At 70.3% G+C, this 97,139-nt stretch carries 89 protein-coding genes, 3 tRNA genes and 2 pseudogenes (1 of these 94 running past the window's edge); 47 read left to right on the forward strand and 47 right to left on the reverse strand.

All coding sequences use genetic code 11. The annotated features are described in order from the left end of the window. From ACWEFB_RS03810 to ACWEFB_RS03820, 3 genes and pseudogenes are all read right to left on the reverse strand, one after another. Positions 1-999, reverse strand: a pseudogene (locus tag ACWEFB_RS03810) (allantoate amidohydrolase); its annotated part reaches 216 nt to the left of the window's first position; the annotation flags it as partial. Between the two features lie 13 nt (positions 1,000-1,012). Next, on the reverse strand, positions 1,013-2,662 hold the full coding sequence (gene hutU / locus ACWEFB_RS03815) for a urocanate hydratase (RefSeq protein ID WP_452281926.1): 1,650 nt from the start codon (positions 2,660-2,662) through the stop codon (positions 1,013-1,015). Positions 2,663-2,698: 36 nt separating this feature from the next. Continuing rightward, on the reverse strand, positions 2,699-3,580 hold the full coding sequence (locus ACWEFB_RS03820; RefSeq protein ID WP_452281928.1) for a MurR/RpiR family transcriptional regulator: 882 nt from the start codon (positions 3,578-3,580) through the stop codon (positions 2,699-2,701). 191 nt (positions 3,581-3,771) lie between these two features. Between ACWEFB_RS03820 and ACWEFB_RS03825 the strand changes: the two genes are divergently transcribed. The 4 genes from ACWEFB_RS03825 (at position 3,772) to ACWEFB_RS03840 (ending at position 7,278) form a co-directional block, all read left to right on the forward strand. Then, entirely contained in the window at positions 3,772-4,554 is a 783-nt protein-coding gene (locus ACWEFB_RS03825; RefSeq protein WP_452281930.1) for a class I SAM-dependent methyltransferase, read from the forward strand. A gap of 44 nt (positions 4,555-4,598) precedes the next feature. Further along, a complete protein-coding gene (locus ACWEFB_RS03830) occupies positions 4,599-5,444 on the forward strand; it encodes an MOSC domain-containing protein (RefSeq protein WP_452281932.1) in 846 nt (281 codons plus the stop codon). Positions 5,445-5,508: 64 nt separating this feature from the next. Further along, the gene (locus tag ACWEFB_RS03835; protein WP_452281934.1) at positions 5,509-6,483 is read left to right on the forward strand and encodes an expansin EXLX1 family cellulose-binding protein; all 975 of its coding nucleotides are present in this window, start codon (positions 5,509-5,511) and stop codon (positions 6,481-6,483) included. A 156-nt stretch (positions 6,484-6,639) separates the two neighbouring features. After that, positions 6,640-7,278: a class I SAM-dependent methyltransferase gene (locus ACWEFB_RS03840; RefSeq protein ID WP_452281936.1), complete on the forward strand. Its 639-nt coding sequence runs from the start codon at positions 6,640-6,642 to the stop codon at positions 7,276-7,278. An 82-nt stretch (positions 7,279-7,360) separates the two neighbouring features. On the opposite strand, the gene ACWEFB_RS03845 is transcribed toward ACWEFB_RS03840, so the two are convergent. Beyond that, positions 7,361-8,608, reverse strand: a complete 1,248-nt coding sequence (locus ACWEFB_RS03845) for a serine hydrolase domain-containing protein (RefSeq protein WP_452281938.1) — start codon at positions 8,606-8,608, stop codon at positions 7,361-7,363. A 154-nt stretch (positions 8,609-8,762) separates the two neighbouring features. Between ACWEFB_RS03845 and ACWEFB_RS03850 the strand changes: the two genes are divergently transcribed. Next, on the forward strand, positions 8,763-9,944 hold the full coding sequence (locus tag ACWEFB_RS03850) for a low temperature requirement protein A (protein WP_452281940.1): 1,182 nt from the start codon (positions 8,763-8,765) through the stop codon (positions 9,942-9,944). A gap of 56 nt (positions 9,945-10,000) precedes the next feature. Here ACWEFB_RS03850 and ACWEFB_RS03855 read toward each other — a convergent pair whose 3' ends face one another. Then, on the reverse strand, positions 10,001-10,639 hold the full coding sequence (locus ACWEFB_RS03855) for a flavin reductase family protein (RefSeq protein ID WP_452281942.1): 639 nt from the start codon (positions 10,637-10,639) through the stop codon (positions 10,001-10,003). A 120-nt stretch (positions 10,640-10,759) separates the two neighbouring features. After that, complete coding sequence (locus ACWEFB_RS03860; RefSeq protein WP_452282120.1) at positions 10,760-11,281, reverse strand: N-acetyltransferase family protein; 522 nt, start codon at positions 11,279-11,281, stop codon at positions 10,760-10,762. Between the two features lie 161 nt (positions 11,282-11,442). On the opposite strand from ACWEFB_RS03860, the gene ACWEFB_RS03865 reads away from it, so the two are divergent. Together ACWEFB_RS03865 and ACWEFB_RS03870 are read left to right on the forward strand one after the other, a co-directional pair. Next, positions 11,443-12,438 (forward strand): aldo/keto reductase, encoded by a 996-nt coding sequence (locus ACWEFB_RS03865; protein WP_452281944.1) that lies wholly within the window; start codon positions 11,443-11,445, stop codon positions 12,436-12,438. 10 nt (positions 12,439-12,448) lie between these two features. Further along, positions 12,449-13,036, forward strand: a complete 588-nt coding sequence (locus tag ACWEFB_RS03870; RefSeq protein WP_452281946.1) for a TetR family transcriptional regulator — start codon at positions 12,449-12,451, stop codon at positions 13,034-13,036. A gap of 59 nt (positions 13,037-13,095) precedes the next feature. Here the strand turns inward: ACWEFB_RS03870 and ACWEFB_RS03875 are convergent, their stop codons facing one another. Together ACWEFB_RS03875 and ACWEFB_RS03880 are read right to left on the reverse strand one after the other, a co-directional pair. After that, positions 13,096-13,359: a hypothetical protein gene (locus ACWEFB_RS03875; protein WP_452281948.1), complete on the reverse strand. Its 264-nt coding sequence runs from the start codon at positions 13,357-13,359 to the stop codon at positions 13,096-13,098. A 172-nt stretch (positions 13,360-13,531) separates the two neighbouring features. Continuing rightward, positions 13,532-13,804 (reverse strand): hypothetical protein, encoded by a 273-nt coding sequence (locus ACWEFB_RS03880; protein WP_452281950.1) that lies wholly within the window; start codon positions 13,802-13,804, stop codon positions 13,532-13,534. A gap of 638 nt (positions 13,805-14,442) precedes the next feature. Here ACWEFB_RS03880 and ACWEFB_RS03885 point away from each other — a divergent pair. After that, complete coding sequence (locus tag ACWEFB_RS03885; RefSeq protein WP_452281952.1) at positions 14,443-15,195, forward strand: GntR family transcriptional regulator; 753 nt, start codon at positions 14,443-14,445, stop codon at positions 15,193-15,195. 121 nt (positions 15,196-15,316) lie between these two features. Here ACWEFB_RS03885 and ACWEFB_RS03890 read toward each other — a convergent pair. After that, positions 15,317-15,400, reverse strand: a tRNA-Leu gene (locus tag ACWEFB_RS03890). Between the two features lie 90 nt (positions 15,401-15,490). Beyond that, positions 15,491-15,964 (reverse strand): thioredoxin-dependent thiol peroxidase, encoded by a 474-nt coding sequence (bcp, locus tag ACWEFB_RS03895; protein ID WP_326560653.1) that lies wholly within the window; start codon positions 15,962-15,964, stop codon positions 15,491-15,493. Positions 15,965-16,107: 143 nt separating this feature from the next. Between bcp and ACWEFB_RS03900 the strand changes: the two genes are divergently transcribed. The 4 genes from ACWEFB_RS03900 (at position 16,108) to ACWEFB_RS03915 (ending at position 18,861) form a co-directional block, all read left to right on the forward strand. Next, a complete protein-coding gene (locus ACWEFB_RS03900) occupies positions 16,108-16,824 on the forward strand; it encodes an energy-coupling factor ABC transporter permease (protein ID WP_452281955.1) in 717 nt (238 codons plus the stop codon). After that, positions 16,821-17,243: a PDGLE domain-containing protein gene (locus ACWEFB_RS03905; RefSeq protein ID WP_452281957.1), complete on the forward strand. Its 423-nt coding sequence runs from the start codon at positions 16,821-16,823 to the stop codon at positions 17,241-17,243. The genes ACWEFB_RS03900 and ACWEFB_RS03905 overlap by 4 nt, the downstream gene beginning before the upstream one ends. Next, on the forward strand, positions 17,244-18,014 hold the full coding sequence (gene cbiQ, locus ACWEFB_RS03910) for a cobalt ECF transporter T component CbiQ (protein ID WP_452281959.1): 771 nt from the start codon (positions 17,244-17,246) through the stop codon (positions 18,012-18,014). 73 nt (positions 18,015-18,087) lie between these two features. Then, positions 18,088-18,861: an energy-coupling factor ABC transporter ATP-binding protein gene (locus tag ACWEFB_RS03915; RefSeq protein WP_452281961.1), complete on the forward strand. Its 774-nt coding sequence runs from the start codon at positions 18,088-18,090 to the stop codon at positions 18,859-18,861. Here ACWEFB_RS03915 and ACWEFB_RS03920 read toward each other — a convergent pair. The 4 genes and pseudogenes from ACWEFB_RS03920 to ACWEFB_RS03935 form a co-directional block, all read right to left on the reverse strand. Next, a complete protein-coding gene (locus ACWEFB_RS03920; RefSeq protein WP_452281963.1) occupies positions 18,822-19,952 on the reverse strand; it encodes a hypothetical protein in 1,131 nt (376 codons plus the stop codon). The two genes, ACWEFB_RS03915 and ACWEFB_RS03920, sit on opposite strands and share 40 nt — an antisense overlap. Further along, positions 19,949-20,770: a DsbA family protein gene (locus tag ACWEFB_RS03925; protein WP_452281965.1), complete on the reverse strand. Its 822-nt coding sequence runs from the start codon at positions 20,768-20,770 to the stop codon at positions 19,949-19,951. Before ACWEFB_RS03925 ends, ACWEFB_RS03920 begins: the two co-directional genes overlap by 4 nt. After that, a complete protein-coding gene (locus ACWEFB_RS03930) occupies positions 20,763-21,281 on the reverse strand; it encodes a MauE/DoxX family redox-associated membrane protein (RefSeq protein ID WP_452281967.1) in 519 nt (172 codons plus the stop codon). The genes ACWEFB_RS03925 and ACWEFB_RS03930 overlap by 8 nt, the downstream gene beginning before the upstream one ends. Positions 21,282-21,402: 121 nt before the next feature. Next, a pseudogene (locus ACWEFB_RS03935) lies at positions 21,403-21,976 on the reverse strand (sigma factor). 192 nt (positions 21,977-22,168) lie between these two features. Here ACWEFB_RS03935 and ACWEFB_RS03940 point away from each other — a divergent pair. From ACWEFB_RS03940 to ACWEFB_RS03955, 4 genes are all read left to right on the forward strand, one after another. Next, a complete protein-coding gene (locus ACWEFB_RS03940; RefSeq protein WP_452281969.1) occupies positions 22,169-22,822 on the forward strand; it encodes a zf-HC2 domain-containing protein in 654 nt (217 codons plus the stop codon). A gap of 35 nt (positions 22,823-22,857) precedes the next feature. After that, positions 22,858-24,519 (forward strand): copper resistance CopC/CopD family protein, encoded by a 1,662-nt coding sequence (locus ACWEFB_RS03945; RefSeq protein ID WP_452281971.1) that lies wholly within the window; start codon positions 22,858-22,860, stop codon positions 24,517-24,519. Positions 24,520-24,531: 12 nt separating this feature from the next. Beyond that, positions 24,532-25,272, forward strand: coding sequence for a YcnI family copper-binding membrane protein (locus tag ACWEFB_RS03950; RefSeq protein WP_452281974.1), 741 nt, complete (start codon positions 24,532-24,534; stop codon positions 25,270-25,272). A 121-nt stretch (positions 25,273-25,393) separates the two neighbouring features. After that, the gene (locus ACWEFB_RS03955; RefSeq protein WP_452281976.1) at positions 25,394-27,400 is read left to right on the forward strand and encodes a hypothetical protein; all 2,007 of its coding nucleotides are present in this window, start codon (positions 25,394-25,396) and stop codon (positions 27,398-27,400) included. 209 nt (positions 27,401-27,609) lie between these two features. On the opposite strand, the gene ACWEFB_RS03960 is transcribed toward ACWEFB_RS03955, so the two are convergent. Then, positions 27,610-28,905 (reverse strand): glycosyltransferase family 87 protein, encoded by a 1,296-nt coding sequence (locus tag ACWEFB_RS03960; RefSeq protein ID WP_452281978.1) that lies wholly within the window; start codon positions 28,903-28,905, stop codon positions 27,610-27,612. Between the two features lie 67 nt (positions 28,906-28,972). Here ACWEFB_RS03960 and orn point away from each other — a divergent pair, with 67 nt between their 5' ends. Both orn and ACWEFB_RS03970 read left to right on the forward strand, forming a co-directional pair. Then, positions 28,973-29,569, forward strand: a complete 597-nt coding sequence (gene orn, locus ACWEFB_RS03965) for an oligoribonuclease (protein WP_326560640.1) — start codon at positions 28,973-28,975, stop codon at positions 29,567-29,569. 129 nt (positions 29,570-29,698) lie between these two features. Further along, positions 29,699-29,774, forward strand: a tRNA-His gene (locus ACWEFB_RS03970). 144 nt (positions 29,775-29,918) lie between these two features. Here ACWEFB_RS03970 and ACWEFB_RS03975 read toward each other — a convergent pair. Next, on the reverse strand, positions 29,919-31,220 hold the full coding sequence (locus tag ACWEFB_RS03975) for an Ig-like domain-containing protein (protein ID WP_452281980.1): 1,302 nt from the start codon (positions 31,218-31,220) through the stop codon (positions 29,919-29,921). A 198-nt stretch (positions 31,221-31,418) separates the two neighbouring features. Continuing rightward, positions 31,419-32,693 carry an Ig-like domain-containing protein gene (locus ACWEFB_RS03980; RefSeq protein WP_452281982.1) on the reverse strand — a complete coding sequence of 425 codons (1,275 nt, stop codon included), beginning with the start codon at positions 32,691-32,693 and terminating at the stop codon, positions 31,419-31,421. Positions 32,694-32,878: 185 nt separating this feature from the next. Here ACWEFB_RS03980 and ACWEFB_RS03985 point away from each other — a divergent pair. Beyond that, positions 32,879-32,954: transfer RNA gene (locus ACWEFB_RS03985), tRNA-Lys, on the forward strand. A gap of 252 nt (positions 32,955-33,206) precedes the next feature. Here the strand turns inward: ACWEFB_RS03985 and ACWEFB_RS03990 are convergent. From ACWEFB_RS03990 to ACWEFB_RS04005, 4 genes are all read right to left on the reverse strand, one after another. Then, positions 33,207-33,638: a hypothetical protein gene (locus ACWEFB_RS03990; RefSeq protein WP_452281984.1), complete on the reverse strand. Its 432-nt coding sequence runs from the start codon at positions 33,636-33,638 to the stop codon at positions 33,207-33,209. A gap of 135 nt (positions 33,639-33,773) precedes the next feature. Further along, positions 33,774-34,841, reverse strand: coding sequence for an aldo/keto reductase (locus tag ACWEFB_RS03995; RefSeq protein ID WP_452281986.1), 1,068 nt, complete (start codon positions 34,839-34,841; stop codon positions 33,774-33,776). Between the two features lie 21 nt (positions 34,842-34,862). Beyond that, complete coding sequence (locus tag ACWEFB_RS04000) at positions 34,863-35,882, reverse strand: SDR family oxidoreductase (RefSeq protein WP_452281988.1); 1,020 nt, start codon at positions 35,880-35,882, stop codon at positions 34,863-34,865. A gap of 63 nt (positions 35,883-35,945) precedes the next feature. Continuing rightward, complete coding sequence (locus ACWEFB_RS04005) at positions 35,946-36,515, reverse strand: TetR/AcrR family transcriptional regulator (RefSeq protein WP_452281990.1); 570 nt, start codon at positions 36,513-36,515, stop codon at positions 35,946-35,948. A 308-nt stretch (positions 36,516-36,823) separates the two neighbouring features. Between ACWEFB_RS04005 and ACWEFB_RS04010 the strand changes: the two genes are divergently transcribed. Beyond that, a complete protein-coding gene (locus ACWEFB_RS04010; RefSeq protein WP_452281992.1) occupies positions 36,824-38,911 on the forward strand; it encodes an NPCBM/NEW2 domain-containing protein in 2,088 nt (695 codons plus the stop codon). 171 nt (positions 38,912-39,082) lie between these two features. Then, positions 39,083-39,715 (forward strand): hypothetical protein, encoded by a 633-nt coding sequence (locus ACWEFB_RS04015; protein WP_452281994.1) that lies wholly within the window; start codon positions 39,083-39,085, stop codon positions 39,713-39,715. 83 nt (positions 39,716-39,798) lie between these two features. Here the strand turns inward: ACWEFB_RS04015 and ACWEFB_RS04020 are convergent, their stop codons facing one another. From ACWEFB_RS04020 to ACWEFB_RS04030, 3 genes are all read right to left on the reverse strand, one after another. Beyond that, positions 39,799-40,734 (reverse strand): 5'-methylthioadenosine/S-adenosylhomocysteine nucleosidase family protein, encoded by a 936-nt coding sequence (locus tag ACWEFB_RS04020; protein ID WP_452281996.1) that lies wholly within the window; start codon positions 40,732-40,734, stop codon positions 39,799-39,801. Beyond that, positions 40,629-41,297 carry a hypothetical protein gene (locus ACWEFB_RS04025; protein ID WP_452281998.1) on the reverse strand — a complete coding sequence of 223 codons (669 nt, stop codon included), beginning with the start codon at positions 41,295-41,297 and terminating at the stop codon, positions 40,629-40,631. Before ACWEFB_RS04025 ends, ACWEFB_RS04020 begins: the two co-directional genes overlap by 106 nt. Positions 41,298-41,551: 254 nt before the next feature. Continuing rightward, positions 41,552-41,764 (reverse strand): hypothetical protein, encoded by a 213-nt coding sequence (locus tag ACWEFB_RS04030; protein WP_452282000.1) that lies wholly within the window; start codon positions 41,762-41,764, stop codon positions 41,552-41,554. 268 nt (positions 41,765-42,032) lie between these two features. Between ACWEFB_RS04030 and ACWEFB_RS04035 the strand changes: the two genes are divergently transcribed. Then, a complete protein-coding gene (locus tag ACWEFB_RS04035; protein ID WP_452282002.1) occupies positions 42,033-42,962 on the forward strand; it encodes a hypothetical protein in 930 nt (309 codons plus the stop codon). Positions 42,963-42,973: 11 nt separating this feature from the next. Here the strand turns inward: ACWEFB_RS04035 and ACWEFB_RS04040 are convergent, their stop codons facing one another. Both ACWEFB_RS04040 and ACWEFB_RS04045 read right to left on the reverse strand, forming a co-directional pair. Beyond that, positions 42,974-43,804 (reverse strand): ATP cone domain-containing protein, encoded by an 831-nt coding sequence (locus ACWEFB_RS04040; RefSeq protein WP_452282004.1) that lies wholly within the window; start codon positions 43,802-43,804, stop codon positions 42,974-42,976. 251 nt (positions 43,805-44,055) lie between these two features. Then, complete coding sequence (locus ACWEFB_RS04045) at positions 44,056-44,298, reverse strand: hypothetical protein (protein WP_452282006.1); 243 nt, start codon at positions 44,296-44,298, stop codon at positions 44,056-44,058. A 135-nt stretch (positions 44,299-44,433) separates the two neighbouring features. Here ACWEFB_RS04045 and ACWEFB_RS04050 point away from each other — a divergent pair, with 135 nt between their 5' ends. The 8 genes from ACWEFB_RS04050 to ACWEFB_RS04085 all read left to right on the forward strand — a co-directional run bounded on the left by ACWEFB_RS04050 (position 44,434) and on the right by ACWEFB_RS04085 (position 53,107). Beyond that, a complete protein-coding gene (locus ACWEFB_RS04050) occupies positions 44,434-45,963 on the forward strand; it encodes an Hsp70 family protein (RefSeq protein WP_452282008.1) in 1,530 nt (509 codons plus the stop codon). Next, positions 45,964-47,103 (forward strand): tetratricopeptide repeat protein, encoded by a 1,140-nt coding sequence (locus ACWEFB_RS04055; RefSeq protein WP_452282010.1) that lies wholly within the window; start codon positions 45,964-45,966, stop codon positions 47,101-47,103. It begins immediately after the preceding gene. Continuing rightward, complete coding sequence (locus ACWEFB_RS04060; RefSeq protein WP_452282012.1) at positions 47,100-47,603, forward strand: nucleotide exchange factor GrpE; 504 nt, start codon at positions 47,100-47,102, stop codon at positions 47,601-47,603. The genes ACWEFB_RS04055 and ACWEFB_RS04060 overlap by 4 nt, the downstream gene beginning before the upstream one ends. Positions 47,604-47,637: 34 nt before the next feature. Then, complete coding sequence (locus ACWEFB_RS04065; protein WP_452282014.1) at positions 47,638-50,415, forward strand: FtsK/SpoIIIE domain-containing protein; 2,778 nt, start codon at positions 47,638-47,640, stop codon at positions 50,413-50,415. Then, on the forward strand, positions 50,412-50,885 hold the full coding sequence (locus ACWEFB_RS04070; protein ID WP_452282016.1) for a hypothetical protein: 474 nt from the start codon (positions 50,412-50,414) through the stop codon (positions 50,883-50,885). The genes ACWEFB_RS04065 and ACWEFB_RS04070 overlap by 4 nt, the downstream gene beginning before the upstream one ends. 27 nt (positions 50,886-50,912) lie before the next feature. Then, positions 50,913-51,173, forward strand: coding sequence for a hypothetical protein (locus ACWEFB_RS04075; protein ID WP_452282018.1), 261 nt, complete (start codon positions 50,913-50,915; stop codon positions 51,171-51,173). Next, positions 51,170-52,069 carry a hypothetical protein gene (locus tag ACWEFB_RS04080; RefSeq protein WP_452282020.1) on the forward strand — a complete coding sequence of 300 codons (900 nt, stop codon included), beginning with the start codon at positions 51,170-51,172 and terminating at the stop codon, positions 52,067-52,069. Before ACWEFB_RS04075 ends, ACWEFB_RS04080 begins: the two co-directional genes overlap by 4 nt. Before the next feature lie 210 nt (positions 52,070-52,279). Then, positions 52,280-53,107, forward strand: coding sequence for a helix-turn-helix transcriptional regulator (locus ACWEFB_RS04085; protein WP_452282022.1), 828 nt, complete (start codon positions 52,280-52,282; stop codon positions 53,105-53,107). Between the two features lie 19 nt (positions 53,108-53,126). Here ACWEFB_RS04085 and ACWEFB_RS04090 read toward each other — a convergent pair whose 3' ends face one another. Continuing rightward, positions 53,127-53,498, reverse strand: coding sequence for a nuclear transport factor 2 family protein (locus ACWEFB_RS04090; protein WP_452282024.1), 372 nt, complete (start codon positions 53,496-53,498; stop codon positions 53,127-53,129). A gap of 192 nt (positions 53,499-53,690) precedes the next feature. Here ACWEFB_RS04090 and ACWEFB_RS04095 point away from each other — a divergent pair, with 192 nt between their 5' ends. Further along, on the forward strand, positions 53,691-54,434 hold the full coding sequence (locus tag ACWEFB_RS04095) for an SDR family oxidoreductase (RefSeq protein ID WP_452282026.1): 744 nt from the start codon (positions 53,691-53,693) through the stop codon (positions 54,432-54,434). Positions 54,435-54,459: 25 nt separating this feature from the next. Here the strand turns inward: ACWEFB_RS04095 and ACWEFB_RS04100 are convergent, their stop codons facing one another. Then, on the reverse strand, positions 54,460-56,268 hold the full coding sequence (locus ACWEFB_RS04100) for a dynamin family protein (RefSeq protein ID WP_452282028.1): 1,809 nt from the start codon (positions 56,266-56,268) through the stop codon (positions 54,460-54,462). Positions 56,269-56,529: 261 nt separating this feature from the next. Here ACWEFB_RS04100 and ACWEFB_RS04105 point away from each other — a divergent pair, with 261 nt between their 5' ends. Then, the gene (locus ACWEFB_RS04105) at positions 56,530-57,267 is read left to right on the forward strand and encodes a Crp/Fnr family transcriptional regulator (protein ID WP_452282030.1); all 738 of its coding nucleotides are present in this window, start codon (positions 56,530-56,532) and stop codon (positions 57,265-57,267) included. A 5-nt stretch (positions 57,268-57,272) separates the two neighbouring features. Further along, the gene (locus ACWEFB_RS04110; protein ID WP_452282032.1) at positions 57,273-58,022 is read left to right on the forward strand and encodes a hypothetical protein; all 750 of its coding nucleotides are present in this window, start codon (positions 57,273-57,275) and stop codon (positions 58,020-58,022) included. Positions 58,023-58,094: 72 nt separating this feature from the next. On the opposite strand, the gene ACWEFB_RS04115 is transcribed toward ACWEFB_RS04110, so the two are convergent. The 6 genes from ACWEFB_RS04115 to ACWEFB_RS04140 form a co-directional block, all read right to left on the reverse strand. Further along, complete coding sequence (locus ACWEFB_RS04115; protein ID WP_452282034.1) at positions 58,095-59,231, reverse strand: ABC transporter permease; 1,137 nt, start codon at positions 59,229-59,231, stop codon at positions 58,095-58,097. Then, complete coding sequence (locus ACWEFB_RS04120) at positions 59,228-60,112, reverse strand: ABC transporter ATP-binding protein (RefSeq protein WP_452282036.1); 885 nt, start codon at positions 60,110-60,112, stop codon at positions 59,228-59,230. The genes ACWEFB_RS04115 and ACWEFB_RS04120 overlap by 4 nt, the downstream gene beginning before the upstream one ends. 180 nt (positions 60,113-60,292) lie before the next feature. Then, positions 60,293-61,045 (reverse strand): response regulator, encoded by a 753-nt coding sequence (locus tag ACWEFB_RS04125; RefSeq protein ID WP_452282038.1) that lies wholly within the window; start codon positions 61,043-61,045, stop codon positions 60,293-60,295. Further along, positions 61,042-62,358: a sensor histidine kinase gene (locus tag ACWEFB_RS04130; protein WP_452282040.1), complete on the reverse strand. Its 1,317-nt coding sequence runs from the start codon at positions 62,356-62,358 to the stop codon at positions 61,042-61,044. Before ACWEFB_RS04130 ends, ACWEFB_RS04125 begins: the two co-directional genes overlap by 4 nt. A 97-nt stretch (positions 62,359-62,455) precedes the next feature. Continuing rightward, positions 62,456-62,893 (reverse strand): SRPBCC family protein, encoded by a 438-nt coding sequence (locus tag ACWEFB_RS04135; protein ID WP_452282042.1) that lies wholly within the window; start codon positions 62,891-62,893, stop codon positions 62,456-62,458. 5 nt (positions 62,894-62,898) lie between these two features. Then, the gene (locus tag ACWEFB_RS04140) at positions 62,899-63,489 is read right to left on the reverse strand and encodes a TetR/AcrR family transcriptional regulator (RefSeq protein ID WP_452282044.1); all 591 of its coding nucleotides are present in this window, start codon (positions 63,487-63,489) and stop codon (positions 62,899-62,901) included. 353 nt (positions 63,490-63,842) lie between these two features. Here ACWEFB_RS04140 and ACWEFB_RS04145 point away from each other — a divergent pair, with 353 nt between their 5' ends. After that, a complete protein-coding gene (locus ACWEFB_RS04145) occupies positions 63,843-66,050 on the forward strand; it encodes an MMPL family transporter (RefSeq protein WP_452282046.1) in 2,208 nt (735 codons plus the stop codon). 65 nt (positions 66,051-66,115) lie between these two features. Here the strand turns inward: ACWEFB_RS04145 and ACWEFB_RS04150 are convergent, their stop codons facing one another. From ACWEFB_RS04150 to ACWEFB_RS04165, 4 genes are read right to left on the reverse strand one after another with little or no spacing between them, the layout of a single operon-like run. Further along, entirely contained in the window at positions 66,116-66,337 is a 222-nt protein-coding gene (locus tag ACWEFB_RS04150; protein WP_452282048.1) for a formate dehydrogenase subunit delta, read from the reverse strand. A 1-nt stretch (position 66,338) separates the two neighbouring features. Continuing rightward, positions 66,339-69,155: a formate dehydrogenase subunit alpha gene (gene fdhF, locus ACWEFB_RS04155; RefSeq protein ID WP_452282050.1), complete on the reverse strand. Its 2,817-nt coding sequence runs from the start codon at positions 69,153-69,155 to the stop codon at positions 66,339-66,341. Next, positions 69,152-70,741, reverse strand: coding sequence for a formate dehydrogenase beta subunit (locus tag ACWEFB_RS04160; RefSeq protein ID WP_452282052.1), 1,590 nt, complete (start codon positions 70,739-70,741; stop codon positions 69,152-69,154). The genes fdhF and ACWEFB_RS04160 overlap by 4 nt, the downstream gene beginning before the upstream one ends. Then, positions 70,738-71,217 (reverse strand): formate dehydrogenase subunit gamma, encoded by a 480-nt coding sequence (locus ACWEFB_RS04165; RefSeq protein WP_452282054.1) that lies wholly within the window; start codon positions 71,215-71,217, stop codon positions 70,738-70,740. The genes ACWEFB_RS04160 and ACWEFB_RS04165 overlap by 4 nt, the downstream gene beginning before the upstream one ends. 374 nt (positions 71,218-71,591) lie before the next feature. On the opposite strand from ACWEFB_RS04165, the gene ACWEFB_RS04170 reads away from it, so the two are divergent. After that, positions 71,592-72,356: an SDR family NAD(P)-dependent oxidoreductase gene (locus ACWEFB_RS04170; RefSeq protein WP_452282056.1), complete on the forward strand. Its 765-nt coding sequence runs from the start codon at positions 71,592-71,594 to the stop codon at positions 72,354-72,356. A gap of 19 nt (positions 72,357-72,375) precedes the next feature. On the opposite strand, the gene ACWEFB_RS04175 is transcribed toward ACWEFB_RS04170, so the two are convergent. Then, complete coding sequence (locus tag ACWEFB_RS04175) at positions 72,376-73,131, reverse strand: aminoglycoside adenylyltransferase domain-containing protein (RefSeq protein ID WP_452282058.1); 756 nt, start codon at positions 73,129-73,131, stop codon at positions 72,376-72,378. Between the two features lie 160 nt (positions 73,132-73,291). On the opposite strand from ACWEFB_RS04175, the gene ACWEFB_RS04180 reads away from it, so the two are divergent. The 3 genes from ACWEFB_RS04180 to ACWEFB_RS04190 all read left to right on the forward strand — a co-directional run bounded on the left by ACWEFB_RS04180 (position 73,292) and on the right by ACWEFB_RS04190 (position 76,385). After that, the gene (locus tag ACWEFB_RS04180; RefSeq protein WP_452282060.1) at positions 73,292-73,954 is read left to right on the forward strand and encodes a GNAT family N-acetyltransferase; all 663 of its coding nucleotides are present in this window, start codon (positions 73,292-73,294) and stop codon (positions 73,952-73,954) included. A 193-nt stretch (positions 73,955-74,147) separates the two neighbouring features. Next, the gene (locus ACWEFB_RS04185; protein ID WP_452282062.1) at positions 74,148-75,419 is read left to right on the forward strand and encodes an alginate lyase family protein; all 1,272 of its coding nucleotides are present in this window, start codon (positions 74,148-74,150) and stop codon (positions 75,417-75,419) included. A 219-nt stretch (positions 75,420-75,638) separates the two neighbouring features. Then, entirely contained in the window at positions 75,639-76,385 is a 747-nt protein-coding gene (locus ACWEFB_RS04190; RefSeq protein WP_452282122.1) for a class I SAM-dependent methyltransferase, read from the forward strand. A gap of 35 nt (positions 76,386-76,420) precedes the next feature. On the opposite strand, the gene ACWEFB_RS04195 is transcribed toward ACWEFB_RS04190, so the two are convergent. Beyond that, entirely contained in the window at positions 76,421-76,924 is a 504-nt protein-coding gene (locus ACWEFB_RS04195) for an anthrone oxygenase family protein (protein ID WP_452282064.1), read from the reverse strand. Next, the gene (locus ACWEFB_RS04200; RefSeq protein WP_452282066.1) at positions 76,921-77,778 is read right to left on the reverse strand and encodes an NmrA family NAD(P)-binding protein; all 858 of its coding nucleotides are present in this window, start codon (positions 77,776-77,778) and stop codon (positions 76,921-76,923) included. Before ACWEFB_RS04200 ends, ACWEFB_RS04195 begins: the two co-directional genes overlap by 4 nt. 81 nt (positions 77,779-77,859) lie before the next feature. On the opposite strand from ACWEFB_RS04200, the gene ACWEFB_RS04205 reads away from it, so the two are divergent. Next, positions 77,860-78,792, forward strand: a complete 933-nt coding sequence (locus tag ACWEFB_RS04205) for an AraC family transcriptional regulator (RefSeq protein ID WP_452282068.1) — start codon at positions 77,860-77,862, stop codon at positions 78,790-78,792. A 21-nt stretch (positions 78,793-78,813) separates the two neighbouring features. On the opposite strand, the gene ACWEFB_RS04210 is transcribed toward ACWEFB_RS04205, so the two are convergent. Both ACWEFB_RS04210 and ACWEFB_RS04215 read right to left on the reverse strand, forming a co-directional pair. Next, positions 78,814-79,539 carry an ANTAR domain-containing protein gene (locus ACWEFB_RS04210; RefSeq protein WP_452282070.1) on the reverse strand — a complete coding sequence of 242 codons (726 nt, stop codon included), beginning with the start codon at positions 79,537-79,539 and terminating at the stop codon, positions 78,814-78,816. Between the two features lie 38 nt (positions 79,540-79,577). Beyond that, entirely contained in the window at positions 79,578-80,321 is a 744-nt protein-coding gene (locus ACWEFB_RS04215) for a GAF and ANTAR domain-containing protein (RefSeq protein ID WP_452282072.1), read from the reverse strand. Positions 80,322-81,469: 1,148 nt separating this feature from the next. Here ACWEFB_RS04215 and ACWEFB_RS04220 point away from each other — a divergent pair. The 3 genes from ACWEFB_RS04220 to ACWEFB_RS04230 all read left to right on the forward strand — a co-directional run bounded on the left by ACWEFB_RS04220 (position 81,470) and on the right by ACWEFB_RS04230 (position 85,365). Beyond that, entirely contained in the window at positions 81,470-82,636 is a 1,167-nt protein-coding gene (locus ACWEFB_RS04220) for an Ig-like domain-containing protein (protein WP_452282074.1), read from the forward strand. An 83-nt stretch (positions 82,637-82,719) separates the two neighbouring features. Then, complete coding sequence (locus ACWEFB_RS04225) at positions 82,720-83,814, forward strand: Ig-like domain-containing protein (RefSeq protein WP_452282076.1); 1,095 nt, start codon at positions 82,720-82,722, stop codon at positions 83,812-83,814. Positions 83,815-83,937: 123 nt separating this feature from the next. Continuing rightward, positions 83,938-85,365, forward strand: coding sequence for a PQQ-dependent sugar dehydrogenase (locus ACWEFB_RS04230; RefSeq protein WP_452282078.1), 1,428 nt, complete (start codon positions 83,938-83,940; stop codon positions 85,363-85,365). A 249-nt stretch (positions 85,366-85,614) separates the two neighbouring features. Here the strand turns inward: ACWEFB_RS04230 and ACWEFB_RS04235 are convergent, their stop codons facing one another. Beyond that, positions 85,615-86,400: a phosphatase PAP2 family protein gene (locus ACWEFB_RS04235; RefSeq protein ID WP_452282080.1), complete on the reverse strand. Its 786-nt coding sequence runs from the start codon at positions 86,398-86,400 to the stop codon at positions 85,615-85,617. A 93-nt stretch (positions 86,401-86,493) separates the two neighbouring features. Next, positions 86,494-87,945 (reverse strand): glycoside hydrolase family 3 protein, encoded by a 1,452-nt coding sequence (locus ACWEFB_RS04240; protein WP_452282082.1) that lies wholly within the window; start codon positions 87,943-87,945, stop codon positions 86,494-86,496. A gap of 177 nt (positions 87,946-88,122) precedes the next feature. On the opposite strand from ACWEFB_RS04240, the gene ACWEFB_RS04245 reads away from it, so the two are divergent. Both ACWEFB_RS04245 and ACWEFB_RS04250 read left to right on the forward strand, forming a co-directional pair. Continuing rightward, positions 88,123-89,298 (forward strand): ROK family transcriptional regulator, encoded by a 1,176-nt coding sequence (locus tag ACWEFB_RS04245; protein ID WP_452282084.1) that lies wholly within the window; start codon positions 88,123-88,125, stop codon positions 89,296-89,298. A gap of 110 nt (positions 89,299-89,408) precedes the next feature. After that, positions 89,409-91,004, forward strand: coding sequence for a golvesin C-terminal-like domain-containing protein (locus tag ACWEFB_RS04250; RefSeq protein ID WP_452282086.1), 1,596 nt, complete (start codon positions 89,409-89,411; stop codon positions 91,002-91,004). Between the two features lie 78 nt (positions 91,005-91,082). Here ACWEFB_RS04250 and ACWEFB_RS04255 read toward each other — a convergent pair whose 3' ends face one another. Together ACWEFB_RS04255 and ACWEFB_RS04260 are read right to left on the reverse strand one after the other, a co-directional pair. After that, on the reverse strand, positions 91,083-92,084 hold the full coding sequence (locus ACWEFB_RS04255; RefSeq protein ID WP_452282088.1) for an ABC transporter permease subunit: 1,002 nt from the start codon (positions 92,082-92,084) through the stop codon (positions 91,083-91,085). Beyond that, on the reverse strand, positions 92,081-93,166 hold the full coding sequence (locus tag ACWEFB_RS04260) for an ABC transporter ATP-binding protein (protein ID WP_452282090.1): 1,086 nt from the start codon (positions 93,164-93,166) through the stop codon (positions 92,081-92,083). The genes ACWEFB_RS04255 and ACWEFB_RS04260 overlap by 4 nt, the downstream gene beginning before the upstream one ends. Positions 93,167-93,221: 55 nt before the next feature. Between ACWEFB_RS04260 and ACWEFB_RS04265 the strand changes: the two genes are divergently transcribed. The 3 genes from ACWEFB_RS04265 (at position 93,222) to ACWEFB_RS04275 (ending at position 96,961) form a co-directional block, all read left to right on the forward strand. Next, complete coding sequence (locus tag ACWEFB_RS04265; protein WP_452282092.1) at positions 93,222-94,148, forward strand: ABC transporter ATP-binding protein; 927 nt, start codon at positions 93,222-93,224, stop codon at positions 94,146-94,148. A 122-nt stretch (positions 94,149-94,270) separates the two neighbouring features. Next, positions 94,271-95,902 (forward strand): cellulase family glycosylhydrolase, encoded by a 1,632-nt coding sequence (locus tag ACWEFB_RS04270; RefSeq protein WP_452282094.1) that lies wholly within the window; start codon positions 94,271-94,273, stop codon positions 95,900-95,902. A 141-nt stretch (positions 95,903-96,043) separates the two neighbouring features. After that, a complete protein-coding gene (locus tag ACWEFB_RS04275; protein WP_452282096.1) occupies positions 96,044-96,961 on the forward strand; it encodes an N-acyl homoserine lactonase family protein in 918 nt (305 codons plus the stop codon). Positions 96,962-97,139 lie beyond the last annotated feature (178 nt).

Genomic DNA, 97,139 nt, shown 5'->3' on the forward strand with positions numbered 1-97,139 from the left:
ACCGTCGAACTCGACCAGCGGGGTGACCGACTCGGCTGTCAGCCGTACGCCGGTCCCGTCCCGGACCGCCCGCTCGGCCGCCTTCTGCCCGACGGCCCCGACCAGGGCGGCGAGCGTGGCGACCTCGGCGGCGCGGGCGTCCAGCCAGCCACGGACCAGCGACGGGACCGCGTTGGTGGCGTTCGGTTCGACCTCGACCCGGCCGACGGTGGCCTGGGCCCCGCACCGCCGGGCCTCCTTGTTCGCGGCGAGAACGGTGAAGGCGTACGTGAGCATCGGGTCGCGCCGGTCGCTCATCCTGGTCGTCCCGGCGTGGTTCGCCTCGCCGGTGAAGTCCATCCGCCAGCGCCCGTGCGGCCAGATCCCGCTGGCCACGCCGACCGGTGCGCCCAGGTCGACCAGGGCCCGGCCCTGTTCGATGTGCAACTCGACGAAGGCGCCGATCCGGCCGAGGAGGTCCGGTCGGGCACCGGCCGGCCGGGCACCGAGTGCCTCGGCCAGGGTGGTTCCGTCCCGGTCGGTGAGTGCCGCCGCCCGCTCCACCGGCAGGTCGCCGGTGAGCAGCCGGGATCCGAGGCACGGTACGCCGAACCGGGCACCCTCCTCCTCGGCGAACGCGACGACCCCAATCGGCCGGTACGGCACCCGCCCCTGTTCGCGCAGCCGGTCGAGGGCGAGGAAGGCGCTGACGATGCCGAGCGGGCCGTCGTAGCCGCCCCCGTGCGGTACCGAGTCGAAGTGGCTGCCGACCAGGACCGCGTCACCCTGTCCGGGGTCGCCGTACCAGGCGAACAGGTTGCCGTTGCCGTCCTGTTCGACCGGCAGTCCCCGGTGGGCGGCCTGCCGTCGGAACCAGTCCCGCAACCACAGTTCCGGCTCGCCGAACGCGTACCGCAGGTAACCCCCGCTGACCGGATCACGGCCGATCGGGGCGATCTCGTCCCACAGGGCCCGGAACGCCGCCACCCCGTCGGATCCCTCGGTCACCGTTGCTGACAACGCGTACCCCTCCCTACGCCCGGTCCATCGGCACCGGCAGGCCGGTACGGGTGGCCACCTCGGCGGCGCTCGGGTAACCGGCGTCGACGTGCCGGAGCACCCCCATCGCCGGATCGTTGGTGAGTACGCGTTCGATTTTCTGCCCGGCGAGCGCGGTGCCGTCGGCGACGCAGACCTGCCCGGCGTGGATCGACCGCCCGATGCCCACCCCGCCACCGTGGTGGATGGACACCCATGATGCCCCGCTGGCGGTGTTGACCAGCGCATTCAGCAGCGGCCAGTCGGCGATCGCATCCGATCCGTCGGCCATCGCCTCGGTCTCCCGGTACGGCGAGGCGACCGATCCGGCGTCCAGGTGGTCCCGCCCGATCACCACCGGTGCGGAGAGTTCGCCGGAGGCGACCATCTCGTTGAACCGAACCCCGGCCCGGTCCCGTTCGCCGTACCCGAGCCAGCAGATCCGGGCCGGTAGCCCCTGGAACGCGACCCGTTCACCGGCGAGCCGGATCCACCGGGCCAACGACTCGTTCTCCGGGAACAGTTCGAGTACGGCCCGGTCGGTGGCGGCGATGTCGGCCGGGTCGCCGGAGAGTGCCGCCCAGCGGAACGGCCCCCGACCCTCGGTGAACAGCGGTCGGATGTACGCCGGCACAAAACCGGGGAAGTCGAAGGCGCGCTCGTACCCGGCGAGTTGGGCCTCGCCCCGGATCGAGTTGCCGTAGTCGAAGACCTCGGCACCGGCGTCGAGGAAGCCGACCATCGCCGCCACGTGCCGGGCCATCGAGGACCGTGCCCGGTCGGTGAACTCGGCCGGCTTGGCGGCGGCGTACTCGGCCGCGTCGGCGAGTTCGACACCCACCGGCAGGTAGGAGAGCGGGTCATGGGCGCTGGTCTGGTCGGTGACGATGTCGATCTCGACCCCGCGTACCAGCAGCTCGGGGAAGACCACGGCGGCGTTGCCGACCACCCCGACCGACAGCGCCCTGCGTTCCCGCTTGGCCGCCAGCACCGCCTCGACCGCCTCGTCCAGGTTGTCCGCGACCCGGTCGAGGTAGCGGTCCTTGACCCGGCGGGCGAGCCGTTCCGGGTCGATGTCGACGATCAGGCAGGCGCCGCCGTTCATGGTGACCGCGAGCGGCTGCGCGCCGCCCATCCCGCCGCAGCCGGCGGTGAGGGTGAGGGTGCCGGCGAGGGTGTTGTCGAACCGCTTGGCGGCGACCGCTGCGAAGGTCTCGTAGGTGCCCTGCAAAATACCTTGTGTACCGATATAGATCCATGATCCGGCGGTCATCTGGCCATACATGGTCAGACCAAGGTGTTCCAGGCGGCGGAACTCGGGCCAGGTGGCCCAGTCACCGACCAGGTTCGAGTTGGCCAGCAGGACCCGGGGCGCCCACTCGTGCGTACGCAGCACCCCGACCGGACGGCCGGACTGGACCAGCATCGTCTCGTCGTCGCGCAGCTCGGTGAGGGTCCGGATCAGCGCGTGGTACGAGGGCCAGTCGCGGGCGGCGCGGCCGGTGCCGCCGTACACGACCAGGTCCTCGGGGCGCTCGGCCACCTCCGGGTCGAGGTTGTTCATCAACATCCGCATGGCCGCTTCCTGGGCCCAACCGACTGCGGTACGGGTACTGCCGCGCGCGGCACGAACGGGCTGGTACATCGGGGTCTCCTGGCGCAACGGTGGGGGAGTGCGGACTCAGGTGAGGAACACCTGGCGGCGGGCGGCGGACTGTTCGAACTCCTCCAACCGGCGCTGGGTGTGGCTGGGTGCGGCGTCGCAGATCGCCTGGAGCAGCACCATGGCCAGGGTCATCGGGGCGGTGTGCAGGTCGAACACGAGTTGGGCGCCGACGGCGGCGGGCAGCACGATGTCGGCGTACTCGGCGGCCGGGCTGACCGCCGAGTCGGTGATCACCACGACGGAGAGCCCGGCGTGCCGCGCCTCGCGGAGCGCGTCGAGGGACTCGCGCGGGTAGCGGGGCAGCACGATGGCGAGCAGTGCGGTCGCGCCGGCCGTACGGGCTTGGTCGAGCCGGTCGGCGAGCAGGCTGCCGCCGGTGTCGAGTACGCGTACGTCCGGGTGCACCTTGGCGGCGAAGTACGCGAAGTACGAGGCCAGCGGGGCGGCGGCACGCAGTCCGAGCACCGGCAGTGGGCGGCTGTTGGCGAGCAGTGCCCCGGCGGTGGTCACCTTGTCCGGGTCGGCGAGCTGTTCGGCGAGCCGGTGCAGGTTCTCCACCTCGGCGCTGACCGCGCGTTGCAGTTCGTTGCCGGCCGGTACGTCGGACGCCGGACGGCCCCGCTCGACGGCGGTGATCTGGCGCAGTCGGCGGCGCAGGGCGGGGTAGCCGTCGTAGCCGAGGGCGATCGCGAACCGGGTGACCGAGGGCTGGCTGACCTGGGCGAGTTCGGCGATCTCGGCCGCCGACAGGTACGCGGCCGAGGCGGCGTGCTGGACCAGGCTGTGCGCGATCCGCCGTTGCGTCGGGGTCAGCCGGATGCCGTGGAACAGGTCGAGGACCTGGTCCGTCGGGGGTGTCGCGGCAGCACCGGGACCCGGCTCGGGCACAGCGACCATTACCGCATCTCGGACAAGTGAATCATCATTCACGGGAGCACTCTATGCATGAAATCATTCACCTGGCAATGAGGCTCGGCCGAACAGAGATGGACGGGTATATCCCAACGGGCCACCCGCAACGTGATACAACCAACACCGTGGATGGGACCAGACTCCGGCGCACCATCGCTCGTACTCCGCTCGCCCCCGTGGCGGCCTTTCCGAAACGGTTGCTCCGGGTGGCCCGGCACGACGCCCGGGTGCTCGGCGTCTCCGCCCGCTGGCTGCTCACCTCGCGTGAACACCACAACTACACGTACGACCTGACCCGGCTCAGCCGCGACCACCTCGCCTGGTTCGTCAGCGTCATCACCGACACCCCGGTCAAGCAGATCCGGGACTACCTGGCCGAGATCGAGTCCGACGCCACGCTCCGGCAGCACATCGAGCGGACCACGGCCGCCTCGGCGCGCCGGGGACTGGCCGACCGGCACGTCCGCTACGCCCGCCGGATCGGCTGGTACGCGATCGTCCGCGCGACCCGACCGGCACACGTCGTCGAGACCGGGGTGGACAAGGGGCTCGGCACCTGCGTACTCGCCTCCGCCCTGCTGCGCAACACCGCCGAGGGACATCCCGGCCGGGTCACCTCGCTGGACATCAACCCCGAGGCCGGTTACCTGGCCCGGGTCGAACCCTGGTCCGAGGTGGTCGACCTGGTCATCGGCGACTCGATCGCCTCGATCCGGGAACTCGACCGACCGGTCGACCTGTTCCTGCACGACAGCGACCACAGCGCCGGACACGAACGCAACGAGTTCGAGGCGGTCGAGCCGAAACTGGCGGCCGAGGCGATGCTGCTCACCGACAACGTCACGGTCACCAACGTGCTCGCCGAGCACGCCGAGCGCACCGGCCGCCGGTTCCTCGCCTACCGGGAAACCCCGGCCCGGCACTGGTTCCCCGGCGACGGCATCGGAGTCGCCTGGTAGTCCGAGGCACCCGTCGGTCCCCGACGGCGTGCGATCCTGGCCGAATGCGAGTGGTCTCGATTCACACGTACCCGGTGAAGGGCTGCCGCCGGATGGACCGCGACACGGCCCGGGTCGAGCCGTGGGGCCTGGACGGCGACCGGCGCTGGCTCGTCGTGGACGAACACGGGATCGGCCTCACCCAGCGCCAGCACCGGGAACTGGTGACGCTGCGGGCGGTGTCCCGGCCCGGAGGGCTGACCCTGTCCGCACCGGGGCTGGCCGCGCTCGACCTGGCCGAACCATCCGGCGGCGAGGCGATCGAGGTCCGGGTCTTCCGGGGTCGGCCGCCCTCGCCCGTACGCGCCGCGGGTGCCGAGGCCGACGAGTGGCTCCACCGACTGTTGGGACGCGCGGTCCGGCTGGTCTGGCTCGGTGATCCGGCCCGCAACCTTGTTCCCTGGTCGGTTTCGCCCGGTTCCGGGGCCGAGGTGAGCTTCGCCGACGGCACTCCGCTGCTGCTGGTCAACACCGCGTCACTGGACGCGTTCAACGACTGGCTGGTGGAGTCGGGCAGTGTCGAGGGGCCGCTGCCGCTGAGCAGGTTCCGTCCCAACCTGGTGATCAGTGGTGCCGCGCCGTGGGCCGAGGGGGAGTGGGTCGGCCGGCGGATCCGGATCGGCGGGGCGATCTTCCACGGCGCCGCCGAGTGTGGCCGCTGCCTGGTCGCGACCATCGACCAGGAGACCGGGGAGCGGGGGCAGGAACCGCTACGGATGCTCGCCAGACGGCGGAACATCGGCCAGAAGCTCCTCTTCGGCCTCCAGATGACGGTGGAGGCCACTCCGGGCGGATCCTCCGGCGGGGACCGCACGGTCACCGTGGGCGACACCGTGGAGGTGCTCGGCTGACCGGTCGGGCGCATCCGGCACGGGCTGTTGCGCGGGTGGAGGTGGTGCGGCAACATCGGAGGCCGTGACTGCACCCGGCACGGCCTCAGAGAACGGCACCCCGGCCGACGACACCGGCACACGCCGGTCGAACCGACGGATCGGGCACTGGTTGACCGGTGCAGGTGTCGCCGTACTCGCCGCCGTGCTCGGCATCACCCTCGCCGTACGCTCCGGCGCCTCCCCGGCCTGCGCTGCGCCACCGACCGGCAGCACCGTCCACAAGGGAAAGGCCAGCTTCTATGACGCGGGCCGGTCCGGCGGCAACTGCTCGTTCCCGAGCGTCCCGGCCGACCGGCTCTACGTCGCACTCGGCCCGTCGGAGTACGCCAAGGCGGCGGCCTGCGGCGGCTACCTCGACGTGACCGGTCCGAAGGGCAAGGTCCGGGTGGTGGTCATGGACCAGTGCGCCGGTTGCGCACCCGGTCACATCGACCTCTCCGAGGAGGCGTTCGCCCGGATCGGCGACCGGGCGCAGGGTGTGGTGCCGGTGACGTACCGGGCGGTGGTCGACCCACCGGTCAACGGAGGGCTCACCTTCCGGATGAAGGACGGCGCCTCCCAGTGGTGGTTCGCGGTGCAGGTGGGCAACCACGGCAACCCGCTCCGCTCGGTCGAGGCGAAGGGAACCACCGGCGGGTTCCGCGCGGCGGCCCGCCAGGACTACAACTACTGGATCATCGACGGTGGAATGGGCGCCGGGCCGTACAGCATCAGGGTCACCGACGTGTACGGGCACCAGACGACCGCCACCAACATCCGGATGGCCCCGGAGCAGCTCCAACGCAGCACGGTCTCCCTCTCCGGAGCAGGTACGCCGCCCAGCGCCGCCCGTACGCCCGGCTCCTCGCCCTCGGCCCCACCGGCCCCGACCGTGAGCGCGGCCCCGACCGCGCCCACCCCGACCCCGCCGTCGCCCACCCCGGCGGCCCCGACCAGCCCGGCGGCAACCCTCGAAGCCCTCGCCGGCCCCGACCCGGCCAACAACTCCCGCTGCTGAAACCCCCCGCCGGGCCCCCATCCGTGATCGCGGAGAGTTTGGCCGGCTATGGCGAGCCGAACTCTTCGCGATCACGGGTCTTCCGCGAAGTTGAGGGGTGGCTGCTGTGTGGCATGGGTCTTCGGGGGGCGGGAGGGGGCGGATAGGTTTCGAGTCATGAGCGATCTGGCCTTCCTCGACTCCACCCGTTCCTCGTATGACTTTGTGGCCGCGGGGTATTCCGCCCGGTTCGCGGACGAGCTGGCTGGGCAGCCGGTGCTGCGGAGCCAGCTGACCCTCTTCGCGGAGCTGGCGTCCGGGCCGACCGCTGACGTGGGGTGCGGGCCGGGGCACGTGACGGCGTTCCTGCGCGAGCAGGGGCTCGACGTGTTCGGGGTCGACCTGTCGCCCGGGATGGTCGAGCAGGCCCGGACCAACTACCCGGAGCTGCGGTTCGAGGTCGGCTCGATGACCGGGCTCGACCACCCCGACCGGAGCCTGTCCGGCCTCAACGCCTGGTACTCGACCATCCACATCCCCGACCAGGAGTTGCCGGGCGTGCTGGCCGAGTTCCACCGGGTGCTGGTCCCGGGAGCACCGCTGATGCTGTTGTTCCAGATGGGCGACGCTCCGAAGCACTTCGCCGAGGCGTGGGGCTACGACGTCGACCTGGTCCTCTACTACCGTCGCCCGGAGACCGTCACGGAGATGCTGACCGAGGCCGGATTCCAGGTTGTCCTCACGACGGTCTGGGAGCCGACCCAGGTGCAGCCCAGAAAGCAGGCGGCATTTCTGTTAGCCCGCAAATCGGACTGAACCTGCCCCCACCCCGCCAACGATCCAGGGCAGGTAGCGCCCGTTGACGACAACTTGCCCTGGATCGGAGGGAGGGACAGGATTAGGAAAGCCGGGTGGGCGGCAGGAGTCCCGGTGCCGGGGTGAGAGGCAAGGTCCGGGCCGTGGCGGTACGGGCGGCGTCGGTGCTCTGTGGACCGCAGAGGGCCGTGTCGAGGAACTGGAAGAGCGCCGCGCTGATCGGGTCTCCGGCGTACTGGTAGTGGCTGGCGTTCTGCGCCACGCTCACCTGTCGTCTGCCGTCGGGGGAGTGCAGCGAGAGCGTGGTGTAGCCGAACACCTGGCCGTCGTGCCCGTACGCGTCACCGCAGGACAGCGGGAGCGACAGCAGGCCGAGCCCGTAGCCCAGTCCGGTCGGGGTCGGCAGGAAGCGCAGCAGGTCGGCCTGTTCGGCGGGGCGCAGCAGTCGGCCGCCGAGCAGCGCGCGGTAGAAGGTGTCCAGGTCGGCGGTGGTCGAGATCAGCTCACCGGCCGTGTACCCCCAGGACATGTTGTAGACGGTGAAGTCCCGCAGCTCGCCCTCGTACCAGGGGACGTAGCCCCGGCTGTGCGGGCCGGTGATGCGCGGGTCGGTGCCGGGGAAGTAGGTGTCGCGCAGGCCCAGGGGGCGCAGGATCCGGCGGCTGACCTCCTCGGCGGCGGGGCGGCCGGTGACCCGCTCCACGATCAACCCGGCCAGGATGTAGTTGGTGTTCGAGTACGAGAAGGCCGCGCCGGGCGGATTCGTCGCCGGCATGCCCAGCCCGACCCGGGCCAGCTCGTGGGGCCTGAACGTGGTGTTCCGGTGCTCCTCGACCAGCTCCGGTGTGGCGAACAGGACCTGGTCGTAGGTGCCGATCCCGCTGCGGTGGCCGAGCAGCATCCGTACGGTCACGGTGTCGTCCGGCATCAGGCCGGGCAGGTAGCGCCGGACCGGCGCGTCGAGCGAGATCCTGCCCTCACCGACGAGTTGCAGGACGGTGGCGGCGACGAAGGTCTTGGTGACGCTGCCGACCCGGTGACGGTAGTCGGGGCGTACCGGTCGGCCGGTGTTGATGTCGGCGATGCCGCTGGCGCCGCGCCAGGTGGCCCGGCCGTCGCGGACCTCGGCGAAGACACCGATCATGCCGGCGGCGTGGATCCCGGCGAGGGCGGTGTCGAGCGCCGCGACCGGCAGGTCGCCGTGCCCCGGACGTTCGATGGGTACGGGTCGGGCCGCTGCGACGGGACTCGCCAGCCCGCCGACCAGTACGACCGAGGCCAGGGTGCCGAACCAGAACAGGGACAGCTTGCGTGGTGGTGGTTTGCGCATGTTTCCTCCCGGATGGACGATCCGGGCTCGACCGTAGTAGCGCTTTGCAACTCTTATGGGCCGACTGCGTCGACTGTCCCGTTCATGAGTCCGGCTGAGCCGGCGATCCGTTCATAACGTCACCCACCCGGGGACGGAACGTGAGAATGAATCGGTGACCACCGGCGTCAGGTTGTTGCGCGGCCCCAACACCCCGATGCAGCCGGCGTTCCTGGAACTCTTCTACGACCTGGTGTACGTCTTCGCGCTCACCCAGATCACCCATCTGCTGGTGGACGACCTGACCTGGCGTGGCGCGCTGAGGGCGTTCGTCCTGCTCCTGGCCCTGTGGTGGATCTGGGTCCTGACCGCGTGGTTGACCGACCAGTTCGACCCGCAACACCCGCTGCTACAGCTCTACGTCATCCTCGTGATGCTCGGCGTCCTGCTGATGGCGATCGTGCTGCCCCAGGCGTTCACCAGGTACGGGCTGCTCTTCGCCCTCACCTACGTGACGATCCACCTCACCCGGCACGTCTTCATCATCGTCGCCGAGTGGGGCACCCAACTCGGGCAGCGGTCGACCCGGGCGGCCTTCTGGTTCACCGGCTCCGCCCTGCTCTGGATCCCGGGAGCGTTCGCGGAGGGTTGGTTGCGCGCGGTGCTCTGGTTGGCGGCGCTGATCATCGACTACGTCTCGGCCGCCCTGCGATGGCCCGCCCCGGGACTCGGGGAGGCACCCGGCTGGGAGATGACGATCCAGGAGAGCCACCTCGCCGAGCGGTACCGGCAGGTGCTCGTCATCGCGCTCGGGGAGATCATCCTGATCCTGGGGCTGACCTTCGCCGACGGGCACAAGGGCCTGACGCTGCACCGTACGACGGTGCTGGTGTTCGCGTTCGCCAGCACCGCGCTGATGTGGCGGCTCTACATCTACCGTGCTGGGGAGCAGCTCGGTGCCGCCATCGCGGCTTCCACGCGTCCGCACCGGTTGAGCCAGTGGTCCTCGTACGCGCACATGGTCATGGTGGCCGGCATCCTCCTGACCGCCGTGGGCTTCACGGTCATCCTCGAACACCCGGACGGCGACCCCGAGCCGGGGTGGACCGCCGGCATCGCGGGCGGCCCGGCCCTCTTCCTGGCCGGACGTGCCGCGTTCGAATACGTGATCTTCGGTCGGGTGTCCCGGCCACGGTGGGTCGCGATCATCCTGTTGGCCGTCGTCGCGGGCGCCGCGCTCTACCTTCCACCGGTGGCGACCGCCGCCGCCTCGACTCTCGTGCTGGCGGTGGTCGCCGTCTTCGACGCCCGCCGCGCCCACGGTCGGCCGCCCGAGCGACCCGCACCGGCCACCTGACCGTCGTGAAGTTTGCGGCGGCCCTCCGTGGCCGTGGGATCGGCCCTGCCCGCCGCTCAGCCGGCGGCGGTACGGGCAAGCTGGTGCGGCATGTTCCAGCCGTCGGCCAGCCGGGACGGGTGTACGTTGTCGCCGCCGCCGAAGAACTCGCAGAACTTCATGATCAGTGGATCCCAGCCGATCGGGTCGACGTGCTGCGTACCGGGGATGACCAGGCTCTCCTCGACGTGCGCGCGGAGCACCTCGACCTGGAACGCGGTGCAGTCGGGGGTGGGGCCGAAGGGGTACGCCTCGATCACCCGGCATTCGAGCTGGATCGGACACTGGGCGACCCGAGGCGGCGCGACCAGCTCCGACGGCTGTTCGGTCAGCCCGGCCAGGGCGAACTTGTCCGGCTCGTACCGGTACCCCTGCTCGCGCTTGTGCTCGGGCACCATGGGTGTGCCGGTGGTGAGCGCGATCCGGTCGACCGCGTCGACCATCGACGACGACGGCAGGTTGAGTACGCACTCCCGCTCGCGGAGCAGGTTCGCCGTCGTCTGTCCGCTGTTGCCGAGGCCGAGCATGGCGGACCGGCCCAGCCACCAGGCCGACGACATCGGTGCCAGGTTGGTGCTGCCGTCGGGATTACGGGAGCTGATCAGCACCACGGGGGTGCCGAAATAGAGCACCTTGAGCCCGGGGACAACGTGCATGGTCTGGCCTTTCGCGGAGTCGGTGGGACCTGGTCCACGCGTCGCCGCGCGGGCCATGAACCACTCTCCGCGCCCGTGCCGCCGGCCGCTGGCGGCGATCGGACCTGGCGTTCGGCCCGGTCAGACCAGTGGCAGCCACATCAGGATCTCGTCCCGGTCGTCGTCCGGGGCGAGTCGCAGCGCACCGGGCAGGCGACCGACCTCGCGGTATCCGCAGCGCTCGTAGAACCGTTCCAGGTTCAGCCCGCCCCGGACGGTCACCTGGAGCGCCTCCAGGCCCAGCTTGCGGCCGAGCCGTTCGGCCTCGCCCATCAGCGCCGCGCCGTACCCGGTGCCCTGCCGGTCGGGGTGCACCATCACCCGCTTGAGTACGCGCCAATGCTCCTTGAGCGCGAACCGGTTCGACGCGAAGATCAGGAAGGCGACCGGTTCGCCCGTGTCCGCGTACCCGACCAGCAGCCGGTCCGTTCCGGTGTCGATGCCGGCGAAGGCGTCCTCAGCCACGGGCAGGACCTGCTCCTCGGTGACCGGGGCGACAAAACCGACGGCACCTCCGGCGTTGGTCACCTCCGTCCAGAGCGTGACGAGCCGTTGCCGGAGCGCTGCGGTCAGCTCGGGATCGAGCACGAAGCGGAGGGTCACCGGGTCATCTTCGCCGGTTCCGTGCCGCGTACCCGGCCGGCGCTCGACCATGGTGACGACGGTAACAGCCGCAGTGGGCTGACAGAAGTTGAAATCTGTCAGTTGTCGACCCATACTTGAGTCCGAACCGAGTTGACCCTCGACGAGGAGAAGAACCAATCATGGAAACTCGCAAACTCGGCAACACCGGACCGACCGTCTCCGCCCTCGGCCTCGGCACCATGGGCATGTCCGACCTCTACGGCCCGGCCGACGAGACGGAGAGCATCAGCACCATCCACGCCGCCCTCGACGCCGGCATCTCCCTGCTCGACACCGGCGACTTCTACGGCATGGGCCACAACGAGATGCTGATCGGCCGGGCGCTGCACGAACGCGACCGTGACGACGTCAACATCAGCGTCAAGTTCGGCGGGCTGCGCGACCCCGACCTGGGGTGGAACGGGCTCGACGGTCGCCCCGAGGCGGTACGCAACTTCCTCGCGTACTCGCTGCGCCGGCTCGGCACCGACCACATCGACGTCTACCGGCTCACCCGGGTCGACCCGAACGTGCCGATCGAGGAGACCATCGGCGCCATCGCCGAGCAGGTCGAGAAGGGACACGTACGCCACATCGGCCTCTCCGAGGTCGGCGCCGACAGCATCCGGCGGGCCCACGCGGTGCACCCGATCAGCGACCTCCAGATCGAGTACTCGCTGATCTCACGGGGCATCGAGGCGGAGATCCTGCCGACCGTACGCGAACTCGGCATCGGCGTGACCGCGTACGGCGTCCTCGCCCGTGGCCTGCTCAGTGGCCGCTGGACCGCCGACCGGGAACTGACCCCCGGCGACTTCCGCAACACCGTGCCCCGGTTCAGCGGCGACAACCTGACCGCCAACCTGCGCCTGGTCGAGTCGCTGCGGGAGGTCGCGCAGGCCCGGGGAGCCACCGTCGCCCAGGTCTCCATCGCCTGGGTGCTCGCCCAGGGTACGGACATCGTGCCCCTGGTCGGCGCCCGTCAGCGGGACCGGCTGGCCGAGTCGCTCGGTGCGCTGGACCTGAAACTGACCCCGGACGACCTGGCCGCGATCGAGCGGGCCGTACCGGCCGGGTCGGCCGCCGGGACCCGTTATGCCACCCCCTACATGACCCACCTCGACAGCGAACGGTGAGATGGTGCCCATGGCCGACACCACTCTGACCTCCGGGCAGATCCTCGAAGCGGCGGAGGACGTCCTCCGCCGCTTCGGCCCCGCCAAGACGACCGTGGTCGACGTCGCCCGCGTCCTGGGCGTCAGCCACGGCAGCGTCTACCGGCACTTCGCCAGCAAGGCGGCGCTGCGCGAGGCGGTCGCCGAGCGCTGGCTCGACCGGGCGCACGCCCCGCTGCCCGCGCTGACCACCGCCGACCTGCCCGCCCCACAGCGGCTGCGCGCCTGGGTCACCACGCTCGCCGCCGAGAAGCGCGGCAAGGCGCTGGACGATCCGGAGCTGTTCGCCACCTACATGGTGCTGGTCAACGAGGCTTCGACGGTGGTGTCCGCGCACGTGGACGACCTGATCCGGCAACTCGCCGTGATCATCGGTGACGGGGTGGCCGACGGGGACTTCAGCATCTCCGACGTGGACCGTACGGCGCGGGCGGTGCTCCAGGCGACCGCCCGCTGGCACCATCCCGCGCACGCGGCCGAGTGGGGCGAGCCTGGGATCGCCGACGCCCTGGAAGCAGTCTGCGACCTGCTCCTCGACGGCCTGCGTCGCCGCGACTGACGAGCGACGGGTACGACGAAGGTGTGGACCACGCCGCTTCGTTCAGACTCGCTCCAGGCTCACAGCAGGTGAATTCGCTCGGTTCCGCCGTCCGGGTGCCGCACGGCGAGGCTCCCGCCGCAGTGCTCCACCAGCCCCAGCACCAGGTTGTGCACGACCAGCGCCCGGTTGATCGTGTCCGTCTTCGTGTCCCCGGTCCGTGTGCAGGCCGCGTCCAGGGCGTCAACCGCGCGCGGGCCGAGGTTGACCGTGACCTTCTTCAGCGGGGGCCGGTCCGGCTCGGTCAGGGAGCCGCACCTGTCCTTCCCGGCGACTCGCCGCACGTGACCTCGCGTCGCCTTACCTGAACCGCCCACGCGAGCTGCGCGCACCCGTCCGGGGTGCACTGCCGGCATGTTCCCGGCTGCCACGGGTGCGGACCCGGCTGGTGCTGACGCAACGTCAGATCGACCGCCATCCGAATCGCCGCTGCGGTGAGTGGTTCGTCCATCCGGCTCATCCGGCAGACGCCTCCCGCACGATCGCGGTGACGCGTACGTAGTTGCCGAAGCACGGCAGGTGCCCGGTCCGATCCGGGTCGGTGCACGTCGACCAGTGGGCGGACACCCACACTTCCTGCTCGCCGTCGCGGGTACGCGGGTCCGCGCGGTCGACGGCGACCACCCGGATCGTGGTCTCCTCCGAGGCAAGGTGTCCGCTGACGTACCACTCTCCCGGCTGGAGGTGCAGAAGCGCGCCAGCGGGCACCCCGCCGCGTAGGCCGGTCACCACTCACCCGGCGTCGCGACGAGCCCCCGCGCCCAGTCAAGGGCCGGACAGGTTCCGTCGTCCTCGCATTGCGCGCACGTACTGTCTCGGTGCTGCGCCACGATCCGGAGCGCGTCCCGGATCATCTGCGCGGCGTCGCTCATGACGCCCCCCACCAGGCCGCTTGCCGAGAGTTGAGCCGGCGTCGGGTCCCCGGATCCGACCGGTAGGCCCTTCCGACCCTCACAGTCCCCGCCACCAGAGCCGGACGCGGATCCACCGAGCGGGCCGGCTCGACCCGTGCCGGTGCCGGACCGGGATTCACCTGCTCGACCGGCTCGGGGTCGGGGTCCAGGAACCACTTCCGTCGGGTGCTGTTGATCGCTGCCATCGCCCACCTCCAGTAGGTGGGGCGCGAGCGACGCCACTACCGCCGCCGCGCCCCGGGGCGCCGGGCAAGCCACGGGAGGCTGGACCGGCGCCCGACCAGGGATCCCGCCACCGCTCATCTTGGTTGCTGGCCGGAGTCGGGCGGTGACGGGATCAGTTCAAAAGCTAGTCGACTAGGTAGGCTCTGGCAATAGGCCGCGCCAAACTTGGCGTACTAGCTTTAGGGGTCGAGCTGTGATCGACTGGTCGGGCTGACCGGAGGTATCACCATGCCCAAAACCACACCCGCGTACCTACAGCTCGCCGCCATCCTGCGCACCCAAATCCTCACCGGCGAACTGCCGCCCGGCGCGAAGCTGCCCAGCGAAACCAAGCTCATGGCCGCCCACGACATCAGTCGCAGTGTCGCGAAGTGGGCCATCGCCACCCTCAAGGGCGAGGGCCTCGTCATTGGCCGGGCCGGGTCCGGGGTCTACGTGCGCGACGGCAGCCGCCTCATCCGCTACGCCCACGGCCGCAACATGCGGACCGCAGACGGGCCGACCTCCCCGTTCGCCCGAGACGCCGAGCGGGCTGAACGCACCCCGACGTGGGACCACGACAGCCGGCACGACGTCGCCGATGACCTGATCGCCCAGCGGCTCGCCATCGAACCCGGCGCACCGGTGATGCGAACCTCGTACCGGTTTGCTGCCGACGGCGATCCGATCCAACTCTCCACCTCGTGGGAGCCGCTCGCCATTACCGCGGGCACCCCGGTCGAGTGGCCGGAGGACGGTGCCGCGGTTGGTGTGGTGGCCCGGATGGACTCGATCGGGGTGCGGATCGACGAGTTTGAGGAGCGGCTCACGGACCGCCCGGCACTCCCGGATGAAGCGGAGGCGCTCGACCTGACCCCGTCCTCGGCACCCGTCTGGGTCATTGTGCGGACGTACTACGCGGACGGTGTGCCGGTGGAGACGGCCACGATCGTGCTGCCGCGCGGTCGCTACGAGCTGGTGTACCGGGTGCCCGTACTCTGACCGCCCCCGCCACCGGCCGCCGCACACCGGGTATCGCAAACGATCTTGCACTTGTGGTCGTTGGCAAATCGGGATGAGTGCCTTGATTCAGGCGCCACAAGTGCAAGATCGAGGACGAACCTGGTGCGGGAGGGGGGACTCGAACCCCCACGCCCGAAGGCACAGGAACCTAAATCCTGCGTGGCTGCCATTACACCACTCCCGCTGGCGGTACGAGTCTAGAGCCTCGGTGGCAGCCGCGCGCACGTACGTCCGGCGTACCGGGATCGGCCGACCGGACCGTCGCGCGGGAAGATCAGTCCAGGCCGAGGTCGCGGCGGAGCTTGGCCACGTGGCCGGTCGCCTTCACGTTGTAGAGGGCACGCTCGATCAGCCCGTCGGCGTCGATCACGAAGGTGGAGCGGATCACGCCAGTGACCGTCTTGCCGTAGAGCTGCTTCTCGCCGTACGCGCCGTACGCGGTCAGCACCGCCTTGTCGGCGTCGGAGACGAGCGGGAACGTGATCGCGTCGCGCTCGCGGAACTTCGCCAGCTTGGCGGGCTGGTCGGGGGAGATGCCGACCACCTCGTACCCGGCGGCCTGGAGCGAGGCGAGCGAGTCGCGGAAGTCGCAGGCCTGCTTGGTGCAGCCCGGTGTCATCGCGGCCGGGTACGCGTACAGCACGACCTTCCGACCGCGTAGCTCCTTGAGGGCAAGGGTCTTGCCGTCGTCGGTCGGGAGGGTGAATTCTGGCGCCGAATCGCCCGGCGCGAGGCGAGAACCCGTCATGGGGCGTGACATTACCCCCGCCAGCAGGCACGATCTTGATCGGTGTCAGTAGTTGTTGCAAGATGTTGGCAACAAGGGCACGTTGGCAAATACGCTGCGATCCCGCCGGCACGGACCTTCACGCCGCGGGTGGGGAGGAATCAGTGCAGTCCATCGCGATGCACATCTCGAACGGGATCATCGACGGTCCCGTAGCCGCGATCTTCGCGGCGTTCGCGCTGGTGGTGCTCACGTTCTGCGTGATCCGCGCCCGGCGCGACCTAGACGACCGGCTGGCGCCGATGGCCGGCCTGGTGGCCGCGTTCATCTTCGCCGTCCAGATGCTGAACTTCCCCATCTTCACCGCCGGGGTCAGCGGACACCTGCTCGGCGGCGCGCTCGCCGCGATCCTGGTCGGGCCGTGGGTCGGCGCGCTCTGCGTGTCGGTGGTGCTGGTCGTCCAGGCGCTGGTCTTCAGCGACGGCGGCGTGGCGATGATCGGGCTGAACATCACCAACATGGCGATCCTCGGTACGGCCGTCGGTTACCTGCTGATCGCGCTCCTGCTCCGGGTCCTGCCGCGTACGCCGGCCGGGTTGGCGGTGACCGGGTTCGTCTCCGCCATGATCAGCGTCGTGGTCGCCTCGCAGGGCTTCATCCTGCAGTACTGGCTCGGCGGGACCACCGACCTCGGTGACTCGCTCGGTGGGCTGGCAGCCACCATGGCCGGCGCCCACCTCCTGATCGGCATCGGCGAGGGCCTGATCACCGCCACCACCGTGGTCACCGTCGCCAAGGTACGACCCGACCTCGTCTACGCCCTGCGCGGCCTGCGGCCGGTGCCGGTCCTGGCCGACCCGATCGCCGGAGGTACGCGATGAAACAGCGGAACTGGGCTTTCCTCGTCGGCGGGCTGCTGGTCGCCCTGCTGCTCGCCGGGGTGGTCAGCAACTTCGCCTCGTCCCACCCGGACGGGCTGGACTCCTCGCTGCGTGAGGGCTGCACCTTCGACGCAGACGACAACATCACCGGCGGGAGCTGCCCGGCACAGCAGACCAAGGACCACGAGCTGGCAGACAGCCCGCTGGCCGACTACGGGGTGCAGGGCGTGCGGAACTCGTACCTGTCCACCGGGTTGTCCGGGGTGGCCGGGGTGCTGATCACCTTCGCCCTCGGCGGTGGCCTGTTCTGGCTGACCCGCCGCCGGGGCACCGCCACGAGCGGACCCGCCGGAACCGGCGACACCGCCGACGCGACCGCCGTGACCGGCGTTCCGGCCGGCTCGGAAGCGGCGAAGTAGATGGGCGCCGGGCACGCGCACGTGCTCTACCGGGAGGGCGACTCGCCCGTGCACCGGCTCGCCCCCGAGGTGAAGATCACGGCGATGGTGGCCTTCAGCATCGCCGTGGTCGCCACCCCGAGACACGCGCTCTGGGCGTTCGGCGGGTACGCCGTACTGGTGGTCGTGGTGGCGGCGCTGGCCCGGATCGGCCCCGGTTGGTTGCTCAAACGATCACTGATCGAGCTGCCGTTCGTCTTCTTCGCCTTCGCGCTGCCGTTTCTCGGCCACGGCGAGCGGGTGAGCTGGCTCGGCCTGAGCCTCTCCGTCGACGGCCTGTACGGCGGCTGGAACATCCTTGCCAAGGGCACCCTCGGCGTACTCGCCTCGCTCTTGCTGGCCGGGACCACCACCATGCGGGACCTGATCCTCGGCCTGGACCGGCTGCACTGCCCGCAGGTCCTCACCCAGATCGCCACCTTCATGCTCCGCTACCTCGACGTGCTGGCCGGGGAGGCCCGGCGGATGCGGGTCGCCCGACTCTCCCGTGGCGACGACCCACGTTTCCTCTGGCAGTTGCGGGGCTTCGCGGCCGGGATCGGCGCGCTCTTCCTCCGCGCGTACGAACGCGGCGAGCGGGTCTACCTGGCGATGCTCGCCCGTGGCTACGACGGACGGATGCCGGCGGTGTGGCAGTCCACCGGAGCCGCGACCGCCGGGCACTGGGTCGCCGGTGCGGCCGTACCGCTCGCCGCCGCCGGCATCGCCGTCACCGCCCTGGTCCTCGGATGAGCCGCACCGGTGGCCGGACGGGCACCGCCCGCACCGGCCTGACCAGCGTCGACGCCACCAGTACGAGGCTGTCATGATCGATGCTGTGGAAACCGCCCCCTCGCTGGACGTACGCGGCGTGCGCTTCGCCTACCCCGACGGTCACGTCGCCCTGCACGGGGTCGACCTGACCGTGCCCAAGGGGGACAGGGTGGCCCTGCTCGGGCCGAACGGCGCGGGCAAGACCACGCTGGTGCTGCACCTGAACGGGATCCTCGCCGCGGCGCAGGGAACCGTCACCGTCGGTGGGCTGACCGTGGACCGGGACCGGGCCACCCTGGGCGAGATCCGTCGCCGGGTCGGCATCGTCTTCCAGGACCCCGACGACCAGCTTTTCCTGCCCACCGTCGCGGAGGACGTGGCGTTCGGCCCGGCCAACCTCGGGCTGCGCGGTGCCGAACTGGCCACCCGGGTCGACGAGGCACTGACCGCGGTCGGGATGAGCGAGCACCGGGACCGGGCACCGCACCACCTGTCGTTCGGCCAGCGTCGCCGGGTCGCGGTGGCCACCGTACTCGCCATGCACCCGGAGATCCTGGTGCTCGACGAGCCGTCGTCCAACCTCGATCCGGCCGCCCGCCGGGAACTGGCCGAGATCCTGCGCGAACTGCCGGTGACCCTGCTGATGGTCACCCACGACCTGCCGTACGCGTTGGAGCTCTGCGACCGGGCGGTGATCCTCGACGGTGGCCGGATCGTCGCCGACGGCGGCACGGCCGAGGTGCTCGCCGACGCCGACCTGCTGGCCCGGCACCGGCTCGAACTGCCCTACGGATTCGACCCCGTCGCGGCAGCCGCCCGAGGCTGATCGCCCGCCGCCGCGTCCCGGTGCACGACGCCACCGGCGCCGGGGGCGTCGCGTTCCACCGCGCGCAGCCGGAGCACACCGGCCAGCGTGCCGCCGACCCCGATCACGATCACGGCCGCGACCAGGACCCGCGCCGACGTCCCCGGCCAGGGCACCGGGGCCACCGACCGGCCGAACACCGCCGCGTTCGCGACCCCGGCGAACAGGGCGAGGCAGGCCCCGGACAGGGCCAGGGCGAAGTCGGCGGCCGGGCGCCTCGCCAACGCGTACGCCCCGGCGGCGAGCGCACCGAGTCCGGTGAGCAGCGGCCAGATCTGCCCGGCGAGCAGGCCCTGCGTCACCCCGCCCAGCCCGTCCGCCCCGGCGTCGATCTCGCGGGCCACCGCGAAGGCAACCGCACCCGCCCCGGCCAGGGCGAAGCCCCCGGCCAGCGTTGCCGTCACCAGGCGACCGGTACGCGTACCGGCCGGCAGCAGGCCGAGCGTGCCGAGGGCGAGCGCGCCGACCAGGCTCACCAACCACCACGGTCCGGGGCTCGGCGGCGGCAACCAGTCCAGGGTCCCGTGCAGCTCGATCGGGGTGACACCGTCGCGCAACGGGACCGTCCAGTCCCGGATCCGGTGCGTCCGGTCCGGGTCGGCGCGTACCTGCTCCGGTGGGGCCTCCTCCAGCCAGTGGGTGCGCTGGTCGTGCCACCGGGCCACCGGTTCGGTGCCGATCCGCTGCCAGGACGGCGGCAGGGTCGGGTCGGTCCCGGCCGGCGGTTCGGTGTCCCCGTCCAGGGTCCGGTTCAGGTACGTCGCGGGGGAGTTCCGGTTCTCGTACACCCCGTCGGGGCGGACCTCGAGGTAGGGCTCGCCGGCATAGCCGAGGACCTCGACGGTCCGGCCGGTCCGGTTGGTCAGCTCCAGCCGGGCGCCCGCCTCGACCGCCCGTACGGTGAGGCCGGGCAGGGCCGGGGCGAGCGCGGTGACCGAGGTCCGGTAGTCGGTGCCGTCCGGGGCGTCCGCACCGTGGGCGAGCGCCGGACTGCCCACCGCGAGCGCGCCGAGCAGGCCGGCGGCGCACACGGTGAGCAGTCGACGGATCACTTCGTGGCCGCTGCCACTGCCGCGTTGAGGGCGTCCGCGTTCGGGTTCACGCCCTTGCCGTTGACGAGTACGGTCGGCGTGCTGTTGATGTTCGCCCGGCTCGCCGCCTCGGTCACATGCGCGGTCCACGGCTTGAACGTACCGTCACGTACGCAGGACCCGAAGGTGCCCCCGTCCAGCCCGACCGAGGTCCCGATGCTGATCAGCTCGTCGTCGCTCAGTCCGGCACTGCCCTCGGCCGGCTGCCGGTTGAACAGCGCTTCGGCGTACTCCCGGTATTTGCCCTCGTTGGCCGCGCAGCCGGAGGCGGCGGACGACCGGGTCGAGTAGTTGGTGGAGGAGGCCCGGTCGAGGTACGCGACCGGGTGGAACTGGAGCTTCACCTTGTTCTCGCTGACGAGCTGGTCGAGCGTGCTGCCGGTGGACTTCTCGAACTGGCCGCAGAACGGGCAGATGAAGTCCTCGTAGATGTCGATGGTGACCGGCCCGTTGCCGACCACGATCGCGTTGCCGTCGGCGGTGGCGTTGGCCGGCGCGGTGAAGTCGCTGGTCGAAGGCTGGCTGGCGAAGACGCTCCAGCCGATCAGACCGGCGATCACCAGCACCGCGACCGCGATCAGCGAGGTCCAGATCGTGCGTCGGCGGCGGCGCTCACGGGCCAGTTGCTCGCGGACCACCCGGGCGGAACTCTTCTTCTGCGCCGCCTTCTGTCCCTTCTGTGCCTTCTGTGGTCCCTGTGCCTTCTGCGGGCCCTGCTGGGCCTTGTCCGGCCTGCGTCCCGAACCGCCTTGGCGGCCCGGCCCCCGTGGGCTACTCATCCTCGTCCTCCAGACGCTGCCCGCCGGCCATCCACCGGTCGATCGACAATGGGCTGCGCGGCCAGCGCAGCAGGAACGCCGCCATGATCAGGAACCCGATGTCCCGGAGGATCTCGGGCAGGTAACTCGGGGTCTGGCCGACGGCCAGCGGCCCGCCCTCGCTGAAGCACCCGCAGTCGATCGCCAGGCCACGGGCCCAGGCCGAGGCGATCCCCGCGATGAACAGCACCAGCAGGAGCGCGGAGACACCGGCGGCCAGTCGGGTGGCCAGCCCGAGGAGCAGGAGTACGCCGAGGGCGATCTCGACGAACGGCTGTGCCGCCCCGATCACCCTGGACACGTCGAAGGAGAAGATCTGGTACGCGTTCACGGCCCGGCCGGCGGCGGCCAGGTCACCGACTTTCGTGCTGCCGGCCCAGAACCACACCGCCGCCAAGCCGAGGCGTACGGCCAGCCCGAGCCACGGTTGGACGGGATCCCAACGCGCGCGTGCTGAGGTCACCATGGTCATGGCTCCTTAGTCGCCGGACCCTGCCGGGCGGTTCCGCTTCACAGCCAAGTCCCAGCAGCGCCCAGGAACCTCCCAGCCGATCTCCCGACAGCCCTTCCGGTTGATCCGCCGCCCGGATGGTTCAGCTCGCCAGCGCATCGCCGACCGCCTCGACCAGCTCGGCCCGCGCCCGCGCCACCCGGGACCGGATGGTGCCCACCGGCACCCCCTCCACCGCCGCCGCCTCGGCGTACGACAGCCCGAGGAGCTGAGTGAGGACAAACGCGCCGCGCCGCTCGGCGGGCGGCCCGCCGGAGCAGGTCCGCCGCACCGAACTGCCCGGCCGGATCCGGGTACGGGTGATCGGTGTGCGCCTGCCCGGTCAACCGCTCGTCCAACCGGCGTCGCCGGACCACCGTACGGAGATGGTCGGCGCAGGCCCGCCGGGCGATGCCGAGCAACCACGTACGCGCACTCGACCGGCCCTCGAACGCCGGCAGCGCTCGGAACGCGCGCAGATAGGTGTCCTGGAGCAGGTCGTCCGCGCTGTCCCGGTCGACCAGGGCGGCGGTGAACCGCCACACCTCGGCCTGGGTGGCCCGGACGAACGCCGCCTGCGCGGACGGATCCCCGTCGCGGGCACGCAACGCCCAGTGGGTCGCGTCGTCCAGGGCCAACGTCCGATCGGCTGCCGCCACCCCCGCTACCGAGATCATCTCGGCGTCCGTGATGGTCGTCACCACCGGCGGTGGGTCGACGGTGGCGCTGGCCTGGGCGGACTCGCGCGGGACGGGGATCACGACATCCGAGGTTACGCGCGCAGCCGGAGTGCGGGGCGGCCTTGGCTGGCTTGGGTGGGGTTGCGCACGGTCGGGAACTTTTCCGCCCCGGACATCGACTATCTCCCCATGACCTGCGACGAGGTACGGGTCGCGCTGTCCGCGCGGCTCGACGGAGAAGACCCGCGGGCGCCGCTGGAGGCGCTCGACGCGCACACCGTGACCTGCCCCGGCTGCCAGGTGTGGCTGGCCCGGGCGGAGGAACTCGGCCGGGTCATGAGCCGTGTCCAGGCGGTCGAGGTGCCGGACCTGACCGCCACCGTACTCGCGGCGGTGGCCGCCGACCCGGTGAACGCCGCAGCCGCCCGCCGCCGCGCCCAGGCCGCGTACGGCCGGCGCCAGATCCTCCGGGTCGCGGTCGCGGTGGCCGCCGTCGCCCAGTTCGCCATCGCCCTGCCCATCCTGCTCGCCGGTTTCGGCGTCGACCTCGACCTGCACACCAGCCGGGAGATGGCGTCGTTCGACGTGGCCCTCGCGGTCGGGTTCGCACTCGCCGCGTACCGACCGGAGCGGGCGCAGGCGTTCGTACCGGTCGCCTTCGTTCTCGCGGTCTGCCTCGCCGGTACCAGCGTGGTCGACATCGTGAACTCGACCACGGCCGTGGTGCACGAGATCGGCCACCTCGCCACGGTGGTGCAGGCCGGGCTGCTCTGGGCGCTCGGCCGGGTCACCCGGCGTACCGATCCGCCGCTCGGCGCGGCGGTGGTGGCGGGACGCGGGTGACACGAGGTCGCGCCGTGGTGGGTTTCTGGGCGAGCATGTCTCGCATGACTGCCGCACAAAGATCATGGGTATCGCGGGCCGGGGCGATGCTCGGCCTCCTGCTGGCGATGTTCGCCCTGCTGCTCGGGCCGGCCAGCCCGGCCAGCGCCCACGCGGTGCTGGTCAGCAGCAGCCCGGTCGCGGACGCGGTGCTGCCCAGCGCGCCCACCGAGGTGGTGCTCACGTTCAGCGAGGGCGTCCGGAACGTACCCGACAAGATCCGGGTGCTCGGACCGGACGGGGCGCGGGTGGACCGGGGCGAGCCGGTCTTCGACGGCGCCGTGGTGACCATCCCGGTCGACCCGGGCGGTCCCAGGGGCACCTACCTGGTCAGCTACCGGGTGATCTCCGCCGACAGCCATCCGGTGGCCGGGGGATACACGTACTCGGTCGGTGCCCCGTCCAGCCCGCCGACGGACACCGAGAACGACACCGTCGACCCGGCGATCACCGCCGCCGTCGCGGTCGGCAAATACCTCGGGTACGCCGGGCTGGTGCTGCTCGTCGGCCCGGTCCTGGTGCTCAGCCTGCTCTGGCCGCAGCGGCTGGACCGGCGCGGCCCGGCCCGACTGGTCTGGACCGGGTTCGGCCTGGTCACCGCGGCGACCCTGATCGGGATCTGGCTCCAGGTCCCATACACCACCGGCGGCGGCCTGTTCTCGATCAGCGGGAGCGCCCTGAGCGACGTGCTCGCCAGTACGTTCGGCGCGGTGCTGCTGGTCCGGCTCGGCATCCTGGTGGCCGCCGCGATCCTGCTCCGCCCCGTGCTGCGCGGCAACGCCGGTCGGGCCGACCACATCCTGCTGGCCGTACTCGGGGTGGCCGGGTTGTTCACCTGGCCGCTGGCCGGACACTCGGCGGCGTCACCCGTACCGGCGGTGTCGGTGCTGGTCGACGCGGTGCACGTGGGCAGCATGGCGGTCTGGCTCGGTGGTCTGCTGATGCTGGTCGCCTTCCTGCTGCGCCGGGCCGACGAGCGGGAACTCGGGGCGATCCTGCCGATCTGGTCCCGCTGGGCGGCGGTGGCCGTCTCCGCGCTCCTGCTCGCCGGGATCGTCCAGGCACTGATCGAGGTCGCCACGCCGAGCGCCCTGATCGACACCACGTACGGGCGCCTGATCATCGCGAAGGTGGTGCTCTTCGGCCTGGTGATCGGTGTCGCCGCGTACTCCCGCCGGCTGGTCCAGCGGCGGCTCGCCACCGAGCAGCCGGGGCGGATGCGCCGGGCGGTCTGGACCGAGCTGGGCGTCACCGCGCTGATCCTCGCCATCTCGGCGGTGCTGGTACAGACCCCGCCGGGGCGGACCGCCGAGGCCAACGACGGGGCCGCCGGTGCGGGGTTCTTTTCCACCACGCTGACCAGCAACCTGCTCTCGGTCCAGGTGGAGGTCGACCCCGCCGGCACCGGCAGCAACTCGATCCACCTGTACGCGTACACCGCGGACAACAAGCCGCAGCCGGTGGTCGAGTGGTCCGGCACCGCCGCGCTGCCGTCCAAGGGCGTCGAGCCGATCGAGATCCCGTTGCTTCCGCTGACCGACAACCACGCCACCGGTGAGATCAACCTCCCCACCGCGGGCGAGTGGCAACTGCGCTTCACCGTCCGGATTTCCGACATCGACCAGGCCACGGTGACCGCCACCGTGCCGATCAACTAGGAAGGCACTTCCATGATCCGTCCCCGGCGTACCGCGACCGCGGCCGCTCTCGTGCTCGGCGCTGCTCTCGTCGGCGTGTTCGGCGTCGCCCTGCCGGCATCCGCCCACGTCACGGTCAACCCGAAGGAGGCGACCCAGGGCGGATACGGCCGGGTGGCCTTCCGCGTGCCGAACGAGAGCGACACCGCGTCCACCACGAAGATCGAGGTCAACCTGCCGGAGAACGCCCCGGTCGCGTCGGTCTCGACCATCGCGGTGCCGGGTTGGACGGTGGCGCTGGAGAAGCGCAAGGTCGACCCGCCGCTGGAGGTGCACGGCAGCCAGATCACCGAGGCGGTGTCGAAGATCACCTGGACCGCCACCGCGGGTGCGGAGGTCAAGCCGGAGCAGTTCCAGGAGTTCGGCGTCTCGCTGGGCCCGCTGCCCCAGGTCGACCAGTTGGTCTTCAAGGTGCTCCAGACCTACTCGGACGGCAACATCTCGCGCTGGATCGACGAGCCGGCGGCGGCCGGTGGCGAGGAGCCGGAGCACCCGGCGCCGGTGTTGAAGCTGGCCAAGGCGGCCGACCCGGCGTCCGGCGGGGCGACCCCGTCGGTGGCCCCCGTCGCGCAGGCCGACGACGACGATGACGAGGACGGCTCGGCCGGGGTCGGGCTGGGCATCGCCGGGCTGGTGGCCGGTCTGGCCGGTCTGGTGCTGGGCGGACTGGCGTTTGCCCGTACCCGCCGCCCGGCGACCCCGTCGGACGTCTGACGGATCGATCCGCTGGCCCGCCGGTGATCCGGCGGGCCAGCGGCGTTTCGGGCAATAAAGAGTATTAAGCCCCTTTCGGTCGGTATCGTCAGGAAGATACTTCGATCAGGGGGAAGAGCCGATGCGCGTCGTACGCACCATCGCCGGGGTGCTGCTGCTCACGGTCGGGCTGACGGTACTGCTCGTCGGCAGTGCACTGTGGACGGTGGCGGACCAGCGGGACCCCGGTGGCGCGTTCACCGCGACGTTGCAACGGATCCAGACACCCGGTCGCGCCATCGTCGTACCCGACCTGGACGAGCTGCTGCGCCGGGACGCCCCGTTCGCCCGTACCGGACAGGCCCGCCTGCGGATCGCCGCCGGGACCGAGTCCCGGCCCGCGTTCCTCGGCCTCGCCCCGACCCCCGAGGTCGGCCGCTACCTGGCCGCCATGCCGTACGCGCTGGTCGACCGGGTCGCCGTGACCCGGGGCCGGCTACCGGTGCAGGTCACCGCCGTCTCCGGGATCGGGGTACCCAGCCAGGCCCTCGTGGCGAAGCCCGGCGAACAGGCATTCTGGGTACGTCAGGGAACCCGCACCCTCGACCTCGACCTCGACGACCTGCGCGCACAGCGGCTCAGCCTCGTGGTCATGTACCCCGACGCCGGGCCGGGTGTCGCGCTCGACCTCCGCGCCGAACTGCGGGTGGGTTGGCTCGAACCGACAACCTGGGGCCTGGTCGCCGGTGGCGTCCTGTTCGCGGTGCTCGGAATGGCCGTCCTGGTCTGGCCGAGCCGCCCCCGCGAGGTGGTCTTCGTGGTCGAGCCCGGCCAACTCCCGGTACTGACCGCCCGGCTCGGCGTACGCGCCCTCGACGACGTCGGCGAACCCGTACGCGCCAACAAGCGCTCCCGGCGTCCCGTGCGGTCTCGGGCACTGTCCCCGGTGCCGACCCCGGTCGCTCCGGCGGCGGCCCCGGTCGGCTGGCCGACCCAGTCGAACCTGCCGGCCCCGTCCCGCCCGGTCGACACCACTAGCTCCCGCCCGGTCGACATCAGCGGCTCCCGCCCGGTCGACATCAGCGGCTCCCGTCCGGTCGACACCACGAGTTCTCGTCCGGTCGACACCACGAGTTCTCGTCCGGTCGACACCACGAGTTCTCGCTCGGTCGACGCCACGGGCGCCCGGTCGGCGAACGGGCTCCGGGCCCGCCGTACCGGCCCGGCATCGGCCCGTCCGGAGACGCTGGCGGACGTACTCAGCCCGCCCGAGGGCACCCAGGCGGGCACGACCGTGCCACCCGTCGAGGTCGCCGCGAACGGCGAACCCGCTGGCGGTACGTCGGCCTCCGGGCGCAGCCTCGACCATATTTGGCCGGCGAGCAGTCCACCGCCCGCCAAACTGGTGCTGAACTGGCCGCCCCGGGCCGCCGGTACGACGGCACCGGTGTCGAAGCAGCCCGCGAACCGTGCACCGGCCTATCCGGCGAAGACCGCCCCGGTCCGGTCCGCCCAGTTCGAACCAACCCGCGCCGAAGCCGCCCAACCCGACGCTGCCCAGCCCGAACCCGCGCAACCCGTCGCTCCCCATTCCGAGGCTGTCCAGTCCGGAACCGCCCAGCCCGGAACCGCTCAGCCCGGAACCGCTCAGCCCGGAACCGCTCAGGTCGGAACCGCTCAGGTCGGAACCGCTCAGCCCGGAACGGGTCGGGCCGTGGCGGTTCCGCCAGTGCCGCCCGTGCCGGTCGAGCCGGAGACGAACCCCGCCGGTACGGCCCCGACCCGGCCCGACCCGGCCCCGAAGTCCGAGCCCGCTCTTGATCCGGTGCACGCGCGGGCGGAGCGGGTCACCAACCCCGTGCCGGCGTACCCGGGCAAGGGCATGGCCGAGTCGTCGGCCGCGCAGGCGTCCGGCGTACCCGTGGTGGGTGTCGGACCGGCCGCCAAGCCGGCGGCTCCCCGGGCCGCCTCGACCCGGCGGACCAAGGCGGCCGGTACGGCGGAGAGCGGCGCGGTGACGACCCGGTCCAAGAAGTGCAAGCCGGTGGCGGATGCCGGTGCCCAGCCGTCCGCGGTGAGCAACGCGGACGCGGACACCGGGCCGGCGGCCGGCGGCGGTGGTCCGGCCGAGGCCGCCTCGACGAGGTGAACCCGGCGTAGGGCGATGGCCTCCGGGCCGGGAACGGGCTCGTGACAGACGGCGAGTGGCCCTCCGCGCTGCCGACACGAAGGGCCACTCTCACCGGGGGATCGGTGTACTGAAGGAACGTTTTAAAGGTGCTGGTAGTAGATTAGCCCCAACAGGGATGACTAGGGGAGATCTGTCCAGTTGGTGCAACTTCTGCCACTACCGGACAGTCAGCGCGTCACCGGGACACCGCTGCGGGGGACGCTGTTGGTGGGAGCCGCCCGAACCAGATGCCGGGTGGGCAGCACGACGAGCAGCAGTACGGCCAGCAGCACGTACATGTTGCGCAGCACGAACTCGATCGGTGAGTCGGTCGGTACGGGCTTGACACCCCAGTCGTGGAACGAGACCACCCCGTAGACGACGCTGGCGTAGACCACCCCGGCCAGCACCAGCAGGGCCCGCCTTCGGCGTCGCCCCAGCCCGGTCGGCTCCCAACCGGGCGGCTGCGCCAGACCCGCGTCGGCCATCACCAGGACGGCCGGGATGAACCAGTACACGTGGTGGGTCCAACTGATCGGGCTGGCCAGCGCGCCGACCAGGCCGGTCAGGGCCAGCCCGCTGAGCTCGTCCCCGCCTCTGGCGGCCCGGCTGGCCCGCCAGAGGCCGAACCCACCCACCACCGCGACCAGCGCCAGCCAGAGCAACTGGTCGGGCTTCTCCGGCACCGTGATCCGGCTCAACAGGCCGAACAGGGACTGGTTGCCGGTGTAGTCGGTGCGGCCGACCCGCCCGGTCGCCCACAGCTCGTGGGTCCAGAAGCGCCAGGAGTCGCCGGGCGCGATCGCCGCCGCGAGCAGCGTCGCCACCGCCGCGCTCGCGCTCGCCACCGCGGCCTCGCGCCACCGCCGGGTGGTCAGGAAGTAGATGATGAAAATGCCCGGATACAGCTTGAGCGCCGTCGCCAGCCCGACGCCGACGCCGGCCCAGCGTGAGTTCCGGGGTACGGCGAACAGCAGGTCACCCAGGATCAGCACCACGAGCAGCATGTTGATCTGACCGAACGTGATCGTCTCCCGGGTACTTTCGGCGGCGAAGACGAGCGGGATGGTTACCACGGCGGCCAGCCAGCGGGGGAAGCCCCGGCGATCGGCGATCGACATGACCAGCCACCAGGTGGTCACGATCACCGCGAGGACGGTGAAGATCGTGAAGATGGTGACCGTGGCGCCCAGCGGCAGACCGGCGAACGGCCGCATCAGCAGCGCCGTGAACGGCGGGTACGTGAAGTACAGCTCGCCCTGCACCCGGTCCGGCTGGGCATAGTCGTAGAGCGGGTTGCCATTGGCCCACCAGCGCATGGCGCTCATGTAGATCTTCAGGTCGAAGAAGTTGTGCGGCGTGCCGAGCAGGTAGATGACCGGCACCACGGCAGCGAGCGCCACCGCCACGACGAGCCAACGGGCGGTGCGGCCACCCGGGTCGTCTGCGGCGGTGGTAGGTGATGCGGCGGGATCGGCTGGCACGGGAAAACCCTAGCGGTCGGTTGTGGCTGCCGCGTTGAGGCGCGGGCTGCTGGGCTGCGCGTAGTCTGTGGCGGTGGCTGATCTTCTTGTCTGGATCGACTGTGAGATGACCGGGCTCGATCTGGGCAAGGATGCGCTGATCGAGGTCGCTGCTCTCGTTACCGATCCGGACCTCAACGTTCTTGGTGAAGGTGTCGACGTGGTGATCCACGCCGACGAACAGGCGCTGGCGGGGATGCCGGAGATAGTACGGGCAATGCATGAACGCTCCGGCCTCACCGAGGAGGTACGCCGCTCCGCGGTGAGCCTCGCCGAGGCCGAGGACCTGGTCATGGAGTACGTGACCAGCCTGGTCAAGGACCCTCGTAGCGCCCCGCTGTGCGGCAACTCGATCGCGACCGATCGGGGCTTCCTGGCCCGTGACATGCCCCGGCTGGACGCGCACCTGCACTACCGCATGATCGACGTGTCGTCGATCAAGGAGCTGTGCCGGCGCTGGTACCCACGGGTCTACTTCGGCCAACCGGCGAAGGGGCTGGCCCACCGGGCGCTCTCCGACATCCGGGAGAGCATCCGCGAGCTGGAGTACTACCGGCGTACCGTCTTCGTCCCGCTGCCCGGCCCGGACGTCGAGACCGCGAAGTCGATCGCTGCCCAGCTCTGACGGGTTTCCGCCACCCGGTGGGGTTCGTGCCCGACCGGGTGGCAACCCGCTCGACGCGGTACGGGTGGGTGTGGCTATTATTGGTCGGCGCCCGGCCCGGCGGTTCCTGATCCGGGTGTGGTCGACGTGGTGGCTGTAGCTCAGTTGGCAGAGCACCGGGTTGTGGTCCCGGGGGTCGCGGGTTCGAATCCCGTCAGTCACCCCACAGTCAAGCCCCCTCTTCGGAGGGGGCTTGTTTCGTTCCCGGACGGGGTGTGCCGGTGTTTCTGGACGAGGTGTGCCGGCAAACCAAACGCGGGCCGGACCGGTTGGGAAGCTTCCCGTGGTCCGACCCGCGTCGTGGCTTCGATCAGGTGGTGGGGGTGACGCTCGGGTCGGCGGACGGCACGTCGCTGGGGGCGGGGGCGGCCGGCGCCTCGTACGGGATGGCGCTGCCCTTGATGAACTCGTCCCAGCTCATGTTCCAGTCGGTCCAGCCGTTGCCGTTCTCCAGCTTGCGCTCGGTGCCCTTGACCGTGATCGGGTCACCGATCTTGGTCTGGTCGAAGAGCCACTGGGCGTTCGCCTGGGACATGTTCACGCAGCCGTGCGACACGTTCGTACGACCCTGCTGAGCCACCGACCAGGGCGCGGCGTGGATGAACTCGCCGCCCCAGGTGAGGCGCTGGGCGTACTCGATGTCGGTGCGGTACCGGTTGGTCGGGATCGGGTCGTCCATGGTGTCGAAGACCGTCTTCTTCAGCTTCTCGATCACGATCATCGTGCCGCTGGAGGAGGGGGTGACCGGGGCGCCGAGGCTGATCGGGATCGTACGGATCACCGCGCCGTCCTTGGTGACGGTCATCTTCTTGGTCTTGTTGTCGACCGTCATCACCACCGAGGAACCGACCTTGGCGTCGATGGTGAGGTCCGCTCGGCCGTACCAGCCGTCACCCAGGGGCAGCCCGCCGGCCTGGATCTTGTAGTCCAGCTCGGTGTTGGCCTTCCAGTAGGTCTTCGGCCGGTAGTGCACCTCGGTCGGGCTGATCCAGCGCCAGGCGCCTTCCTGCGCCGGGGTGGCGGTCACGGTCATCCGCCGCTGGATGTCGTCCCGGAAGTCCTGCGGGATAGCGCGGGAGAACTTCACGATCAACGGCATGCCCACGCCCACCACGGCGCCGTCGCCGAGGAAGCTGGTCACCCGGACCTGGTTCTCCGGCTTGGCCATCGTGGTGAAGTTGCTGGTCGTGGTCGCCGGCTTGCCGTCGTCGCCGGTCGCCGTCACGGTCGCCGTGTACGTCGTACCGTATTCGAGGGCGCCGTTGGGCAACCAGGTCGTACCGTCGGCGCTGGCCTTGCCCTCGACGGCCTTGCCGGTGCCGTCCTTCAGGTCGAACGTCGTGGTGGTCGCGTCCTTGCTGCTGAAGGCGATCTCGGTCGACGCGGGTACGTCCTTCGCGTCGGTCGCCGGGCTGGTGATCGTCGCGCTGGCCTTCGGGCCGTCCGGGGCCTTGTTGCCGCCCTGCCAGGCCGGTGAGTTACCGCCGCCGCTGCTGCAGCCTGCGGCGGTGAGCGCGAGCGCCCCGGTCAGCACGACCGTCACGAGCGTGCGCACGGTTGCCCGACGCCGCTTCGCGGTCTGCCCCATCAACTGGTCTCGACTCGCGCGCATTAGCCCCTCACAGTCCTGGTCCCCACGACCATCCTCTCCCAAAGACGCTCCCGGGCAAATTTTGGTTTCACCACGTGGCGAGAAACGCAGACAGCGGGGGTAAGTTGTGGGTATATTGCCGGGTTCGTCCGTGCAAGTCGCGGCCCGTCGAACCGGCCGCGACCGCGCAGTGCCGGGGGGAGCGGACGTCGGCGCTGGTCAGGCGCCGGGGGCGGCCCCGGTGCTCGGCGTCGGACCGGCCGGCGCGTTACCGGCGGCAAGAGCATCGGGTACGGGCAACGCGCTGCCCTTGATGAACTCGGCCCAGGTCAGGTTCCACGCGGTCCAGCCGTTGCCGTCCTCGAGCTTGCGCTCGGTCCCCTTGACCGTCACCGGGTCACCGGTCTTCGTCTTCTCGAACAACCACCGGGCGTTCGGCGTCGACAGGTTCACGCACCCGTGCGACACGTTCGTACGCCCCTGCTGAGCCACCGACCAGGGTGCGGCGTGGATGTACTCGCCACCCCAGGTGAGGCGCTGGGCGAAGTCGATGTCGGTGACGTAGCGGTTGGCCGGGTTCGGGTCGTCGCTGGTGTCGAAGACGGTGCTTTCCTTCTTCTCCATCACCACCATGGTCCCGCTGGACGAGGGCGTGGCCTTCTTGCCCAGGCTGACCGGCATGGTCCGGACCAGGTTGCCGTTCTCGAAGACCGTCATCTGCTTGGTCGCGTTGTCGACCTTCATCTCGAACCTGTTGCCGATCTTCGTGGTGGCCTTCCGGTCGACGTTGCCGTACCGGCCGTTGCTCAGCGGGATCCCCTCCAGCGCGATCCGTACGGTCAGCTTCGTCTCCGGCTGCCAGTACTCCGGCGCCCGGTAGTACGCCTGGGTGCCGTTGTCCACCCAGTGCCACACACCCGGCTGCGCCGGCACGGTGTCGACGAACATCCGCCGCTGCACCGCCGCCCGGTCCTTCTTCGGGATGCCCGGGGAGAACTCGACCACCACCGGCATCGCGACGCCGTACACCTTGTCGTCGAACAGGTACAGCCCGGAGCCGATCTGGGAACTCGGCTTCGCCATCGTGGTGAACGAGGTGGTCTTCGTCTCCACCTGGCCGGTAGTGCCGGTGGCGGTGACGGTGGCGTCGTACTTCTTGCCGTACTTCAGGGGGTTGGCCGGGACCCAGGACGAGCTGTCCTCGCGCAGGCTGCCGGCGACCTTCACGCCCTCGGTGGTGAGCGTCACGTCGGTGATCTTCCCGCCGGTGATCGTGGTGCCGATCTCGGTGCTCACCGGCTGCTTGGCCGCCCCGGCCTCCGGGGTGATGGCGAGCACGACCGGCTCGGCCGGCGGTGTGGGGCTGGCGGTGGGCTGGGCGGAGGCACCCACGAACTCCGGCTTGTCGCCGCTGCCGCCGCACCCCGCCAGGGCCAGTGGAGTGACCATGACCAGGGCCGTGATCATCGCCCAGCCCCGCGTGACGTTGCCCATCTCCACCCCGTTCGATCGAATCCTGCGGCACATCGTGCACCATCCGCACCAGAACTCGGTGCCCCGGACGGACCGGAGGCGGATTTTGGGCCCTTTGTCGGTCGCGCAGCCCGTACGGGTGGCCGGGGCTATCTGATTGGAGTCGGCTCCCAGGTGCGTGCTAGGGTTTCCACCGTTGTCAGAGAGCGCCGCTAGCTCAACTGGCAGAGCAGCGGACTCTTAATCCGCGGGTTCGGGGTTCGAGTCCCTGGCGGCGCACCACCTGAGATCAGGCCGTATAGCCATTTGGCTATACGGCCTGATCTTTGTGTGCGTTGCGCGTGAGTACTGCCCACCCGGTGCCCTTGCATCGTGCGAGTTCGCTGGGCACGTGCTTGTTGTGCCTCTCGGGCTGGTCTGGCGCAGCGGCCTCATCTCACCGATCGCCCGCCTCACCACCGGCACTCGTAACGGAAGTCGGCGCCCATGCCGACCTCCGCATAACCCATCGCCGTGATCAGGCGGTCCTGGGCATCACGCCGTACAAAGGCCTGCAGTGACGTCCCGTGCCTGCCGAGCACATCGCCGATGGCGGCGAATTCCGTTCCAGGTTCGAGGTTCGAGGTTCAAGAGTTCCGCGCTACGCCACAACAGAGCAAGCACGACGGCCACCTCGCGTGGGTCGTCACCGACACCCATCAAAGCCGCGGCCCGTAGCCCGGCATGGAGGTAACGGGCCTTGCCGGATCGGACGGCGAGGGCGGCCACGCGCTGCACGTACGGGCTGAGTACCGTCTCCACGGTGGCCACGGCTTCGGCGACGAGGGTTACGCTCTCCTCATCCCTCAGGGTCTCGATCAGGTCGGTAATCCGATCATCCCTCGCGGAGGGTAATGGCTTGCGCAGGTAGTTTTCCCGGGGCCGAAACCGTAGTGCCTCGACGGGATCCTTTATCCCGCTGGCCATACAACTCCTCCCGACGCCATTCTCGTCTCGTCCACAAACGTCGATGTACGAGGATCGATGCGGTGCATGCGACCACATGGTACGTGTGGAAGCATCAACGGTGAGGTTGTAGACGGCGACACCCTCGGCGCACGCTCATACCTGCCGGCGGTAGCTCGACGAGCCGATGCCGTTGATCTGCGTACCGGACTGTTGCAGCGGAACGGCGATCGAGGCCAGCCACGGGTAGGGGTAGTTGAGGTCGGGGGCCGACACCCGTTCGAGCTCCCGCAGGCCCTCCTCCGGGATGGTCACCTGCATCGAGGCGAGGTTCGCCTCCAGTTGGGTCACCGAGCGGGCGCCGATGAGGGTGGAGGTGACCGGCGCCTGCTGCCGGACCCAGGCCAGGGCAACCGCGGCGACCGACGCGTCCAGGCTTTTCGCCAGCTCGCGCAGCACGTCCAGCACCTCGAACGCGTTGGTGCCGTCCAGTTGGGCCTTGGCCAGCGGGCCCCGCCCGGAACCCTCGGGCGTCCGGTTGTCCCGGGAGTATTTGCCCGACAGCACGCCGCTGGCCAGCGGGCTGTACGGCAGCACGCCCAGGCCCAGCTCGGCTGCCAAACCGAACAATTCGCCCTCGACCGTACGGCGTACCAGCGAATACTCCACTTGCAGAGCCACCACCGGCGCCCACCCGCGCAGTTCGGCGATGGTGGCCATCCGGGACACCGCCCACGCCGGGGTGTTGGAGATGCCGATGTACCGGATCTTCCCGTCGCGTACCAGGTCGTTGAGGGTCGAGATGGACTCCTCGAGCGGGGTGTGCTGGTCGAGGCAGTGCTGCCAGTAGAGGTCGATGTAGTCGACGCCGAGCCGGCGGAGCGAGGCGTCCACCTGCTCGAGAATGGCCTTGCGGCTCGCGCCGCCCCCGTTCGGATCGCCGGCGTGCATGTTCCGGGCGTACTTGGTCGAGATCACCACCCGGTCCCGCAGGCCGGGGTGGGAGGCCAGGTACTCGCCGATGATCTGCTCGGACCGACCCTCGGAGTAGCCGTTGGCGGTGTCGATGACGTTGCCGCCGGCGTCCAGGAAACGCGCGATGACATCCTTGGACGTCTCGTCGTCGGACCCCCAGTTGGGGTCCCCGAAGGTCATGGTGCCGAGGGTGAGCGGGCTGACCCGCAGCCCGGAACGGCCGACGGTCCGGTACTCGTAGAGCTCCATGATCAACCTTTCTCGGCCGGGTCAGCGGGGGAGGGCGAGCAGACTTTCGGCAGTCTCGGCGATGGTGTCCGCGATCGGGCGCGTCTTCCAGCCAAGCAGACTCTCGGCCTTGGCGGAGGTGGCGTCGAGGTTGCGGCCCAGCAGCATGCGCAGGTTGCGCATGTCCGGGTTGACCTTGGCCAGTCCGCGCGCGACCCACACCGGCATTTCCCTGGTCGGCACCTTGGCCGCCCGCTCGCCGAGCCGCTCGTGCAGGATCGCGGCAACCTCGCGCAGCCAGAGGCTGTGGCCGGCGGTGGCGATGAACCGCTCGCCCGCGGCACCGTCCTCGGTGAGTGCGAGCAGTTGCAGCGACGCCACGTCACGGACGTCCACGTAACCGGAGGCGAAGGGCAGCAGGGCCGGCATCGCACCGTCGAGCATGCGGGCGATGGCGCCCAGCGACGGCGAATAGTCAGAGCTGAGGACCGGGCCGAGCACGCCGGTCGGGTTGACCACGGCGAGTTCGAGACCGCCGCCCTCCTGGTTCACGAAATCCCAGGCCGCGCGCTCAGCGAGGGTCTTGGACTTCTGGTACGGCTGCAGCCCGTCCGCGTCGATGTTCGTCCAGTCCTGCTCGGTGAACGGGGTGTCGCGCGGCTCGTGGCCGTACGCGATCGCGCCGATCGCGGAGGTCAGGACCACCCGCCGGACGCCGCCCTCGCGGGCCGCGCGGAGCACCCGCAGCGTGCCGTCGATCGCGGGGCGGACCATCTCGTCGTCGTTCTTCGGGGCGTGGGTCAGCGTAGGCGACGCGACGTGCAAGATCCCGTCGCAGCCGGCCGCCGCCTCCGTCCAGCCCTCGTCGTCCTGCAGGTCGGTGCGTACGACGCGCAGGTTGTCACCGGGGTCCGCGCCGCCGCGCCGCAGCATCTCGCGTACCTGCGGCTCGCGGCTCAGATCGCGCACCGTGGTGCGGACCGCATAACCGGCGTTCAGCAACGCCAGCGTGCACCAGCTACCGATGTACCCCGAACCGCCAGTAACCAAGATCTCCGACATTTCGCCCTTCCAGGGTGTCCGTTTCACGTTGGGTAAAACGGTACTGGAGAGGTCTCCACATCGTCAAGCAGAACTGGAGATATCTCCGGTTGGCTTCTTTGTCGGGCGGCGGCGGGCGTCGAGGCCGTCGAGGATCAGCGCGAGCATGGGCTGCGTACGGTCTTCGGCTGCTCGCCACAGGGCGCCGGTAAGTTGCAGAAAGTCACCGGGGTCGGCATCGACGCGGATGCTGCCGTCCGCCTTGCCCGCATCGAACAGCAGGGTGATCGCGGCGATCACGGGACCGTAGGTCTGCTCGGTGACCGCCTTCTGGATGCCCGGCGTGAGGGCGGAACCCAGGGCGTGCTTCTTGCGCATCGCGTCGACCAGCACGGTCGTCCAGCTCCGCAGCGCTTCCAGTGGCGTCGCCGTGTTCAGCGACTCGGACACCGAACCGATGAGCTGCTCGACCTCTTCCTGATAGATGTCCAGGATGAGTGCCTCGCGTGACGGATAGTTGCGATAGAGCGTGCCCGGGCCCACGCCGGCCCGCTGCGCGATCTGATTCATCGACGTGTCGCCGTCCTCGGCGAACGCCTCGCGGGCGGCGGCCAGGATGCGGTCGCGGTTCCTGCGAGCGTCTGAGCGAACCATGCCTCTCCTCGCAAACTTAGTGGAGACCTCTCCACAACCATAGAGGATTCGCGTGGCTGAACGCAGCGGGGCCGTCAGTGAGGGTCAGGACGGCGCCAGTGGTCTCACCTCCTGGGGTTGTCGCACGCCACTGAGGGTCGGCCAGGGCTGGACCTCGGCCGTGGCTCCCCGTGATCAGCGCGTGCGCCTCGGCGAACCTCGATCTCATAATTTATTAAATATTATTGACACGTCGGTGTAACGGCTTGCAGGATCGGTCGAAACAACCCAGGAGTACCGGTCCGCCCACCGCTGCGAAGGAACCCGATGTGAGACGACATCTGTTCACCGCCCTGACCGCCCTCACGGCCAGCCTGCTGGTAGTCCCCGCACCCGCCCACGCCGCACCCGCACAGGACACCGCGGCGACCAGGAAACCGGCACCTCAACAGGTACTCAGCCCGACGCCGTACCAGGGCTGGAACACGTACTTCGGGCTCGGTGGCGACTTCTCCGAGCAGTCGGTACGGGAGGTCGCCGACTCGATCGTCAGCCGTGGCCTGGCCAGGGCCGGCTACGACATCGTCTGGCTGGACGGCGGCTGGCAGGACCCGGAGCCGCGTACGGCCGCCGGTGACCTCCAGGCCGACCGGACCCGGTTCCCGAACGGGCTGAAGCCGCTGGTCGACTACATCCACGGCAAGGGTCTGAAGGCGGGCATCTACACCGACGCGGGGCCGTACATCCCGGGCAAGTGTGGGCTCGGCAGCGGGGGCGGCTACTACCAGCGCGACGCGGACCAGTTCGCCGCCTGGGAGTTCGACGCGGTGAAGGTGGACTTCCTCTGCGGGATCGCCGCCGACCTGGACCCGAAGACCGTCTACACCGAGTTCGCCCGGGCGCTGCGGAACAATGCCAGCGAGCGGCCCATCATCTTCAACCTGTGCAACCCGGTGACCTCCCCGGACTGGGGCAACTACCCGGAGGAGCAGCAGTCGACGTACTCCTGGAGTTATGCCCCGGCGATCGCGCAGTCCTGGCGGACCTATACCGACGTGGGGTTTGTCGGCGACATCAAGTTCAAGGACGTCCTGCGTAACTACGACGCGAACGCGCGGCACCCCGAGGCCGCCGGACCGGGTCACTTCAACGACCCGGACTACCTGGCCCCCGGCCTCGGCATGTCCGAGGAGGAATTCCGTACGCAGATGACGCTCTGGTCGGTGGCCGCCGCCCCGCTGGTGATCGGCAGCGACATCCGCAAGATCAGTCAGACCTCGGTCGACACGCTCACCGACCCCGACGCGCTGGCGATCAACCAGGACCCGGCTGGTGTCCAGACCGTACGGGTAGGCCCCGCCGGTATGACCGAGACCTGGGTGAAGCGCCTGGCCAACGGCGACCGGGCCGTCGTGCTGCTCAACCGGGGTGAGAGCTCGAAGATCCTCACCACCAGGGCCTCGTCGGTCGGCCTGTCCGGCGCCCGCTTCACCGTGAAGAACGCCTGGACCAACCAGGTCACCGAGAGCGCCGGCACCATCAGCGCGGCGGTTCCGGCGCACGGTGCCGCACTGCTGCGGGTCGGGCCGGCGCGCGGCCTGCCGGGTGTACCGCACGTGACCGCAGGCCTGCCGCAGGTCACGAAGGTCGGCAACGCCGCCACCCCGGAGGGGACCGCGCCCGTACTCGGCGGTGGCGACGTGGCACGGGTCGAGGTGGTCGTACGCAACGACGGTCTGCTGCCCGTACTCAAGCCGCAGGTCACGCTCGCCGCACCCGCCGGCTGGACGGTCAAGGCGCTCGACCGGGCACCGATCCTGCTCGCCCCCGGTCAGTCCAGCAGCTTCGCCTTCACGGTGACCCTGCCGGCCACCGCCGCTCCGGGCGACGCCGCGCTGACCGCCACCACGTCGTACGAGGTGATCGGGCACGGGAAGTCGCGCCAGACCTCGGTGTCGACGGTGGTGATCGCCCCGGCGCCGCCGACCGGCGAGGTTGTGCTGTCGCACCACGCGTGGATCAGCGCCACCAGCGGTTGGATGACCCCGACGGTCGACCTGAGTGTGGGCGGCGGGTCACCGATCAGTCTGGTCGGCCAGGTGTACGCGACCGGCCTTGGTGTCGCCTCGCCCTCCACGGTCCGCTACTACCTCGGCGACCGGTGCGACCGGCTGACCGCGACCGTCGGCCTGGACGACGCCGTACGCAACGTCGGTCCCGACGGAGCCACCTCGACCTTCCAGGTGGTCGGCGACGGCCGGGTCCTGTTCGACAGTGGGGTCCTCACCCGTGACGACATCCGTCAGGTCGACGTCGACCTGACCGGCGTACGGGTGCTCGACCTGGTTGTCGGTGACGGTGGCGACGGCGGTTACAACGACCGCGCCGACTGGGGCGGCCTGAACGCCACCTGCTGAACCTCGCACCGCGACGGAACCGATCGACGCCCTGGCCCGGGTTTTCGCCCCGGCCGGGGCGTCGACCGCTTTCGGAGCCCCGACCAGGCGCCGGCCCTGCGGGGAATGGAGCCGGAAGTGAGGGTGGTCTATGTTGTGGCCATCATCGGCTCCGAACACAGTGGAGGCACCATGTCCGCTCCGTCGCCGGCACCGACGCGCAGCACCCTCCTGCTGGTGGTCGTCGGTGCGGTCTGGTTGACGCTGGCCGGGCTCGCGGCGTGGGCCGGCCTGATTGTGCGTGACCCGGACGAGCCGCCCCTGCGGATCGGCCTGGCCGCAGGTCTGCCGGTCGTCCTGGTCGGATCGGCCCTGCTCGTACGCCGATTCCGGGCCTGGGTCCAGACCCTCGACCTGACCGTACTGATCAACCTCCAGTGCTGGCGGGTGGCCGGTTTCGCGTTCCTCGCCCTGTACGCACAGGATCTGCTGCCGGCCAGTTTCGCCCTTCCGGCCGGGCTCGGGGACATCGTGGTCGGGCTCGCCGCACCCTTCGTCGCGATCTACGTACTGCGGCGGGGCCGGGCCGCCCGGCCGGTTTTCCTCGGCTTCACCTTCTTCGGTATTGCGGACTTTGTCGTCGCGATCGGGCTCGGCATCATGAACGGCATCGGCGCGCGGGAGGCGTTGCCCGACGGGACCCTCGTCACCCCGCCCATGGCCGAGCTGCCGTTGAGTCTCATCCCCACGTTCGCGGTGCCGTTCCTGCTCGTACTGCACCTGCTGTCGCTGGTCCGGTTCCGCGCCCACCTCGCCGGGCAGTAGCCGGGTCGGGTGCGGCCCGGTTCGGGTTCCGTGGGTGCCGCCCCGCACTCGTTGCCGGGGCTGCACCCACGGGCGGTCGCCGATCAGTCGAACGCGGTCATCGGCAGGTTGTCGAGGAGGACAAGAAGCAGTTCGAAGGCGCCGCGTACGGCGAACCGCCGCGCCGCGCCGCCGCTGCCGGCTTCCAGCGCGGTTTTGTTCCCGTCGGCCATGTCGGCGATTCCGCGCAGCACCAGGTACCGCGCGGGACGGGGCATGGCGGTGGTCCGTACGGCCTGGGCTATGCCGGCGGCCTCCATCTCGATCGCCAGGTAGTCGCGCTGCTGCCGACGAAGCCACTGCCGGAACCCGTCGCTGGCGCTCACGATCGGGCCCGAGGCCAGCGCGCCGACATGCACGGCCAGCCGGGGTGTCCCGATCGCTGCCACGAGACGGGGATCGACATCCGCCCGCATCCGGTGACGCCACCGGGCGAGGCCGGCGGGTGCGGTTACCGGGAGGAGTCGGGCGCGTTCGACGAGGAGTTCGTCCGAGCGGAACACCTCCGCCCCCGTCCGCAACCCGAACCCGTCCCGCGTGGACGGCACCGCGCGGCCGTTGGCGAGGTAGCCGAAGATCTGCTCACCGACGACCATGTCGCCCACCCACGCATCGGGCGAGAGGCTTCCCGCGATCCCGATATTGACCACGATCGCCGGGCGCAGCTTGCTGACCAGTACGGCCGTGCGCGCCGCCGCCCGTTCCTGGCCACGCCCCGAGATCGCGAACACCAGCTCGAGTGTCGCGCCCCCGGCCGTACGCCGGACACCCCGGTAGATGATCCGGCCCGCCTGCTCGTCCTCGTCCATCCGCAGTTCTCCGACGGCGGACCGTACCGGGTCGATGATGGCCGCGAATTCCTCAACGAGCGGGATCAGGACGAGTACGGTTGCGCCTCCCGCCGCTCCCGCCCGTCGCCCGACCGGGCGGGAACCGGCCCGGTCGGCTCGCCCGACTCCTCGACGCCGCTGGTACCGCATGCATGTTGCCTCCTTGTCCTGGTTGCCGAAAGGTTGTGCGCGCCGCTGATGTTCCGGAACCTCTCCGGGAGGATCATCACCTTCTGTTCCGGGAAGCATCTGCCCTGGTAGTAGTAGATGAAGGTGGAGGTCTGGCCGCGCGTATCGGTGGTCATTGCCTGCCGGGCGAGCGGTGAATACATGGTGGCGTGCTTGACCCACGCGGCCTCCTCCCCGTGCCGGTCGAAGCCGCGGCCGATGGCGGCATGCCCGAACGCGTCGTGAACCGCCCGGAACATGTCGTTCTCGTCGTCGGTGAGGAAGGGGTGTTCGCTGCCCGACCCGGCCGTGGCGAAGACCGCCAGCCGACCGTGCGTACGGAGGTCCTCGGTCATGGCGATCGCGTCCGGGTACGGATCCACGTCCCGGACCTCGACCTGTACGCCGAGTCCGCCTTTGGCGGGTGTCCGGGTCAGGAATTCGAACTGTGCCGCGGTCTCCGTCCGGAAGGCGCGGTAGGCGGGAACGGCCAGCGGGTCCAGGATCGGCCCGGCGAGGTAGGCGACGGCGATACGGCCACCCATTCGAGGGTCGGACGACACGGCCATGTAGTCGATGTCCGGAATCCGACGGTTGTTGTTACGGCAGTACCGGATTGATCCGTGCCGGACGATGTCCACCGGGGCCAGAGCCCCCGGCGGGGGATGCGGAACGCCGTCGAGCGATGTGCTGCGGTCGTACGCGAAATTCACCTAGTTCAAGGCCCTCCCAGGGGTCGGGGTGCCGGTGGGCGGCAGGATGGCCGCCCACCGGCACGACGGTGTGGCTGGTCGAGTGGTCAGTTGTTGGCCGAGGGCGCTACCTGCCCTCCCGCGCTCGGCGGCCCGGCGATGACCCGCAGATGCGGCGGCCCGGCCGGGACGCCCCGCGTGCGCGCCCGGAAGAACTCGGCGTGCAATTCCCGCGCGAGTTCCCCGAGTTCCTCATCCCGTTTCTCCTGCTCGTAGCGGACCCATTTCCCGACGATCGCGCTACGGCCCTTTCGAGGCATGACCGGTCCACCTCTCCTTTCTGGATTGCCGGCCGGGCGCGGCGGCGCCGGTCTGGGTTAACCTGGACGAGTCCAATCGGTCGACCCGGACGAGGACGCGACTCGCTCTACCGGTCGGGCATGGTCCGGATTCCGGAAGTGCCGATCACGGCGACGGCCGATCTCGACGAATTCGGTTTCCGGTGGGCCATCTCGGCCCTGTGATGAGCCTCGGCCAGACATGCCCGGCCCGTCAGGGGGATGGACTGGGGGAGAACTGGGGGTACCGGTGACAGCACGTCGACGCCCGGACGGGGCAGCCGCGCCGCTGCAGACGTTCGACCGGCCCCCGGACGTGGACACACTGGTTGGTGGGCTGGAGCGGTTGCTCCGGGACGGACTGCCCGCCACCGAGGAGACCGCCGATCCGGCACTGCTCGGCCTGCGCGGGGTCTGGGCGCGGTCCAACGACCCGGATGACGTGCTCAGTCGGGTGGAGGCGTTGAACAAGTTGCTCGCGGGACTGATCCCCAAGATCCCGCCGCAGCGGGAGCGGGACTGGGCGCGGGGCGCGGAGGTCCTGTTCAAGCTGGCGCCGGCGACGGCGAAGCTGAACCTGTCGCAGCGCTACGAACGCGGAGCACGGGCGATCCCGTACAACGAGGACCACTTCCGGCAGGAGATCGTGCCGAAGATCCTGCGCCAGATCGCCCGGGAGTTGCGCACGGACAGCCAGCGCTACATCCCGACGGCGCAGGCCTCGCCGCAGCCGGAGCTGACCGGCGACGCCCCCGGCATCCGCGGCGAACACCTGTCGTCCCGCGACCGCGCCCTGTACGAGGAACGACTCTCCCGGCTGTGGGAGTACGTCTACGGCCTTCGGGCCGAGCTGATGGCGGTGGAGCGGCTGAAGGCGTGGCCCGAGGACGAGGAACACGGCGCGATGAAGCTGGAGGAGGCGCGCGACTCGGCGTTGTGGCAGACCGCCAGGCTGATGCACTGGATCGCCATGTACCTGCGGGAATACGACAATGTCGTGCCGCACGGCGACGCCGAGTACCGGGCTGAGGCACTGCTCAGGCTGGCGGGCTGGCGAGCCGAGTTGCCGCCTGTGGTCGCGACGAAACTACGGACACTGGCGGCGATGTACTCGACCAGGGAAAAGTTCCTGCGGGCTGCACGGGAAGCGGGCCTGAACATGGGCGAGCACGCCGTCTGACCCGTACGTCGTTACTGTTTCTCCTCCAGCAGGGCCCCCAACGCGTCCAGCCAGAAGTCGTCGACCGACCGGTACCGCTTCACACTGGAGGCGTACCTCAGGTAGGCGAGAGCGTCGAACTTCTTGAGCGCCTTCAGGGTCTCGGCCGCGATCTGCTCGGAAGTGACCAGCGCCTGGCCGCTCAGTCCACGCCGGACCTCTGCGGTCACGTGCAACGTCAGGCTCCGGACCTGTTCGTCCGAGCCACGTCCCCGGGCCGCGACCTCGAGACTGCGGGTCAGCTTCTCCGGCTGGAACGGCTCCACCGGGCCGCCGCGTTTGCGTACGGTCCACGGTGTCGAGTCGGGTGGAGCCACCCTCGCCGGCCCGTATTCCTCCTCCAGCCAGGTCAGCAGGTCCGTCAGCCGTCGGAAGCCGCCGCCGACCTGGTTCGTTCGACCGTGGAAGACCATGGCGAACCGGACCCGGATGACGTCGGTCATCGAGTTGTCGCCGTGCAACTGCTGGAGCACCAGTTTCCCGATGTCCCGACTCGGTACGGGAAGGTCGGGCGCGTCCGGGTTCAGGACCTGGACGACCCGGTCGGCAAAGGCGTTGATGTCGGCCGGCGAGAGGTCGGAGCCCGACGCCGCCTTCAGAATGCTCTTACGGATCTTCGAGCGGTTGAAGGGCTCGGTCCGGCCGTCGCGCTTTCGTACCTGAAGGTACTCCGCGGTAATACGTTCCGCCGTCGAGAACCTCCGTCCACAGGCCGCGCAGACCCGCTTGCGGACCGTCTCGCCGCCACACGGTCGCGAGTCCTTGACCCTTGTTTGATCACTTCCACAAGAGGGGCACTTCATGATCGAAGCTTACCGCTGTCCTTTGTCGACAGGCACTGGTCGGGTGGCTCGCCAAGTGTGCCGTCGGGGATGATGTCGGCTTACCGACTGAAAGCGGCCAGCTACCGAGATATGGGGGCGCCGGTGCGGGCGGCGGACCATGAGGTCTATCCGTAGTGGCGTCAGTTGTGGTGTGGCGGGACCCGCCGTTTTCACCCAGGACTGGGGTGCCAGGGTGACGGATCCTCGCGAACCATGGGCTCATCGGCGGATCAACCTGCCGCGAAATCCATGCTGTCCACCCTGATCGGCTGACGACAAAAGAAGATCGGCCGCAAAGCCGCCTCGGCCGTAGGATTCTGGCCGGTCAGACCTTTGTGGCTCAATATTGTCTCGTTAGGTTCGCCCCCAATGAACTTTTCCGTCCAGCAATGCCTGGCGGTGGCGATGGAGTAGGCGCTGTTCGTCGTGGCGCCGGATATCGCCGCCCAGGCCCACGCCGCCGCATTCTTCACCGTACGACTCGCATGGTGCTGTCGACGCATGTGCGGGTCCGCCATGCCCGAAAGCGCGGTACCGGGGCACAGCCGTCCGGTACCGGCTTTGCAGAGTCGCGCGCAAAAGCAGGATCAGGAGTCGGGAGAGACGAGTTGAGTCGAATCATTGGAATTGACCTGGGGACCACATTCTCCGCTGCGGCCGTCGTCAACGAGTTCGACCAGCCCGAGATCCTCAGCAACCGGGACGGTGAGTCCATCACGCCCTCGGTCGTGCTCTTCCAAGGCGACGTACCGCTGGTGGGAACGATGGCGAAGCGTGCGGCGACGACCGCACCGCTGGACGTCGTCGAGTTCGTCAAGCGGGCCATGGGCGACTCGGCGTGGCGGTTCGACGCCACCGACGGCCGCACCTACCGGCCCGAGGAGGTCTCCGCACTCATCGTGAAGAGGTTGAAGGAGGACGCCGAGCAGTCGCTCGGCGAGCAGGTCACGGAGGCGGTCATCACCGTGCCCGCCTACTTTGACGACGCGCAACGGCAGGCGACCCGGGACGCGGGCACGATCGCGGGCGTCGACGTCGTACGGGTGCTCAACGAACCGACCGCGGCCGCGCTCGCCTACGGCCTCTCCTCGGGTTTCAACGGCAGCGTTCTCGTCTACGACCTCGGCGGCGGCACCTTCGACGTGTCCATCCTGCGGATATCGGACGGCTCGTTCGACATCGTGGCGACCGGCGGCGACCGGAATCTCGGCGGCTTCCAGTGGGACGGCGCGCTGATGACGCTGCTCAACGAGCGGTACGTCGCCACCGGTGGTCAGGATCTTCTCGACGGGGGCGAGTTGGAGGCGGCGCTGCGGGAGCGCGCGGTGCTGGCCAAGCACTCCCTGTCCAACGTCACCCGCGCCCGGGTGGTGCTGGGCGCGGGTACCAAGGTGGAGACCCTCGAGGTGACCCGGGCCGACTTCGAGGGCGTCACCTCGGGGCTGGTGAGCCGTACCCGGGAACTCGCGGAGATGGTCCGGGACGACGCCGGCCTCGGGTGGACCGACATCGACCGGGTGTTGCTCGTGGGTGGCTCCACCCGGATGCCGATGGTCCGGGGGATGGTCGAGTCCGCGATCGCGCGGCCGATCGAGCGGAGGGTCCACCCCGACGAGATCGTGGCCCTGGGAGCCGCGGTCCAGGCACGGCTGATCGAGTCGAGCCGGGGAACCGCGAGTGACCTGACGGTCAACGGCCACCGGGTCGAGATCGGCGACGTGACCTCGCACGGGCTGGGGACCTTCGCGCTGAACCAGACCACCGGCCGGGTGGAGAACACGGTCATCATCCCGCACAACACGAAGATTCCGGCCAAGCGACCGGGCTACTTCTCGACGGTCCGCGACAACCAGCCGGCGGTGGACGTCGAGGTCACGGTCGGCGACGACGAGGACCCCGCGTACGTCCGCAACGTGACCGGGGACAAACCGCTCCGGGTCGCCATTCCGCCGTACCCGGCCGGTGCACCAATCGAGATCATCTATGCGTACGACATCGACCAGACGGTGTTCGTCGAGGTGAACGACCTTACGGCGGGTGCCTCGCTCGGCACGTTCGAGGTGCCGAACGTCGCGAACATGTCCAGGGACCAGGTCGCCGATGCGGCCGAGAAGATGCGCTCAACCGAGGTGGGCTAGATGACAACGACAACGTTCGTGGACTACTACGAGATCCTCCAGGTCCCCGAGACCTCGACCGGCGACCAGATCAAGTCCGCGGTCAGCCAGCAGCGGCGGATCTGGATCAAGCGGCAGGCGAGCGCCGACGCCAAGCGCCGGACCGAGGCCGAGGCGCGGGTCCGGCACATCGACGAAGCCGAGCGGGTGCTGCTCGACGCGGGCCAGCGTCAGGCGTACGACCGCAGGCTTCCCGAACAGCGCCGGTCGAAGCCGGAGATGGAGACACAGCACGACGGCGATGCCGACTGGCTCGACCGGGCGCGTGCGTACCTCGAGATGGGCAACGCGAGCGCCGCGCACCGGGCCGCGAGGGAGGCCACCAACCAGCGTGGCGGCGACCACGCGGCGTGGTTCGTCCGCGCCCACTCGTCGTTCGTCCTGGGGCAGGTGGCGGACGCGGAGTTCGAGTTCGCCGAGGCGATCCGGATCGCACCGGAGGAGGCGGAGTACCACCACGACCTCGCCGACGTCTACGTGATGCAGGAGAAGTGGCCGCAGGCGATGCGCGAGTTCGAGATCGCGCTGCGTCTGTCGCCGGGTAACCCGGTCACCCGTACCGGGGTCGCGCAGGTCCTGCTCAACACCGACCAGCCAACCCGCGCCCTGGAGATCATGGAAGCCGTGGTGAAGGAGCACCCGGACAACGAGTTTTTCAAGTACTACCTCGGGGCGGCTCTGGAAGCAGTCGCGCGGGGCTCGCTCACGCTGCTGCGCGACAACACCATCATCGTCAGTTCCGAGGCCCAGGTACTCCGCCTCGAACAGCACGCGGACCGGATCGCGGCACTCCGCCTCAGCGACCAGGATGCGGCAATGGCGGTCACGGAACTCCGGCGGTTGGCCAGCGAGGGCCGCAAGGTCATCTGGGTCCACAGCAACGCGTGGCAGATGTACGCGTTCGCCCTCGTCGCCCTGTCCTGCGGTCTGTGCGGTGGGCTGGGCAGCGGCACCGGGGAGGGCGTGGCGGCGGCGTTGTTCCTGCTCGGTCCGCTCACGTTCGGACTCGTGTACCTCTACGTGCAGCGTCACCGCAAGCCGGTCTACCAGCACGTGGCGGCCAGCCTTAACGACCGCCAGGTGGTCAGGCGGGGGATATGAGCACCGAACCCGCGTCCCCCTCGGCGTCCCTCGACGCGCTGGCTACCGAGGTGACCCAACTGCGTGACCTGTTCCAGCGCCGGCTGTTCGAGGATCGTCGCCGGCAGGAACTCTACGAGCGTCTCTACCAGGAGTTGGATTTCGCGAGGTCGGATCTGGTTCGGCAGTTCATCGCACCGATCTGTCGCGAACTGCTCCTGCTGACCGACCGGCTCGCCGCCGCCCGCAGGGCCGGGACCGACCCCGCCGTCCTGCTCGGGTCGGTGGAGGAGGAGATCGCCGAGGTGCTCGCCCGGCGCGGTGTGCGGCCCATCCCGACCGCCGGTCTCATCTTCGACCCCCGGCTCCACGAGGCGGTCGGGCAGGTCGCCGTGGACGGCGGCGACCTCGACGGATACGTGGTCCACGAGCGCAGGAGCGGTCATCTGGTCGACGACTGGGTGCTGCGCCCGGCGCAGGTCGTGGTGGGCCGCAGCACCAACGGGTCCGATGGCGGGTAGGGACGTGCGGCGACGGAGCAGAACCGTCCACCCGGTGCCGCCGCTGCCAGCCGTGGCGGCCCGGGTCGCGTCGGCCGGCGCCCGAGCACTGGGTGCCATCGACGCGGCGGACCGTACGGTCACCGCGCACGCCGCCGAGCAGCGGGAGGCCGCGACGGAGGCACGGGTACGACAGAGCCGGGACGCGTCAGCACGGGCCGCCGCGGTGGCGTCCCGGGCTCGGACGGCGCTGTCCCGGTCGGTTGACGCACTGGCGCCCGGGGCCGCCGGAGCGGATTGGGCGGCGTCGTCGATGCGGCCGACCACGGATCTGATGGCCGTGGCCTCGCATGTCCGTCTGGGCCGGGTGCTCGTGCCCGGCCACCCCGAGGTACCGCTGCTGGTGCCGCTGCTGGACCGGGGCAATCTCCTGCTCCGTACCGGGACCAGCGACGATCGGGTGCTGGGCGTGGTGCACGGGGTGGCCGGGCGGGCGTTGCTCGCCACCGGTCCGGGGCAGCTCACGCTGCACGGCTTCGATCCGGAACTGCGTGGTCTCCTGTCGCCCTTTGCCGCACTGCGCGGGGCCGGTAGCGCCCTTCTCACCGGCGTCGGCACCACCGGGGACGACCTCGCCGGGCTGCTCGACCGGATCGCGGAGGATGTACGGCGGGTCAACGACCTGCGCCGGGGGCGGACCGTGACCCTCGGTGGTCTCCGGGCGGCGGCCCGCCAGCCCGTCGAGACGTTCCAGCTCGTCGTGATCGTCGACTACCCGAGGTCGGTGACGCCCGCCACCGCCGCGGTACTGAACGCGTTGCTGCGGTCCGGGCCCGCCTGCGGGGTCAGCTTTCTGATCCAGCACAACGTCGCGGTGGTGCCCGAGGAGGGGGTGGATCCGGACGACCTGCCAAGGGTGAGCGAGGTCATCACGCTCGCGGAGACGACGTCCTGGTCCCGGTTGCCCGGAGTCGACGTCGCCCTCGACCCCGTACCGGCGGCACGTGTGTTCGTCGGCGCCGTGGACGCGGTGGCAACGGCGGCGGAGCGGATAGCGGCACCGCAACTGGGACTGGCGGAGATCCTCGGCAACCCGACGCTCGGACAGCGGTCCAGCGCCGACGGGATCTCGGTACCGGTCGGGCGCGCCGGTACCGAGACCGTCGAGATCATGCTGGGCGACGAGCGCGGGCAGCGGCACAACCTGCTCGTTACCGGCGCGGTGGGCCAGGGCAAGTCGAACTTCCTGAAGGTCTTCGTGCACGGGCTCGCCGCCCGGTACCCGGCGCGCGAGGTCTGCCTCTACCTGCTGGACCTCAAGGAGGGAGTGACGTTCTACCCCCTCGCGGCCACTCCGGACAGCCCCGACTGGCTGCCCCAGGCGGGTGTCATAGGGCTGGAGAGCGACCGCGAGTTCGCGGTGGCCGTACTGGAGAGCCTCTACGAGGAGTTCGAGCGGCGTGCCGCTGTGATCAAGCCGTACGGCGACAAGATCTCCACCTACCGGTCGCGGGTACCCGGTGCGGTCATGCCCCGGCTGATCCTCGTGGTCGATGAGTTCCAGATGCTCTTCGCCGAGGACGATGCCATCGGGGACCGGGCACTCCGGCTGGTGGAGCGCCTGGCCCGACAGGGGCGGGCCTACGGTATCCACCTGCTCCTCGCATCGCAGACCATCTCCGGGATCACCACGATGCTCGGCAAGCAGGACGGGGTCTACTCGCAGTTCCCGATCCGGGTCGCGTTCAAGAACTCCGCCGGCGAGTCGCGGGCCGTACTCGACCAGGACAACCCGGACGCCGCCAGCCTCCGGTACCGGGGTGAGGCGATCCTCAACATCGAGTACGGCCGCCGGGACGCCAACCGGCGGATCACGGTGGCGGCGGCCGTCGAGGAAGATCTGAATCGTGTACGGCGTACCGAGTGGGCACGTCGACCCGCCGGCTCGACACCTCCACAGGTCTTCGAGGGTGGACGGCCGGCGCTGCTCACCTCGGCGACGGAGCAGCTTCGCCGGCTGCGTGAGCATGCGGGCCGGCGACCGTACGCGGGACGGGTGGGCCTGGTCGGGGTCGCGATCGCCCTGCCGTTGCAGGCGGACGGCCCGGTGTTCGCCCGGGAGGCCGGGCGGCATCTCGCGATTATCGGGGCCGGCAACCGGCGGTCGCCGCGTCAGTCCGGGGGCACCGGCAACCTCGCCGCCGGGGCGATGCAGGCGGCGGCGATCTCCCTGGCTCTGCAGCATCCGTCCGGGGATGCCGCCTTCACCCTGCTCGATCTCCTCAACCCGGACGAGTCGGTCGAGAGCGGCATGTCCGAGCTGGGCTGGCTGCTGGAACGACTGGGGTTCCCGCTCCGAGTGGCCGGCGCGGACGAGGTCGACGACGAGCTCAGGCTCATCGCCGCCGGACTGCCCGACCGGCCACCCGACGCGGGCGCGCACTACGTCCTCGCGCCTGCTTTGGACCGGGCCGGGGCGTTGAGCCGGGCCGACGAGAGCCTCGTCACCGGCCTCGACGCGCTGCAGGCCATCCTGCGCGACGGGCCGGTCCGGCACACCCATCTGCTCGCCTGGTGGTCGAGCGTCGGGATGTACCGGACCCACCTCGGATTCGACGCGTCCGTCGAGATCGACGCGATGCTCGCCCTGCGGGTCTCGCAACGCGACATCGTCGACCTGATGGGACACACGGTGACCTGGAATCCGCGGGACAACCGGGGGCTCCTGCACGACCGGCACGAGTTCCCCGAACCGCTCACCGTGATACCGATGGCACCGCTGACCCGGGCGACGGCCCAGGCCCTGCTGCGCACCGACTGGGACCCCTCGTGACGGACTACCAGGACTACCTTCGTGCCCTGTCCGACCTGGTCCAGGCGGGACCGCGCGGGGCCGAGCAGGCCCGGTTGCGCGACGAGCGGTTCGACGTCTCCGTCGACCGGGCACGCGGTGACGCCGAGACCGCGCTCGCCCGGAACCGGCGCCTCCGTCAGGAGGTGTCCAGGCAGCTCGAAACCGTGCGGACGGCGCTGACGGGTGTCGGTCGGGCGGACCTGCTGCCACTGCCGACCGTATCGGCGCGGGTTGCCGCCGCGGATGCCGAGGACGTCACGGAAGCCGTACGCACACTCCAACTCGCGGTCGCGGAACTGGAGGCGGTGATCCGGGACGTACCGGCGGGCGGTGGTGTGGACGACGTCCCGCGCGGTCGGCGCCGAACCGGTCCGGTGGTCGCCGGTCTTCTGGTCGCCGTGCTCATGGTGGCGCTGTTCATGGCCGCATTCTCGATCGGCCGGAACTGACCGGCCGCAAACCAGTGGGAGGAACACATGTCGGAGCTCAGCCAGCTCAAGCAGCAGATCAACCAACTCGGTCAGCAGGCGCGTACCCAGGCGCAGGGACTGGCGTCCTTCAAGCCGAAGTTCTCCCAGGCGGTCAGCCAGGTCGGCGGGCTCATCGGCGGCAGCGCCCAGCGCGTCGACCAGGACATGATCGCGACGTTGCAGGCGGCCGAGAAGCAGGTGGACGAGGCCGTACGGGCACTACAGGCGGCGGCCGCGGCGGCGGGACGCTTCGCGGCCTCACTGTGACCGGGCAGTCCCGACTCGGTGAGCTGTGCGACGCCGTCCGGTACATCGGCGACGGCACCGGTACGTTGGCCGCCGCGTTGGACGACCAGTCCCGGAAGCTGACCCAGCTTGCGGCCCGGATGCAGATCAACGCGGTCGGTGACCGGATGGCAGCGCAGTCCGTCGCGGCGGCGTTCGACGCAGCGGCGAGGGCGTGCGGCCGGGCGGCGTCGCTGCTGCTGGACTCCGGCAGGCAGGCACGCGGGTATGCGTCGGCGAACTGCGGCGGGGGTGGCGGGACGGCGCTACTCGGTCGCGGCGCCGTCGCGGCGGCGGTCCGTGACGATCGTCGGATGAGCGGACGGCAGGCGGCCCTGGACCGGATCGAGTACATAGGATTCAGCAACCCGGTGACGCACGGGGCCTACAAGGGGTTGGCGGACTTCCCCGTACAGGTGCTCTCGGAGATAGACAGCGTTCGCTACACGCCCGCTACCCGGACGAGGGAGGAGGTGGCCGGCCGGTCCCATTGCCCGGATGATCCGCCGGGCGCCCCGGCCACGATCTGGTTGTACGGCAGTTCCGGCCGTGATCGGCCGGCGGATCCGACGGATGACGGCGAACGTCAGGTGCTGGCCGACGTCCTGATCCACGAGGTCGGCCACGTCATGTACCACCGGGCGCTCTCGGCGTCGGGTCGGGACGCGTGGGAGGAGTTGTGCCGCACCGCGTACGCCACAGGGGAGCCGCCGGTGTCCGCGTACGGCGCGACGAGCTTCGGCGAAGACTTCGCGGAGGCGGTCCTGGCGATGTACAGGAAGCCCGGGTGGCTGCACGAGAACGCACGGACGAGGTACCGCTTCGTCGAGGCGCTCTTCGAGAAACTCGAGTCCGAGGAACTGTCCGGCCACCGGTGACGGCTCCCGTGGTTCCGCTCGACGTCGAGGAGAAGGGTGGCTTCCAGGGCCCCGGCCAGCCCCGAACCGCGCTTTACGGCCCGTTCGCCGTGCCGGACGCGAAACGGGGCAATCGGGCGCCGTACGTCGTCCGGGACCGCCAACCGGCCAGGCGGTGCGGTTGTCCGGCGGCGCCGTGATCCCGCAGGTGGGGAGACTAGGCTGGTGGTCATGCCGGCCACCTCAGCGAACAGGCTCGGGGAGTTCCTCCGGGCACATCGGGCCAGGCTCGAACCCGCCGACGCCGGACTGCACGGCGGTGGGGATCGCCGGGTCGCCGGGCTGCGGCGCGAAGAGGTCGCGGTGCTGGCCGGGGTCAGCGTCGACTACTACGCCCGGCTCGAACAGGGTCGGGAACGCAATCCTTCCGGGCAGGTCCTGGACGCGATCGGGCGGGCGCTCAAGCTCGACGGCGACACCCGAGGTCACCTTTTCCGCCTTGCCGGACTGGGTCCGCGCCCGACACCGGGCAGTTCGCGCGACTTGGTGGACCCGTCGTTGCTCCGGTTGCTGGATTCGTTTCCCACCTCGGCCGCCTACGTGCTGAGTCCGGCGTTCGACGTACTCGCGACGAACGCCATCGCCGCCGCCCTGCTCTCACCCTTCGACGGCATGACCAACATGGTCCGGGTCCTGTTCCAGCATCCTCGGGCCCGAGCCGTGTTCGCCGAATGGCCGATGCTCACCGAGCGGGTGGTCCATGCCCTGCGACTGAACGCGGGCTACTACCCCGACGACGCGGAGATCCGGGCGCTCGTGGACGAGATGCTGCGTACCTCGCCGGATTTCCGGTCGCTCTGGCAGGACCAGACCGTCGGCGGGCTCACCCGCGCGTTCAAGGTCTTCGTCCACCCCGAGGTCGGCCGGATCGAGTTGACGTACCAGACGTTCGACGTCCGCGACGCTCCCGGCCAGCAGTTGCTCGTCGGTACGCCGGAGCCCGGCACCCGCAGCGCCGAAGCCCTCGCCCACCTGGGCTCCGTGTCCGCCGGAGCCTGACCCCGACCGGGTACGCGACTCAGACCTCGTTGTTCCACATCCGGAACGTGGTGCACTTCCTGCCGGCGTCGAGGGTGACGACCCAGAGGTTGTCGAAGGTGCCGAGTGCGGCGTAGACACCGGTCCCCTTGACGGCGAAGGTGTCGCCGTTGATCACCAGTAGGGACCAGTCGAAGGTCCAGCCGCCCTCCTGCCACGGGGCGCGGGTCTGCCACCCGTCGATGATCTCCTGCCGGCCGATCCACGCCGTCTCGTACGGCCATTCGTACGATTCGGCGTCCTCGGTGAAGAGGGCCGCGATATCGGCGGGGTCGCCGGTGGTCCACGCCTTCACATAACCGTCAACCCAGCTCTTCACCTGTCGTTCGGTGATGGCCCTGGTCTTTGCCATTGTTGTCGCCTTTCTCCAGGGATCGGGGACTCGGGTCGGTCAATCGTGTGCGGCACCGCGACCCGGCGGAAGGGCGCGTGTTCCGGGGTGCGTCACACCCAGGAAGTCGTGTCCTTCTTCCCCGCCGACCGGGGCGGCACTCTGGTCCCGCGGTGATCCCGCCGCGAATCCACCCACCTCCGGGAGTACCCCTTGACCAGCCAGACGACCGTCGATCACAAGATCGTTCTCATCACCGGGGCGAGCAGCGGCATCGGTGCGGCGACCGCCCGCCGGTTGGCCGCCGACGGCCACCACGTGGTGCTCGGCGCCCGGCGGGTGGACCGCCTGACGGCCCTCGTCGCCGAACTGCGCGCGGCGGGCGGCCGGGCCGACCACCGGGAACTCGACGTGACCGACCTGGCCAGCGTCCGCGCCTTCGCCGACACCGCCCACGAGCGGTACGGCCGGATCGACGTGCTCGTGAACAACGCGGGCGTGATGCCGCTGTCGACGATCGACTCGCTCCGGATCGACGACTGGAACCAGATGATCGACGTGAACCTGCGCGGCACCCTGCACGGCATCGCGGCCGTGCTGCCGTACATGCGGGGTCGGGGCGCCGGCCACATCGTCAACGTCGCCTCGACGTCGGGGTACCGGGTCGACCCCACGGCGGCCGTCTACTGCGCCACCAAGTTCGCCGTACGGGCGCTCTCGGAAGGTCTGCGTCAGGAGAGCCGCGAACTTCGGGTGACCGTGGTGAGTCCGGGGTTCACCCACTCGGAGCTTGCCGACCACGGCGGCGACCCGGAGGTACGGGCGGCGGTGCGGGCCGCGTCGCAACAGCTCGCCATCCCGGCGTCGGCGGTGGCGGACGCCATCGGGTACGCGATCGCGCAGCCGGACAACGTCGACGTGAACGAACTGGTCGTCCGCCCCACCGCCCAGGGCTGACGGATCGGGGCGGGAACAACGGGTCTCAGCCCGTACGCCCGATTTTCGGGGGGCCGACGGCCTCCAACCGGTCGCGGAGCGCGTCGCACTCCTCGAGCAACCGGGTGTAGTGCTCCAGCATGGTCTCCAGGTCGACCAGGGCCGCATCACGCCGCCGCTCGGATTCGAGCAGGGCCCCGGTCAGGTCGGCCGCCCGGTCGGTGCGGATCCCCAGCTCGGTGCGGTGGCTGGCCTCCAGCGTCTCGCCCAGGCTGGCGGACAGGTCGCGCTGCTGGTTGTCCAGGTCGCGTTCGGCCGCCCGCCGAGCGGATTCGATCTTCGACAGTCCGAGCTCCCGCAACTGGGCGCCGACCTCCCGCCGGTGTCGCAGCTCGTGCCGGCGCTCTCCCTCCCTGCGTCCCGCGAACCAACCGGAGACCTGCCCCGCCAGACCGCCGACGGCCGCCCCGACCATCGTCCCCACGCCGGGTAGCACGATCGTTCCGGCGATGACCCCCAGGAACGCACCCGTGCTCCCGTACGCGGTGACCCCGCCCCGCCCCGCGCGAACCCGTGCCGGCCGTCCCGCCTCCGGTGTGTGCTCGACCGGCCGCTGTTCGATCTCCGGGTCGGTGCCGGCGGCCGGCTCGGTGATGCCGCCCTCGGTGTACGCGTCCAGACCGTACTGCCGGGCGACGGTGCCCGCAGTGACCAGCAACTCCCGTTCGGCACCCGCGACGATGTCGGCGGTCTTCGCGGCGACCCATCCGGCGACACCGTCCGGATTCCGTTGCCACCGCTCGCCGTAGCTGTCGGTACGGAAGTCGGCGGTGAGCTTGTCGAAGTCCTCGGCGAGGCGTCGCCGGACCGGTCGGGCCGCCCGTTCCAGGTCCAGTGGCAGGCTCGCCAGTTGCCGGCTCTGCTGTTTCTCCCGCGACTCGACCTCGGCACGCAGGTCGGCCAGTTCGTTCCGGAGTCCGGTCGGCGCGTCGTCGACCAGGGCGGTCAGCCGTTCGGCCTCCGGCCGGCGCAGCGCGTCGACCAGTTCCTCCCAGGTGTCGAGCGCGGCCAGGACCTGGACCCGGCAACAGAAGTCGGCGAGCTGGTCCGACAGTCCGGGGACGACAACCAGCTCCTCCGGCGGGATTCCGATCGTGTCGGCGATCCTCCCGGTCAGCTCGCGGATCACCGGTTCGGGGTCGGCCACCAGGTCGAGGAAGGTGACCACCGTGATCACCTCGGGGCAGAAGGCCACCGCGTCGGCCAGGAAGGACAGCTCCTCCGTACCGGGTGGTTCGACCGCCGACGCGACGAAGACGAGGACGTCGGCCTCGGCCAACTCCGCCCGTACGACCTCGGTGTGCGTGGTGCCGATGCCCGGGGTGTCGACCAGTACCAGCCCCGATTCCAGCCGGGGTAGGGGCAACCCGACCTCCACCTGGCGTACGTCCCGCCGGTGGACCGGGCCGGTCGGCTCGGTGCCGAACTCGGCGAGCCGGTCGAGCGGGATGAACTCCAGCGGTTGCCACAGCGGACCGGGATCGCCGGGGCGCCGGTCGAAGTGGGCGACTACCTGCTCCTCGTCGGCCCAGGAGAGGCTGACCACTGTGGACGTGGTCACGGCGTCCGGCGACACCGGGAACAGTCCCGGCCGGTCGACCAGGGTGTTCAGCAGGGTCGACTTGCCGGACCGGGACCCGCCGCAGACCACCACCCGGTACTGCCCCGAGTCGAGCCGCTCCCAGGCCGTACGGGCCTTCCGGCCCAGGGCGTCGGGCAGTTCGGGTGCGACCATCTCGATGATCCGGGCGAAATGCGTCAGCACGTCCTGCCGTACCCGGAATGTTTCCTCCACGACCGCCTCCTCGCCGGCGGCCCGCCCTCGGTGAAGCCACTTCGGACGGTACCGATGGTCAGGGACGATGTTATGGACGTCGGTACCCGTGCTTCCCATCACAGGATGGGGTTCATCTCTCCGAGCAGTGCTGGAATTGCGGCCGACGAGCCGCCCGCACTGACGGGAAGGTGGATTTGACAACAGATTCCGGCGCTTAGAGTGACGGCCAGTTGGAGGCAACCACGACGGAGCGGGTCGAGGTCTCGGAGCGTGTCGACAATGGCGGCTGTAGACGGCTCGTCGCGATTTGGAAATGTCCGGTGGGCGCGTGGGACGTTGTTGCACGATCTCCAGCCGGCCGACCGGTCCGCACTACTCACACTCGGCACACAACGATCATTCGGCGTCGGTGAGGCACTGATGATTGAGGATGACCGGGGAACCGACGCGTTTGTCCTCCTGGAGGGCTGTGTGAAGGTGGTGGGAAGCGCGGTCGACGGCCGAAGCATCCTGCTGTCGATCCGGATCGGCGGTGATCTCGTCGGCGAGCTGGGTGCGCTGCACAACACGCCCCGGTCGGCCTCGGTGTTCACCGCGACCGCCGTCGTCGCGCGAGCCATCTCGCAACGGACCCTGGCCCGCTTCATGGCCGAGCACCCGGTCGCGGCCCGCGCGATCCACGGCAGCGTCGCCGACAAGTTCCGGAGGGCGACCCGGCACCGGATCGACATCAACGGCGCCTCCGTCCGTAACCGGCTCGCTCTGGTGCTGCACTACCTGGCCGAGACCTACGGCCGACCGCACTCCGACGGGATCCGGATCGAGGTGCCGCTGAGCCAACCCGAGCTGGCCAGCCTGATCGGCGTCTCCGAGCCGAGCCTGCAGAGAGCGGTACGCGAACTGCGCGACCAGGACGTCATCAAGTCCGAGTACCGGCGACAGATCGTGCGCGACCCGGAGGCGCTGCGGAAGTTGGCGACCCAGGGAGGAGGGCCGCCGGACAACGAGAAGGGGTAGATGCCATGACCGACCTCCCGGAGTTCACCGACCGGCTCTGCCTGGTGGTCGACATCCCGGACCACGGCTCCCGTACGGCACCCGAACAGGTGGACGGCCAGTTCCGGCTCCTCCGCATCATCCAGTTCGCCTGCCTGAGAGCCCGCATCCGCCGGATCACCGGTGGCAGCATCCCGGGCGGCGCCCTCCGGGGCGGTGGTGCCGACCTCCGGGGTGGCGGTGGTGCGCAGGTGGTGGTCCTGCCGCCGGCCGTCGATCCGGTCCGGGTGGTACCCGCGCTGGTGCTCGGCCTGCGCCACGCGCTCTACGAGTCGAACCGGGAGCCGGGAGCCGCCGGTCGGATCCGGCTCCGCGCGGTGCTGGTGGGCGGAAGCATCGGCCGGGGCGCGACCGGATTCCTCGGCCCCGGCGTTGTCCTCGCCACCGACCTGGCCCACACCCCGGTTTTCGAAACCGCCTTCACCCGGCCCGAGGACGAGCAGGTCGACCTGGCCCTCGTCACCAGTGACCCGCTCTACCAGGACGTCCTCCGGCAGAACTACCCCGGACTGCCCGCCGGGGACTTCCGGCCGGTGCCGATAGCGGGACGGGAAACCACCCCACCCGCCTGGTACCACCTTCCCGCCAGCCGCCCGGCCCCCGACCCCCGCGCCGCCCGGGTCTCCTGGCCCACCCTCTCCGACGCCGTCGTCATCCCCGGCCTCCTAGACCTCCCCCGACACCCACCACCCCCACCGGACAGAAGACTCTTGTAGAGAAAGAGTGGCCATCCTCGCGGGAATGGCCACTCTTTCTCTACAAAAGTGGGGCGGGGGTGGCTGGAGACGTCAGTTGCTCCGGTTGCGCCAGGCGGCGGCGAGGGTTGTTCGTCCGTTCGTACGCAGGAGCGAGCCCTCGTAGAGGCGGGCGGCGAGCAGGAGTACGGCCACCGCCGAGGCGAGCAGGATCAGCAGCGCCACCACCGGCTCCCAACCGGCGGCCTCACCGAGGAAGAGTCGTACCGGCATGGCGGTCGGCGCGGAGAACGGCACGTACGACAGCACGGTCATCAGGGTGCTGTTGTCGTTGCCGAAGATCACCGCGAAGAACGGGATCAGCACCAGCATCTGCACCGGCATCGACACCGAACCGATGTCCTCCTGCCGGCTGACCAGCGCGCCGGTGACCGCCCAGATCGCCGCCAGCAGGACGAATCCCACCACGAAGAACGGGATGAACCAGCCGATCGCCGGGGCGACCTGGTCCATGATCGCGCCGCTGTCGGTGGCCGTCATGCCGATCAGGGCGACCGCCGCGATCAGGATGATCTGCCCGATCGCGAGCGCGCTGGCGGCGATCACCTTGCCGGCCAGCAGTGCACGTACGGGCACGGTGGCGACCAGGATCTCCACGATCCGGGTCTGCTTCTCCTCGGTGACGCTCTGCGCGATCTGGATCCCGAAGGTGATCGAGGTGAAGAAGAAGACCATGCCGAAGATCAGCGGCACCAGGACCCCCACCACCGGGTCCACCGCGGCCGGGTCGAGCAGTTCCACCGGGGGAGCGGTGCTCAGCGCGCCCACCACGTCGGTCGGCGCCTCGTCGAGGGCCAGCACCCGTACGCCGTTCGGGCCGGCGACAACGGCCGCGTCCACGTCCTCGGAGAGGACCAGGTCCCGGGCCGCCTGCTCGTCGGCGACGGTCCGTACGTCCAACCCGGCCCGGTCGAGCACCTCGGCGGCCTCGGAGCCGACCACGGCGACGCTGTCCGGACCGCCGGCAAGCATGGCCGGCAGCACGGTCGAGCCGACCGTGAGCAGCAGGAAGAAGACCGTGCTGAACAGGAACGCCTTGTCCCGCAGCTTGGTCCCGATCTCGCGCCCGCTGACCAGGCCGACCGCCTGCCAGAACGAGGTGGCGGGCCGGGTCGGCGCGGGCGCGGAGGTGGGGGTGTCGGTCGGCTGGGTCTGACTGGTGAGCGTCATCGTGCGATCTCCCGGAAGATTTCGGCGAGCGACGGAACGATCGGACGGAAGGCGCGCACGGGTTCCCGTTCCAGGACCCGGCGCAGCACCTCCTGGTCGTCGCTGGGCGAGTGGATGTCGATGACCGCCCGAGCACCGTCCAGGTCGACCACGGTGACGCCGGGCAGGTCCCGTACCCAGCCGGCGTCGGTGTCGACGACCAGTTCGTACCGCGGCGAGGCGTGCTTGCGGCGCAGGTCGGCGCGGCTGCCGGCGGCCCGGATGGCCCCGTCGGCGATGATCACCAGGTCGTCGCAGAGGCGTTCCACGACGTCGAGCTGGTGGCTGGAGAAGAGGACCGGTACGCCGCGCGCGGCCCGTTCCCGCAGCACCCGGACGATGACGTCGACGGCCATCGGGTCGAGCCCGGAGAACGGCTCGTCGAGCACGAGGGCCACCGGATCGTGTACGAGCGCCGCCGCGATCTGCGCGCGTTGCTGGTTGCCCAGCGACAGGGTGTCGACCGCGTCGCCGGCCCGCTCGGTCAGCCCGATCTGTTCCAGCAGGTCGTCGCTGCTGCGCTTGGCCGCCGGTGCGGTCATCCCGTGCAGCCGGCCCAGGTAGACGAGCTGCTCGCGTACCTTCATCTTCGGGTACAGGCCACGTTCCTCGGGCATGTACCCGAAGCCCTGCCGCAGGTCGCGGGTGAGCGGGGCGCCGTCCCAGGTGACCTCGCCGGAGTCGGCCGCGAGCACCCCCAGGATGATGCGCATCGCCGTGGTCTTGCCGGCGCCGTTGGCGCCGACGAAGCCGGTCATCCGGCCGGCACCGATGTCGAACGATATGTCGTGCAGCACCCGGCGATCACCGAACGTCCGGTTTACGGACGCGACGCGGAGCATGCGGTCTCCCTCTGCTTGATCGTGATCCCCGCCCGGTTCGGTGCGGGTGACCTGTGAACGAGCCTAGGGGGACGGGCCGGCGTTGGCGTCCGGCGCCGGACGGAGCCGGCGGGGTCCGTCGCCCGACGGACCCCGGTGCCACGGCGGGGTCCGCCGTCCGACGCGAGGTGGAGTCGGCGGTCAGCCCTCGGCCGTACGGGGGGTCACCACGCCGTGCTCGTACGCGAAGACCACCGCCTGCGTACGGTCGCGCAGGTGCAGTTTCATCAGCACCCGCGACACGTGGGTCTTCACGGTCGCCTCGCCGAGGAGCAACTGGGCCGCGATCTCGGCGTTCGAGGCGCCACCGGCCAGCAGGACGAGCACCTCGTGCTCCCGCTCGGTCAGCCCGGACAGCGCCCCGGCCTCCCGCGCGGACCGCTGCGCGGGCGGAATGGACTGCGCGCCCGCGCCCGGATCCGTGGTCGGCGTGGACCCGGAACCGGGTGCGGTGAAGGTGGCGATGACCCGCTTGGTGAGCTGCGGGGCGAGCAGGGCGTCACCCCTGGCGACCACGCGTACCGCCTCGACCAGGTCCTCCGGGGAGCCGTTCTTCAGCAGGAAGCCGCTGGCGCCGGCCTGGAGGGCGGCGAACAGGTAGTCGTCGCGGTCGAACGTGGTCAGGATCAGCACGGCCGCGCCGCCGGTGGCCGAGGCGGCGACGATCCGCCGGGTGGCCTCCAGCCCGTCCATCACCGGCATCTCGACGTCCATCAGCACCACGTCGGGGCGGTGCCGGGCGGCCAGGTCGACCGCTTCGGCGCCGTCGGCGGCCTCGTCCACCACCTCGATGTCGTCCTCGATCTCGAGGATGACCCGGAAGCCGGCGCGGAGCATCCGTTGGTCGTCGACCAGCAGTACCCGGATCGGCGCGGGCGCGCCTGCCTCGCTCATCCGGCGTCCACGGTCTCGGCCGACCGGATGTCGTCGTGCAGCGGAAGTCTGGCGCGTACCCGGAATCCGCCGCCGTCGCGGGCACCGATCTCCAGTACGCCGCCGTGCGCCGCGACCCGCTCCCGCATTCCGATCAGGCCGAGTCCGCTGCCCGACGGCGGCCGTACGGCGTGCTCCGGTGGGGTGCGACCGTCGTCGGCCACGTCCACTTCGATCTCCTGTCGCAGGTAGCGGATCCGTACGTCGATCAGGTTGGCGCGGGCGTGCTTGATGGTGTTGGTCAGCGCTTCCTGCATGATCCGGTAGATCGCCAGGGAGACCGAGTCGGTCAGCGGAACCGGTTCGCCGAACGTACGGAAGTCGACCGTCAGCCCGGCCTCCCGGGCCCCGCTCAGCAGGGTCTCCACCTGGTCCAGCCGGTGTCCGGTCGGCTGCTCGGTGAGCGGGTCGGTGGAGGCGTCGGCCTGCCGGAGCACCCCGAGCAGGCGGCGCAACTCGTCGATGGCGGTCCGGGCGGTCTGCTCGACGGCGGCGAGCGCGGTCTTCGCCTTCGGCGGGTTCTGGTCCATCACCCGACGTGCGGCGGCGGCCTGTACGCCCATCACGGCGACGTGGTGGGCGACGACGTCGTGCAGTTCGCGGGCGATCCGTACGCGTTCCTGGATCACCGCGCGTTCGGCGAGTACGGCCTGGGACCGGCGCAGCGCCTCGGTCTGCACCTGCACCTCGTGCTGCCGCCGCGCGGACAGCCACGCGGTGTTCCCGAACAGGTACGCGAAGACGAAGTACGTCAGGTTGAACAGGACCGAGGTGAGCAGTACGGCGAACAGGGGCGGCAGCGGGCCGGCGGCACCGCTGAACGCGTCCGCCGGGATGTCCGGCATTGCGAGCACGGCGCTGAGGGCGAGCCAGCAGAACATGGCCACGATCACCGCGATCCGGATCACGTCGGCCCGCCGCCGGTCCCGGCCCCAGGCACCGAGCGTGTAGATGGCGACGAACAGGGTGACGGACGAGACCAGGGTGTCGACGTGGGCCCTTGCCTGGGCGCCGATGAACACGGCGGCGGTGAGCAGGGTGGTCGCCTCCGGCCAGCGCCGCCGCCAGGCCATCGGGGCGGTGATCCCCACGATCCAGGCGAGCTGCTCGGGCCACGAGGGTGGGTGGCCGAGCGCGAACGTGCCGGAGCTGTTGAGCAGCAGCACGCTGAGCAGCCCGCCACCCACCAGCAGCGCCCCGATCTGCCAGTCGTGCCGGCGCTGCGCGGGGGTCGGCCCGGGGCGCTCCCAGTGCTGCGCCTCCTGTGTGGTCATGGTGGCGAAGCCTAGTCGGGAGCCGCCTCGGCACGTGCCCGCGCCGGAGACCGTCCGTCCCGGTGACCGTCCGTGACGGTGGATCCGGGCGGGCGGGTCAGCGGATCGACTCGGCGGTGGCCTTGAGCGCGGCCAGCCAGGCGGTGAGGGAGGCGGTCAGGGCGGCCTGGAGACCCTCCGGGTCGGCCAGCACCGGTTTACCGGCCCACGACTCGGCCGTGTGTACGGCCACCCCGTCGTTGTTCTGCTCGAACGTCCAGACATGCACCCCGTCGATGCCGCGGCCCGGCCCGCCCCAGGCGATCCGGCGCAGCGGTTCGAGTTCCCCGATGGTGGACGTGACGGCCAGCCCGGCGGTTTCCCACTCGAACGAGCCGCCGACCGCCAGCGGTCCGGTGAGCCGGGCCCGGGTGATCTCCGGGTGCCACACGGTCCACTCGTCGACGTTCGTGTGCAGCTCCCAGATGGTCTCGAGGGGAGCGTCGACGATGGTGGCCAGTTCGACGATCACCGGCGCGGTCCGGTCGATGTCCATGGCGGTCAGGCCGTCCGGGGGCGGCGCAGGCCGAGGATCCGGCGGCCGACGTCGAGCAGGATGTCCCGCAGTTCGTCGTCGTCCAACTCGCGTCCCTCCGGCTTCGCGGCGGCGGCGGCGATGCCGAACAGGGCCACCTGGGCGCTGATCCCGGCGCCGCCCGTACCGCCGAGGTGGCCGGCGAGCAGCTCGCAGGGCTGGTCGAGCAGGATCGAGGCGTTCTCCTGGTCCTTCAGCAACGGCTTCACGCCGGGGTCGACCTGGAGCAGGGCGACCAGGGAGCGGTGCCGGATCGCGAGGTCCACCCAGCCGACCAGCATCCGTTCCGCTCGGGCGGTGGGGGTGCGCTGGGCCGAGGCGTCGGCGATCACGGCGGCCATGTCCTCGACGGCCGGTCGGATGACCGAGGCGAGGATCTCGTCCCTGGTCTTGAAGTGGTGGTAGACGGCCGCCTTCGTGATGCCCAACTGGTCGGCGATCATCTGCAGCGAGGTACCGGCGAAACCCCGGTGGCAGAACAGCTCCAGCGCGGTGTCGAGCAGCCGAGCCCGGGTGCCCTCGGTGGCGACGGTCTCGCGGGTGGGGCTCGCGGTCATATCTCCTCCTCGGCGTCGGCAGTGGGCGGGCTGCGGACAGGGTCAAGCCTAACCTGCCGTCCAGCAGGCTTTCAGCTTGCCGACCAGCAAGGAAACGGCTGGTCGCCCGGAGAGTCCTTACCTTGCCGATCGGCTGGACGATAGCTTGCCGATCGGCAAGGCGCCAGCTAGTCGATCGTTAGGTGTGTCACTTGCCGATCGGCTAGTGCTCGCCTTGCCGATCGGCTAGCTTCAGGGCGTACCGGCAACACCGTGGCAGCGCCTTCACCTGGCGTTTATCGATCATGTCCGAAACGCCTTGACGTCGTGACGGCGCAAGGATGACGTCCCCTATCTGTCCTGGAGCGGATCTCGTGGCAACGTTTCTCTACCGGATAGGCCGGTTCTCGTACCGTCGCCGATGGCTGGTGACCGGAGTCTGGGTGCTTCTGCTCGCACTGGTCGGCCTGGGAGCGGCCACCGTCTCGGGCAGCATGTCCAACTCGTTCAGCGTCCCCGGCACCGAGGCCCAGCGGGCCATCGACCATCTCGCCGACCGCTTCCCGCAGGCGAACGCCAGCGGTGCCACCGCACGGGTGGTGTTCGAGGCACCGGACGGGCAGAAACTCACCGACCCCGCCAACCGTACGGCCGTCGGCGACGTCGTCGAGGCGCTGACCGGCGCACCGAAGGTCGCCAGCGTGGTCGACCCGTACCAGGCCAACGCGATCTCACCCGACGGCCGGTACGGGATCGCCCAGGCCCGGTACTCCGTACAGGGACCGGCGCTTGCCACCTCGGACCGTGACGCCCTGTTGGAGACCGCCGACGTCGGCCGCGCGGCCGGGCTGACCGTGGAGATCGGCGGCGACGCCCTCCAGTCGTCACCGGAGACCGGGATCACCGAGGTCATCGGCATCGTGATCGCCGCCGTCGTGCTGGCACTCACCTTCGGCTCGCTGCTCGCCGCCGGCCTGCCGCTGCTCACCGCGCTCGTCGGCGTCCTGGTCGGACTGGCCGGGATCAGCGCCGCCTCCGGGTTCGTCGACATCAACTCCAACAGCACCATCCTCGCGCTGATGCTCGGCATCGCCGTCGGCATCGACTACGCCCTGTTCATCGTCTCCCGGTTCCGGCACGAGGTCGCGGTACGCAAGGACCCCCTCGAAGCCGCCGGCCGGGCCGTCGGCACCGCCGGATCCGCGGTCGCCTTCGCCGGCCTGACCGTGATCATCGCCCTGGCCGGGCTCTCCGTGGTCGGCATCCCGGTGCTGCGGTCGATGGGTCTGGCCGCGGCGGCCACCGTCGCGATCGCCGTGCTGGTCGCCCTCACCCTGCTCCCCGCCCTGCTCGGCTTCGCAGGGTCGCGGATCACCGGTGGCCGGCGCGCCCGCGATCCCGAGTCCGACCGGGGCACCGCACCGATGGGTGAGCGGTGGGCGCGGTTCGTCACCCGCCGCCGGGTGCCGGTCCTGGTCGCGGCCGTCATCGGGCTCGGCGTGATCGCGGTGCCCGCGGCCGACCTGCGCCTGGGCTTCCCGGACGACGGTACGGCGCCCGCCGAGACCACCCAGCACAAGGCGTACGAGATGCTCAGTGTCGGGTTCGGGCCGGGCTTCAACGGTCCGCTCACCATCGTGGTGGACGGCGAGGGCGGTGACGTCGGCGCGGCGGCCACCGAGGCGACCAGCACCATCAAGGGGCTGCCCAACGTCGTCTCGATCAGCCCGCCGGTGCTCAGCCCGGACGGCGGCACCGCCCTGCTCACCGTCGTACCGGCGAGCGGGCCGAACGACCCGGCCACCACCGACCTGGTCACCGACATCCGTGACCGGCAGTCCGACCTGCGTACGTCGACCGGGGCCGAGGTCTCCGTCACCGGCTCGACGGCGGTCAACATCGACGCCTCCGACCGGGTCAACGACGCGTTCCTGCCCTACCTGGGTCTCGTCGTCGGGCTGGCGTTCCTCATCCTGCTGCTGATGTTCCGGTCGATCCTGGTGCCGCTGAAGGCGACGCTCGGTTTCCTGCTCAGCGTCGGGGCGACCTTCGGTGCCATGGTCGCGGTCTTCCAGTGGGGATGGCTCGGCTCGGTCTTCGGGGTCGAGGAGGCGTCACCGATCGCACCCATCGTGCCGGTGCTGCTGATCGGCATCCTGTTCGGACTCGCCATGGACTACCAGGTCTTCCTGGTCACCCGGATGCGCGAGGACTACGTGCACGGCCGGACCGCGCAGGAGGCGGTCGTCACCGGGTTCCGCCATGGGGCCAGGGTGGTGACCGCCGCCGCGATCATCATGATCAGCGTCTTCGGCGGCTTCATCTTCGGTGACCAGGTGCTCATCCAGTCGATCGGGTTCGCCCTGGCCTTCGGGGTGCTGGTGGACGCGTTCGTCGTACGGATGACGATCGTGCCGGCGGTGATGTCGCTGCTCGACCGGTCCGCCTGGTGGCTGCCCCGCTGGCTGGCCCGGATCCTGCCCGAGGTCGACGTCGAGGGCGAGAAGCTGAGCCGTGACCTGCCCCCGACCGCCGGGGACGGCGACCCGGTCGGCGAACCGGAACTCGCCGGCGCCCGGTAACCACCGGGCAGACGTGGAACAGGCGCTCGGCTCTCGTAGGAGAGCCGAGCGCCTGCGCGGTGGTGCTACCTCGCGGCCAGCAAGCGGGCCGCCGCGAGGGCCAGCCGATCCAACTCGTCCGGCTCGGACCCGACCCGACGATCCAGCTCGGCCCGCATCCGCGGATCCCAGAACAACCGGATGTGCTCGGCGATCTCCTTCGCCGCCACCTCCGGCGGTACGTGGTGGAAGTGCGCCGCGATCTCGTTCGCGAGCCGGACCGACGGGGAGACGCCCTGGTGTGACATGTCAGTCCGCCAGCGCCGGGAGGAGCACCTCGTCCTGGGCGACCTGCGCCGGGGGACGGGAGTGCTTCAACCCCACCTGGACCGCGGTGACCTTGTACTCCGGGCAGTTGGTCGCCCAGTCGGAGTTCTCCGTGGTGACCACGTTCGCCCCGGTGACCGGGTGGTGGAAGGTGGTGTAGACGACGCCGACCGGCATCCGGTCGGAGAGGACGGCGCGCAGCGAGGTGGCACCGACCCGGCTGGCCAGGGTCACCTCGTCACCGTCGTTGATGCCGCGTACCTCGGCGTCGTGCGGGTGCAGTTCGAGTACGTCCTCGCGGTGCCACGCCACGTTCGCCGTACGCCGGGTCTGCGCCCCGACGTTGTACTGGCTGAGGATCCGGCCGGTGGTCAGGATCAGCGGGTACTTGCGGGTGCTGCGTTCCTTCGTCGGCACGAACGGGGTTGGTACGAACCGGCCCTTGCCGCGTACGAAGCCGTCCACGTGCATCGTCGGCGTCCCCTCGGGCGCGTTCTCGTTGCACGGCCACTGCACGCTGCCGAGCTTGTCCAGCACCTCGAACGAGACACCGGCGAAGGTCGGGGTGAGCGCGGCGATCTCGTCCATGATCTCGCGCGGGTGGCTGTAGTTCATCGGGTAGCCCATGGCCTCCGCGATCTCGCAGACGATCTGCCACTCGTGCTTGCCGGTCTTCGGCGCCATCACCGGGCGTACCCGGTTGATCCGGCGCTCGGCGTTGGTGAACGTGCCGTCCTTCTCCAGGAACGACGTGCCGGGCAGGAACACGTGCGCGAACTTGGCCGTCTCGTTGAGGAAGAGGTCCTGCACCACGACCAGTTCCATCGCGCCGAGTGCGGCGAAGACGTGCTTGGTGTTCGGATCGGACTGGGCGATGTCCTCACCCTGTACGAAGATCGCCCGGAAGGTGCCGTCCACGGCGGCGTCGAACATGTTCGGGATCCGCAGCCCCGGTTCCGACATCAGCGGCCGACCCCACATGTTCTCGAACACCGTGCGTACGGCGTCGTCGGAGACGTGCCGGTAACCGGGCAGCTCGTGCGGGAACGAACCCATGTCGCAGGAGCCCTGGACGTTGTTCTGCCCGCGCAGCGGGTTGACCCCGACGCCCTCGCGGCCGATGTTGCCGGTCACCATGGCCAGGTTCGCCATCCCCATCACCATGGTCGAGCCCTGGCTGTGCTCGGTGACGCCGAGACCGTAGTAGATCGCGGCGTTGCCGCCGGTGGCGTACAGCCTCGCCGCGGCCCGCAGGTCCTCGGCCGGTACGCCGGTGATCTCCTCGACCGCCTCCGGGCTGTTCTCCGGCCGGGAGATGAACTCGGCCCACCCGTCGAAGTCCTCGCACCGCTCGTCGACGAACGACCGGTCGTAGAGCCCCTCGGTCAGCACCACGTGGGCCAGGGCGTTGACCACGGCGACGTTGGTGCCGGGGGCGAGCTGGAGGTGGTGGGCCGCCTCGATGTGCGGCGACCGGACCAGGTCGATCCGGCGCGGGTCGATGACCACGAGCTTCGCGCCCTCGCGCAGCCGGCGCTTCATCCGGGAGGCGAAGACCGGGTGCCCGTCGGTCGGGTTCGCCCCGATCACCAGGATCACGTCGGCCTTGGCGACCGAGCGGAAGTCCTGGGTGCCGGCGGAGGTGCCGAAGGTCTGCTTGAGCCCGTACCCGGTGGGGGAGTGGCAGACCCGGGCGCAGGTGTCGACGTTGTTGTTGCCGAACGCGGCCCGGATCATCTTCTGCACCACGTAGACCTCTTCGTTCGTGGTACGCGAGGAGGTGATGCCGCCGATCGCGCCGACGCCGTGCCGGGTCTGGATGTCGAGCATCCTGGTGGCCACGTAGTTGATCGCGGTGTCCCAGTCGACCTTCTGCCACTCGTCGGTGATCTTGTCCCGGAGCATCGGGGACATCTGCCGGTCGGGGTGGGTGGCGTAGCCGAACGCGAACCGCCCCTTGACGCAGGAGTGCCCCTCGTTGGCCCCACCGTCCTTGTACGGCACCATCCGGACCAGTTCGTCGCCGCGCAGTTCGGCCTTGAACGAGCACCCGACCCCGCAGTACGCGCAGGTGGTGACGACGCTCCGGCTCGGCATGCCGAGCTGGATCACCGACTTCTCCTGGAGGGTCGCCGTCGGGCAGGCCTGTACGCAGGCACCGCAGGAGACGCACTCGGAGTCCATGAACAGCTCGCCCGCACCGGCGCTGACCTTGGACCCGAAACCGCGCCCCTCGATGGTCAGCGCGAACGTGCCCTGCACCTCACCGCAGGCCCGTACGCACCGGGAGCAGGCGATGCACTTGGACGACTCGAAGTCGAAGTACGGGTTGCTGGTGTCGGTGGGCGCGTCGAGGTGGTTGGCGCCCTCGTAGCCGTACCGGACCTGGCGCAGGCCGACCGCACCGGACATGTCCTGCAACTCGCAGTCGCCGTTCGCGGAGCAGGTCAGGCAGTCCAGCGGGTGGTCGGAGATGTACAGCTCCATCACGCCCTGGCGGAGCTTCTCCAGCTTCGGGGTCTGGGTGCGTACCTTCATGCCGGGGGCGACCGGGGTGGTGCACGAGGCGGGGCTGCCGCGCCGGCCGTCGATCTCCACCAGGCAGAGCCGGCAGGAGCCGAACGCCTCCAGGCTGTCGGTGGCGCAGAGCTTCGGGATGTCGATCCCGCTCAGCGCCGCCGCCCGCATCACCGACGTGCCCTCGGCCACCGTCACCGGTAGGCCGTCGACCTCGATCGACACCGTCGCGGGTCCGGCCTTCGCCGGGGTGCCGAGGTCGGGTTCCTTCAACAGGCTCATGGCTTGGCCTCCTCGTAGCGGGCGGTGAAGTCGTCGGGGAAGTGCAGCAACGCGCTGCGTACGGGGTTCGGCGTCAGCCCACCCATGGCGCACAGTGATCCCTCGGTCATCAGCTCGCAGAGATCACCCAGCAGGGCCAGGTTCCCGTCCGGGTCCTCACCCGCGACGATGCGGTCGATGACCTCGACCCCGCGTACGGCACCGACCCGGCAGGGGGTGCACTTGCCGCAGGACTCCTCGGCGCAGAACTCCATCGCGAACCGGGCCATCGAGGCCATGTCCACGGTGTCGTCGAAGACCACGATGCCGCCGTGGCCGAGCATGGCGTCGGCGGCGGCGAACGCCTCGTAGTCCATCGGGAGGTCGAGGTTGGCGGCGGGCAGGTACTGCCCGAGCGGGCCGCCGACCTGCACCGCCCGCAGCGGGCGGCCGGTACGGGTGCCGCCGCCGTAGGTGTAGATCAGGTCGTGCAGGGTGATGCCGAAGGCGGTCTCGAACACCCCGCCCCGGGCGATGTTGCCGGCGAGCTGGAACACCTGGGTGCCGCGCGAACGCTCGACCCCGAGGTCCCGGTACGCCACCGCCCCGTTCGCCAGGATCGCCGGCACCGACCCCAGCGTGAGTACGTTGTTCACCACGGTCGGCTTGCCGAACAGGCCGGTGATCGCCGGGATCGGGGGCTTGGCCCGGACCATCCCGCGCTTGCCCTCCAGGCTCTCCAGCATGGCGGTTTCCTCGCCGCAGATGTACGCACCGGCGCCGACCCGGACGAACAGGTCGAACGTCAGTTCCGAGCCGAGTACGTGCTCGCCCAGCCAGCCTTCGGCGCGGGCGATGTCGATCGCCTGCCGCAGCGTACGGACCGCGTCGGGGTATTCGGAGCGGACGTAGAGGTAGCCCTCGCGCGCGCCGACCGCGTGGGCGGCGATGGTCATGCCCTCGATCAGGGTGAACGGGTCACCCTCCATCAGCATCCGGTCGGCGAAGGTGCCGCTGTCACCCTCGTCGGCGTTGCAGCAGACGAACTTGAGCGGGCCGGGGGTGTCGAGCACGGTCTTCCACTTGATGCCGGCCGGGAAGCCGGCGCCGCCCCGTCCGCGCAGCCCGGACTCGGTGACCTCGGTGACCACCTCGGCCGGGGTGAGGTCCAGGGCCCGGCGCAACCCGGCCAGGCCGCCGTGGGCGACGTAGTCCTGTGGGGAGAGCGGGTCGGTGACTCCGACCCGGGCGAAGCAGAGCCGGGTCTGGTCGCGCAGCCAGGGCAGTTCCTCGACCACACCTTGGTGGAGTTCGTGGTCGGCGCCGTCGAGCAGGCCGGCGGCGACCAGTTCGCCGACCGCGTCCGGGTCGACCGGGCCGTACCCGATCCTGCCCCGTTCGGTCTCCACCTCGACCAGGGGTTCCAGCCAGAGCATGCCGCGCGATCCATTGCGTACGACCTCGACCTGGCGCCCGGCGAGGGCGGCCTCGCGTTGGATGGCGGCGGCCACCTGGTCGGCGCCGACGGAGAGGGCGGCCGAGTCGCGGGGGACGTAGACGGTGACCGGTGTTGTCATGGTTTCCCCGTTTCCGTGGGTGGTGGTCATGAGTTCACCGTTTCCGTGACCAGGAGGGCGTCGAGCCGTCGCGGGTCGAGCCGACCGACGACGCGCCCGTTGACCTGGGCGGCCGGACCGAGTGCGCAGTTGCCCAGGCAGAAGACCTGCTCCAGGGTGACCGAGCCGTCCGGCGTGGTCTGTCCGACCTTGATGCCGAGCACCTGTTCGGCGTGGGCGACCACCTTTTCGGCGCCGACCGACTGGCACGCCTCGGCCCGGCAGAGCTTGACCGTGGTACGGCCGGCGGGTTCGGAGCGGAAGTCGGTGTAGAAGGTGACCACGCCGTGCACGTCGGCGCGGGAGAGGTTCAGCTCGGCGGCCAGGATCGGCACCACCTGCTGGTCGATCCACCCGAACTCGGCCTGGATCCGGTGCAGGATCGGCAACAGTGCCCCTCGATCCCCTCGGTGTGCCGCGACCAGCGCACGCACCCGATCCTTCACCGAGGCATCAGGACTGTCCACTGCCATCCCACCTCCACATCGCCGACCGCCACCGTGTTTACAATACTGTAGCCTGAATATCGTATGCAATACTGGCCCGTTCGGCTCGCCGCTCGGGCCGGTACCGGCCAGGTGACCTGGGGTATCTGCCACGCACCGTCTCGATCCTCGGTGCGCCACGGGCAGCGCTCACACCCCCGGAGGGTCGGGGTCGGTGCCGACGAAGCGGCGTCCTTACCTCCATCATGCCGCTCCGGACGCTCCGGCGGCAGGTTGATCTTTATCGAGATCTGTGCGCGGATGCGCCGGTCCGATGTGGACCGTCCGTGGAACCGGACCGGTGGGCGGCCGTACCGCGTCGGCGGGCGCCGGAGCACCCCGGTTATGGTGCGGCGATGAGCAACGGACAACGCGCCCTCGTCACCGGTGGATCACGCGGCGTCGGGGCTGCCGTCGCCACGGCACTCGCACAGGCCGGATACACCGTCGCCGTGCACTGCCGGGCGGACACCACCGAGGCGGACGCGGTCGCCGCCGCACTGCCCGGCCTCGGGCACGCCGTCGTCGCCGGTGACCTGGCCGACCCGGACCGGGCCCGGTCGGTGGTCACCACCGCGGTCGAGGCGCTCGGCGGGGTCGACCTCCTGGTCAACAACGCCGGACGGTACGTCGAACGGCCGATCACCGAAACCTCGTACGCGGACTGGCAGGCGAACTGGCGGGAGATCCTCGACGTCAACCTGCACGGGACCGCCAACGTCACCTGGTGCGTGGTGCACCACCTGCTCGAACGGCCCGAGGGTCCGGCCGGCGGGCGGATCGTCAACATCGGCTCCCGGGGCGCCTACCGGGGCGAGCCGAACGCACCCGCGTACGGGGCCAGCAAGGCCGGGGTGCACTCGCTGACCCAGTCCCTCGCCGTCGACCTCGCCCCGCACGGGATCGGTGTGGCGGCGGTGGCACCGGGGTTCATCCGTACCGAGATGGTGGCGTCGATGCTCGACGGGGCGGCCGGGGATCCGATCCGGGCGCAGAGCCCGTTCGGGCGGGTCGCCGAGCCCGCCGAGATCGCCGCCGCGGTCGCCTGGCTCGCCTCACCGGAGGCCGTCTGGGCCAGCGGTGCGGTCCTGGACCTCAACGGCGCCTCGTACCTGCGCTGAGCCGGCGGGCCGAGGCGGGTCAGTCCTCGGCGGCGAGGAGCAGGTCGCGCGCGTCGGCGACGAACCGGGCGCCGGCACCGGAGAGTTCCCGGTGGTCGCCGCTCTGGTGCAGGACCAGCGCCTCGGCGACCAGCGGGTGGTGCGGGGACCGGGACAGGTACCACCGGCCCGCCTCGACCTTGGCGCAGAGGTTCCCGTCGGCGAGGAAGCGCAGCGCCCGGCACGCGTTCAGTACGGCGTACCCCTGCGCGCCCTGGACCAGCGCCCAGTCGAGCTGCCCGCAGATCGCCTCCCGCAGCCGGTGCGCCGGTACCGGGCCGAAGACCCGGTCCGGCGGTGGGCCGGTGACCGCCAGCCCGTACCGGCGGCAGACCTCCAGGTGCAGGACGATTTCCGGGTCACCGGGATGGCCGCTGCCGGGAATGACGTGCGGGGTGCCGGTGGCGGTGCCGGCCACCCGTACCTCGAACGGGCAACCGCCGGGGGCGCGGGCGGTGGCGGCGGTGATGACGGTCAGTTCCAGGCCCCGTCCGGGGCAGCGGTCGACGGTCCGCCCGACTGCGGTGCCGAGCCGGTACTGGCCCGCCTCGCCGGTGTTCCGACCGACCACGGCGAGCAGGTCGACGTCGCTGTGCGCCGGGGAGAAACCGCCCAGCACGGCAGACCCGTGCAGGTAGAGCCCGACGAGGTCGGTACCGGGCAGGGTACGCAGCACCGTCGCGACCTGGCGGGCGTATCCGACCACCCGGTGGTTCGCGCGGGCAGCGACGGTCATGAGTACAGATGGTAATGGTCGGGCGCTCGCATTCCGCCCCGCCGACCGTGGCCGGAACCGGTCCGGACCGGCTGTACGAGTGCACGACCGGCGCCGCCCGCTTCGGCGTACGCTGCCGATTGTCGCCAGCCACCGATCCGGACGCGTTAGGAAGGGCCCCTTGCTCGACACACGCCTCTTCCACCATCTGGTGAGCTGGCTGGGGCAGTGGCCCACCCGGCAGCCGTTGCAGGTGGTGGGCTCGGAGCGGCGGATCCGGCCGGCCTGGGACGGGCAGGTGCACCCGGTGGTCGGGGTCGGCGCACCGGGTGGCCTGGTGCTGTCGGTGCAGCCGGACCGGTTGGCGGCCGTACGCGAACTGGCCGGGAAGCCGTTCGACACCCTGCTCGCCGAGCTGCCGGCGGCGGTCGGTTATCCGGGTTGGCAGTCGTATCCGGCGATCTTCCGGTATTCGCTGGCGCCGGCCCCGCTGCCGGACGCGGGGGAGTGGGTCGCCTCCGACGATCCGGCGTTGCCCACCTGGCTGCGTCCGTTCGCCGACGTGCTGGTGGCCCGCGACGGCGACGGCGAGTACCTGGCCGGGGTGGGGATCAAACGCCACGACCGGTACGGACACGAGTTGTCGGTCGGCACCACACCGGCAGCCCGGGGGCGGGGGTTGGCCCGGCGGTTGGTGGCGCAGGCCGCCCGGCGGGTGCTCGACGAGGGTGCGGTGCCGACCTACCTGCACGCGCCCGACAACCATGCCTCGGCGCGGGTGGCCGAGGCGGCGGGTTTCCCGAACCGGGGTTGGACGGCGTACGGGGTCTTTCGCTCGGAGTAATCACCGCTGGCAGTGACCGTGGTGGATGCCTTTCGCGGGGGTCGGCTGCGTTCAGCCTGGCTGTGGTGGGTTGACAACGTATCGACCGAGATGGTCATATCGAAGTAGTTAACACTCTTAACAGTTTGGTGTCGGTCACCCCCGCCTGCCCGGCCGAGCCGAGCCAGTCGGCCACTCCCACCAGGAGGACCTGATGTCCCATCCACTCCGGCACGCCAGGTGGGCGTTCGCCGTCACCGCGGTCACCGCCCTGCTGCTGACCGCCGCCCCGGCCGCCACCGCACAGGTGAGCGGCACCGTCGCCACCGCAGAGGTGAGCGGCACCGTCGGCGCCGCCCCGGCACCCGCGGGTGACGTCGTGATCGCCGCGCCGGCCACCTTCACCCACCCCGGTGTGCTGGTCAGCCGGCCACAGCTCGACTTCATCCGGGGCCGGGTCAACGCGTACGCCCAGCCGTGGCGCGCCGCGTACGACCAGATGATGGCCAGCCGGTACGCGTCCCTGACCCGGACCGCGAAGCCCCGCGCGGTGGTCGAGTGCGGGTCGTACTCGAACCCGAACAACGGGTGCACCGACGAGCGGGAGGACGCGCTGGCCGCGTACACGCTGTCGCTGGCCTGGTACATCACCCAGGACACCCGGTACGCCACCAAGGCCATCCAGATCATGGACGCCTGGTCGGCGGTGATCCAGGACCACACCAACAGCAACGCACCGTTGCAAACCGCCTGGGCGGGCTCGTCCTGGCCCCGGGCCGCCGAGATCATCCGGTACACGTACACCGGGTGGTCGTCGGCGAGCATCACCCGGTTCGGCAACATGCTGCGCAACGTCTACCTGCCGGAGATCATCAACGGCAACACGTACAGCAACGGCAACTGGGAACTGAGCATGATGGAGGCGTCCATCGGCATCTCGGTCTTCCTGGAGGACCGGACGGTCTACGACCGGGCCCTGGCCAAGTTCCGCGCCCGGGTGCCCGCCTTCCTCTACATCACCAGCGACGGGGCCTTCCCGAAGGGTCCGGCCGGCAGCACCATCGACACCCGGGCCGAGGTGGCGAGCTACTGGCAGGGACAGAACACCTTCGTGGACGGCCTGTCCCAGGAGACCTGCCGGGACTTCGTCCACACCGGGTACGGACTGTCCGCCATCGCCCACGTCGCCGAGACCACCCGTCACCAGGGCCAGGACCTCTACCCGGAGTTGCAGGACCGGCTCCGGCACGCGCTCGGCTTCCACTCCAAGTACCAGCTCGGCGAGGCGATCCCGAGCTGGCTCTGCGGTGGCACCCTGACCAAGGGCCTGGGCCCGGTCACCGAGGTCGGGTTCAACGCGTTGAACACCCGGATGGGCATCGCGATGACCAACACCCAGCGGCTCACCGAGCAGCAGCGCCCGGCCGGCACCAACAACCTCTTCGTCGCCTGGGAGACCCTGACCCACGCGAACAACCCCAACTGACCGTACGGCACCACGGAAAGTCGCCGGCACACCCGCGCCCACGGGTGTGCCGGCGCACCCCGTACCGCTGGCTGCCTTTCGTGATCGCGTAGAGCTTGGCCGGTCATAGCGAGCCAAAACCTTCGGGATCATGGGGCACCCACCGGCGACCGCCGTACGCGGAGGGGTTTTTCCGTTGCGGGGCGGGCCGGGGCGGTCGAGACTGCCCGGATGAGCGCGATGCCGGCGACGTTCGAGGAGCTTGTCACCGAGGGCGCGTCCGTGCCGGTGGAAGGCTGGGACTTCTCCTGGTTCGCCGGGCGGGCCACCGAGGAACGCCCCTCCTGGGGTTACTCCCGCCTGCTCGGGGACAGGATGTCCCGGGCGAGCGCCGCTCTTGACCTCCAGACCGGCGGCGGCGAGGTGCTCGCCACCATCGCGCAGGCGCCACCGCTGCTGGTGGCCACCGAGTCTTGGCCGCCGAACGTCGACATCGCCCGGCACAACCTGGCCTCGGTCGGTGCCCACGTGGTCGCCGCCACCGACCTGCCGTTCCGCGACGCCGCCTTCGACCTGGTGGTCAGCCGGCATCCGGTCGACACCCGGTGGCCGGAGGTGACCCGGGTGCTCCGCCCCGGCGGCATCTTCCTCTCCCAGCAGATCGGCCCCGGCACGGTCGGCGAGCTGGCCGAGGTGATCGCCGGGACGCTGCCGGCCAACCCCCGGCGGGGGACGGCCTGGATCGCCGCCGAGGCCGGGGCCGCCGGCCTGGAACTGCTCGACCTGCGCGAGGAGTCCCTGCGTACGGTCTTCCACGACATCGGTGCGGTGGTCCACTTCCTGCGCAAGGTGATCTGGATCGTGCCCGGTTTCACCGTCGAGCGCTACCGCGACGAACTCGCCGCGCTGCACCGGCGGATCGAGGCGGACGGCCCGTTCGTCGCACACGCCCGGCGGATCCTGGTCGAGGCCCGCAAGCCTCGGTGACCGGATCCGCCGGGCGTCCCCCCGTTCCCCTCGCGCTACCGCTGGCGGTGCCAGAGGTAGATGCCGGATCCCACCAGGAGCAGGCTGACCAGGCTGGCGCCGGCGCGTACGGTGTTCCAACCGGTCCAGCGGGACGAGTACTCCGCCCAGACCCGCGCAGCCTCCGCCGGATCGGCCGGCACCGTCGTCGCGGCGAGCAGGTCGTTCATCGGTACGTTGACCGCCACCGTCGGGAGGAACGCGCCGAACAGGTAGACGGCGGCGGCGAGCAGGAAGAGGACCGCCGCCGGCCGGTGCCCGAGGACCAGCAGCAGTACGCCGGTCAGCGTCGCCGTGACCAGTGGCCCGAAGAACGTGACGAAGAAGAGCGGATTCTGGATCTTCACGTTGATGCTGTTCATGGCCCTGATCGCGGAGCCGCCGTCGACCGCGTTCAGGCCGGGCATCACCGAGACCGAGTAGGCGTAGTACAGGCCGGCGATCGCCCCGGTCACCGCCAGTGTCACCGCCGCCGACCAGGCGGCCAGGGCGGAGGTCACGACGCGTCCACCGGTGCCGGCGCGGACCAGACGCCGGTGGCGGCGGCCTCGCGGGCGTACTCGGCGAAGTCGCGGGGCTCGCGCCCCAGGGCCCGCCGCACCCCGTCGGTCAGGTACGCGTTGCGTCCGTCCAGCACCTGACCGAAGAGGTCGACCAGCACCTCCACCAGTTCCGGCGGTACGTCGTACCGGGCCATCTCGGCGGCGTACCCCTCCGGTGGCATCGACTCGTAGTGGATCGGCCGTCCGGCGGCGCGGGCGATCTCGGCGGTCGCCTCGGCAAAGGTGAGCAACCGGGGGCCGGTCAGCTCGTAGAGCTGCCCCGCGTGCCGGTCCCCGGTCAGCGCCTCGGCCGCGATCTCGGCGATGTCCTCCGCGTCGACGAACGGCTCCGCCACCTCGCCGGCAGGCAGCAGCACCGCGCCGTCGGTGACGAAGTCGGCCAGGAAGTCCTCGCTGAAGTTCTGGTTGAACCAACTCGCCCGCAGGATCGTCCACGCCACCCCGGAGTTCCGGACGACCTCCTCGCTGAGCTGGGCCGCCGGCTCGCCCCGACCGGAGAGCAGGACCAGTCGCCGTACCCCGGCGGCGACCGCCCGCGCGGTGAAGGCACGGACCGTGTCGACCGCGCCCGGTGCGGCCAGGTCGGGGTAGTACACCAGGTAGACCGACTCCACCCCGGCCAGTACGCCGTCCCAGGTGCGCTCGTCGGTCCACTCGAACGGCGGCTCCCCGGTACGGGAACCGACCCGTACCGACCGGTTCCCGGCGGTGAGGCGGCGCACCACCCGGCGACCGGTCTTGCCGGTGCCGCCGAGCACCAGGACCGGTGCGTCAAACGTGTTCGCTGTCATGCCACCAGTCAAGTCCGGGCGGCTGCCGGCGGGAATCGTCGAGACGCTCGACCGCATGCGCCGGCGTCTAACCTTGGGCGCATGGATCCACTCGCGGGGCTGCTGGACGGGCCGAGGGCGCGGGGCGCGTTCCTGATCCGCTCGGTGTTCGACCCACCCTGGTCGGTACGGATCGAGGACCACGCACCGCTCACCCTGATGTCGATGGTGCGCGGCGAGGCGTGGGTGCTACCGGACGGCGGCGAGCCGGTACGGCTGCGCCCCGGTGACGTGGCGATCGCGCGGGGGCCGGCGCCGTACACCGTGGCCGACGATCCGGCGACCCCGCCGCAGGCGGTGATCCATCCCGGTGAGCTCAGCACCACACCCGCCGGTGACGAGCTGTGCGAGGTGATGGACCTCGGCGTACGAACCTGGGGCGAGCGGGTCGACGGAACGGCGGTGCTGCTCAGCGGCACGTACCAGGTCGAGGGTGAGGTCAGCCAACGGCTGCTGCGGGTGCTGCCGCCACTGCTCGTGCTGCCGGGCGAGGCGTGGAACAGTCCGCTGGTCGGGCTGCTCGCCGACGAGATGACCAGGGACGAGCCGGGCCAGGAGGTGGTCCTCGACCGGCTGCTCGATCTGCTGCTCATCGCCGTACTCCGAGCCTGGTTCTCCCGGCCGGAGGCGGCGGCCCCGGCCGGCTACCGGGCGCACGGCGACCCGGTGGTGGGGCCCGCGTTGCGGCTGCTCCACGACCAACCGGCGCAGCCCTGGACGGTGGCCACGCTGGCGGCCCGCACCGGGGTCTCCCGGGCGGCCCTGGCCCGCCGGTTCACCGAACTGGTCGGTGAGCCGCCGATGGCTTACCTGACCAACTGGCGGCTCGCCCTCGCCGCCGACCTGTTGCGCGAGCCGGACGCGACGGTCGCCGCGGTGGCCCGGCGGGTCGGTTACGGCAGCCCGTTCGCGCTCAGCTCCGCCTTCAAACGCGTACGCGGACTCAGTCCGGCCCAACACCGCACGTCGGCCTGAGCCTGGTCCGGCGTAACGCCCTCAGGTGAGTTCGGGAACGTTGGCGAGGTCGAGGACGATGGCCTGGGCCACCTCGACCAGCCGCTGGTTGGTCGACCGGGCGTGCCGGCGGATCAGTACGAACGCCTCGTCCACGCTGATGCCGTTGCGCTGGGCGATGGCGCCCTTCGCCTGCTCGATGGTGACCCGGCTGTTCAGCGCGTTCTGGAGCTGGGCGGTGAGTTCCTCGCCCCGGCTGATGGCACGTTCGTGCAGGATGGCGATCGAGGCCAGATCGGCGAGCGCCTGCACGATCGGGATGTCCTCGCTGTTGAGCGGTTCGCTCGCGGTGGCGCCGAAGACGTTGAGCGCCCCGATGACCTGCGTACGCAGCCGGAGCGGGAAGGCGTGTACGGTGCGGAACCCTGCGGCGGTGGCGTACGGCACGAACTGTGGCCAGCGCTTCATGGCGCTGCTCAGGTCGGTGTTCACCACTGGGGCACCGGTTCGGAACGCGTCGAGGCACGGGCCCTCGTCGTTCTGGATCTGGAACAGCTCGAGAACCCGGGCCTCTTCCCGGGACGCGGCGATGAACTGGAGCTGGTTGTAGTGGTTGGCGAGGACCAGACCGACGACGCCCGCCTCGGCGAGCTCCGCTGCCCGCTGGGTGAGCGTCTGTAGGAAATCGATGAGGTCGAACTCGTCCACGAGGGTGTCGGAGATCTCGACGAAGATCCTCGCGAGTCGTTGTGATGAGACTGCGGTCATGACAAGCTCCTGGCCCCTGTTCCTAAGGATGCTGTCGTTCATTTCTGGGTCTGGTCGAATCGCAACTTGCGGTCGACGACGTCCTGCGCCACGTCGTGGAGTGGCCGCCCCTCGGCATAGGCGTGGGCGCGCAGCCGGATCAGCGCCTCCTCAATGGTGACGCCGAGTTGCGCCATGATCATGCCCTGTGCCTGCGCCACCTCGGCCCGGAAGCCGGGCGACTGGTCGACCCCGATCGGCAGGGTGCGACCCGTTGCGGTGCCCTGACCGTCGAGCACGACACTGAGCGCGATCTCCGCGAAGGTGAGCGCCTGATCGAACGCGTCCTTGGTCAGTGGGCCCGTCCGGTGGCGGAAGAGGTCCAGGGCGCCGAGGCGCAGGGCCCCGACCTGGAGCGGAAGCGCGAAAACGGCGCGGACGTCATGCTCGCGGACGGCTGGTGCGTAGATCGGCCAGCGCCTCAGCGCCGTATCGGCGGTGAGGTCCGGGACCAGGACCGGCTTGCGCGTCTCGTACGCGTCGATGCAGGGACCCTCCCCCAGGGTGAACTGGAGTTCTTCCAACATGTACGTGGTCTCGTCCGAGGCGGCGGCGAAACCTCGGGCACCCTGCTCGCTGAGTACGGTGACGCCCGCGCCCGATCCGCCGAGTTCGTGCGAGGCGGCGCGGCAGATTCTGGACAGACTGTTCGCGACGTTGTCGGCTCCGTTGTCCGGACTCTCCTGTTGTGCGATGGTCGAGAGTGCCCGGACCCATCGACCCGCCGGGCGATTCGTCGTCATGCCTCGACCACGCGCCGGCCGGCCTGCCGATTTGGATCGGAGTATGTCTGTGAAGTCATCATCATCATTGGGGCGCACCTTCCGGATTAGTGAGAGGTGCCGCCGGTTGGAAGCGACATCAACAGAGATAGGGGAACGATACATCCCGTGGCTCACTCTGCCATTCACCCGTCTGCATGATTCTTTGTCGGGTCCCGTTGACAGCCCCTCTGACCTGGGATAACGTTGTTTCATCCAGTAGTGGATGTTGCCCCAGACCTTGGCAATCGAGGACGACACACCAAAGGTGGGGCCCGTATGAATTCCCCTCATCTGTGCTAGGGACCATTCCGCGCTGAGCGCTCACCGCCGTGGCCGTGTGCCCGGGCCGGGCTGATGTTCGTGCCCGGATCCGCAGGATCTGTATCGCGACCGATCCGCTAAGGAAATGTCGCCGTGCATTTTCCACGCACCGCCGACCCGGCTCTCATCGACCCGTTACCGGCCCCGCGTGCCGTACGCCCGGCACCGGCCGGTCATCGTGGACATGAGACCACAACTGATTCGAGTTTTCCTGTGCGACTTCGTTCGGCACTCCGGGTTGGTGTCGGGCAGAAGGACGGCAACATGAACGAGAAGTCGACTTCGGGGAGTCGTCTCAAATCGACGCCCTTCTGCCAGCGGTCATCGGTCACCGTCTGCCGCACCGCGGATCGTCGCCGTACCCGCCGGGGTACACATGGCCGCCGCTCCGATCGTTTCCGGAGCTGGGTCGGGCGGCCGGGAACCCGTCGGCCCGGGGTACGGCCGGGTCGGTCACTTGGCTGACCGCCGATCGGGGCCAGAACGATCGCACCGGCTCCGCTCCGACGTTTCCGTGTCGGGCCGCGCGTTTCAGTGCGGTCGATGACGTTCCAGGGCGGCATTGACTCCTGTCGTCCGACCGGTGGTGGCGAGGCGCTCCTGTCACCGTTATCCGGTCCCGGATGAAACTCCTTTCAACTCGTGGCCGGGGCTGGGAGTGGGGACCATTCATGCCCTAATTAATAGGATATGTCAGATAGGTGTCGTGTAGCGGTCACCTGCTGGCTTATGGGGATATAGGCGAATTAGTGTCGGGGAATGAGCCAGCCACCGCAACGGGTGTGTGGAGGCGAAGGGAAAACATCATGTGGGCAAGACGCATTGCCGTGGTGACCGTGGCCGTGACCGTGACCGCGCTGGGTGGCGCCGTGCCCGCCCGGGCGGGTGCCCAGGGTCAGACGCTGTTCGGCGACGTGAACGGTGACAGACGTACGGACCGCGTCCAACTCACCTCGGCCCCACCCGACAGGTGCGGGGTCCTGGTGCAGTTGGGTAGACCGGGCGGCGGTTTTCAGGGGCCGAAGTTGTACACCTATCCGAACCCCGCCGGAGCTGGCGCCGTTCTACAGTGCCCGGATATCGGAACCCTGGTCGACCTCGGGCGGAACGGGTCCATGGAACTGGTCGTGGGATGGTTCGCCGGCCGTCCGGTGGGCGTGGACCAGGATTTGCTGATTCTGCGGGACTTCCGCCCCTCGGGTGGGACCACCGGCCTGTTCCAACCCAGCTACATAGACGTCTCCGACTTCAACGGTGACGGGCGCAGGGACGTTTACCAGTGGACCGACCAGGGGGAGGGAATCACCACCCTCCTGAACGAGGCCGACGGCAGCCTCGCCCCGGGCGAGCTACGCTTCTGCGCCACCCCCATCCAACCCCCGCAGCTTGCCGACTTCACCCTGGACCGGGCCACCGAGGTGGTCTTCTCGTACTTCGAGCGCTGCGGTGCCCCGCAGTCCGGAGTGGCCGTGCTCTTCGGCGACGGCGGGACCGACTACCTGGAGCAGGACCCAGGGGGCTCGTTCACCTGGGCCTGCTCGATCGTAGACGCCGACCTGGACGGTATACCGGACGTGCAGACAGTCAACGACGTCACCTCCGAAGTCTCGCACTACCTGATCCGTCCCCCGGTCAGGTTCGTCGAGGCGCCCACCCCGGCGGCGGACGAGGCTGTGGTCACCGAGCCCGTACCGACGCCCATCCCGGTGCTGGCCAACGATGTGGTGACGGTCGCGGTGCGGGTGGAGATCGACACACCGCCACGCTACGGCCGGGTCGAGATCACGCCGCAGAAGACCCTGCTCTACATGCCTCCGGCAATCCCGCCGGCGACCGTCGACACCTTCACCTACCGGGTGATCGACGACGGCAAGGTCGCCGTAGCCCCGGTGACGGTTGCGCTCCGGCTACCGACCGCGCGACCGGCGAGCGCCACCCCGGCGGCACCACGGGGCACCGAGCCCGCACGGTGAATGAGCGGCCGACGCCATCATCCGCGCCGATGTCCTGCTCGGGCCGCGCGAATCCGCAAATCGAGATCCTGATTGGAGGAATCATGTGGAGAAGATTCATCGCCCTGATGACCGTCGTGACGGCGATGGTCGCAGCGGGCGCGGTCACGGGCACCGCTCGGGCCGGTGGACCGAACCAGACCATCACCGGCGACGTGACCGGCGACGGACGCAGCGACCGGGTCACCCTGGTCGACGTGGACCCCGACGAATGCGGTGTGGTGGTGGAAGCGGGCTTGGACGGTGGCCGCTTCGATCTACCGGTCGCCCACTTCTACACCGACCCGCCGGGTGCGGGGACGCTCGACGACTGTCCCAACATCGGCACCGCCCTCGATCTCAGCGGGGACGGCTCGAACGACCTGCTGGTGGGATGGTCCAACGGCCGACCCGCCGGATCCGACGTCGACCTGCTGGTGTTGGAGAACTTCAGCGCGGCGGACGGCTTCGTCGCACTGCCCAACCCCGACTTCATCGGATCGGGGCACTTCAACGGTGATCTGCGCCGGGACATCTACCAGTGGTCCAACGCCGACCGTGCGTTTGCCACCTTTCTCAACGACGGCGGCAACCTCATCCCGGGCCCGATGCGGTTCTGCGGCAGCGGCCTGACCGCCAGGCTCTCCGACGTCGACCGCAACGGCACGATGGACGCGGTCATCACATACGAACAGGGCTGCGAGGACACCTCGTCGGGCGTGGTGGTGCTGCTCAGCTCCGGCACGGTGGTGCACCTCGAACGCAGTGCCGCAGGCACCACCCGGTGGACGGCCGCCGTGCAGGACGAGAACGGGAACGGCAATCCCGACGTGGTCACCACCAACGTCAACAACGGCGCGGTGAACCACTGGATCGGAGACGGTCGTGGCGCTTTCAGCAAGGCGCCGATCGCCAACGCCGACACCGCCACGACCACGGGCACCAGGAAGGTGGACATCCCGGTGCTGGCCAACGACATCGCGCCCGACAGCGCGAACCTGACCATCGCCACCCCGCCGTCACACGGCACGGTGCAGATCACGAGCCGCCGGACGGTGCTCTACACGCCGAACGCGTCACACGGATCAACCGACAGGTTCAGCTACCGGCTGACGCTCGGGGGACGCACCGTCAGCGCCTCTGTCGCCATCCGGTTCTGACCCGGGCAGCCGCATCACCGCTTCCGAACCGCCGGGTTCCTCCCGCGCAAGCGTGCGGGGGGAACCCGGCGAGGTATCAACCCACCGATCGGACTCGAAACCACAGCATGTGAGGGGGCAGCGATGTCCAGGAGAACAGGAACACGACGCGGAGTTTCGGCCGTACTGGCGCTCTGCCTCGGGCTGGTCGCGGCGGGCGCTCCGCCGTCCTGGCCGGCACAACCGGTACGGGCCGCCGCGCTCCCGCCCGGTTTCACCGACCAGGTGGTCTTCTCCGGGCTCGTCCAACCCACCAAACTCGTGTTCTCACCCGACGGCCGGATCTTCGTCGCGCAGAAGAACGGGATCATCAAGGTCTTCCACGGGTTGTCCGACCCCACCCCGACCACCTTCGCCGACCTGCGAACCAACGTCTACGACTATTCCGACCTGGGCCTGGTCGGGCTGGCGCTGCCGCCCGGCTTCCCCACCACCCACCCGTGGGTCTACGTCGGCTACACCTACGACGGTGTTGTCGGCGGGACCGCCCCGACCCATCGCGACACCTGCCCGGTGATCGGGAACTGCCTTTCCAGCGCCCGGGTGTCCCGCCTGCACATCAGCGGTGACGTGATGAACGGCACCGAGCGGGTGCTCCTGCACGACTGGTGCCAGCAGAGCGACACCCACTCGATCGGTGACATCGGGTTCGGCCCGGACGGGCGCCTCTACATCGCCGGTGGCGACGGGGCGTCCGGCAACACGATGGACTACGGCCAGCTCGGCACCCCGAGCAATCCGTGCGGCGACCCGCCGTCCCCGGTCGGTGGCCCGATGACCCCGCCGACGGCCGAGGGTGGGGCGCTACGGTCACAGGACCTGCGTACCACCGCGGATCCGACCGGCCTGGACGGGACGATCGTCCGGGTGCACGAGACCACGGGCAAGGCCCCGGCCGACAACCCGCTGGCGAAGAGCCCGGACGCGAACACCAAGCGGATCGTCGCGTACGGGCTGCGCAACCCGTTCCGCTGGGTGTTCCGGCCGGGCACCGGTGAGATCTGGGTCGGTGACGTCGGTTGGCGCAACTACGAGGAGATCGACCGGGTGGTGGCCCCGGTCGCCGGGCCGGTACGCAACTACGGCTGGCCCTGCTACGAGGGGCCCGCAGTGCAGGGCAACTACCGGGCGGCCCATCTCAACCTCTGCGACAGCCTCTACGCCGCACCCGCCGGTACGGTCACCGCGCCGCACTACAGCTACGCGCGTACGCAGGTGATTGCTCCGGGGGACGGGTGCCTGGTCGGCCGGGCCGTGATCAGTGGGCTCGCCTTCTATCCGAGGACCGGAGGCCGCTATCCGGCGACGTACGCCCGCGCGCTGTTCTTCTCCGACTTCCTGCGCGGCTGCGTCTGGGCCATGCTGGCGGGTCCGAACGGTGTACCGAACCCGGCCACGATCGTTCCCTTCGCCACGGCGGCCACCCCCGTCGACCTCCAGATCGGGCCGGAGGGAAACCTTTACTACGTGGATCTGTCCGGCGGGACAATCCGCCGGTTCCACTTCGGCTAGCCGGTTTCGTGGCGCGGACCGTGGACCCCGGCGGGCCCACGGTCCGCATCCTTCCCCAGGCCGAAGTCCTCGGTGCCGCCCGCCGACGCATGGCTGGCGGGCGGTGGCCGGCGGGTCGCCGTGATGGGGTGCGAACCTGTCGGTACGACCAGTGGTAACGCTACGAATCCGAGCGGTTGCTTTCAAGACTGCGGGAGAGCCGTCCAAAATGTCCGTTCGGGGGACTTGACGGGTAAATGCCCATTGCCCCTATCGTGCCCGTCCCGCCGCAGGTGCCAGGCGCAGCACCCGCAGCAGGCGTACGGTCGGCCCGCGTGCCACCGTCACCGTCGCGGCGGCCAGCACCCCGCCCAGGATCAGCCCGGCCAGTACGTCGTGCGGATAGTGCACCCCGGCCACCACCCGCAGGAGTGCGGTCAACCCGGCCAGCGGCAGGGTGAACAGGGCCAACCGGGGTACGACCAGCGCCAGACCCATCGCGAGCGCACCGGCGATGGTGGCGTGGTTGCTCGGGAACGACCAGTCGCCGACATCGGGGCAGGCGGCCAACGGCTGCACCCCGGCCAGCGCCCGGCACGGCCGCTCCTGGTCCACCACCAGCTTCGACGCCTCGCTCAGCGCGTACGCGGCACCGGTGGTGACGAGGACCAGCACCGCCCCGGCCAGCAGGAGCGGGTCGCGTCGCCGTCCGAGCCAGCCGATTCCGGCGACGAGTGCGAGCAGTATCAGCAGGGCCGCGTCGGTGGTCAGTTCGACCAGTCGGTGCAGCCACCCGGGGGTGCCGGCAATCGCCTCGACGATGGCCCGGTAACCGTCCGCCGAGACGCCGTCGGTCACCTTGATCACCGCCGGGTCGCCGAGCCCGCCGGGCGCGAGCCAGCCCACCAGCCCGGCTCCGCCCACCACGAGCCCCAACGCCGTCCAGAGCCGGACCGCTTGGCTCCCGGTACGGCGGCGCTGCGTCGGACCGCCCGCCCCCGTACCGGTACCGGTTGGTTCCGCTGACCGTTCCGTCGACCGTTCGCGCTCCGCCATGGTGAACACTGTATGAACGCGAGGTGGCCGCAGTCTTGTTCCGTTCGTCGGTGTCGCGACCCGACGAAGGTCAGTCGGGCTGGCCGGAGGCGGTCAGCCGGCCAGGCCGAGGGTGTCGGCGGCGGCCCAGCCGTTGGCGTGGCTCGCGCCGTACGTGGTGACGAAGGCGCGTACGCCCGCCGGTCGCCAGGTCGACGGCCAGCCCATCTCCACCACGGTCACCGCCTGGTCGACCGCCAGCGCCTCGATCAGCTCGGCCGCGCCCGGCAGCCGATGGACGTGCCGGCCGACCAGCACGATCGGCCGTCCGTCGGCCAGCTTCGCCAGCGTCTCCGGGTCGGTCTCGGCGGCCACCAGCGGCAACTGCTCGGTGCCGCCCAGGTGTGGTCCGAGGCCCCAGGGGACCCGCCCCTCCGCGATCGTCGAGCTGGAGACGAGTTGCACCACGAGCGGATCGTCCAGGCCGGACAGCACGCCCTCGACCCGTACCGCGCGCTTCGCGGCGGCGTACCCCAGGTTGCCGGCGGTGATCTCGGCGGTCCCGGCGGCCCGGGTCCAGGCGGCGAGGGCGTCGGCGCGACCGGCGGCCTCCTCGACCCGCTCGGTGGAGAGCCGGCCGTCGCGCAGCGCCGCGACGATCTCGGCGGCCACCTCCTCGACCAGGGCGGCGTCCACGTCGGCGCCGATGCAGAGCAGGTCGGCGCCCGCGTCCAGGGCGCGGACCGCGGCCGGGCCGATGCCACCGGCGGCCAGCGCCGCGCCCTTCATCTCCAGCGCGTCGGTGATCACCGCACCGGCGAAGCCGTATTCGCGGCGGAGCAGGTCGACCAGGACGGCCCGGCTGAAGGTGGCCGGACCGTCGCCGGTCAGCGCCGGCACCCGGATGTGCGCGGTCATGATCGCCTTGGTGTCGGCGGCGACCACCGCGGCGAACGGCGGCAGGTCGCGGACCCGGAGCAGGTCCAGCGGTACGTCCACGGTCGGCAGCTCGTAGTGCGAGTCGGCGATGGTGGCACCGTGACCGGGGAAGTGCTTGGCGCAGGCGGCGACCCCGACCGACTGGAGGCCGGCGACGGCGGCGGCGGAGTGCGCGGCGACCCGGACCGGGTCGGCGCCGAACGAGCGGGTGCCGATGATCGGGTTGTCGTCGGCGCTGTTGACGTCGACCGTCGGGGCCAGGTTGACGTTGATCCCGACGGCGGCGAGTTCGGCACCGATGGCCTGGTAGACCCGCCGGGTCAGGCCGACGTCGTTGACCGCGCCGAGCGCGGCGTTGCCCGGGTACGGGCTGCCGGTGGCGTGGGCCAGCCGGGTGACGTCGCCGCCCTCCTCGTCGATCGCGATCAGGACGTCCGGGCGGACCGCGCGCAGGGCGGCGGTGCTGGTCGCGACCTGGGCCGGGTCGGTGACGTTGCGGCCGAACAGGGTGTGGCCGGCGAGCCCGTCGGCGACCAGGCCGAGCGCCCAGTCGGGCGGCGAGTCGCCGGGAAAGGCGGCGAGCAGGGTACGCAGCGCCAACCGGCGGAGTCCTGGATCAGTCCCCACGTTGTCTCCTCTTCGCGGCCCCCACTGGTCCGAGTGTCGCACCAAGCAGGGCCATCTCGTGACCAACCGGTGCCCTGTCGGCTTACCGCCGGAGCACCGACTGGCCGTTACGCTACGGCTACTCGGTAAAGGCTAACCCATCTAATAACAAACTTTACTAATAATTAGGGGACCTGAATGGCTTCCACCCGGCTACCCGGCACGCCCCGGCTGCTACGCGCGCTCAACGACCGCGCCGCGCTCGAACTGCTGCTCTCGCAGGGGCCGCTGACCCGGGCGCAGCTCGGCGAGCTGACCGGGCTGTCCAAGGTGACCGCCTCCCAACTCGTCGAACGGCTGGAGGAGCGCGGGCTGGTCATCCGGGTCGGCGAGCAGGCCGGTGGGCGCGGGCCGAACGCCCAGCTCTACGCGGTCGAGCCGGGCAGCGCGCACGTGATCGGGGTGGACGTCGGCCCGGACCGGGTGGTCGCCGCCTGCGCCGACATCACCGGCAAGGTGATCGGCCGGGTGGAACAGTCCACCCGCGACACCGACGACCCGGTCGGCGTCGTACACAACGCGGTGGTCCAGGCGGCGAGCAGCGCCGGAGCGTCGCTGAGCAGCGTACGGCGGGTGGTGCTGGGTACGCCCGGTCTGGTCGACCCGACCACCGGCGACATCACCTTCGCGTTCAACCTGCCCCGCTGGCACCGGGGTCTGCTCGCCGCCCTCCGGGAGGACCTGCACACCCCGGTCGTGTTCGAGAACGACGTCAACCTCGCCGCCCTCGCCGAGGCACAGTCCGGTGCCGCCCGTGGCGTCGACGACTTCGTCCTGGTCTGGGTCGGTGTCGGTGTCGGTCTGGCCATCGTGCTGAACGGCAAGCTGCACCACGGCAGCAGCGGCGCGGCCGGCGAGATCGGCTACCTGCCGGTGCCCGGCGCACCCATCCCGCGTGACGTCTCCCGCCGGGCCAAGCCCGCGTTCCAGCAGCTCGCCGCCGCCGACGCGGTCCGGGTGGTCGCCCGCGAGCACGGCTTCCGGGCCCAGACCGCCGCGGACGCGGTACGCGCCGCGATCGCCGCCGGCACCGAGGGCGGTCAACTGCTGGACGAACTCGCCCGCCGGCTCGCGCTCGGGGTGGCCAGCACCTGCGTCGTGCTCGACCCGCCGCTGGTGGTGCTGGCCGGCGAGGTCGGTCAGGCCGGCGGCAGTGCGCTGGCCGAGCGGGTGCAGCACGAGGTCGCGGCGATCACCCTGGTCACGCCACGGGTGGTGGTGACCGAGCTGACCGACGAGCCGGTGCTGCGCGGCGCGCTGCGTACAGCCCTCGACGCGGTCCGGGACGAGGTGTTCGGCTCGACCGTCGGCTAGTTACCCGGTGGTTACCCAAGCTCCCTCGACATCGATGAACGTCGCACTATAGCGTTCCGTCATCCGGTGATCCAGATCCAGGATCATCGATCCCCTGGGGAGGAGTGACGGTGACTGTTCGGTTTTCCTCACGGCGTGCGAGCTACCTGCTCGGCGCCGCCCTGATCCTGGCCGCCGGTCCGGCCGGCCAACCCGCGCTGGCCGCCGGCCCGACCGACGTTCCCGGCAACGGTCCGGCGGTGGCCGGCGCCGAGGTACGGTCGCCGCTGGCCGGCGCGTTCGACCGGGCGGCGGCGCGGTACCAGGTGCCGGCCGACCTGCTCGCCGCGCTCGGCTACGCCGAAACCCGGCTCGACGGGCACGGTGGCGCCCCGAGCGCGTCCGGCGGGTACGGCGTCATGCACCTGACCAGCAACCCGAAACTGCGCACCCTGGACCTGGCGGCGACGCTCACCGGCCTCGAGCCGGCCGTACTGCGTACCGACAGCACGGCCAACGTCCTCGGTGCGGCGGCGGTGCTGCGCTCGTACGCCGACGCCGCCGGGTTGGACGCGACCCAGCGCGCCGACGTCGACCACTGGTACCTCCCGGTCGTTCGGTACGGCGGCGCCGGTGACCCGGCCGTCGCCCGGCTCTACGCCGACGCCGTGTACGACCTGCTCGGCACCGGTTTCAGCGCTCCGTCCGTCACCTCGGTCGCCCCCCGGACCGTCTCGCCGCAGCGGCGCGGGTACGCCACCGTCGCCCCGCTCGGCTCCTCCGCCAACGCCGGCACCGGCGGGGTGGGCACCCTCAGCACCGACTACGGCCCGGCCGCCTGGGCGCCGGCGTACTCCGGGAACTACACCGCGTCGAGTCGCGAGTCGGCGTACCCGATCAACTACGTGATCATCCACGTGGCGCAGGGGTCGTACGCCGGCACGGTGAACTGGTTCCAGAACTCGGCCGCCGGGGTGAGCGCCCACTACACCTTCCGCTCCTCCGACGGCGCCGTCACCCAGTCCGTACGCGACAAGGACATCGCCTGGCACGCCGGCAACTGGACGTACAACACCCAGTCGATCGGGATCGAACACGAGGGTTACGTCAACCAGGCGTCCTGGTTCACCGACGCGATGTACCGGGCGTCCGCCGCGCTGACCCGGCACCTGTGCGACAAGTACGGCATCCCCAAGGACCGGTCGCACATCATCGGGCACAACCAGGTCCCCGGTGCCACCCACACCGACCCCGGCCCGAACTGGAACTGGACCACCTACATGCAGTACGTCACCGGCTCCGGTGGCGGTGGCGGCGGCTGGGCGTCCACCGTGGACAACACCACCTCGGGCCGGTTCACGGCGAGCGCCAACTGGGGCGTGTCGACGTACTCCGCGCAGCGTCAGGGGGTCGACTACCGGTACGCCAACCCGGTCGCCGCCAGCGACGTCGCCTGGTACAGGTTCAACGTGCCGGCGACGGCGAGTTACCGGGTCGACGTCTGGTACCCGGCCGACCCCGGCTACAACGACTCCACCCCGTACGTGGTGGCGACGCCGAGCGGGAACCAGACTGTGATCGTCAACCAGCGCACCGGCGGCGGGCAGTGGCGCTCGCTGGGCTCCTTCACCCTCGCCGCCGGTGACGCCAACAAGGTCGGGGTGAGCCGCTGGGCCTCCGGCACCGGTTACGTGATCGCCGACGCCGTCCGCCTCACCCGCCTCTGATCTCAAGGGCGGCAGCAGGGGCACGGTCAGTAGCGAGCAGGGGAGGGGCACCCGGTCAGACCGGGCGCCCCTCCCCGGTCACACCAGGTCCCGCTTGCGGAAGTTGGCGAACGAGGCGAGCACGAAAGCGCCCACCACGACCAGCAGCACCAGCAGCGCCGCCGGCCAACCCAGCACGTACTGGGTGACCTGGCAGTAGCCGGCGGGGCCCGGGTCGCAGACGAAGCCCTGGTCGGTGAGGTGGAGTTGGCCGAGCACCCAGGCGCCGACATAGGTGGAGAGCATCAGGACGTCCGGGCGCGGGGCGTCGATGATCTCCATGACGATCCGGCCGCCGCCCTCCCAGATCACCGCGTAACCCGCGAGCACGCCCAGCGCGGCGGCGGTGTGCCGGCCCAGAACCGCGATCGCGAAGCCCAGCGCGGCCACCAGCAGGGTCAGGAACCACCCCCGGACCGTGGTGGTCAGGATCGTGTTCCAGAAGTCCGCGTCCAGGATGCCGGGGTAGCCACGCGTCTGGCCGACCAACCAGAACGCACCCAGGTACAGCACCGAGGAGACCATCGACAGTCCGAGTACGGCACCGAGCAGGGTGCCCAGCTTGGTTCCGAGTACGGTGAGCCGCTGCGGTCGCCAGAGCAGCAGGTTGGTCATCCCGCCCGAGTTCAGGTCGGCACCGATGTACGACGCCCCGACCAGGAAACCGAACAGCGCGAGGAACGTGATCAGGAAGTACACCAGCCCCGGCATCTGCCGTTCGAAGACGAACACCCCGGTCAGGTAGTCCTCGATCTGCGGCGTACGGGTGTACATCTCGTCGCAGTCGACCGGGTAGTTGGACCGGAACTCCTCCGGGTTCTCCTCGCGGGCTTCCCGGCACTCGCGCAGCCAGCGTTCGTTTGCGTCGATCTGCTCCTGCACCGCGACCCGCGCCCGTTCGACCTCGCCCGCACTGGGTTGGCGCGACCCGGCGATGGTGGTGACGACGGTGATCGTGAACGCGACCACCAGCACCGCCAGCATGAGCTGGACGAAACGTCGGGCACCCAGCCGCTCCAACTCGGCCTGGATGAGATTCACGCCTTCGTCCCCTCGTCGGTGGTGACCGGCGCTCCCGCACCGATGGCGGCCGGTGGTTTCCCGTCATCCGCGGTGGAGCCCAGCTCGATCTGCGCCGCCGGTCCGTGGCCCGTGTCCGGGCGCTGCGGCAGCACCGAGTCGTCGACCTGGTGCGGGTTGCCCTGCTGCGGCACGGTTCCGGTGAGTTCGAGGAAGACGCTCTCCAGGTCCGGGGTGAGCGGGGTCAGCTCGCGTACCCAGAGGTCCTGCTCGCCGAGGATGCGGCTGAGCGCGGCCGGATCGGACACCCCGGAGACCACCAGACGGTCGGGGTAGGTGACCACGTCGTGCCCGGCGCCCGTGATCAGTTCCGTGGCGCGGTCCTCCGGGTCGTCGACCCGTACCAGGTATTCGCCCCGGTCGAAGCCGGCCAGCACCTCGCCGACGGTTCCGGAGGTAACCCGCCGCCCCCGCGAGATGATGGTCACGTGGTCGCAGATCAGCTCGATCTCGGCCAGGATGTGACTGGAGACCAGGACGGTGACCCCGGACGACGCCAGGTCGCGGACCAGGTCCCGCATCTCCCGGATCCCGGCCGGGTCGAGCCCGTTCGCCGGCTCGTCGAGGATCAGCAGCTCCGGGTTCTTGAGCAGGGCCGAGGCGACCGCCAGCCGCTGCTTCATGCCGAGGGAGTAACCCTTGACCCGGTCTTCGGCCCGGTCCCGCAGACCGACCCGTTCGAGCACCTCGTCCACCCGTACCGGCTCGACCCCGCCGGCGGTGGCGAGCAGCCGCAGGGTGCGCCGGCCGGTGAAGTTGCCGAAGAACTGCGGGCTCTCCACGATCGCACCGAACCGGGGCGCGACCGCCGGCAGCCGTTCCGGCGCCGGTTCACCGAGCACCCGCATGCTTCCGGCGTCGGCCCGGACCAGGCCGAGCAGCGTACGCAGGGTGGTGGTCTTGCCCGAGCCGTTGGGGCCGAGGAAACCGTGCACCTGCCCCGCCTCGACCAGCATGTCGAACCCGTCGAGTGCGACCCTCGGCTCGCCCCGCAGGGGGCGGAAGCTCTTACGCAGCCCGTGTATCTCGATGACCGCGCTCACGCGACCCCCTCGCCGCGTCCGCCCATGTGGACCTCCGGTCCGTTCAGCGTGATCAATGACACGGCGCCCCACCTTACGGGGAGGCCGCCGTCCGTGGGGGGCGGCGACGCGTGCGTGGTTGGATGGACGGGTGCCTACTGACCTGGTCCACAACGTCGCCGGTGCCGTTGCCACCGGCCCGAACCCGAGCCCGGCCAGCGACGACCTGGTGATCGACCTCGCCGGGGTGAACGTGGTCCGCACCGGTGCGTTCCTGCTGCGGGACCTGAGCTGGCGGGTGGAGCTGGACGAGCGCTGGGTGGTGCTCGGCCCCAACGGCGCGGGGAAGACGACCCTGCTCAATCTGGCCGGCGGCCGGTCGCACCCGACCAGCGGCACGGTGCACGTGCTCGGGGAGAAGATCGGCCGCACCGACATGGCCGAGTTGCGTACCCGGATCGGGCTCACCACGGCCGGGTTGGCCGAGCGGATCCCGGGCGACGAGTCCGTACGCGACGTGGTGCTGACCGCGGCCTGGTCGGTGGTCGGCCGGTGGCGGGAGAGCTACGACGCGGTGGACGAGGCGCGGGCGCGGGCCCTGCTGGACCAGTTCGGCGTCGCCGGGCTGGCCGACCGGCGTTACGGCACCCTGTCCGAGGGGGAGCGCAAGCGGGTGCAGATCGCCCGTGCCCTGATGACCGACCCCGAGTTGCTGCTCCTGGACGAGCCGGCGGCCGGGCTCGACCTGGGCGGGCGCGAGGACCTGGTCGGCCGGCTGGCCGGACTGGCCCGGGACCCGGACGCCCCGGCCCTGGTGCTGATCACCCACCACGTGGAGGAGATCCCGCCGGGCTTCACCCACGCGCTCCTGCTGCGCGAGGGCGGCATCGTCGCCCAGGGTCTGCTCGGTGACACCATCACCGGGGACAACCTCTCCCGTACGTTCGGCCTGCCGCTCACCGTCGAACGCTCCGGGGACCGCTTCACCGCCCGCGCCGCCTGAGCCGTCCGACCGGTGCCGCCAAATATGGACAAGTGCCGTCATGTTGACGTGACTGTTAATTAAATTTACTGTTCCTTCATCGATACGTGTCGTCATGTCGATCCGATCGTCAGGGGAACAGGATGAACAGATTCCGTCGGCTGGCGACGCTGGTGTCCGCCACCGCGCTGGCCGTGACCGCAGCCCTGCTGGTGGCTCCGGGCGCGTACGCGGCGACCGCCAGTTTCACCAAGACCCAGGACTGGGGCAGTGGCTACGAGGCCCTGTTCACCGTCCGCAACAACACGACCAGCACGATCACCGGCTGGCGGGTCGAGTTCGACCTGGCCGCCGGCTCGACCATCGGCAGTTCCTGGGACGCGACCCGGACCACCTCCGGTAACCGCCACAGTTTCGTCAACCAGTCCTGGAACGGAACCCTCGCCGCCGGAGCGAGCACCACCTTCGGCTTCACCGTGTCGGGCACCGGCACCCCGACCAACTGCACCGTCAACGGCGGTTCGTGCACCGGCGGCGGAGGCGGCGGTGACACCCAGGCACCCACCATCCCCGGCAACCTGCGCAGCACCTCGGTCACCTCGACCAGTGTCTCCCTCGCCTGGAACGCCGCCACCGACAACGTCGCGGTGACCGGCTACGACATCTACCGGGGCGGGACTCTCGCGACCACGGTCACCGGCACCGGCGGCACCGTCGGCGGGCTGGCCGCCGCGACGGCGTACACCTTCACGGTCCGGGCGCGGGACGCGGCCGGCAACCTGTCGGCGGTGAGCAACCAGGTCACCGCGACCACCGCCTCCGGCGGGGGCGGCGGCACCACCCCGGCGGCGATCAACGGCCAGCTCCGGGTCTGCGGCGTCAAGCTCTGCAACCAGTACGGGCGCCCGATCCAGTTGCGCGGCATGAGCACGCACGGCATCCAGTGGTACGCCCAGTGTGTCAACAACAACTCCCTCGACGCGCTCGCCAACGACTGGCGTGCCGACGTGCTCCGGATCTCGATGTACATCCAGGAGGACGGTTACGAGACCGACCCGCGCGGCTTCACCGACCGGGTGCACGACTTCATCGAGCGGGCCACCGCCCGGGGCCTCTACGCGATCGTCGACTGGCACATGCTCGATCCGGGCGACCCGAACTTCAACCTCAGCCGGGCCCGTACCTTCTTCACCGAGATCGCCAGCCGGCACAGGGACAAGACCAACATCCTGTACGAGGTGGCGAACGAGCCGAACGGCGTCGGCTGGTCGACCATCAAGTCGTACGCCGAGCAGATCATCCCGGTGATCCGCGCGCAGGACCCCGACGGGGTGGTGCTGGTCGGCACCCGCGCCTGGTCCTCGCTCGGGCTCTCCGACGGTGCCAGCGAGACCGAGGTGGTCAACAACCCGGTCAACGCCACCAACATCATGTACACCTTCCACTTCTACGCCGCCTCGCACGGCACGTCGTACCTGAACGCGCTGAGCAGGGCCGCCGACCGGATCCCGATGTTCGTCACCGAGTTCGGCACCCAGACCGCCTCCGGTGACGGTGCGAACAACTTCACCCAGGCGCAGGCGTACCTGGATCTGATGGCCAGCAAGCAGATCAGCTGGGTCAACTGGAACTTCTCCGACGACTTCCGGTCCGGTGCCGTCTTCAACACCGGCACCTGCAACGGCACCACGTACGCCGGCACCGCCGTACTCAAGCCCGCCGGCGTCTGGATCCGCGACCGCACCCGCACCCCCGACAACTTCCCCACGTCCTAACCTGCGGGGGCCGCCGCCCCCTGCCGAGAACACCCGCTTTTGTAGAGAAAGAGGGGCTATCCGACTCGGGATAGCCCCTCTTTCTCTACATGAGTGCGCCCGGGGGCTTGCCAGGGATTATGTGTTGTGTAATCTAATGTCATGACACAGAACGCGGCGGTCGCGCCCAAGCTCAGCAACCCGATCAAGGCAGTCTCGGTGGTCAGCACCGGCACGGTGGACATCCGCCCGCAGCACGTGCGGTCGAACGGCACCCCGTTCCTGTGGTGGCTGATGACCTCACGCCGGTGGACCGACCCACGACCGATCAACGTCTACGTGATCGAGCGGGAGGACGGTCTCGTCCTGTTCGACACCGGGCAGGACCGGGCCTCGGTCACCGACCCGAACTACTTCCCGACCTCCGGCCTGACCGGCCTGATCTACCGGCGGCTCGCCCGGTTCCAGATCGACTCGGACCAGACGCTGACCGCCCGACTGGCCAGCATCGGTTACGACATCGCCGACGTGCACACCGTCGTGCTGTCGCACCTGCACCAGGACCACATCGGCGGCCTGTCCGAGCTGCGCCACGCCGAGATCGTCGTCGACCAGCGCGAGTGGGACGACCTGCACCAGCCGAACCCCGAGAACCGGGGCATGCTCACCAGTCACATCAACCTGCCCGGTCTGCGCTGGCGGCAGGTGACGCCACGCGCGACGAACGACCCGGCCGTCGCACCGTTCACCGCCGCCCACGACCTCTTCGGCGACGGCACCCTCGTCCTGCTGCCCACACCGGGACACACCCCCGGCTCGCTGTCGCTGCTCGTACGCCAGCCCGGCGCGACCCCGCTGCTGATGGTCGGTGACGTCACCTACGACGTGCACCTCATGCAGGACGGACACATCCCCGGCGTAGGCGAACGCGCCCGGCTGCGCGAGACGACCCGCGCGATCAACACCCTGCGCGGCCGGTACCCGAACCTCGCCGTCCTGCCCGCACACGACCCCGCCGCTGGCGGCCACCTCTCCGGCAGCTCCTGGGCCGAGCGAGCCGGCGTAACAACGGCAAGCTGACCGCTGCGAAAGCCCGAACACCCGCCGCCGCCGACCCGCCGCCGACCCGCCGTCGATCATGAAGTTAGCGACACTTTTCGGCGGTTGGGGTCAAGTGGTGAGTGCAATCGTTAAGCGGTGATGAGTTGTGCCAGGCGCTGGGCTGGGGTGGCCCAGTCCAGTGTCTGGCGGGGTCGGG

The sequence above is a fragment of the Micromonospora sp. NPDC004704 genome, assembly GCF_053601675.1.

Coding starts and splice junctions, on each gene's coding strand:
- ACWEFB_RS04245 (WP_452282084.1), top strand. CDS start 88,123: ATGGCTTCCACCCGGCTACCCGGCACGCCCCGGCTGCTACGCGCGCTC.
- ACWEFB_RS03830 (WP_452281932.1), top strand. CDS start 4,599: ATGCGAGTGGTCTCGATTCACACGTACCCGGTGAAGGGCTGCCGCCGG.
- ACWEFB_RS04000 (WP_452281988.1), bottom strand. CDS start 35,882: ATGTCGGAGATCTTGGTTACTGGCGGTTCGGGGTACATCGGTAGCTGG.
- ACWEFB_RS04030 (WP_452282000.1), bottom strand. CDS start 41,764: ATGCCTCGAAAGGGCCGTAGCGCGATCGTCGGGAAATGGGTCCGCTAC.
- ACWEFB_RS04115 (WP_452282034.1), bottom strand. CDS start 59,231: ATGACGCTCACCAGTCAGACCCAGCCGACCGACACCCCCACCTCCGCG.
- ACWEFB_RS03915 (WP_452281961.1), top strand. CDS start 18,088: ATGATCGATGCTGTGGAAACCGCCCCCTCGCTGGACGTACGCGGCGTG.
- ACWEFB_RS03975 (WP_452281980.1), bottom strand. CDS start 31,220: ATGCGCGCGAGTCGAGACCAGTTGATGGGGCAGACCGCGAAGCGGCGT.
- ACWEFB_RS03945 (WP_452281971.1), top strand. CDS start 22,858: ATGTCTCGCATGACTGCCGCACAAAGATCATGGGTATCGCGGGCCGGG.
- ACWEFB_RS04265 (WP_452282092.1), top strand. CDS start 93,222: ATGACACGGCGCCCCACCTTACGGGGAGGCCGCCGTCCGTGGGGGGCG.
- cbiQ (WP_452281959.1), top strand. CDS start 17,244: ATGGGCGCCGGGCACGCGCACGTGCTCTACCGGGAGGGCGACTCGCCC.
- ACWEFB_RS04200 (WP_452282066.1), bottom strand. CDS start 77,778: ATGACAGCGAACACGTTTGACGCACCGGTCCTGGTGCTCGGCGGCACC.
- ACWEFB_RS03885 (WP_452281952.1), top strand. CDS start 14,443: ATGCCCAAAACCACACCCGCGTACCTACAGCTCGCCGCCATCCTGCGC.
- ACWEFB_RS04060 (WP_452282012.1), top strand. CDS start 47,100: ATGAGCACCGAACCCGCGTCCCCCTCGGCGTCCCTCGACGCGCTGGCT.
- ACWEFB_RS03845 (WP_452281938.1), bottom strand. CDS start 8,608: ATGCGCAAACCACCACCACGCAAGCTGTCCCTGTTCTGGTTCGGCACC.
- ACWEFB_RS04020 (WP_452281996.1), bottom strand. CDS start 40,734: ATGCGGTACCAGCGGCGTCGAGGAGTCGGGCGAGCCGACCGGGCCGGT.
- ACWEFB_RS04150 (WP_452282048.1), bottom strand. CDS start 66,337: ATGTCACACCAGGGCGTCTCCCCGTCGGTCCGGCTCGCGAACGAGATC.
- ACWEFB_RS03980 (WP_452281982.1), bottom strand. CDS start 32,693: ATGGGCAACGTCACGCGGGGCTGGGCGATGATCACGGCCCTGGTCATG.
- ACWEFB_RS04235 (WP_452282080.1), bottom strand. CDS start 86,400: ATGGCGGAGCGCGAACGGTCGACGGAACGGTCAGCGGAACCAACCGGT.
- ACWEFB_RS04230 (WP_452282078.1), top strand. CDS start 83,938: ATGTCCAGGAGAACAGGAACACGACGCGGAGTTTCGGCCGTACTGGCG.
- ACWEFB_RS04225 (WP_452282076.1), top strand. CDS start 82,720: ATGTGGAGAAGATTCATCGCCCTGATGACCGTCGTGACGGCGATGGTC.
- ACWEFB_RS03855 (WP_452281942.1), bottom strand. CDS start 10,639: ATGCACGTTGTCCCCGGGCTCAAGGTGCTCTATTTCGGCACCCCCGTG.
- ACWEFB_RS04125 (WP_452282038.1), bottom strand. CDS start 61,045: ATGAGCGAGGCAGGCGCGCCCGCGCCGATCCGGGTACTGCTGGTCGAC.
- ACWEFB_RS04005 (WP_452281990.1), bottom strand. CDS start 36,515: ATGGTTCGCTCAGACGCTCGCAGGAACCGCGACCGCATCCTGGCCGCC.
- ACWEFB_RS03930 (WP_452281967.1), bottom strand. CDS start 21,281: ATGACCATGGTGACCTCAGCACGCGCGCGTTGGGATCCCGTCCAACCG.
- ACWEFB_RS04135 (WP_452282042.1), bottom strand. CDS start 62,893: ATGGACATCGACCGGACCGCGCCGGTGATCGTCGAACTGGCCACCATC.
- ACWEFB_RS04185 (WP_452282062.1), top strand. CDS start 74,148: ATGTCCCATCCACTCCGGCACGCCAGGTGGGCGTTCGCCGTCACCGCG.
- ACWEFB_RS04210 (WP_452282070.1), bottom strand. CDS start 79,539: ATGACCGCAGTCTCATCACAACGACTCGCGAGGATCTTCGTCGAGATC.
- ACWEFB_RS04110 (WP_452282032.1), top strand. CDS start 57,273: ATGACCGACCTCCCGGAGTTCACCGACCGGCTCTGCCTGGTGGTCGAC.
- ACWEFB_RS04085 (WP_452282022.1), top strand. CDS start 52,280: ATGCCGGCCACCTCAGCGAACAGGCTCGGGGAGTTCCTCCGGGCACAT.
- ACWEFB_RS03995 (WP_452281986.1), bottom strand. CDS start 34,841: ATGGAGCTCTACGAGTACCGGACCGTCGGCCGTTCCGGGCTGCGGGTC.
- ACWEFB_RS03955 (WP_452281976.1), top strand. CDS start 25,394: ATGCGCGTCGTACGCACCATCGCCGGGGTGCTGCTGCTCACGGTCGGG.
- ACWEFB_RS04170 (WP_452282056.1), top strand. CDS start 71,592: ATGAGCAACGGACAACGCGCCCTCGTCACCGGTGGATCACGCGGCGTC.
- ACWEFB_RS04140 (WP_452282044.1), bottom strand. CDS start 63,489: ATGACCGCGAGCCCCACCCGCGAGACCGTCGCCACCGAGGGCACCCGG.
- ACWEFB_RS03905 (WP_452281957.1), top strand. CDS start 16,821: ATGAAACAGCGGAACTGGGCTTTCCTCGTCGGCGGGCTGCTGGTCGCC.
- ACWEFB_RS04175 (WP_452282058.1), bottom strand. CDS start 73,131: ATGACCGTCGCTGCCCGCGCGAACCACCGGGTGGTCGGATACGCCCGC.
- ACWEFB_RS03840 (WP_452281936.1), top strand. CDS start 6,640: ATGAGCGATCTGGCCTTCCTCGACTCCACCCGTTCCTCGTATGACTTT.
- ACWEFB_RS03820 (WP_452281928.1), bottom strand. CDS start 3,580: ATGGTCGCTGTGCCCGAGCCGGGTCCCGGTGCTGCCGCGACACCCCCG.
- ACWEFB_RS04275 (WP_452282096.1), top strand. CDS start 96,044: ATGACACAGAACGCGGCGGTCGCGCCCAAGCTCAGCAACCCGATCAAG.
- ACWEFB_RS03870 (WP_452281946.1), top strand. CDS start 12,449: ATGGCCGACACCACTCTGACCTCCGGGCAGATCCTCGAAGCGGCGGAG.
- bcp (WP_326560653.1), bottom strand. CDS start 15,964: ATGACGGGTTCTCGCCTCGCGCCGGGCGATTCGGCGCCAGAATTCACC.
- ACWEFB_RS04215 (WP_452282072.1), bottom strand. CDS start 80,321: ATGACGACGAATCGCCCGGCGGGTCGATGGGTCCGGGCACTCTCGACC.
- ACWEFB_RS04025 (WP_452281998.1), bottom strand. CDS start 41,297: ATGGGTGGCCGTATCGCCGTCGCCTACCTCGCCGGGCCGATCCTGGAC.
- ACWEFB_RS04190 (WP_452282122.1), top strand. CDS start 75,639: ATGCCGGCGACGTTCGAGGAGCTTGTCACCGAGGGCGCGTCCGTGCCG.
- ACWEFB_RS04015 (WP_452281994.1), top strand. CDS start 39,083: ATGTCCGCTCCGTCGCCGGCACCGACGCGCAGCACCCTCCTGCTGGTG.
- ACWEFB_RS03940 (WP_452281969.1), top strand. CDS start 22,169: ATGACCTGCGACGAGGTACGGGTCGCGCTGTCCGCGCGGCTCGACGGA.
- ACWEFB_RS03950 (WP_452281974.1), top strand. CDS start 24,532: ATGATCCGTCCCCGGCGTACCGCGACCGCGGCCGCTCTCGTGCTCGGC.
- ACWEFB_RS04090 (WP_452282024.1), bottom strand. CDS start 53,498: ATGGCAAAGACCAGGGCCATCACCGAACGACAGGTGAAGAGCTGGGTT.
- ACWEFB_RS04220 (WP_452282074.1), top strand. CDS start 81,470: ATGTGGGCAAGACGCATTGCCGTGGTGACCGTGGCCGTGACCGTGACC.
- ACWEFB_RS04270 (WP_452282094.1), top strand. CDS start 94,271: ATGAACAGATTCCGTCGGCTGGCGACGCTGGTGTCCGCCACCGCGCTG.
- ACWEFB_RS04160 (WP_452282052.1), bottom strand. CDS start 70,741: ATGACCACCACCCACGGAAACGGGGAAACCATGACAACACCGGTCACC.
- hutU (WP_452281926.1), bottom strand. CDS start 2,662: ATGTACCAGCCCGTTCGTGCCGCGCGCGGCAGTACCCGTACCGCAGTC.
- ACWEFB_RS04105 (WP_452282030.1), top strand. CDS start 56,530: ATGGCGGCTGTAGACGGCTCGTCGCGATTTGGAAATGTCCGGTGGGCG.
- ACWEFB_RS04205 (WP_452282068.1), top strand. CDS start 77,860: ATGGATCCACTCGCGGGGCTGCTGGACGGGCCGAGGGCGCGGGGCGCG.
- ACWEFB_RS03990 (WP_452281984.1), bottom strand. CDS start 33,638: ATGGCCAGCGGGATAAAGGATCCCGTCGAGGCACTACGGTTTCGGCCC.
- ACWEFB_RS04130 (WP_452282040.1), bottom strand. CDS start 62,358: ATGACCACACAGGAGGCGCAGCACTGGGAGCGCCCCGGGCCGACCCCC.
- ACWEFB_RS04040 (WP_452282004.1), bottom strand. CDS start 43,804: ATGAAGTGCCCCTCTTGTGGAAGTGATCAAACAAGGGTCAAGGACTCG.
- ACWEFB_RS04075 (WP_452282018.1), top strand. CDS start 50,913: ATGTCGGAGCTCAGCCAGCTCAAGCAGCAGATCAACCAACTCGGTCAG.
- ACWEFB_RS03865 (WP_452281944.1), top strand. CDS start 11,443: ATGGAAACTCGCAAACTCGGCAACACCGGACCGACCGTCTCCGCCCTC.
- ACWEFB_RS04120 (WP_452282036.1), bottom strand. CDS start 60,112: ATGCTCCGCGTCGCGTCCGTAAACCGGACGTTCGGTGATCGCCGGGTG.
- ACWEFB_RS04055 (WP_452282010.1), top strand. CDS start 45,964: ATGACAACGACAACGTTCGTGGACTACTACGAGATCCTCCAGGTCCCC.
- fdhF (WP_452282050.1), bottom strand. CDS start 69,155: ATGAGCCTGTTGAAGGAACCCGACCTCGGCACCCCGGCGAAGGCCGGA.
- ACWEFB_RS03925 (WP_452281965.1), bottom strand. CDS start 20,770: ATGAGTAGCCCACGGGGGCCGGGCCGCCAAGGCGGTTCGGGACGCAGG.